The sequence below is a fragment of the Marinobacter qingdaonensis genome (genome assembly GCF_034555935.1).
Lineage (GTDB): Bacteria > Pseudomonadota > Gammaproteobacteria > Pseudomonadales > Oleiphilaceae > Marinobacter > Marinobacter qingdaonensis.
The window spans coordinates 456484-568613 of record NZ_JAYDCJ010000003.1 but is presented as its reverse complement, the minus strand read 5'-3'; the positions used below and the strand labels follow the sequence as shown (position 1 = coordinate 568613).

Sequence of the window (112130 nt, the reverse complement as noted above, 5' to 3'; positions counted from 1 at the left end):
CTGCTTGGTCAGGATGTTGGACACCCGCTTGTTGGCGCCGGCCAGGGCCTGGGCTTCCGGCAGCTGGCGGAAGGCCTCCACCGCCTTGACCCGACGGTCAAAGTCGAGCGGCCGGGTCGGCCGGCGGGCGTGCACCGCCAGATACACTTCGGCGCCGATGCCCAGTTCCTCGTAATGGGCCCGGAACCGCTCCAGCATGTAATCCACCACCGTGGCCGCGGTGTCCGACTCGGTCAGCACGGTGAAGTTCTCCGCCGCCCACTCGCAGCAGGTCTGCAGGTCCAGCGGCAGCTCGCGCTCGATGATGATGCGCAGCACCCCCAGGGAGGCCCGACGCAGGGCGAACGGATCCCGGGTACCGGACGGCGGCTGGTTGATGCCGAACAGACCGACCAGGGAATCGAGCCGGTCGGCGATGGCGATGGCGCAGCCGGTCAGGGTGGTGGGCAGGTCGTCGCCGGCGAAGCGCGGCATGTACTGCTCGTTCAGGGCCTTGGCCACGTCCGCGGCCTCGCCGTCGTGGCTGGCGTAGTACTGGCCCATGATGCCCTGCAGGTCGGTGAACTCGAGCACCATCTCGGTGACCAGGTCGGTCTTGGCCAGCATCGCGGCGCGCTCGGCCAGGGCCGGGTCGCTGCCGATGGCGTCGGCGATCTTGCTGGCCAGGGCGGCCACGCGCACCGACTTGTCGTAGAGGCTGCCCAGTTTTTCCTGGAACACGATCGGCTTGAGCCGGTCGATGCGGTCCTCAAGCCGGCTCTTGCGATCGGTCTCGTAGAAGAAGGCGGCGTCCGACAACCGCGGGCGGATCACCTTCTCGTTGCCGGAGATGACCTGGGCCGGGTCCTTGCTGTCGATGTTGGCGACGGTGATGAACAGCGGCAGCATCTCGCCATCGGCGGCCACCACGTGGAAGTACTTCTGGTGCTCCTTCATGGAGGAGATCAGGGCTTCCGCCGGCACCTCCAGGAAGCGGTCCTCGAACCGGCCCATCAGCGGCACCGGCCATTCGTTCAGGGCGGTGACCTCGTCCAGCAGGTCCTCATCGATGACCGCCTTGCCGCCGGCCTCGCGTTCCGCCAGTTCGGCCACACCGGCGCGGATCTGCTCACGGCGCTCGGCAAAATCGGCGAGCACGAAGCCTTCCTGCTTGAGCACCACCTCGTAGTCGTCCGGGGTCGGTACGATCAGGGTTTTCGGGCAATGGAAGCGGTGGCCGCGGGTCTTGTTGCCCGGGGTCAGGCCCATGATCGGGCTATCAATGACCTTGTTGCCGTACAGCAGCACCACCCAGTGCACCGGACGGACAAACTCGGTGCGATGCGCGCCCCAACGCATGCGCTTGGGAATCGGTAGCGCCGCCAGGGACTGCTCCACCAGCTCCGGCATCAGCTCCACGGTCGGCTTGCCCTGCTCGACGGTGCGATACACCACCCAGGCGCCCTTGTCGGTTTCCATGGTGTCGAGCTGATCCGGGGTCACGCCCAGGGAGGTGGCAAAGCCGGTCAGCGCCCGGGTCGGGTTGCCGGCGTCGTCGAAGGCGGCCTTGACCGCCGGACCGCGTTTTTCCACCGGCTTGTCCGGCTGGGCGTCGGCCAGGTCGCGGACCCGCACGGCCAGACGCCGGGGCGCGGCGAAGGTTTCGACCGTGCCAAAGGCGATGCCGGCGTCGGTCAGGCCCTGGCTGATGCCCCGGGTAAAGGCGTCAGACAGCGGCTTGAGTGCTTTCGGGGGCAGCTCTTCGGTGCCCAGTTCGACCAGAAAATCCTGTGTTGCCATGGTTATGCGTTCCCCTGTGCCTGCTGTGCCTTCTTCGCTTTCTTGCCTTTCTTGCCGTTGGCCTTGTCATCGGCGGCGTCCGCCGCGGCCAGGACCTCCGCGCGCAGCGCCTCGGGCGCGAGCGGGAAGCGGAGTTTGCGGCGGCTGTCGAAGTAGGCCTGGGCCACGGCCCGAGCCAGGGTGCGTACCCGCAGGATGAAGCGCTGGCGCTCGGTCACCGAGATGGCGTGGCGGGCGTCCAGCAGGTTGAAGGTGTGCGAGGCCTTGAGCACCTGCTCGTAGGCAGGCAGGGCCAGGCCGGCGTCGATCAGGCGGGCGCTTTCGCGCTCGTGGACGTCGAAGCTGTGGAACAGGAACTCGGTGTCGGCGTGCTCGAAGTTGTAGGTGGACATCTCCACCTCCTGCTGGTGGAACACGTCGCCGTAGGTGACCACGCCGTCCGGGCCTTCGGTCCAGACCAGGTCGTAGACGCTGTCGACTCCCTGCAGGTACATGGCGATGCGCTCGAGCCCGTAGGTCAGCTCACCGGTGACCGGGTAGCATTCCAGGCCGCCGACCTGCTGGAAGTAGGTGAACTGGGTCACCTCCATGCCGTTCAGCCAGATTTCCCAGCCCAGACCCCAGGCGCCCAGGGTCGGCGATTCCCAGTTGTCTTCCACAAACCGGATGTCGTGCACCAGCGGGTCCAGGCCCAGGGCCTTCAGGGACTCCAGGTAGAGTTCCTGGATGTTGTCCGGCGACGGCTTCAGCACCACCTGGAACTGGTAGTAGTGTTGCAGGCGGTTCGGGTTCTCCCCGTAACGGCCGTCGGTGGGCCGGCGACTCGGCTGGACGTAGGCGGCGTTCCAGGTTTCCGGGCCGATGGCGCGCAGGAACGTGGCCGGGTGGAAGGTACCGGCACCCACTTCCATATCCAGTGGCTGGAGCACCACGCAGCCGTGCTGCGCCCAGAAGTTCTGCAGGGCCAGGATCAAGCCCTGGAAGGTCTTGATGTCCGGAGTAGATTGTTTCGTTGCCTTGTCTGTCACGACGTCTGCCTACTGATCGGTCTGTGTGTGGCACCCCGGACTCCGCCGGGGCACTCGGAAAAAAGGCGCATTATACGCTTGCCAAAGCGGTATTTCTAAGTGCAGTTCACTGCCTTGATTTTGCTCTAGAAGAAGGTGAGCCCCACCTGGAACAGTTTCTCTACGTCCCGGACCCGGGTTTTGTCCACCAGGAACAGGATGACGTGGTCGTCCGGCTGGATGCGGACGTGGTCGTGGGCGATCAGCACCTCGTTGTGGCGCACGATGGCGCCGATGGTGGTGCCTTCCGGCAGCGGGATCTCGTCCAGCCGCTTGCCCACCACCTTGGACGACCGGTGATCGCCGTGGGCGATGGCCTCGATGGCCTCGGCCGCACCCCGTCGCAGTGAGTGAACGTTTACTACGTCACCGCGGCGGACGTGGGTGAGCAGGCTGCCGATGGTGGTCTGTTGGGGCGAGATGGCGACGTCGATGTCGCCGCCCTGGATCAGGTCCACGTAGTCGGGGTTGTTGATCAGGGTGAACACCTTGCGCGCGCCCAGGCGCTTGGCCAGCAGCGACGCCATGATGTTGGCTTCGTCGTCGTTGGTGACCGCGCAGAACACGTCGGTGTTCTCGATGTTCTCTTCCAGCAGGATGTCCTTGTTGGCGGCGTTACCCTCCAACACCACGGTCTTGCGCAGGTTTTCCGACAGCATCACGCAGCGCTCGTGGTCCCGCTCCAGCAGCTTGACCTGGTAGCGGTTCTCCAGGGTGTGGGCCAGGCGCTGGCCGATGTTGCCGCCGCCGCAGATGAAGATGCGCTTGTAGTTCTTCACCAGCGGCTGCAGCTCGCTCATCACCGAGCGGATGTGGTCGGTGCCGGCGATGAAGAACACCTCGTCGCCGTCCTCGATCACGGTGTCGCCCTGGGGCATGATCGCCCGGTCCTTGCGGAAGATGGCGGCCACCCGGGTGTCGATGCGGGGCATGTGCGAGCGCAGGTAGGACAGTTCGTGACCGACCAGGGGCCCGCCCTCGGTGGCGCGAATGGCCACCAGCCGGGCCAGGCCCTTGGAGAATTCCAGCACCTGCAGGGCGCCCGGGTACTCGATCAGGCGGGTGATGTGCCGGGTCACCAGGTGCTCCGGGCTGATCATCACGTCGATCGGGAAGCCGTTTTCGCCGAACAGTTCGTTCCGGGCCAGGTAGGCGCTGGCGCGCACCCGGCTGATCTTGGTCGGGGTCTTGAACAGGATGCTGGCGATCTGGCACGCCACCATATTGGTCTCGTCGCTGCTGGTGACCGCAATCAGCATGTCGGCGTCGGCGGCCCCGGCCTGGCGCAGGACCGTCGGGTAGGAAGCCTTGCCCTGCACGGTGCGGATGTCCAGGCGATCCTGCAGCTCCCGCAGCCGGGCGCCGTCGCTGTCGATGATGGTGATGTCGTTGGCTTCGTTGGCCAGGTTCTCGGCCAGTGTGCCACCCACCTGGCCGGCACCTAGGATCAGGATCTTCATGAGTCGGGTTTCTCCAGTACGGCGTAAAAGAAGCCGTCATGGCTGGTCGGATCCGGGAGCAGCTGTCGCCCCGCGCCCATGTCCCGGCCCCAGGCCACGTCCGGTGCCCTGAGGACGGCGGCGCCCTGCTGTTTGCAGAAGCGCTGGATGATTCGGTGGTTTTCCTGGGGGAACACCGAGCAGGTGGCGTACACCAGCCGGCCCCCGGGTTTGAGGATAGACCACAGGGTGTCAAGCAGACCCAGCTGGATCCCGGCCAGGGGCAGGATGTCGGACTCCCGGCGCAGCAGCTTGATGTCCGGATGCCGGCGGATCACGCCGGTGGCGCTGCAGGGCACGTCCAGCAGGATCCGGTCGAAGGCCTGGCCGTCCCACCACTGGTCCAGGTCACCGGCGTCGGCCTGGTGCAGGGTCGCGCTCAGGTCCAGGCGCTCCAGATTCTCCTCGACCCGGGGCAGACGGGCAGCGGCCTCGTCGATGGCCACCACCTCGGCCAGCTCCGGGCAGGCCTCGAGAATGGCGCAGGTCTTGCCGCCGGGCGCGGCGCAGGCGTCCAGCACCCGCTGGCCCGGTGCCAGGTCCAGCAGCGTGGTGCACAGCTGGGCGGCCTCGTCCTGGACACTGACGGCGCCGTCGGCAAACCAGGGCAGCTGGTCCACCGGCACCGGCTGCTCCAGCTGGATGCCGTGGGGCGCGAACCGGGTCGGCGAGGCGGCAATGCCGGCCTCGGCCAGCTGCGCCAGGTACTCGGTCCGGGTGAACCGGCGGGCGTTGACCCGGAGAGTCATGGGCGCCTGGGCGTTGTTGGCCTCGAGGATGGCGGACCAGTCGTCCGGCCAGTTGTGGCGCAGTTTTTCCACCATCCAGTCGGGGTGGCTGTAGCGGCTGGCATCGGTGTTGGGGGTAGGCGCGCCCTGCCGTTCGGCGGCGCGCAGGACTCCGTTCACCAGCCCGGTCAGATGCGGTTTGCCCAGGGCTCGGCAGGCTTCCACGGTTTCGTTCAGCACCGCGTAGCTGGCCTGCTGGCTGAAGCGCAGCTGGAACAGGGCCACCAGCATCAGGTGGTGGATGACCCGGTCCCCGGGCCGCAGGGGTCGCTTCAGCCGGCTGTGTAGTTCGTCGTCAAGCCGGTGAAACCAGCGGCAGCTGCCGTAACACAGGGCCTGCAGGGTCGGCCGGTCGGTGCCGGGCAGCCGGGCCAGGGCCGGTGGCAGGCACTGGGACAGGGACTGACCCTGTTCCACCGCCAGCAGCACTTCGGCGGCCACGGCCCGCAGCGGTTGCGCCATGTCAGTGCAGCTCCTGGCCGGGCAACAGCAGATCCTTGCCGCCGTTGATCAGGTCGTTCACGCTCTGGGCCCGGGAGCCGGGCAGCTGCAGGCGGGTGACCCGCAGGGTGCCGGTGCCGCAGGCGATGTCGATGCCGTCGCGCTCGCGCCGTAGCACCGTGCCCGGCGCCTTGTTGCTGTCTTCGGTGCGGGCACTGGCCGCATGGATTCGCACCCGCTGGGGCCCCAGGTCGGTGTAGGTGCCGGGCCAGGGGTTGAAGGCCCGGACCAGGCGCTCGATGGCGTCGGCGTCCGCGTGCCAGTCGATGTGGCCTTCGTCTTTGGTGAGCTTGTGGGCGTAGCAGGCCAGCTCGTCATTCTGGGCCTCCCCGGACAGCTCGCCTTTCTCCAGCAGGCGCAGGGCTTCGACGATGGCACGACCGCCCAACTCGGCCAGGCGGTCATGCAAACTGCCGCCGGTGTCCTCCGGCTCGATGGCGGTCAGGGATTTAAGCAGCATGGCCCCGGTGTCCAGGCCCTCGTCCATCTGCATGATGGTGATGCCGGTTTCCCGGTCACCGGCGGCAATGGCGCGGTGGATCGGGGCGGCGCCGCGCCAGCGCGGCAGCAGTGAGGCGTGGATGTTCAGGCAACCGTGCCGGGGCATGTCGAGCACGGCCTTGGGCAGGATCAGGCCGTAGGCGGCCACGATCATGACGTCGGCGTCGAGCGCGGCCAATTCCTGCTGGGCCGCCTCGGTTTTCAGGGTGTCTGGCTGGAACACCGGGATGCCGGCCTCCAGGGCCACCTGTTTGACCGGGCTGGGCATCAGCTTGCGGCCCCGGCCGGCGGGCCGGTCCGGTTGGGAATAGACGCCGACCACGGTGTGCTGGGTGGCCAGCAGGGCGGTCAGGGCAGTGGCGGCGAAATCGGGAGTACCGGCAAAAACGAGTCGCACGTTACGGGGGTCTCTGGTTCGTTGGATACGAAAAGACCGGGTCGCAACCCGGTCCTGTGCCTGTCGGTCTGGCCCGTGGGCTGCGCCCGAGCCAGATCAGGCGCTTTTCTTGTGCAGCTTTTCCAGCTTCTTGCGAATCCGGTTGCGCTTGAGCGCGCTCAGGTAGTCCACGAACAGCTTACCGTTGAGATGATCCATCTCGTGCTGGATGCAGACCGCGAGCAGGCCTCGGGCTTCCAGTTCGAAGGCGTCGCCGTTGCGATCCAGGGCGCGGATCAGGCAGTGCTCGATGCGGCTGACGTCCTCATAGAAGCCGGGCACCGACAGGCAGCCTTCCTGCATGTCTTCGAGTTCACCATCCAGGACCTCGACCTCGGGGTTGATGAACACCCGCGGCTCGCTCTTATCCTCGGACAGGTCCATGACGATGATCTGCTTGTGCACATTCACCTGGGTCGCCGCCAGGCCAATGCCGGGCGCATCGTACATGGTCTCGAACATGTCGTCGATCAGTGTACGGATGTCGTCGGTCACCTCGTCCACCGGCTTGGCAATGGTGCGCAGACGGGGATCCGGGTATTCGAGAATATCTAGTATCATGTCGCTCGTGTCTTGACCTGTGTGACTGTGTGCCGTGTTAACGCGTGTATCCGGTGTAACTTCGTGCAAGCAATTGCAACCGATCACCAAAATGCGACGGCGTACTGCGCAATATTGCGTCCATCTTCTAATATGATCGGGTCGGAACCGCAGGATTCAACGGCCATCGATCGCGTTAATTCATTGGCGTTATTATCCAACAATTCGCCGATTGAGTACAAACTGATCAGTTGATAGTTAAAAACTTTCAGCCGCCCCGTAGAATTTACTGGAAGAACAAAAGATAACATCACAAATTCCGGGACTTCTTCTATAGTATCAGGAATAACAACGTAATAAGCTGCAGGCATCTGGCTGCATCCCAACCGAAAGCAAAGATTCAAGGCACGCGATCAAGGACTTAGACAATGAGGAAACTGCTGTACGCTCTGGCGGCAATCACGCTGCTGTTCACCTCCTGGGCCCAGGCTGCACCGGAGCTGCGGTCCGACCACCCCGAGCGCTACACTGTCGTGAAGGGGGACACTCTGTGGGATATTTCCGCCCGATTCCTGAACAACCCCTGGTACTGGCCGGAAATCTGGCACGTGAATCCACAGGTGGCCAACCCTCATCTGATCTACCCGGGTGATCGCCTGGCCCTGGTCTACATCGGTGGCCAGCCACGGGTGACCAAGGTGGCCTCCAGTGACGTGGTCAAGCTGTCGCCCCAGGTTCGCTCCGAGCCCATCGACACCCCGATCCCGGCCATCCCGCTCGACGCCATCAGCAGCTTCCTCACCGATACCCGCATCGTCACCCCGGACGAACTCAACGGCGCGCCCTACGTGCTCGAGGGCGAAGACGGCCGGATCATCACCGGCGCCGGTGATCGCGTCTATGCCCGGGGCGACACCCCGGCGGACAAGGTCGGCATCTTCCGCCGCACCAAGGAGTTCGTCGACCCGGAAACCGGTGAGTTCCTGGGGCTGGAGGCGCGCAGCATCGGCGCCGGCAATGTCACCGCCGAGAACGGCGACGTGATCACCCTGCAGCTGACCAAGTCCAACCAGGAAATCCGCATCGGCGACCGGCTGCTGACCAACATCAATCGCCCGATCTCCACCAGCTTCGTGCCCAGCGCGCCGGACGAGGACATCACCGGCCAGATGATCGCCGTCGATGGCGGGGTCAGCCAGATTGGTCAGTTCGACGTGGTCACCATCAACCGGGGCGAGCGCGATGGCCTGTCTCCGGGCAACGTCATGGCCGTGCTCAAGAGCGGCAACATGGTGCGCGACCCGGTCACCGGGGAAACCATCGAGCTGCCGTCCGAGCGCGCCGGCCTGATGATGATCTTCCAGTCCTACGAGAAGATGAGCTACGGCCTGGTGCTGCAGGCCACGCGTCCGCTGTCGGTGGGCGACAAGGTGACCAACCCCTGAGGCCTGACGCCCCAGACAGCAACACGATCGCCAAGACAGCCGGGCCAGGAAGGCCCGGCTTTTTTATCCAAGGACGACCCAGTGACCGACCTGCCCTGTTCCGGCGCCCGGCCTCTTGCCGCCCAGCGCCCCCATGTCGCCAATGACCCTGCCGCCTGGCTGGCGCTCTCGTGCCTGCCCCAATTCGGACCGCGCCGGCGTCAGGCGTTTGCCCAGAACTTTAGCGACCTGACCGAGCTGCTGACGCTGAATCCGGCCACCCTGGCGGCCACGGGCCTGCCCGGGGAAACCCGCAGTGCCATTCAGGCCTGGCAGCGGCAGGATGCCGGGCATCCGCTGGTGGCCAGGGTCGAGCGCATCGGCCGCGACTGCGCCCGCCTGGGCATCGAGATCATCCACTGGTCGGATGCCCGCTACCCCGAACCCCTGCGGCATATCCACGATGCGCCCCTGGTGTTCTACGCCCTCGGTAACACCGAGCTGCTGGCCCGGGACCAGCTGGCCATCGTCGGCAGCCGGAACGCCAGCCGGGCCGGGCTGGATCACGCCCGGGCCTTTGCCGCCGCGCTCAGCGCCCAGGGCCTGGTGGTGACCAGTGGTCTGGCGCTCGGGGTGGATGGCGCCGCTCACGCCGGGGTGCTGGATGCCGGTGGCCTGACCCTGGCGGTGATCGGCTGCGGCCTGGACCGGATTTATCCACACCAGCATCGCCGCCTCGGCCAGCGGGTCGTCGAACAGGGCCTGATGATCTCCGAGTACCCGCCCGGAACGCCGGCCCGGGCCGGCCACTTTCCCCGCCGCAATCGCCTCATCAGCGGCCTGAGCCGTGGGGTACTGGTGGTGGAGGCAGGGCTCAAGAGTGGCTCGCTGATCACCGCGCGCCTGGCCCTGGAGCAGGGCCGCGAGGTGTTCGCCATCCCCGGGTCGGTGCACAGCCCGGTCGCCCGTGGCTGCCATCACCTGATCAAGCAGGGCGCGCGCCTGGTCGAGACCGTCGATGACATCCTCGAGGAACTCGGCAGCTGGTGGTGCCGGCCGCCGTCGCTGGCGGATGCCGCCTCGCCCTCGCCCGAGGCCGGGCCGGACCGACGCCTGGCCGGTTTGGGGGCCCGGGAAATCGCGGTGTTTGAGGCTTTAGGGTATGATCCGCAATCAACCGACGCCCTGAGTCTGGCGACTGGTCAGCCGGCCGACCAGCTCATGCAGGCCCTGCTGCTCCTGGAGTTGCAGGGACTGGTGAGCGCCGCGCCCGGAGGCTTCCAGCGCATCGCCTGACTCGGGGGTGAACCCACCCGCACACGCCGACGACACGACCATGACCGCGCCTACACCGCTCACTGACTGGCAGCTCCGCTCCGCCCGCCGCACCCTGCTCTCGGGTGGCGTCATCGCCTACCCCACCGAAGCCGTCTGGGGCCTGGGGTGCGACCCCTGGGACGAGGACGCGGTCGAGCGCATTCTTGATCTGAAGCAACGTCCGGTCGAGAAGGGCATGATACTTGTAGCCAGCTCGATCCAGCAGGTCCGGTTCCTGCTCGATCCCCTGCCGGCGGAACTGCAGCGGGAAGCCGAGCGCCATTGGCCGGGCCCGGTCACCTGCCTGCTGCCGGATGTGCACCAGCAGGTGCCGGAGTGGGTGCGTGGTCGCCACAGTGCGATTGCGGTCCGGGTCAGCGATCACCCGGTGGTGCGCGCCCTGTGCGAGACCGCCGGCAGGCCGCTGGTGTCCACCTCCTGCAACCCCGCGGGCCGGCCGCCGGCCCGGTATTCCTGGCAGGTCCGGCGCTATTTTGGCGACCGTCTGGACCGGATCGTGCCGGGCGCCCTGGGCGGGCGTCGCAAGCCCAGTCGAATCCTTGATATTGTCAGTGGTCAGCAGCTTCGCTAGGAGAATTCATGTCACAGCAACCCGACATCAACGCCGTCAAAACTTACCTGCTGGATCTGCAGGAGCGCATCTGCGCCCGCCTGGAAGCGGTGGAGGACGGCGCTGTCTTTGCCCGCGACGCCTGGGATCGGCCGGAAGGGGGCGGCGGCATCAGCCGGGTGCTGGCCGAGGGCTCGGTGATTGAAAAAGGCGGAGTGAATTTCTCCCACGTCATGGGCGACACCATGCCCGGTTCGGCGACCGCGCACCGGCCTCACCTGGCCGGTGCACCCTGGCAGGCCATGGGTGTGTCCCTGGTGATTCACCCCAACAACCCCTACGTGCCCACCTCCCACGCCAATGTGCGGTTCTTCATCGCCACCCCCCGGGACGCCGAGCCGGTGTACTGGTTTGGCGGCGGCTACGACCTGACCCCCTATTACGGCTTCGAGGACGACTGCGTGCATTGGCACCGCACCGCCCGGGACGCCTGCGCGCCTTTTGGCGAGGACCTGTACCAGCGCTACAAGCACTGGTGCGACGACTATTTCTACCTCAAGCACCGGGACGAACCCCGCGGCATCGGCGGCCTGTTCTTCGACGACCACAACACCGGCGACTTCGAGCGGGATTTCGGCCTGATGCAGGCGGTCGGCGACAGCTACATCGAAGCCTACGAGCCCATCGTCCGGCGCCGCATGGCGCATCCGTTCGGCGACCGGGAACGGGAGTTCCAGCTCTATCGCCGCGGCCGCTACGTCGAGTTCAACCTGGTGTACGACCGGGGCACCCTGTTCGGCCTGCAGTCGGGCGGGCGCACCGAGTCCATCCTGATGTCGCTGCCGCCGCTGGTGCGCTGGGACTACAGCCGGGTGCCCGAGGCCGGCAGCGAGGAGGCGCGGTTGACCGAGGAATTCCTGACCGGGCGCGACTGGCTCAAGGAGGCGGCCGATGACCAATGATCTGTACGCGGTGGTCGGTCACCCGATCAGCCACAGCAAGTCACCCCGGATCCACAGCCTGTTTGCCCAGCAGACCGGCGAGGCGCTGGAATACACCGCGATCCAGGCCCCCCTGGACGACTTCGCCGGCACCGTCACCGAGTTCTTCGACCGCGGCGGCAAGGGCCTGAATGTCACCGTGCCGTTCAAGGAACAGGCCTGGCAGCTGGCGGCGCAGCGCACCGCTCGGGCCGAGAAAGCCGGCGCGGCCAACACCCTGTACCGGGATGATCAGGGCCGGCTGACCGCCGACAACACCGATGGCTGCGGCCTGGTCCGGGATCTGACCGTCAACCACGGCGTCGGCCTGGCCGGCGCCCGGATCCTGGTGCTGGGTGCCGGCGGGGCCGTGCGTGGGGTGCTGGAGCCCCTGCTGGCGGAACGGCCGGCCTCGGTCACCATCGCCAACCGCACCCTGGCCAAGGCCGAGACCCTGGTCCAGCTGTTTGCCCCCGAGGCCGCCGGTGTGGCGCTGTCCGCCTGCGGCTTCACCGAGCCGGACCAGCCCTTCGACGTCATCATCAATGGCACCAGTGCCAGTCTGCAGGGGGATCTGCCTCCGCTGTCGCCAGCGGTGATCGGCATCGACACCGTGGTCTACGACATGATGTACGCGTTGCAGACCACCACCTTCAACCAGTGGGCGCTGGACCAGGGCGCCCGGCACGTGCACGATGGCCTGGGCATGCTGGTGGAACAGGCGGCCGAATCCTTCCGGGTCTGGCGCGGCGTGCGCCCCAGGTCGGAACCGGTTATCGAAGTGTTACGAAACGACTAAACCATTATCCGGGTTTTTGGGCTAGGCTCAGGGTCAATCTAGCTAAGGGTTCACCATGGACATTCTCACCCTCGTCGGACTGGTTGCCGGCGTTCTGATTGTCGGCTTGGCCATGCTGGCCAACGCCTCGCTGCTGACCTTTCTCAACCTGCCCGGCCTGGCCATCGTGCTGGGCGGCACCTTCGCCGTGACCCTGATCAAGTTCCGCCTGCCCTCGGTCATGGAAGCCTTCCGGCTGGCGTTCAGCGCCGCCTTCACCGACCGGATGGCGCGCCCGACCGAGCTGATCCGGGAGGTGGGGGCACTGGCCATGGTGGTGCGCAAGGAAGGCATCCTGGGACTGGAAAACCATCAGACCGACAACGAGTTCCTGCGCAAGGCCATCACCCTGTGCGTCGACGGCCACGCGCCGGAACTGGTGGAAGAGGCCCTGGCTCAGGAGGCCCGGCAGACCGGCGAACGCTACGAGGTCGCCGAGCGGGTGTTTCGCGGCATCGGCGAATCCGCCCCGGCCATCGGCATGCTCGGCACCCTGGTCGGCCTGGTGCAGATGCTCAACACCCTGGACGATCCGTCCTCCATCGGCCCGGCCATGGCCATTGCCCTGCTGACCACCCTGTACGGGGCGTTCCTGGCGCAACTGATTGCCCTGCCCCTGGCCGACAAGCTCCAGCTCAAGGCCGAGGATGAAACCCGCAACCAGATGCTGATCATCACCTCGATCAACAACATCATGCGCGGCGAGAACCCGCGGGTGATGACCGAACTGCTGTCCTCGTTCGTGCACCCGGCCCAGCGCACCGGCCTGACCCCGGAGCGGGAGGTCTGAGACCTTGGAAGTCGTCCAGCAGAAACACCGGAAACGTCTGAGGAACTCCACCCCGGCCTGGATCGTCACCTTCGCCGACCTGGCGACCCTGCTGCTGACGTTTTTTATCCTGCTGCTGTCGTTTGCCGAGATGGATGTGGACAAGTACCGGGCCATGGCTAATTCCATGGCGGTGGCCCTGGGTTCCAACAACGTGGTCGGCACCGACGTGGGTGGCTCGCCGCTGACCCTGATTGAAGCCGAGACCGTGTCCCTGCCCGAGCCCACCGAGACCCAGACCCGGGACCCGGAATTCATCGACGAGCGCGACGACTCGGTGGCGGACACCAAAATCCCGGCCGGGGTGATCGACCTGGCCAGCCGGCTGGTCAGCGAACTGGAGCAGGAGGTCGCCTCAGACGCCCTGAGCGTCAATTACGACCAGCAGCAGGTGGTGATCCGGTTCTCGGAAGAGGCCACCTTCCGGTCCGGGGAGGCGAACATCAAGCCGGAGATGATCCCGATCATCGAACGGGTGGTGACCGTGCTGGCGGAGTGTCAGGGCAATGTGTTCGTGTCCGGGTTTACCGACGACCGGCCGATTTCCAGCAGCCGGTTCCGGTCCAACTGGGACCTGTCGGCGGCGCGCGCGGTGTCGGTGGTGCACGAGCTGGTGCTCAATCGTCAGGTGCCGGCCGATCGGGTGGTGGCTGCCGGCCGGGCCGAGACCAATCCGCTGGCGCCCAACAACAGCCCGGAGAACCGGGCCCTGAACCGGCGGGTGGAGATCGCCATTCGCGACCCCGAGTGCGCCGAAGCGGTCGGCGCCGCCGCCGAGCCGGTGAAAATTCTGCCCTAGTGACAGCGTCTTATACTCCTGACGCAGATTCTCATAGACAATTCATCTAACCTAAGCGCGCCAAGGGCCTTATACTGTGCCGCCTGCAATGGGGGCACGCCCGATGGCCCTGCAAGCGACTGAACCATGAGAGAGTGATTATGAGCGGACCAGACAAGCCCAAAGTCATCGGTGAGGAGTGGAGCGACGAGCGCGTGAAGAGCTTCCTCGCCATCGAGCCCTACGACAGCGCCAAGAACGCCGACTTCAACGCCCTGCTGAAGGCCTACCAGGCCATGCGCGCAAGCGATTTCGAACGGTTCATCGGCTTTTTTGTCGAGGCGGGTCGGGATCTGAACGGGGTGAACGAGAACGGCGAGACCATCCTGGACCTGGTGTCCGAGCATCGTCGCAGTGTCGATTACGCCAAGGCCCTGGAACAGGCCGGCGGCAAGCGGCTGGCAGCGGCCGGGAACTGAGTTCCCGGCGCTACCGCCTGGCCAGGCCGATCGGTTGTTACTGCACATCCACCTGGATGGCTTTCGGCTCCTTCGGCTCGGCCTTCTGTAAGGTGAGGGTCAGCAGCCCGTCCTTGAAGCTGGCCTTCACACTGTTCTCATCGACGTTTTCCGGCAGCGTGAACCGACGCATGAAACTGCCGTAGAACCGCTCGACCCGGTGGTGTTTCTTATCACCGGATTCTTCCTCGTGTTTGCGTTCCCCTTCGATGGTCAGTACCCCGTCGTGCACGGTCACCTTCACATCGTCCCTGGACATACCCGGCAGCTCGGCGTCGATGGTGAATGCCTCGGCGGTTTCCTTGATATCCACCGCCGGGGCCCAGTCGCTGCGGCTGAATACGTCCTTACTGTCACGATCCCCGTTACGGGTCAGGCCAAACATGCGGTTGTAGCGGTTCATCAGGTCTTCGAATTCACTGACCGGATTCCAGCGGGTAATGTTGCTCATGGCGATACCTCCTCATCACGATAACGAACCTGTTTTCTGCGTCTCAGCTTCGCTCGCGGAACAGCTGTCACCGGTGGCGCCTTCCGGATCTTGATCCGTGAACATCTGCTATTAGCGAATGTAGGATCGCCGGATTCGTTTTCAAGCACCCGCTGCACAAATTTTGATCTGGGTCAGTCGCCCGCCTCGGCCAGGTAGCTGTCCTTCAGTTTCACGTAGTTGCCGGCGGTGTAGGTGAAAAAGCTGCGCTCCTTGTCGGTCAGCGCCCGGGCTTTTTTCGCCGGCGAGCCCACGTACAGATGGCCGGATTCCAGGGTCTTGCCCGGCGGCACCAGGCAGCCGGCAGCGACGATCACCTCGTCTTCCACCACGGCGCCGTCCATGATGATGCAGCCCATACCCACCAGTACCCGGCTGCCCACGGTGCAGCCGTGCAGCAGCGCCTTGTGGCCGACGGTGACATCGTCGCCGAGGGTGAGTGGATGCCCACCCGGGTTGAAGTCGCTGGCGTGGGTGATGTGCAGCACCGAGCCGTCCTGGATGCTGCAGCGGTGGCCGATGCGAATACGGTGCATGTCGCCGCGCACCACGGTCATCGGCCAGACCGAGCAATCGTCGCCGGTTTCGACGTCGCCGATGACCACCGCACTGGGATCGACCCAGCTGCGCGCGCCAAATTGTGGTGCTTTCCCCTTGTGAGAACGTACATTCGTCATTACATATACTCTTTAGACGTGACATTGCTTCGGAGATGGGAGTCTTCGGAGGGGTGCTTTCCGAAACCCGCTCAAGCACGTCCCTGTGACGCTTGAGCTCCGCCATCCATGGCTCCGCACAGTTTCGGAAAGCACCCCTCCGAACACTCCCCCGAACATTGGAGTTATCTGAAACTACCTTACCGACGAACAGCTGAGAAGGGGACTTATGAACAACCCGTTACTGACTCACGATTTGCTGCCGAAGTTCGACCATGTCCGTACCGAGCACATGGAAACGGCCATTGACCAGATTCTCAGTGAAAACCGGATGAAAATCGCGTCCCTGGCGCAGCAGGACGACCCGACCTGGGAGACCCTGGCGCAGCCAATGCAGGCGCTGGACGACCACCTGAGCAACGCCTGGTCGGTGATTTCGCACCTGAACGGGGTGATGAACACCGACGAGCTGCGCAAGGTGTACAAGAACTGCCTGGAGAAGCTGACCGAGTACAGCACCGAGGTCAGCCAGAACACCGCCCTGTGCGACGCCTACAAGAAGCTGGCGGCCCGGGACGATTTCAAGGACCTGAGCCAGGCCCAGCGCAAGTCGGTGGAAAACACCCTGCGGGACTTCCACCTGGGCGGGGTCGACCTGCCGGAGGAGCAGAAACAGCGCTACGCCGCCCTGTCCCGGGAGTTGGCGGAGCTGTCCAACAAGTTCAGCGACAACGTGCTGGATGCTACCCAGCACTGGTACAAGCACATCACCGACGCCAAGGAGCTGGCCGGCCTGCCCGAGTCCGCCCTGGAAGGTGCCCAGCAGGCCGCACGCCAGCGCGAGCTGGACGGTTACGTGATCACCCTGGATTTCCCCAGCTTCTACCCGGTGATGACCTACTGCGACAACCGGGACCTGCGCCGGGAAGTGTACGAGGCCTTCGTCACCCGCGCCTCGGATCAGGGTCCGGACGCCGGCACCTGGGACAACACCCCGGTGATGGCGGAAATCCTCAAGCGCCGGCACGCGCTGTCGAAGCTGCTCGGCTTCGACAACTACGCCGAGCGCTCCCTGGCCACCAAGATGGCGCGCAGCAGCGACGAGGTGCTGGAGTTCCTGAACCAGCTGGCGGCCAAATCCAAGCCGGTGGCGGAGAAGGAGTTCGCCGAGCTCAAAGCCTTTGCCCGGGACGAATACGGGGTCGAGGATTTGCAGGCCTGGGACGTCGGCTACTACAGCGAGAAACTGCGCCAGCAGCGCTACGACATCTCGCCGGAAACCCTGCGGCCCTGGTTCCCTGTGGATAAAGTGGTGCCCGGCCTGTTCAAGGTCGCGGAGAAACTGTTCGACGTCCAGATTGAGGCCAGGCCCGAGGTCGAAACCTGGCACGAGGACGCCACCGCCTACTGCATCAGCCGCAATGGCGAGCCGCTGGCCTGGTTCTATTTCGATCTGTTCGCCCGTCAGGGCAAGCGTGGCGGTGCCTGGATGGCCGACTGCCGGGTGCGCTGGCGCAACCTGCGGGGCCAACTGCAGTTGCCGGTGGCCTTCCTGACCTGTAACTTCACGCCGCCGGTGAACGGCAAGCCGTCGCTGCTGACCCACGACGAGGTCACCACCCTGTTCCACGAGTTCGGGCACGGGTTGCACCACATGCTGACCCAGGTGGACGTGCTGGACGTGTCCGGCATCAACGGCGTGGCCTGGGACGCGGTCGAGCTGCCCAGCCAGTTCCTGGAGAACTGGTGCTGGAACCGGGAGTCCCTGGCGCTGATCGCCTCGCACCACGAAACCGGCGAGCCGCTACCGGAAGACCTGCTGCAGAAGCTGCTGGCAGCGAAAAACTTCCAGTCGGGCATGGGCATGGTGCGCCAGCTCGAGTTCTCGCTGTTCGACTTCCGCCTGCACGCGGAATTCACCGACGACGCGCCCACCAACCCGCTGGACATGCACCGCAAGGTGCGGGAAGAGATCGCCGTGGTCGAAGCGCCGGAATTCAACCGCTTCCCCAACGCCTTCTCCCACATCTTCGCCGGTGGCTACGCGGCCGGTTACTACAGCTACAAGTGGGCCGAGGTGCTGGCAGCCGACGCCTTCTCCCTGTTCGAGGAAAACGGCATCTTCGATGCCGACACCGGCAAGGCGTTCCTGCACAACATCCTGGAAAAAGGCGGGTCCCAGGAGCCGATGGAACTGTTCAAGGCGTTCCGGGGCCGCGAGCCCGAGGTGGGCGCGCTGTTGAAACAATCCGGCATCACGGACGAGGCCGCCTGAGCCAATGCGCACCGGCAGTCGTAGGGACTGCCGGTCAGCCAATTGCGGAGTTTAGTTATGGCAAGTCCGAAACGGTTCATCGCCGGCGCCGTGTGTCCTCGCTGCGCCGAGATGGACAAGATCATGATGTACACCACCGATGACGACCAGCAGGTGCGTGAGTGCGTGGCCTGTGGCTTTACCGATGCCATGTCGGATGAGCAGCAGGCGGGTGCGCCCGAGCTGGAGACGCGGGTGAACAAGCGTCAGAATCAGGACGATCACACGGTGAAGCAGGTGGTGTTTTTTAAGGCTGGGCAGGAGGACTGAGTTTTTGGTCGCCTAGCCTGATGGGTCTGGGGGCTGTTTTTCCCTTGGAAATGGAACTCGCTGCGCTCAGACATCCATTTCTGGCGGGAAAAATCCCCCTACCCCCTCACGAAGAACCCCACAGATATATCTGGATAAACGTCTTTTTATCCAAGCCCTCCGATCAAGCGCTCCCCGTCAGAGTCTAACTCACCGATATCCCTGAGCAGTTCAAACAAGAGGGTGTGGGGGGTGTCTTTCTGCCGGGAAAAATCTGTCCGAGCGCAGCGAGTTATTTTTCCCAGAAGAAAGACACCCCCCGCGACCTCGCAGCCCGCCAAACCGGCAGGCTACGAATCAAACGCCATTAGCTGAACCTCAGAGAACCATGGCCGCCAACCACCCAAAGCCAAGCAGCGGCAGGTTGTAGTGCAGGAACGTCGGCACCACGGTATCCCAGATGTGGTTGTGCTGGCCGTCGGCGTTCAGACCGGCGGTGGGACCGAGGGTGGAATCGGAGGCCGGGGAGCCGGCATCCCCCAGGGCGCCGGCGGTGCCGACCAGGGCCACGATGGCCAGGGGGCTGAAGCCCAGTTGCAGGGCCAGGGGCACGTACAGGGCGGCGATGATCGGGATGGTGGAGAAGGACGAGCCGATGCCCATGGTGATCAGCAGGCCCACCACCAGCATCAGCAACGCCGCCAGGGCCTTGTTCTCGCCGATGGTGGCGACCGAGCTGTCCACCAGGCTGGCGATCTCGCCGGTCTCGCGCATGACCTCGGCGAAGCCGGAGGCGGCGATCATGATGAAGCCGATCATCGCCAGCATCTTCATGCCTTCGGTGAACAGGTCATCGGCTTCCTTCCAGCGCACCACGCCGGACAGGTTGAACAGCACGAAGCCGGCCAGGGCGCCCAGGATCATCGAGCCCAGCCACAGCTGCACCACGAAGGCGGTGACGATGGCCACCAGGGCCATGACCAGGGTGCGCGGGCTGTAGCTGGCGTCCACGCGCTCGGCCTTGGTGATGGTGTCCATGTCGTAGGCGCGGCCGCCGCGGTAGCTGAAAAACACCGCGATCAGCAGGCCGCAGAGCATGCCCAGGGCCGGCAGGGCCATGGCCTTCATCACGTTCAGATCCGAGGCGTCGACGCCGTTGGCGTTGATCTTGGCCACCAGGATCTCGTTCAGGTAGATGCCGCCGAAGCCCACCGGCAGGAACATGTACGGGGTGATCAGGCCGAAAGTCAGCACGCAGGCCACCAGCCGGCGGTCCATGTTCAGTTTTGCCATCACGTACAGCAGCGGCGGCACCACCAGCGGAATGAAGGCGATGTGGATCGGCAGGATGTTCTGGGACGAGATCGCCACGGCCAGCAGCAGGCCGATGATCAGGAAGCGGATGCCGGTGGCGGCGGAGCCGTCGTCCTGTCGGCCCACCAGGGCCAGGGCGCGATCGGCCAGGGCGTGGGCCAGGCCGGATTTGCCGATGGCCACGGCGAAGGCGCCGAGGGTGGCGTAGGACAGGGCCACGGTGGCGCCCCCGCCCAGGCCATTGTTGAAGGCTTCAACGGTGGCTTCGAGCGACAGGCCGGCAAGCAGGCCACCGGAAATGGCACCAATAATCAGGGCAACGACAACGTGGATGCGGCACAAACTCAGGACGAGCATGATGGCAACCGCGGCAACGACGGCATTCATGGCAGACTCCGGGTAGGAAAAACTGGTTAACCCGACGCCTTGTGAGCGTCGGGGGTCATGAAAAGCGCGCTAATGTGCAGGAATTGACCGCAACAGTCAAAGTTGGGCGGGTGATCTCAGGCGTCGCCGATGCGGGCAAACCGGGGCACCTGCTCGCCGGCGACCTCGACGGTCTCGCGGAACATGGCCAGGGGCCGCACCCACAGGCTGTGGTCGCCGTACAGGCAGCGGTAGACCACCAGCCATTCCTCGGTTTCACTGTGGCGGGCCAGGTCGATGACCTGGTAATCCTTGCCCTTGTAGTGGCGGTAGCGGCCGGGAACGATGGAGGGTTTCTTGTCAGGCATGGGATTTACTCTGGACTGGATGGCCGGTTTCTCAGCGTGGCGGCCGACGCCGCGGGCGAATCGGGACTACACTGAGGCCATAGTGACTAGGGGTTGTGAAACTCCCGTTCAGGGAACGCCCAGTGTAGTTCAAGTGCCTGGGCCCGGAAACCGGAACCACGCTATGACCCACCGCTTGACGTCTGCGGCCTTTATTCTGGTGTTACTGGTCCTGTGGCTGGGCTCGGGCCAGGCGAATGCCGTCAGCCTGACCAGCGATTGGCTCGAGGACCCCGGGGATCGGCTCGGCATTGGTGAGGTCATGGCCCTGGAGGCCGGTGACTGGCAGCCGTTTGCGGCCGAGCAGGTGCTGAACCTGGGCTTCAGTGACGGTGCCTTCTGGGTTCGGGTCCGGGTCGCGCCGGAGCCGGTGAACCGGGTGCTGGAGATCGCCTACCCGCTGCTGGATGTGGTGGACCTGTACTGGGTGCGTGACGGCCGCGTTATCGAAAGCCATCTGACCGGCGATGCCCGGCCCTTTGCCAACCGCCCGATTCACCACCGCAATTTTGTCTTCCTGGTGCCGTCGAACACCGAGCCGGTGACCGCCTACGTCCGGGTGAAAACCCAGGGCGCGGTGCAGATTCCGGTCAACGTCCGCACCTCGACCGGGTTTCTGGCCGGCGAGCAGCTGTCCTACGGCTGGCAGGCCATGTTCCTGGGCATCATCGTGGCCCTGGCGCTGTACAACCTGTTCCTGTTCTCGATCGTACGCCAGCCCACCTATCTCTGGTACGTGCTCACGGTGGTGGCCTCCGGCCTGGTGCATCTGCACCTGAAGGGCATCCTGTTCCAGTGGTGGTGGCCAGAGCTGCCGGGCCTGAACCGGTTCATCACCATGCCGTTCATCAGCCTGACCGTGGTGGCGGCCCTGGTGTTCAGCATCCAGTTCCTGGCAGTCCGGCGCTACAGCCCGGTCAGCTTCCGGCTGCTGCAGCTGCTGGCGATCGCGGCCGGGGTGAGCGCGGTCTATGGCCTGGTCGGTCCCTACCAGAGCAGCGTGGTGCTGGTGGCGTCGCTGGTGGCCCTGGCCACCCCGGCGGCCTGGCTGATCGGGATCTACCTCTGGTGCCGGGGCCAGAACCTGGCCGGCTTCTACGTGCTGGCCTGGACGCCCCTGCTGCTCGGGCACCTGATCCTGGCGGTGAGCAAGCTGGGGTACCTGCCGCGCACCTTCCTGACCGAGTTTGGTCCGCAAATCGGGGTGGCGCTGGAAGTCATCCTGCTGTCCTTCGCCCTGGCCTACCGCATCAATCTGGAACGCCGGCGGCGGCAGCAGGCCCAGGAGCACACCCTGGAGGTCCAGCGCCAGGCCAATCAGACCCTGGAGGCGCGCGTGCGGGAACGGACCGAGGAGCTGGAGCGGGCCAACCAGCGGCTCGAGGCCATCAGCCTGACCGACGGCCTGACCCAGGTCGCCAACCGGCGCCAGTTCGACACCCAGTTGCGCACCGAGTGGTGCCGGACCGGGCGCCAGGGTCTGCCCCTGAGTCTGCTGTTGCTGGATATCGACCATTTCAAATCGGTCAATGACCGGTACGGCCACCTGATTGGGGACGACTGCCTGATCACCGTCGCGGCTATCTGCGCCAACGAGGTGCAGCGTTCCGGCGACCTGTTGGCCCGCTATGGCGGGGAGGAATTTGCGGTGCTGCTGCCAGCGACGCCGGAGGACGGCGCCGAGCAGGTGGCGGAGCGGCTGCGCCGGGCGGTGGAGAATGCCACCGTCTACCCCGGCGCCCAGGAAATGGCGGTCAGTCTCAGCGTGAGCATCGGCGTGGCGACGCTGGTGCCCTCGCCCGACGAGCCTTCCGGCGAGCTGATCCGGCGCGCCGACGAGGCCCTGTACCAGGCCAAGGGCGCGGGCCGGAACCGGGTCACCGTGTACCGGGGGGTGCGCTCGGTGCCGGCCGCCGATCGGTAAGGCTCAGTTCTTCAGCTTGTACCGGCCCGGGCCGAGGAAGATCACCGCCACCGCGGTGAACAGGAAGAACGCCTGCAGCTCCAGTGCCCAGCCGCCATTGCTGCCCAGGGACAGCAACTGGTGCCCGTGCACCAGGGCAATGGCCACCAGCATGTTGAAGACAATCAGCAGGGCCCCGATCCGGGTCTGGTAGCCCAGCACCACCATCAGCGGCGCCAGCAGTTCGCCGATGAACACGCCGTAGGCCAGAAACGTCGGCAGGCCGTGGCTGGCCAGCTCGCCCTCAATAAAGCCGGTGCCGTGCAGCAGTTTGGCAATGCCGTGAAACAGCATCAGGCCGCCCAGGGTCAGGCGAAGAATCAGTTTTCCCAGATCGGCGTTTTCCAACACGGTGTCAGTCTCCTCATTGGTAGGGGTGAGTAAGGTTGGTTGGCAAGCATACCCGGTTGTCGTTGGCCATCACAGGTTGCGCACGTCCGGGTACAGCGGGATCAGGCGTTTCAGTAACCGGTTCTGGGCGCCGGTGGCAATGTCGTTCTGCTCCATCGCCAGGATCAGGTTCTCCGCCAGGGCGTTGAACTGGGTGTCGGTGATGGCCATGTCGGCGTGCAGTTCGCGCATCTCGCGGCCGCTGTAGGTGCAGGGGCCGCCACTGAGCTGGCACAGCTGATCGGTCAGGTTGCGGTGGAACCGGGCCACGTCCATGCCTTTGAACTGCTGGTTGATGCGGTCGTCGTCGACAATCAGGAACAGCAGGTCCTCGACGATGGCGGCAATGCCGCTGCGCTCACCCAGCTGCTGGAACAGGTCCCGGGACGGGGTCTCGGGTGTGGCCCCGGTCTGGCAGCCGGCCAGGCCCAGGACCGCGATCAGGATCAGGGCCAGCAGCGCCGGCGGACGCGTCAGTGTGATCATGTCAGAAACTCCCCTGCAGCTGAAGGTACAGCCCCTGCTGGTCCTCCAGGGTGGCGACATCGCCCAGGTTAACCAGGGCGGCGGTCAGCGCCAGACGCCGGTCCGGCACCCAGGCCACGAACACATCCCACCAGTCGTCCTCGGTGGCGAAGCTCAGGTTGTCCGGTTTCTGGCGGTATTCGGCGCCCACCAGCCAATGCCGGTCGAGGAACAGGCCGAGGCTGGCCTCGGCCATCAGTTCGTGCCCGTTGTTGCGGTCGCCGCCGAAGCCGAGCAAACCGCCCTGATTGGCCCGGGTGGCGCGGACCGTGGCGTTGACCAGCAGGTTCCGGTCCATGACGGCGGCGAAGAACAGTTTGCTGCCGCTCAGGTACACATCGGTGCCGCTGTCGTCCCGGGCGCCGATGGCGGCCGGCACGGTGAATTCGCGCTGGCGCTTGTACTGGAGCCCGGCCGACCACTGGCCCCAGGGGCTGTAGAGCACATCGCCGGCGAGCCGCAGCTTGGCGCCGACGATGTCCTGGGTCAGCTCGTCCTGTTCCAGACCAAAACCGTTTTTGAGGGTAAACACCAGTTCATCCAGATCCAGGGTCTGACGCGCCAGGGTCAGCTCCAGCCGGTTGTTCCAGGTGACGCCGGCGCCAGTCACCGCCAGGGTGTAATCGTCGGTTTCGGCCTGGCTCAGGGCCAGGGTGCCGCCCCATTCCTCATCGCTGGCGTAACTGCCCAGCAGCGCCCAGGGGCTGAGGCCGCCGCCGGCGCTGCCTTCGATGGTGGAAACCCCGCCGGTGGCCCAGATCCGGCTGCCGATATCGGCCAGCGCCGATTGGGTGAAAAGCAAGAGCGCGGCTGCCAGCAGCGGCGGGCAGTAGGTCATTGGTGGTACTCCATGGTGGGTCGGGTCAGCTCCGGACGCCGGGCGTCCAGGGCGCGGAGGGTGTCGGCCAGGTCTGCGGGCGCCACCGGCCGGCTCAGATGGAAGCCCTGGCCCAGGTCGCAGCCCCAGGCCTGCAGCAGACGCCAGGCCTCGAGATTCTCGATGCCCTCGGCCACCACCTTCAGGCCCAGGCCATGGGCCATGTCGATGGTGGATTTGACGATCAGCTGGTCCTGGGGCTCGGCGTCCAGCCGGAGCACGAAGGATTTGTCGATCTTCAGCTCCTGCACCGGTAGCTTGCGCATTTGAGACAGGGACGAATAGCCGGTGCCAAAGTCATCCACCGACAGGGTCACGCCCAGCTCCCTGAGTTTTCTCAGGGTCGCCAGGGCTTCCTCCGGATCTTGCATCAAGGCGCTTTCGGTGACCTCCAGGGTGATCCTCAGCCGATCGTGGTGCCAGTCATCGAAGTTGGTTTCGATGTGGTCGATCAGGTCCGGCCAGGTCAGGTCCATGGCGGACAGGTTGATGGCGACGCCGGCATCAAGGCCGGCCTCCGTCCACTGCCGGGCGTCCGCGGCGACCCGCTGCAGGATGTGGGCGGTTAGGCCATGGATCTGACCGGATTGCTCGGCCAGAAAAATGAACTCCTCCGGTGAAATGAACCCCAGCTCTGGGTGAATCCAGCGCACCAGAGCCTCGACCTGAGTCACCTGGCCGGTGCGGATGTCCAGTTTCGGCTGGTAGTTCATCGACAAGTCATGGTTGTGGATAGCGTTGTGCAGGTCGGCGATCAGCTGCAGCTCCCGCAGATGGCTCTCGTCCCGGCCGGGCTGGTAACGGGTGATAGATTCGGGATGGTTTTCGGCCTGCTCGAAGGTGAGGTTCAAGCGTCGGCGCAATTCGTTGGTGTCGCCGGCATCCGCGGGCAGTGCCATGGTTACCGCCAGCGCGCGGATGGAAAACGGCGTGTTGTTGATGTCCATGGGCGCTTCCGCCGCCGCCAGCAGTTGCCGGGCCAGGGCTTCCACCCGTTCCGGGCTCTGGGCCGGCACCAGGGCTAGAAACTCCCCGCCCCCAGTTCGGGCGATGACTCGGGCGTCAGGCAGAGTCGCACGCAGGCGCCGGGCCATCGCAGCCAGAACCTGGTCGCCGAAGACCAGGCCCAGGGTATCGTTGACGTCGGACAGATCGTTTAACCGCAACCCGAGCAACGTGCAGGCGCCCCCGTCCTCGAACAGTTCCCGCGCCGACTGCATCAGGGCGTTGCGGTTGCCCAAGCCGGTGACCTCGTCGTGGGTGGCCGCGTAGCGAATCTGGGCTTCCCGTTCCCGTAGGCGCGCGAGCATGTCGACAAAGGCATTGCGCAGGCGTTTGAGTTCCCCACCGGTGCGGATCTCCGGCGCCTCGGGCGCGCCGCCTTCCCCGATGGCCCGGGCGTAGGCCGCCAGTTGCAGCACCGGCCGCCCCAGGGTGCGGGCAATGACCAGGGCCAGCAGGATGGCGAACACCATGGTCGCGCTGACCAGCAGGGCAATTTCCTGGGCCCGGGCGTAATAGTTGGCCAGGCTCGCGGCCCGGCTCAGCATCAGCACCACATCGATGTCCCCGGTCTGGCTGCCGGGTTCGGTGAGCTGGATGCTCCGCCGGAAATAACGGCCGGCATCCATCAGCTCGCCATCCTGATTGGGCTCGCGGAGTTTGACCAGGTCTCGGTCCCGAACGCTGGTTGCGGTAACCACCTCGAATGACGTGTCGCCCGGAGCCCGGGCTCGGAACACGGCCTCGGTGCCACTGAGCCGGGCGATGACCGTGGCCAGGCTCTGATCAAGGGCGAAACCGGCAATCAGTCGGGCTCGCAAGCCGGGGCCCTCGACAGGGATCTGGAGGACTTCGTAACCTTGGCCCTGGAGATAAGCAAAGCTTCGGGCGCCCGGGCGGGCGTCGAACAAGGCTGTCGGGCCGCCGGCAATGGACGGGCTCAGGGTCGAGGCAAGAAGGTTGCCGGAGTTGTCGGTCAGCACCGCAAAGTCGGCCCCGGCACGCCGGCTGTGGTTGTCCAGGGCGCTGGCGAGGGTGGCTGGACCCCGGCTGGCCACGGCCGAGCGAAAGCCGAAATCCTGGACCACCACCGAGAGCCGGGACAGGTTCAGGTCGGTGCGGCGCTCCAAAATTTCCCGGGTCAGCCGTTCTCCGATGCTCAATTGCTCGGTCGCCCGGCTTTTCTCGTCCTCGAACAGGTACACCATGAATAGGGCGCCGATCACCAGGCTCACCAGGGCCACCAGGGTGACCATGGCCGCGATCAAGCGGCCTCGGAAACCCAGACGTTCGACGGCCCCCATCACAGCTCCTGGAATCGCCGTTGCAGCAGATCCATGCTGGTTTCCCTGGCCGGCGCGGGCCGGAGTTCAATGGCCACCGTCCCGGGGCCGGTGGCGTCGACCTGCCGGCTTACCGGCTGGGTGTTGTCGGGCAGCCGGGGGTGCCAGACCCGGAGCCGGATCGGGGCGCCGGCGTTCGTCGCGGTGTCGACCGGCAACTCGACCCGGCCGTCGGGGCCGGATTGGCCGATGGCGTTGGTCTGGGTCACCAGGATGAACGCCTGCATGTGGTCGTGGATGTTGCAGCCCAGTTCGACGATGCCCGGCTGGTCGAACCGCACCGGGCGCTCGGGCCTGCCGGCGTAGAGTTCAATGTTGAAGGTTTTCGCGGGCGAAAAGGAATAGACATGGTGCTGGGTGTTGTCGCGGTTGGGAAACTCCACCTCGGAGCCGAGGGGCAGGATCAGCACCTTGGGGTGAAAGGCCCGGTCCTGCTGGTAGATTTCCGCGGTTACCGGTGTGACCGGGTCGACCCGGTCCAGGGCCACCACGGCATCGGCCACCGGCGCCCCGCTGGCCTGGTCGGTGACGGTCAGGGTCAGGGCTGAGGCGTGCATGGTCAGGGCCCAGCACAGGACCGGAACAACAACTAGAAAACGGCGTTTCATCTGACGTCGGAACCTAAATTCGAATCCTTGAGGCAATACGGTTATTTCAGACCAGACCCCAGAGCAAACCGGATGTGGTTCCTTACCAGCAGGTTTTCCCAATAGCGCCGCATCCAGTCCCAGGCGGCGTTGTTGACTTGTTCAACGAACGGGTCGAGGTTCAGTTCGTAGTAATCGGGTGTGCCGGCGATCTGCACCACCGTCACGGTAATCGCATCGTCCAGCTCGTTGGCAAAGGGTTCGCCGATCAGCTGGTGCGCCAGCAGGTTAGCACGAGTGGCCTCCAGATCCACCAATTCACTGGCCCGAATCGACCGGTTGTTCTCGTGCATCTCCTCCATCAGCCGGTGGCAGAGGTAGGCCCGGATCAGCAGGCCATCAAGACCGTCGTACTTGACCAGCAGCACCGAGGGCTGGGTGAAGTAGCGGGTGGCGGCGTCCACGAACGGGGCGAACAGCTCGGCCTTGCCGGCCTCGCGGGCGCAGGCTTCCACGCACTCGATCAGGCGCGGGGCCATTTCGATGTATTCCACCGCAAACTGGAACAGGCAGGTGGCCGGCTGGTAACCCTCGATGGTCACGGTGGCGGGCAGACTGGCGGCCTTCTCCCGGAGCTGCCGGAGAAAGGTGCCGGAACGGGCCTCCTTGCGCCGTGCCTGATCAATGATCTCGAGAACTACCTGTGGTGTCATTGCAGGGGCTGCCGATGTCTGAACGAGATGAGGTCGCAAGGCGCCTCCCAGTGTCCGAAGCCAGTAACGGGGCAGGTTTCAGGGGCGGGGACTGCGCCTGGCCTGCCGTTTAGGACAAGTGTAGTCGACAATTCCGAGCTTGCCGGTGCGCCCTGTGGAAAATACGGGACGCCGGTCGATCCGGTTACGGCGTCTGGAACCAGCGGTCGTGACGGCTGTGGGACCAGCACAGCCAGCCCATGCTGACGGCCCGGGCCAGCATCAGGGCGATGAGCGAAAACCAGAGCCCGTGATTGCCCCAGCCGGTGGTCAGCCACCACACCGGCAAGAACACCCCCAGGGCCGAGAACAGCATGGTGTTCTGCATGTCCCGGGTGCGGGTGGCACCGATGAACACGCCGTCAAACAGGAAGCCCCAGACCGAGGCAAAGGGCAGCAGCCAGAGCCAGGGCAGGTACTGCCAGGCGGTGGTTTTTACCTCCGGAATGCTGGTGAGCAGGGCGATCAGGGCCTTGCCGCCGATCACGAACACCAGGGTCAGCAGCAGCGCGCCCCACAGCGACCAGCGCAGGGCGCTGGCGAACACCAGCCGGAACCGGTGCCGGCTGCCCTTGCCCACCGCTTCGCCGATCAGCGCCTCGGCGGCATTGGCAAAGCCGTCCAGGGCGTTGGAAATCAGCAGCAGGAAGGTGATCAGGACCGCGTTGGCGGCCAGGATGGTGTCGCCTTGACGCGCGCCCTGGGCGGTGAAAAACGCCAGCACCAGCAGCAGGGCCACGGTGCGCACCATGATGTAGCGATTGACCCGGAGGATGGCCAGGTAGTCGGCCAGCTGCCCGAGCAGCGCGCGGGTCAGGCGCTGACCCTCCGGCAGTCGGGACCAGACGATGGCAAAGCCGAGGCCGGCGGCGCCGTACTCGGCGATGACCGTGGCAATGGCCACGCCCCGGCTGTTCCAGCCCAGGCCGGTAACAAATAGCACGTCGAGCACGATGTTCAGGCCATTGGCGGCGATCAGCATGAGCATGGGGCCGCGGGCGTACTGGGTGCCAATCAGCCAGCCCACCAGGGTGTATTGGCACAGCACCGCCGGGGCGCTCCAGATCCGGATGGCGGCGTATTCCGCGGCCAGGGCACTGACGTCGGGGCTGGGGTTCATCAGGTTCAGGCCGAGGGCGATCAGCGGCTGGTGCAGCAGTATCAGCAGCAGGCCGATGGCGACGGCGAGCAGGACCGAGCGCAGCAGCAGGGCGACCTGGCCAAAGCGGTCGCGTTTGCCCCAGGCCTGGGCTGCCAGGCCGGTGGTGCCCATGCGCATGAAGCCGAAGGTCCAGTACAGGATGCTGAACAGGTTGGCGCCCACGGCCACCGCACCCAGGTACTCCGGGCTGTCCAGGTGGCCGAGCACGGCGGTGTCCACCAGGCCCAGCAGTGGCACGGTGAGGTTGGTGAGCATCAGGGGCCAGGCCAGGGCCCAGAGGCGCCGGTCGACGGCGGGCAGGGACAACGTCATATTCGCTTTGGTTCTTAAAGAAAATTTCTTAAGTGATTTTGGATTTAGCCGATTTTTTAGCCTTTTCCCGATCTGTGTCTATACTCGTTTCGAGGTATCCATAAGTAGGCTTCCACACTGGTTTTCCGAGTGTATGCGAGCGCCCGGCAATCAGTGGGATAACGCAAATCCGACAAGAATAACACTCTGTGGAGACACAGTATGCGCGTGCACGCTCAGCGGGCAGGTGCCCTGTTTGGCGGTCTGATGTTCCCGGCCTGGTCCATGGCGGACTGGACGTTGAACATGACCCCGGGGGTAACCGGCACCAGTAACGAGATTTTCAGCCTTCACATGATCATCCTCTGGATCTGCGTCGCCATCGGCGTCGTGGTGTTCGGGGTGATGTTCTGGTCCATTTTCGCCCACCGCAAATCCCAGGGCCGCGAGCCGGCCAATTTCCACGAGAACACCGTGGTGGAAATCCTCTGGACCATCATTCCCTTTGCCATCCTGGTAATCATGGCCATACCGGCCACCGCCACCCTGGTGGACATGTACGACACCACCGAGTCGGAGGTGGACATCAAGGTCACCGGCTACCAGTGGAAGTGGCAGTACGAGTACATCAACGAGGACTTCGGCTACTTCTCCAACATGTCGACGCCCCGGGACCAGATCAACAACCGCCAGGCCAAGGGTGAGAACTACCTGCTCGAGGTGGACAACCCGCTGATCATCCCGGTCGGCAAGAAGGTGCGTTTCCTGGTGACCGCCAACGACGTGATCCATTCCTGGTGGGTGCCCGATTTCGGCGTGAAAAAGGACGCCATCCCCGGCTTCATCAACGAGACCTGGACCCGGGTCGACGAGCCCGGCACTTACCGCGGCCAGTGCACCGAGCTGTGCGGCAAGGACCACGGCTTCATGCCGGTGGTGGTGAAGGCGGTGCCGGAAGAGGAATACAACACCTGGGTGGCCGAGCAGAAGGCCGCGGCCGAGAAGGAGCGTGAGCTGACCCAGAAGGACTGGACCATGGCCGAGCTCATGGAACGTGGCGAGAAGGCCTACCAGACCGCCTGTGCCGCCTGCCACCAGGCCGACGGCAGCGGTGCGCCCCCGGCGTTCCCGGCACTCAAGGGCAGTACCGTCGTGCTCGAGGACATGGACGCGCACATCGACATCGTGGTCAACGGCGTGTCCGGCACGGCCATGCAGGCCTTTGGCAACCAGCTGAGCGAGGTCGACCTGGCCGCGGTGATTACCTACGAGCGCAACGCCTGGGGTAACAACACCGGCGAGATGGTCACGCCCAAACAGATCTTTGATTACAAGAACGCGCAGTAATCAACGCCAGATAACCGATAGCACCAGCCAAACAACAAGGCGGTAACGGGGGTTTTCATGAGTGCGGTAGCAGGTACCCACGCCCAGGATCATCATCACGGCCCGGCCAAAGGCTTCAGCCGCTGGCTGTTGACCACCAACCACAAAGACATCGGGACCATGTACCTGGTGTTCAGTTTTGCCATGTTCCTGCTCGGCGGGGCCATGGCCATGGTCATCCGGGCCGAACTGTTCCAGCCGGGGCTGCAGATCGTGCAGCCGGAATTCTTCAACCAGATGACCACCATGCACGGGCTGATCATGGTGTTCGGTGCGGTCATGCCGGCCTTTGTCGGCCTCGCCAACTGGATGCTGCCGCTGATGGTCGGCGCGCCCGACATGGCGCTGCCCCGGATGAACAACTGGAGTTTCTGGCTGCTGCCCTGCGCCTTCCTGATCCTGGTGTCGACCCTGTTCATGGAGGGCGGTGCGCCCAACTTCGGCTGGACCTTCTACGCGCCCCTGTCGACGACCTACGGACCGCCGAGCACCACCTTCTTCATCTTCGCCGTCCACATCATGGGCATCTCCTCGATCATGGGCGCGATCAACGTCATCGCCACCATTCTCAACCTGCGCGCCCCGGGCATGACCCTGATGAAAATGCCCCTGTTCGTGTGGACCTGGCTGATCACCGCCTTCCTGCTGATCGCGGTCATGCCGGTGCTGGCGGGTGTGGTCACCATGATGCTGATGGACATCAACTTCGGCACCAGCTTCTTTGACGCCTCCGGCGGCGGCGACCCGGTGCTGTTCCAGCACGTGTTCTGGTTCTTCGGCCACCCCGAGGTCTACATCATGATCCTGCCGGCGTTCGGGGCGGTGTCCCACATCATCCCGGCGTTCTCCCGCAAGCCGCTGTTCGGCTACGCCTCCATGGTGTACGCGGTCGGCGCCATCGCCCTGCTGTCGTTCGTGGTCTGGGCCCACCATATGTTCACCGTCGGCATTCCTATCGCCGGCCAGCTGTTCTTCATGTACGCCACCATGCTGATCGCCGTGCCCACCGGGGTGAAGGTGTTCAACTGGGTCGCCACCATGTTCCGGGGCGCCCTGAGTTTCGAGGCGCCCATGCTGTTTGCGGTGGCCTTCGTGATCCTGTTCACCATCGGCGGCTTCTCCGGCCTGATGCTGGCCATTGCCCCGGCCGACTTCCAGTACCACGACACCTACTTCGTGGTGGCCCACTTCCACTACGTGCTGGTGCCGGGTGCCATCTTCGGCATCTTCGCCTCGGCCTACTTCTGGCTGCCCAAGTGGACCGGCCACATGTACGACGAGACCCTGGCCAAGACCCACTTCTGGCTGTCGTTCATCGGCATGAATCTGGCCTTCTTCCCGATGCACTTCCTGGGGCTGGCCGGCATGCCCCGGCGGATTCCGGACTATGCCCTGCAGTTTGCCGACTTCAACATGGTGTCCAGCATCGGCGCCTTCATGTTCGGGGCGACCCAGCTGCTGTTCCTGTTCATCGTGGTCAAGTGTGTCCGCGGTGGCCGTGAGGCCGCGGCCAAGCCCTGGGATGGTGCCGAAGGCCTGGAGTGGACGGTGCCGTCGCCGGCGCCTTACCACACCTTCGCGACCCCACCGGAAGTGAAATAACCGGAGCGCGCACTCATGGCGGATCGGCAGGCAGACAACGCAGGCAGGGCCCGGAGCAATACCCGGGTGGTGGGCTGGTGCCTGGCCAGTGTGGTCGGCATGTTCGCCTTCGGTTTTGCCCTGGTGCCCCTGTACGACGTGTTCTGTGAGATCACCGGCATCAATGGCAAGACCGGTGGCCGGTACCAGACCACCGAGGTGGCCGCGGTGGATGAGAGCCGGACGGTGACGGTGCAGTTCCTGGCCTCCAATGGCCCGGGCATGAGCTGGACCTTCCGCCCGGTGGTGCGCTCGGTGCAGGTGCATCCCGGGGAGCCGACCACGGTCAACTTCTACGCCGAGAACCCGACCACCGAGGCCATGGTGGGCCAGGCGGTGCCCAGCCTGTCGCCCTCGGAAGGCACCCTGTACTTCCACAAGACCGAGTGTTTCTGCTTCAACCAGCAGCCGCTCGAGGCCGGTGAGAGCACGGAAATGCCCCTGATTTTCATCGTCGACCGGGACCTGCCCGAGCACATTACCAAGCTCACGCTGTCCTACACGCTCTACGATCAAAGCAAGCAGCCAGCGGTGTCAGACAACGCCCGAAAAGCGACAACAACAATCGATAACGGATAAGCCATCGGAGACTGTCATGGCGGATAACCAGACCTACTACGTTCCGGAACAAAGCAAATGGCCCATCATCGCCACCGTTGGCCTGGGGTTGACCCTGTACGGGGTGGCTTCGGTCATGGTCAATGGCAAACAGGGTGAAAGCACCGCCGGGTCCTGGTTCATGTTCATGGTCGGGGCCGTGATCATGGCGTACATGCTGTTCGGCTGGTTCGGCAACGTCATCCGGGAGAGCCGGGCGGGGCTGTACAGCGACCAGATGGACCGATCGTTCCGCTGGGGCATGAGCTGGTTCATCTTCTCGGAGGTGATGTTCTTCGCCGCCTTCTTCGGGGCCCTGTTCTACGTTCGGGTGTTCGCCGTGCCCTGGCTCGGCGGTGAGGGCGACCGGGGCAGCTCGGCCATGCTCTGGGATGGGTTCCAGGCCACCTGGCCGCTGGTGCAAAACCCGAGTCCCGAAGCCTACCCGGGCCCGAAGGAAGTCATCAGCGCCTGGGGTCTGCCCCTGGTCAACACCATCCTGCTTGTGACGTCCTCGTTCACCGTCACCGTGGCGCACCACGCGCTCAAGGCCGGCAATCGTGCCAAGACCAAGCTCTGGCTCGGGCTCACCATCGTCCTGGCCCTGGTGTTCCTGTTCGTGCAGGGCTACGAGTACATTCACGCCTACCGGGATCTGGACCTGACCCTGGCCTCCGGCATCTACGGCAGCACCTTCTTCATGCTGACCGGCTTCCACGGTGCCCACGTGATGCTGGGTTCACTGATGCTGATCATCATGCTGGTGCGCATCAACAAGGGCCACTTCAGCGCCGACCATCATTTCGGCTTTGAAGCCGCGGCCTGGTACTGGCACTTCGTGGATGTGGTCTGGCTGGGACTGTTCATCTTTGTCTACATCATCTGACCGGGGCTATGAGGGAGTCGGATTCAGCGTCAGGCTCCCCTGCCACAGGGCAATCAGAATCAACGCCAGGAGTAGTATGCTCAGCAGCACCCGCACCGCCAGGGAATTGACCACCCGATTGGTCTTTCCGCCGTCCTTGATGAGAAAAAACAGGCCGCTGAACAGGCTGACCACCACGGCCAGCATCAACACTACGATGACTGCTTTGAGCATGGGACATCCCGGTTTGGAAGGCATTGTTGGTCGACGGACGGGCACGGCCCCGGCAACCCCAGAGGTCACTATAGCAGAGCATGTCTGAGACGCGGGGCCAAGCTCGGCATTGGCGGCTGGACTGGCGGTTGATGCTGTTCGCCGTGGTGTTCCTGCCCCTGTTGGTGGGCCTGGGGGTCTGGCAACTGGAGCGGGCCGGGCAAAAACAGCGCATGCTCGAGCAGTGGCAGCAGCAGGCACTGGCCCTGAGCTGGCCGGACCTGGTCAGCCGGGGCCTGGAAACCGGCCGGCCGGTGACCCTGCAGGGCCGCTTCGACCAAGCCAGTTGGTTGCTGGACAACCGCACCCGGGACGGTGTGCCCGGGTACGAAGTGCTGACGCCGTTTTACCCGCTGGAGGGACCGGCGCTGGTGGTGAACCGGGGGTGGGTGGCGGCGCCCCGGACCCGGGCGCAACTGCCCGCGGTACCGACGCCGTCGGGCATCGTTGAGCTCCGTGGCCGCCTGGCCGAGTATCCGGAACCACCGGTGCTGGCCGAGCCGGAGCCCGCGCAGCAGCAATGGCCGCGCCGGGTGCAGAGCCTGCCCAGGGCCGAGGCCATGCGGGTGGTGCCGGCCCTGCCGGAGGCGATTCTGCGCCTGGCCAGCAGCGATCAGCCGGGGGCGTTCCGGGCCGACTGGGCGCCGGACCTGATGGGACCGCAGACCCATTACGGTTATGCCTTTCAGTGGTTTGCGCTGGCGCTGGCACTGGCTATATTGACGGTAGTAGCGAGTTATCGAAAGACAGGAGCCAATAATGACAATGACAATGGCTAACCGGATATCCGACCCCGACAACGGCCCCTCCCCGGAGCAGATCCGGCGCGGTCGCCGGACCGCGATCCTGCTGTTCGTCATCGGTTTCGGGCCCATGGTGTTTGCCACCATCATGTTCTACACCGGCTGGCTCAACCCCAGCGGCCACACCAACAATGGCGAGCTGATCTCCCCGGTGGTGCCGGTGCAGCAGCTGCAGCTGGAAACCCGGGACGGGACTCCCCTGGCCGAGCGCTTTGGCCCGGAGCAGGCCGATTCCCAGTGGCTCCTGATGGTGGTGGCCGACGACTGCGCTGGCCCCTGTCAGGAGCTGCTGTACCTGGCCCGTCAGGTCAACATCGCCCTGGGCAAGAACGCCAACCGGGTAGCCCGGGCGGCGGCCTTGGGCAGCGTGCCAGCGGAGCTGTCCGAACGCTGGTCCACCGAGTACAACCTGATGGAGCGCCTGGTACCGGCGCCGGGCACCACCCCGGCGTGGCCCGCGGGCATTGACCCGGAGGCGGAGCCCCGGATCCTGCTGGTCGACCCGTTCGGCAACGTGATGATGCACTATGGCACCGACCACACCGGCAAAGACATGCTGAAGGATCTCAAGCATCTGCTGAAGATTTCCCAGATCGGATGACCAGTGGTTTGGAGGAACGGGTCTTGAACCAGCCGTTGTCAGTTGCCTCGCCCCAGGCCCGCCGCATGGCCAACTGGGCGCTGTTTGCCGCCGTACTGGCGGTCATCGTCATCATGCTGGGCGCCTGGACCCGGCTGGTCCACGCCGGCCTGGGTTGCCCGGACTGGCCGGGCTGCTACGGTTTCCTGTCGGTGCCCCAGAGTGAATCGGCCATCGCCATCGCCAACGCCCGCTTCCCGGACACCCCGGTGGATGTGGAGAAGGGCTGGCCGGAGATGATCCATCGTTACGCCGCCGGCACCCTCGGCCTGGTGGTGTTCGGCCTGGCCGGCTACGCGGTCCGTCACCGGAGCACCGGTGTGCCGGTGAAACTGCCCCTGTTTATTGCCGGCTTCATCGTCCTGCAGGGCGCCTTCGGCATGTGGACCGTCACCCTCAAACTCTGGCCCCAGGTGGTGGCCCTGCACCTGCTGGGCGGCTTCACCACCCTGACCTTGCTGACCTTATTGACCCTGCGCCTGCGGGCCCAGGGCCGCGGGCGCACCGCGGCCAGCGCCGGGCCGGCGTTGGCCAGACTCCGGCCCTGGCTTTACGGCGGCCTGCTGCTGGTGGTGTTGCAGATCGCCCTGGGCGCCTGGACCGCCGCCAACTATGCCGCCGTCGCCTGCACCGACCTGCCCACCTGCCAGGGCCAGTGGTGGCCCGCCGGCATGGATTTCCGCCACGGCTTTGACGTCACCCAGCAGGTCGGCCCGAATTACCTGGGCGGCCAGCTGACCGACGACGGCCGGGTCGCGATCCACGTCAGTCATCGCCTGGGCGCGGTGCTGGTACTGGCTTATTTCACCGTCCTGCTGGCCCTGATGTGGCGCCACCGGCGGGCGTCCGGCCTGAACCGCGCCATCGCCCTGGTGGCGCTGGTGCTGGCGGCCCAGGCCGGCCTTGGCCTGGCCAATGTGCTGCTGCACATACCGCTTGGCATTGCCGTCGCCCACAACGCCATGGGCGCGGGCCTGCTGTTGGCCGTGGTTCACCTGATCTGGCGTCACCATCAATTACCCCAGGCGCACCGCGCCCAAGCAACACCCACAACAACGATAAACCGGGAGGTAACGGCATGAGCGAGCGAGTGGAAACAGTGCCGGTGCAAACCGCTGCGAGCAGCTCCAACCCATCCATTTCCTGGCGCGACTACCTGGAGCTGACCAAGCCCCGGGTGGTGGCGCTGATGATTCTCACCTCCGTGATCGGCATGCTGCTGGCGGCCCCCGGGGTGCCGGGCTGGCAGGTGCTGCTGTACGGCAACCTGGGCATCGCCCTGCTGGCCGGTGCCGCGGCCGTGGTCAACCACGTGGTCGACCAGAAAATCGACACGGTCATGGCCCGGACTCGCAAGCGCCCGGTGGCCACCGGCAAGATCGCCCCGCTCGATGCCCTGGTGTTTGCCACCCTGTTGGCCAGCATCGGCATGGCGGTGCTGATGTGGCAGGTCAACGAACTGACTGCCTGGCTGACCCTCGCCTCCCTGGTGGGTTACGCCGGGGTCTACACCCTGTTCCTGAAGCGCGCCACGCCCCAGAACATCACCATCGGCGGCCTGGCCGGCGCCATGCCGCCCCTGCTGGGCTGGACCGCGGTGACCGGGCAGGTGGAGGGCCACGCCCTGCTGCTGGTGCTGATCATCTTCGCCTGGACCCCACCCCATTTCTGGGCCCTGGCCATTCACCGCAAGGAAGAGTACGCCAAGGCCGGCATTCCCATGCTCCCGGTTACCCACGGCAACAAGTACACCGAACTGCACATCCTGCTTTACACCTTCATGCTGCTGGCGGTCAGCCTGCTGCCGTTCGTCACCGGCATGTCCGGTGGCATCTACCTGATTGGCGCCCTGGTGCTTGGCCTGCGCTTCCTGCAGTACGCCATCCGCCTGCTCACCGGTGACGACCGCCGGGTGGCGCTGAACACCTTCAAATACTCCATCACCTATTTGATGGCACTGTTTGTGGTTTTGCTGGTCGATCATTTTGTATTCTTCTGACAACCGGTAAGCCTGAACGCGCAGGCGGGTGAACCCTTCCAAAACCGTGCGGAGCCATGGATGGCGGAGCCGAGCGTACGGGGAGGTATTCACAGCGTGTTTTGGAAGGGTTCACCCGGCTGTGCGACCCCCAACTCTGATGGAAGGTAAATGAACCGCTCGATTCGCGTCACTCTGTTCGTACTTTTGCTCCTGGTCATCCTGGTTTTCGGTCTGGTCATCGGCCGACAGGTGTTCCTGGTCGGCGGCCAGGAGCCGGAGCCCGCGCCGGAACTGGCGGACCTGAACACCTACGTTTACGACCAACCCCGGGAGCTGGTCGAGTTCACTCTCATCGACGAAAACGGCGACACCGTCACCCGGGAAAGCCTCCGTGGCCGCTGGACCTTCGCCTTCGTTGGCTACACCAACTGTCCGGACGTTTGCCCGGCGGCCATGGCCAACCTGCGCCAGACCGACCAGCTACTGTCCAAGGAATTGCCGCAACCGGCCTATTTGCTGGTCAGCGCCGACCCCGAACACGACACCCCGGACAAGTTGAAAGCCTACACCGGTTTCTTCGGTGACCACTTCCACGGTCTGACCGGTGATCTGGACACCCTGCGAGCCCTGGCCAAAAGCCTGAGTGCAGTCTTCGTCCACCGGGAGGTGAACGGCCAGCTGTTCGTTGACCACAGCGGCCACTTCGCCCTGCTTAACCCGGACGGCAAGCTGGCGGCGGTGATCCAGCCGCCGCACAAGCCGAAGGCGCTGGCCGAGGCGTTTGAGCGCATCTACGAGTGGGCTCGGGAGAATCGCGAGCGGTCCTGATTTTTGGCAGGGATTATTTCAGGACTGGTTGGGTACGGGATTGATCGGGGTGGTGGGGTATTTTTCCTTGGCATCAACCCTGGCCTCGTCATGCTACTCTGTTGCGAAAACTGGGGGTCACTAAGGGTGTGGGGGTGTTTTGAATTTCTGGCCGGACAAAGGTGCCCGAGCACCGCGAGTTCTTTTCCGGTCAGAAATTCAAAACACCCCCATGCCCCTCCCCCAAATTCAGCAGTCCTGAACCCAAGCAAGCAACTCAAGCTCAGATGCTCCCGATAGACCAAATCCTCCCAGAGTTGAAACAAACCCTGGAACACACCACCACCGCCTTGCTCCAAGCGCCTCCCGGCGCCGGCAAGACCACCCGGGTGCCGCTGGCGTTGCTGGAGGCTCCCTGGCGCGAGGACCGGAAGATCCTGATGTTGGAACCCCGTCGGCTGGCGGCGCGGTCGGCGGCGCGGTTCATGGCCGGACAGCTGGGGGAGTCCGCCGGGCAGACCGTGGGGTATCGGACCCGGCTTGACACCAAGGTGTCGGCGGCAACCCGCATCGAGGTGGTGACCGAGGGCATTCTGACCCGGCTGATCCAGGCCGATCCGCTGCTGGAGGACTACGCGGCGGTGTTGTTCGACGAGTTTCATGAGCGTTCGTTGCAGGCGGATCTCGGTTTGGCCCTGGTGCGGGAATCCCAGCAGGCGTTGCGGGAAGATCTGCGGGTGCTGGTGATGTCGGCGACCCTCGACACCGCGCCCATTGCCCGGGTGCTCGGGGACGTGCCGGTGATCAGCAGCGAGGGCCGGGCCTACCCGGTGCAGGTGTTGTACCGGCCGGCGCCGGCGCGCCAGGCCCGGTTGGAGGATCGGGTGGTGGCGGTGATTCACGAAGCCCTGGCGGAGCAAACCGGTTCGCTGCTGGTGTTCCTGCCCGGGGCCGGTGAGATCCGTCGGGTCGAGCAGCGGTTGCAAGGGCAGTTGCCGGCCAATGTCCGGCTGGCGCCGCTGTACGGCAATCTCGGGACGGAGCAGCAGGACCGAGCCATTGCCCCGGCCGGTGACGGCGAACGCAAGCTGGTGCTGGCCACTGCCATCGCCGAGACCAGTCTGACCATCGACGGGGTGCGGGTGGTGATCGACGGTGGCCAGCAGCGGCGGGCGGTGTTCGATCCCAACAGCGGCATGACGAGGCTGGTCACCGGTCGGGTCTCCAAGGCCTCGGCGGAGCAGCGCAAGGGTCGGGCTGGCCGGGTCGAACCGGGGGTTTGCTATCGGTTGTGGAGCGAGTCTGAGCAGTACGGTCTGGCGGAGTTTACCCCGCCGGAAATCCAGGAAGCGGATCTGGCGCCAGTGGTGTTGGAACTGGCCCAGTGGGGCGCGCGTACGGCGGATCAGGTGGCCTGGGTCGACCCGCCTCCGGCCGCACACTGGCAACAGGCGGTGGACCTGCTGCAGTGGTTGGATGTGCTCGGGCCGGACGGCGCCATCAACGACCATGGCAAGGCGGTCCAGGCCATTGGCGCGCACCCGCGGCTGGCGCACATGGTGATCCGCGGCCGCGATCTGGAGCTCGGAGGACTCGCCGCCGAGGTGGCCGCCCTGCTGGGCGATCGCGATCTGCTCGGGCCCGGTGCCGGCGCCGATCTGCACGAGCGGATTCGGGTACTGCGGGGCGAGCAGCGCCCGGACCGGGTTGATCCGGCGCGTCTGAAAGCTGCCCGCCAGTCGGCCCGGCTTCTGGCTGAGAGTGCGGGGTCAGGCACCGGTGGCCCGGACCGGGCGGCCAGCGACACCGATGTGGGCCGGGTCCTGGCCCTGGCTTACCCGGACCGGGTCGGCCGGCGGCGCCCGGGTCAGCAGCCCCGGTATCAGCTCAGCAACGGCAAGGGCGCCCGGCTTCGGGACGACGATGCCCTGGCCCGGCACGACTGGCTGGTGGCGGCGGAGCTCGACGGCCAGAGTCGGGAAGCCACCATCTACCTGGCGGCGCCGGTGCTGTTGCCGGAGCTGGAGCAGGATTTGGCCGGGCACATCCGCGTGGCCGACGAGGCCGATTGGGACGATCGGCGGGGGACGGTGGTGGCGCGCCAGGTGCGCCGACTGGGTGCGCTGGTGCTGCAGGACACCGAATTGCCGAAACCGGCGCCGGCGCTGATCCAGCAGGGATTGCTGGCGGCGGTGCGCGACCGTGGCCTGGCCAGCCTGCCCTGGACCGAGGCGGCCCGGCAATGGCAGGCCCGGGTACGCCTGCTGGCCCAGGTGGAGCCGGAGCGTTGGCCGGACGTCAGTGACGCGGCCCTGCTCGCAACCCTTGAGACCTGGCTGGCGCCGTTCCTGCCCGGCGCCCAGCGGTGGGCCGACCTGCAGCGCCTGGACCTGCTGCCGGCCCTGAACAGCTTGTTGGATTATGAGTTACAGCAGAGTCTGGAGGCCCAGGCGCCGGCCCGGCTGACCATCCCGACCGGCCAAGGCGTGGCCCTGGACTACACCGCCGATAACGGCCCGGTACTGGCGGCCAAGCTGCAGGCGTTGTTTGGCTGGACCGAGACGCCGAGGGTGGCCGGCGGCCGGGTGCCAGTGGTTATTCACCTGCTGTCGCCGGCGCAGCGTCCGTTGGCGGTGACCGCCGACCTGGCCAGCTTCTGGCGCAACGCCTACCCCGAGGTGCGCAAGGACATGCGCGGTCGTTACCCGAAACACCCCTGGCCGGAGGATCCGTTCACGGCGCCGGCGCAGCAGGGGACGAAGAAGGGTACGGGAACACGCCCTGCTCGCTGATCCGCCCGGTCACCAGGTGCTGCGGGATGATCTCGAAGTACTGATTGCGCACCGTGATCCACTGCCCCGAGGGCGCGCCCAGTTCGCCCACGGCAAACTCCTCTAGCGGCACCCGGTCGCTGCTGACCTCGCTGTCCCGAAAGCTGTCGGCCAGCACCCAGAAGGGCACGCTGCGCTCCCGGGCCGCCAGCGCCAGCAGCCGGGTGCCGCTCTTGTTGACGAAATGGCCATCGGTCTGCCAGCTGTCGCAGCCGGTCAGCACCAGGTCCGCAGTGGCAACAAACACCCCCATCTGGGCGTCGGTGATCAGGGTGACCGGCACCCCCAGCCGGTCCAGCAGCCGGGCCAGGCGGTGGCCCTCGTGACCGGGACTGCTCTGGGTGCAGATCACCGAAAACCCGGTGTGGGCGGTGACCAGACGCTGAAACAACCGCACCAGCACCGAACTGGCGCTGTGGGTCATGATCACTGCGCCCTCGGGGATCTGGCTGCGGGCGTGGTCGATGAGATCGTCGGTGGCTTCCATCAACTCCCGTTGCACCGCCTCGATTTCCGCCGCCGGATCCTCGGCCGCGTTTGCCAGTCGCTGCTGAACCCGGGCGAGGGTACCGGCAATCACCACCATGCTCGGCCGCGCGCCCTGCAGCTGGGTCAGCAGATTGGCCAGCGCCGGGCCCTTGGGGCGGCGGGAGCGGGTGTAGTCGGCCAGGTCGTGCAGGGTTTTCAGGGCCAGGTCGGTGGCGCCGGAGTGGTGGTCGGCAATCAGGTCGTCCAGCAGTCCCTGGGCGGATGGGTCGAGTCGGGCCATGGGCGGGTTCCGCAGTGGCTATGCCTTAAGCGTAGCAGGCCCGGGCCGGGGCCGTTAAAAACGCTTGCCAGCCGGTCCGGACTGGATAAAATGCGCACAGTTTTGTCACCGTGCGGCGGTAACCATGCACCTTGTCTCCTTCAACGTCTTTCGTACCCTGGGCCTGCCCAACACCACCGTCCTGAAACCGGATCAGTTCCTGCGTCATCGGAAACTGCTGCAGCAGGCGGACTGGGTGTTGTTCCCGGAATACTGGCAGCTCAACGCCCTGGTGCACGGCCTCAAGTGCCGGGTGTTTCCGAGCGAGGCCAGCTACCGCATCGGCCATGACAAGGTGGAGATGACCCGGGCGTTTCAGACCGTGGCCCCGGCCCATACCCCCTGGACCCTGATCGAGGCCAACGGCCCGCACGAACGGGAACAGGTCTGGCAGGCCATGCCGCACCCGTTTGTCGCCAAGCTGCCCAAGGCCAGCATGGGCGAAGGCGTGTGGCTGATCGAATCCCGGGCCGACTGGCAGCGCTATTGCGAAGTGACCGACGTGCTCTACGCCCAGGAGTACCTGCCCATCGACCGGGATGCCCGGGTGGTGGTGATTGGCGACCAGGTGCTGACCGCTTACTGGCGCACCCAGGCCGATCAGGGCTTCTACAACAACGTTGCCAAGGGTGGCCAGATCGACACCAGCCCGGTGCCGGCGGTGGTGACCGACCTGGCCCTGCAACTGGCCAGGGACCTGGGCGTCGACCACGCCGGCTTCGACATTGCCCTGGTCGATGGCCACCCCTACGTGCTGGAGTTCAACCGTCTGTTCGGCAACCAGGGCCTGGGCCAGGGCCGGGACCTGCCCGACGCCATCCTGGCCTACCTGCGCCGGTGCAGCGAGCCGTCCGATCCCACCGAGCCGGTCGGCCCCCGGGGTCCGTCGCGCCGGGAGCCGGCCTGGCCGACCGCGGTCTGAGCCGGATTCAGGGCCGCTGACCTTCCCCTGGGCTACAGGTTCTTATAGCGATTGATGTCAAAGATGCCCGCCTGCAGCGGCTGGTGTTCCCGCTGCCACTGGGTAATGTCGTGCATGGTATCCCAGAACCGGGGGTGGGTGCGGCGTACGCCCCACAGGCTCACCAGCCGGTCGAACTTGTCCTGTTGATCCAGCTTCAGACCTTTCAATCGATCGGTGAACAGCTTGAGCTGGTCCGCCGGCACGTCGAACATGAAGTTCGGGTAGCTGCCGATCACCCCCGGGTAGATGGTGAGCCGGTCGTCCTCGGGCTGGTAGCGCAGGTCCTCGTTGAACAGGAAGGCCACGTTCTCGTGGGCGCGATCGCGGATCAGGGTGTAGACCGTGCGCTCGCCGTCGTCATTCCAGACCCGCAGGAAGGTGACGTTGGGCAGATAGCGGATCGCCGGCAGGAATTCGGCCCGGGTCGCGGCCAGGCGTGACAGCTGCTGGTCGGCCTGCTGGATCCAGGGCGCCTGGTCCTTGCGGCCACACTCGGCACCGCCGCAGCGGTTGATCGGGTCGTCCCGTTCGGCGTTCAGTTCGCGGAAGTTCAGCAGCAGGCGCGCGCCCAGTTCCTCGTTGTAGGCGCCCGTGGCAAACGGCACCTGGGACGGTGCGGTGTTTTCCATCTCGGCGTAGCTGAAGTCCAGTTTCAGGTCCCCGGCGCCCTGGTACCAGCGCCGCAGCACCCGGTTGCGCTCACCCGGCGGGATCAGCCGCAGGTAGTTCTGCTCGCCGCCGTTGCGAATCAGGTCGAAATACAGCCGGGTCTGGGCCTGGTGCGCAACCGTGCCGAACACGTCGAAATTCACCACCAGCTCATAGTAGGTGCGTTCGAACAGCGGGTAGTCCATCCACCAGCTGGTCAACGGCACCTGGCCGATCAGGCCGCGCTGCACCGAGGCATTGTCGTGGTGGCGGAAGATGGTCAGCAGGGCGTTGGTGTTGCTGCCGTCGCCGTCCCAGATGTGCGCCAGTGAGGCGCCGTCCGGGTAGGTTTCCCGGTAGGCCTGGTTGCGCAGCTCGGTGTAGCGGTTGCGCTTGTCCCGGTAGGTGAACCAGTTTTCGCCCAGGTCCATCAAATCGTCGTCCTGGCCCGGCAGCGCCAGCAGCGGGGTCACCGCGTCCCGGTAGTCGGGATCGGTGATGAACAGATCGTCGTCCGGGTCGTGGAACACGGTCCAGAAATGATCCCGGATCACGTCAGTGGCGATCTGGCCCCGGCACACCGGGCCGCGGATGAAGGTGCGGGTGAAGTACTCGGCGTTGTCGAGCATGAACTGGTAACGGGCCCGGGCCGGGATGGCGGCAAAGGTGGCAAAGGGGTTGGCCCGGCTGGCCCGGCTGTAGTCCGGCAGTTCCTCCACCTGCCAGTCGCCGGTCTCGAACAGCTCGCGGGTACGGGCGAACTGATCCGGGCCGAAGGCCAGGGTGATGTGGCGCTTGTGTACGATGCTGCCGGCCACCGGCCGCAGGCGGTAATACAGGGCGCCATTGGGGGCGTCGTTGGGCCGGCGGGTGGCGATGATGTCGATGGGCTGCCCGGGCGGGGTGTTGGAGCGTACCAGCTGGAAGAACCGGGTATCGGCGCCGGCGTCGTCAAAATACAGGTGCGCCAGGTACAGGTGCTCGTAGAGCCAGCGGCTGACCAGCTGCTGGCGGTTGGCGTTGCCATTGAGCCAGGTTTCCCAGCGCTCGATGTGGCGCTGTTCCGGGGCGCTGGTCTCGAGCGTGACCGGGCTGATGGCACCGCCCTGGGCCAGCCAGCCGGTCAGGGTGGCGTACTCGTCGTCGGTCAGGCCGGCCACGGCCAGGGGCATGCCCTCGTACGGGTGGTCGTCGGCGTAGTCGGAAAAGTTCTCGTTACTGACGCATTGATTGCTACGGGACAGCCCGAGTTCGATGTCGTCGGGCAGTTTGCTGTTGGGTGCGAACTGGTGGCTCTTGCCCAGGCGGATCATGTTCTCGAACAGGCTGCGGGTCTGGTCGCCCCGGGCCAGCACCGAGTAGAAGCCCAGCTCGCGCCATTGCTGCTCGCTGCTGGCGTCGATGCCCAGCCGGGTCGGAGTCTGGTTCTTCAGTCGGGTGCCGTTGTACACGCCCTGGGGGTGGGCGCCGCGAATCAGGCCGTCGGAGTACTCCATCTTCAGCTGGCAGGGTGCGTCGAAACAGCTGTGGCAGGCCAGGCACTTGGTTTCCAGGATTGGCCGCACGTCGTCGTTGAAACTGACTGGAGCCTGGCTCGGGGTTGGCAGGGCCTGGGTCTGGGTTGGAGCTACGCCATCCGCACAGCCGCTCAGCAGCATCAGGCCGAGAAATACCATTGCAAGTGCTTTTGCCACGTTCAAACTCCCTTTGCCAATCAGTGTGTTAAGCCTCTGAACTCGGTGCCTTGATCGGTGATGGCAACCAGTGTGCCGAAACCGGTCGCTTATGGGTAGATATGCTCATATGCGGGCCCGAAAAAAAGCCCGATGATCGCGCCAATTCCGGGGGACTGCAGCCAGGCTGTGGTGCCCTTTTTTTATGCCTGTGTGCCCAGTGGAGGGAAACACTATCCATGACCGAGTCAGCCAACGCCAACATCGCCGATTACTACGACGCTGAGACGTTCAATCGCATCAAAACTTTCGCCGACGGCAAGGAAACGCCGTTTGTGGTGATTGACACCGCCACCATCGACCGTCAGTACGACGAGCTGGTGGAAGGTTTCCCCTACGCCAAGGTCTATTACGCGGTGAAAGCCAATCCGGCCCAGCCGATTCTGACCATGCTGCGGGACAAGGGTGCCAGTTTCGATATCGCGTCGGTGTACGAGTTGGAGAAGGTGCTGGCCCTGGGTGTGTCTGGTGATCGCATCAGCTACGGCAACACCATCAAGAAGGCCCGTGACATCCGTACCTTCTACGAGAAGGGTGTGCGCCTGTTCGCCACCGACTCGGAGGCGGACCTGCGCAACATCGCCAAGGCGGCCCCGGGCTCGAAGGTGTACGTGCGCATCCTGACCGAGGGCACCCTGACCGCGGACTGGCCGCTGTCGCGCAAGTTCGGTTGTCAGACCGATATGGCCATGGATCTGCTGATCCTGGCCCGGGACCTGGGCCTGGTGCCCTACGGCGTGTCTTTCCACGTCGGTTCCCAGCAGCGGGAAATCGGCGCCTGGGACGCGGCCCTGAACAAGGTGAAGGTGATTTTCGAGCGTCTGAAGGACGAGGACGGTATCGAGCTGAAGATGATCAACATGGGCGGTGGTTTTCCGGCCAACTACATCACCCGCACCAACGAGTTGAAGGTGTACGCGGAGGAGATTGCCCGCTTCCTGCACGAGGACTTTGGTGCCGAGCTGCCGGAGATCATCATCGAGCCGGGCCGGTCGCTGATTTCCAACGCCGGTGTGCTGGTCAGCGAGGTGGTGCTGATTTCCCGGAAATCCCGCACTGCCCTGCACCGCTGGGTGTTTACGGACGTGGGCAAGTTTTCGGGTCTGATTGAGACTCTGGACGAGGCGATCAAGTTTCCGATCTGGACCGACAAGGCCGGTGAGGGCGAGGACTGTGTGATTGCCGGGCCGACTTGCGACAGTGCCGACATCATGTACGAGCACCACAAGTACCCGCTGCCGCTGAATCTGGCGATCGGGGACCGGATGTACTGGTTGTCGACGGGGGCTTACACCACCACTTACAGTGCGGTGGAATTTAATGGCTTTCCTCCGCTGAAGGATTACTACATCTGACGCGGTAGTTGCCGGGATTGTGTGGGGCCTTCGCAGAACACCGAGGGGGCCGCGGGGCGGGGGTGTCTTTCCTCTGGGAAAAATAACTCGCTGCGCTCAGACATTTTTTTCCCGGCGGAAAGACACCCCCACCCCACGGCTTGCTGGCTTGGGTGGGGGATTACTTTTGGAAGGGTCAACTTTCGGGTTGGCCCTTTTTTCGTTCCAGGTTCAGGGTGAAGGCCAGGGGCAGGACCAGGATGGCGTAGGCGATCATGGTCAGCAGGGCGTGCCGGGCGTCGCCGGTCCAGTCGGCGAGCAGGCCGCCCACCATGGGCACGAGGAAGGCGACGGTGTAGCCGACCAGGAAGGTGCCGGCGGACAGGCGGCCGGTTTCGGCGGCGTTGACCACCAGGGGTGGAATGGCCACCAGCGAGATCAGCAGCATGCCGGCGACCAGGCTCATGGCGGTGGCGCTGACGATGGACCACCAGCCGGTGAAGACGATGGCGCCAATGGCCCCGAGGATGCTGAGGCTGGCCAGGGTGGCGATGACGCCGGTGCGGCCGATCCAGCGCCGGGCCATTTTCAGCATGACCAGGGACGCGGCCACCTGGGCCAGGTTGTACCAGAACAGGGCGTCGGCCAGGCGGTGGAACTGGCCCTGTTGCTGCAGCAGGTTGGCCATGTAGGCGTTGAGGCCAAAGAACAGGGAGCCGGACAGGCCCAGCAGCAAGCCCAGCCTCAGGGTGAGCGGGTTGTGCCAGTCCGGCAGCCAGGCGACTTTGCGCACCGGTCTGGCCCGGTCTCGTTTGGGCAGAAACAGGGCGGCGGCCACTAGGAGCGCCGGCAGAGACCAGGCCAGCAGGGTGGCGCGCCAACTGTCGTCGAGCAGCGGCATGAGGACCGGCAGGGTGATGCCGGCGCCGATGAATTCGCCCATCAGCATGCCGTTCATGTAGATCGCCGTGCCCAGGGCCAAGTGGTGGGGTTCGAGCCATCTGGGCAGCAGGGCCGGAAGGGCCGGCTGCATCATCGAGACGCCGATGCCCATGACCGCGCTGGCGATCATCAGGCTGAGGGTGTCGGGTACCAGGCCGCGGCCGGCGGAGCCAATGACCATGATGATCATGGCCAGGGCCAGGGTGTTGCGCGGGCCGATGCGGGCGATGGCCAGGGAGCCGGGCATGGAGCCGACGGCCAGCATCAGGATGGGCAGGGTGGTCAGGGCGCCGGTGAGGGCCTGGGATAAAGCCAGTTCGTCGCCAATGAAGGGCGCCAGGGGTGGCGCCACCAACACCGGAATCCGCAGGTAGACTCCGGCCAACCAAAGCAGCACCGCCACCGGCAGCAGCGAGGCTGGCGGTGGCGGTGCGGGGGTGGCCTGGGGTCCAGCCACCGGCAACTTAGTTGTCGCCGGTGTCGGGCAGGTAGGCGCCGTCCTCGTCGTGGACTTCCCGGCCGGTGACCGGCGGGTTGAAGGCACAGATCAGGCGCATGTCTTCGGTGCCGCCGTAGAGGGTGTGCTGATCGTGCTTGTCGAGTGCGTACAGGGTGCCGTCGGTGATCTCGTGGGTTTCACCGGTGGCCTTGTCCAGGATCTTGCCGTTGCCGGCCACGCAGTACACCGCTTCCAGGTGGTGCTTGTACCAGAGATTCAGCTCGGCACCGGCGGGAATGATGGTCTCGTGGAAGGAGAAGCCCATGCCGTCTTTTTTCAGCAGCATGCGGCGGCTGGTCCAGCCCGGCCCGGTGACTTCGCGTTCGGTACCGATGATGTCTTGCACTCGTACAATTTTCATTAGCATTCCTCATTTTGTGATGGAATAGCCGAACAGTATAAACATCCCTTTCAGGTCCGGTTCAACCGCCAGTCGTCGTACGCGGCCATTCCCTGTTCGATGGCGGCGATGAATTTCTGCCGCAGCCGGTCATCCAGCGGGCGCCGTTTCCGGCACCGGTCGAAGGCCTGCTGGATGGCCTGTCGGCTGCGCCGGTCGAGGCGCTCCAGCCAGTGGTGGTCCGCCGGCTCCAGGTCCAGCAGGTCCCGGCCGGCGTGGTTGCGCTGGCTGATGTGCCACCAGTGATCCACCGCCCTTCCCAATACAACATAGCCGAACTGACTGTCCTGTACAGGACCGAAGGTGGCGGTCTTGAGGCCGTTTTTCAGGGCACCGATGTTCAGGGCCGGCAGCATCAGCTGGTCGCCGTACAGGTAACTGCCGGCGGCGCCAATCAGGCCGCCGACCAGGGCACCGGCGCCCAGGGAGTGGCCCAGGGTCAGGGCGTCCAGGCCGGCACCGCCTACGGCACCGGCACCGAAGCCCGCGGTCGCCAGGTAGCCCCTGCTCACGGCCCAGGTTTGCCGGCTGTCTTCGGAGAACAGGTCGTGCTCGTTGTGCCATTCCAGCTCCGCTTCCTGGCGTCGGATGCGCTGGTGTTGGTACAGGTGCTCGATGTTGATCCGCAGCGCCTGTTCCCGCCGCCGCTGGTGCTGGTACCAGCGCTGGCGCAGCTGTTCGGCCAGGTCGGTGTCGCTGGTAGCGGCGACCTGGTCGAGGGTTAGGGTGCGTTTCTCCCGGTACGCCATCATGTCGGCCAGGGCATCGGCGATCAGGCTGGCGGATTGGCCCTGGCGTTTCTGGCGCTGGTTCGCCAGGTGCTCGGTGGCCTGGCTCAGGGGCTGCTCCCAGTCCGGTTCCAGCTGGCCAAAGGCACGCAAAAGGCTGAGATGTTGCTCGAACGGGGCGCGAACGGCGTCGAACTTGCGGACGACTTGGAAGAACTGGCCGAGCGCCGCCTGCCAGGTGTCGCTGTAGTCGTCGGGGCCGATGCTGTTGATCAGTGCCAGGCTGGGCCGGCCGGTCCAGCGCAGGATGGTCATCTCGGCTTCGTGTTCGGCGCTGTAGGGCACCGAACCGTCCACCACGTAAATGATGCCGGCGCCCTCAATCAGCGGGGTCAGCAGTTCGCATTCGTCGGTAAAGCGGCCATCGTCCCGGTGCTGGGTGACGAAGGCCCGCACGGTTTCGGGGTGATCGGAGGCGCTCAGGCTGTGGGCCTGGAGCCATTCCAGCACCCGCCGCGGCCGTTGGAACCCGGGGGTGTCGACCAGGGTGTACAGGGTCTGGCCGTCCACGCTCAGGGGGTAGGCCTGACGCTGGCGGGTGGTGCCTGGCTCCAGCGCGATGGCGATGGCGTCGTTCTGGGACAGGGTGGCCACGACACTGGACTTGCCCTTGTTGGGATGGCCGACCACGGCAAACATCGGGGCATCGGTCATGGCCCGACTCCGGAGGCGGCGTAGGGGTCGCGCCAGGCCAGCGGCAGCGCGCTGACGCGGACCCGGTCGCTGTTCAGGCGCTCGGCAAACCGCAGCCATTGGCGCAGTTGGTGGGGCTCCAGTTCGCTCTGGCCATCCAGGCTCAGGGGCACCAGGGCGATGGTGACGCTCTCCGGCCAGCGCTGGCAGGCTTCGGCCAGAAAATCCAGCAACTCACCGGTCGGCGGTTCCCAGCTCCGGGTGATCACCAGCACCGCCGGCTGCGGCGTTTGTGCCAGTTGCTCGGCCACTTCGGTCAGCACCGCGCGGTCGTCGGCCAGGCTGGCGCGGCCGCCGGCGCGAAAGATCCGTTGGCCCGTGCCGGTCAGGCCGCCAGGCAACTCCGGCTCGCCGGCGCCGGCCCAGCACAGCAGCAGGTCGGTGTCCGGCAGGGGCGCCACGGCGGCCTGGGTGGCGGTGTCCGGCAGGTCGTCGGCGTCGTTGTGTTCGCTGCCGGTGTCCAGGGTCGGGGTTTCCATCCGGTACAGCAGCGCGTGCCACCCCGGATGGCTGGCCAGCAGTCGCCCGGCCTGGTACCGCAGCAGCCATTGGGTCAGCAGGGTCAGCAGCAGCCGGGGCACCAGCACCCAGGTGGTCCAGAGCATGGTGACGAACGGCCACCACTGGCCCCAGAGTTCCGGCGCCAGGTCGCCGCGGCCGGTTCCGGTGCGGAAGAAGCGGGTTGCTTCCACCAGCGCCAGGTCCGGCACCGCGGCCGGCCAGAGCCAGGCCCAGGGCGTCGCCAGCGCCAGCAGCAACTGGTGATAGGTGCTGGCGCCGGTGGTCAGCGTGGTGCTCCAGCCGAAGGCCAGGTCCTGCACCACCACCAGAAGCAGCAGGGTGACCAGACCGGTGAGGGCGAAAGCGCTGGCGCCGAGGTGGGCGGCCCGGGCCATCAGCAGCGGGCGCAGTCGTCGGGTCACCCCGCGCTCGGCCCTGGGGGTGAGCCGGCGCACCAGCCAGCGCCAGGGCTGCCAGCCAATCAGGGCCTGGACGCTGGTGGCCAGGGCCAGCAGCAGGTGCAAGCCGACAAAGGCGATGATCAGGGACAGGTTGATGCGCTGGCCGCCCTCGAAAAACAGCAGGCTGAGCATGGTCAGCACGCCCAGCAGGGCGCCCAGGGCGGCAAAGCCGAGATTGATCCGGCGCCAGAGTTGCAGGGTTCGGCGGGCCTCGCCCGGGGCGGTGCCCGGTCCATTCAGGTACGCCATGTGCTCGAGCCACAGCGCGACACCGGGCGTGCGGCCCTGCTGTTCGCAGGTCAGGGCGAATTTCCGGTCGCGCCGGTGCAGAAACGCCGGCGGTTGGTCACGGTCCCGCTGGCTGCGGGCATCAAACTCCAGCAGCAGGCGCAGGGGGCTGTGGCTCATGCAGTATCCCGTTGGTGAATTTGAGGGTGCTCCATTGATGTTAGGATATAGGCATTGTCACGACGGATACCAATTAACGAGCCGCCATGCCCCACCACCTGATGAACCTGCGCCATGTCCCCGACGACGAGGCCGACGAGATCCGGGCCCTGTTCGAGGCCCACGAGGTCCGTTACTACGAGACCCCGCCAAGCCGTTGGGGCATCAGCATGGGCGGTTTCTGGGTGCACGACGAGGACGAGGCGGCCCGGGCCCGGCGCCTGCTCGACGACTACCAGCGGCAACGGGCCCAGACCCAGCGTCAGGCGTACGAGGCCAGTCTGGCCGCGGGCGAGACCGGTGGGGTCTGGTCCATGCTGCGCCGGCGGCCGGTGCGGACCCTGGCGGCGGTGCTGGCCATCGTGGTGATCGCCGGCCTGAGCCTGCTGCCCTTTGTCCGCCTGGGCTGAGCCCTCAGCTGTCAGTGAGCTCTCAGATGTTGGTCTTGCGGCCTTGCGCCGATTCCTGACCATCTTCCGGTGGACGCCGTTCCTGCCGGGCCAGAAACCGGATGGCGGCGTCGACCGCGTCGCCGGCGGTCAGAAAGCTGGTGACGTGCCCGCGCAGGTGCATCTTGAACAGCTCGTTGTCGATGCGATGGGCGTCCAGGGCGTCGCGGAATTTCTCGGCCTGGCTGAACGGCACCAGGGTGTCTATGGCGCCGTGAAACAGGAAGAAGGGCGGCGCCCCGGCGCCGATGTGGGTGATTGGTGAGGCTTGGCGATAGGTGTCTGGAATCGCCTGTAGCCGGCCGCCCAGGAACTGGCGCAGCAGCTTGCCGGAGCCGAACGCGGCCAGATCCGAGGGCAGGCCGCCGACCACCGCCGCCTTGAGCTGGGTGTCCGGGCCGCCGTGGGGAGCGTTGAGCGGGCTGTCGGAACTGGCCACCAGGGCCAGCAGGGCCACCAGGTGTGCCCCGGACAAGAACCCGAAACCACTGACCGAATCCGGATCCAGGCGGTAGTGCCCGGCGTGCCGATTGATCCAGGCCCGGGCCACCTGCAGGTCATGCAACTGGGCCGGGAAGGTGTAGTCGGGGGCAAAGCGGTAGTCGATGTTGAACACGGCGAAACCATGACCGGCCAGGGTTTCGGCGATCCAGGTCATGTCCGCCCGGGACCGGCGCTCCCAGCCGCCGCCATGCACCATTAGCACGACCGGGCGGGCGCCCGGGGTATCCGGCAGGTACAGGTCGCCATACAGGGTCTGGGGCCAGTCGTCGGGGGAAAAGGGCAGGCTGTGTTCCACCCGGAAGTCGGTGTCGGGGACGGCGATGTCGGTGCCCGGCTCGTCCTGGTGACTGGCGCAGCCGGCCAGCAGCGCCAGGCTGCCAAGCAGGCTGGCGACCCACTTCCGTCCCCGTGGTGATCCTGTTCGTGGCACTGGTTGGCTCCCGAGTCCCTGTGGCTGATAGCGGTAATACGATCCGGCAGTCCAAGCGGATGCCGGTGGGTCCCAGCCCCCGTCCAAGGCCGGGATGTCCGGTTTGGCAGACGGTGTCCGGAATCCAGGACGATCGTGGCCGGGGCGTGGTGGCCTGGCCTGGGCCGGTGCCGCGGCTCGAGCCGCTGTCCGGAATTCCGGATAAGATCGTCGAATCCACCGGCGGTTCATAAAATAAATGAATTAAAACAACCGGTTGCTCGGTTGGCACAAGATGCGCATGGCCGTTGCCTCAACAACAACAAACAGGGAACGACTATGAAACGCATCATGATGGGCATCGTGATCGGTGCTGCCGCCTGCACGCCAACCGCCTGGGCCGCCGGTTTTGGCCCGTTCAACACCCTACCCGGATTTATCCAGGGCGAGATCGACCACAGCCGTTACGACGGCGTCACCGACGACCTGCTCACCGCGGGCCTGGGCGCGTCCGGGCTGGCCGGACCGGCGCCGGCATTTGACGACGCCCTCGCGCCAATGCCGGCCGAACTGCGCCGGCTGGCCATCTACAACAATTACCGGGCCCTGGTGGATACGGTACCCGGTGGCGGCTACGGCGAGTTCTTCGGGCCCGCTGTCGGAGCCGGCGGCGAGGGCCTGATCGCCGGCGACGAATACCGGGCCTTCATGCGGGTGCCTGGGTCCCGGGTTCCGGTGACCGTGATGGTGCAGGTGCCGAACAGCTTCGATCCCCACACCGCCTGCATGGTCACCGCGCCGTCATCCGGCTCCCGCGGCCTCTACGGTGCCATCGGCACCGCCGGTGAGTGGGGGCTGAAGAAAGGCTGCGCCGTGGTCTACACCGACAAGGGCACCGGGACCGGCTCTCACAATCTGGAGACCGACGCGGCCCAGCGTCTGGACGGTACCCTGACCGATCAGCAGGAGCCGGTGCAGTTTCGGGCCGATCTGTCGGAGCCGGCGCGGGCCGATTTCAACGCCCAATGGCCGGACCGGCTGGCGTTCAAGCACGCCCATTCCAAGGCCAACCCGGAAGCCCAGTGGGGGCGCCATGTACTGAATTCGATCCGTTTCGGCTTCTACGTGCTGAACCAGCGCTTCGGCCACGAACTGCGCAATGGCAAGACCCTGAAAACCCTGTGGCCGGCCAACACCCTGGTGATCGCCTCGAGCGTGTCCAACGGTGGCGGTGCCTCGGTGCGGGCCGCCGAACTGGATCGCTGGGGCCTGATCGACGGGGTGGCGGTGTCCGAGCCCAATGTGAACCCGCGGGTCGGCCCGGCGTTTTCCATTCGCCAGGGTGATGGCCCGGTGATCACCGGGCACAGTCGCAGCCTGCTCGACTACAGCACCGCGCTGGCAATCTACCAGGGCTGCGCCAACCAGGCCCCGGCCATCCGCGACCTGGCCCCGCTCAATGCCGTGTTCAATCCGCCGGCGGTGGGCGAGGCCATTTGTCATTCCCTGGCCAACAAGGGACTGGTGTCGGGTGCGACGCTGGATGACCGGGCCACCGACGCCCTGCGCATCCTGAACCAGGACTTCGCGATCCAGCCCGAGCAAAACCTGCTGGCGCCGGTGCATTTTGGCCTGTCCGTGGCCCAGGGCATCGCCATGACCTACAGCAACGCCTACGCCCGGGCCGGGGTCGAGGACCGGCTGTGCCAGCTCAGCCTGGCCGCCACCGATGCCGCGGGCGCGGTCACCCCGATCAGTGGCGCCGCCGAGGCCGCGCTGTTCTCGGCCAGCAACGGCATTCCGCCAACCGCCGGGGTCAATCTGGTGTACGACGGGGCCGAGGGCCAGCCCACCAACCTGGCCGCCAGTGTCTCGCCCAGCTCCAGCCAGGCCGACTTCGGCCTGGACGCCCTGCTCTGCCTGCGAAGCCTGGCCGAGGGCCGGGATGCGGTGACCGGGGCGAGGCTCCGGGGTGAGTCCGCGGCCCAGGCCCGGGCCATTGCCCGGGGTATCGACCAGATCCGGGCCTCAGGCAATCTGCGGGGCAAGCCCACGGTCTTTGTCACCGGTCGGGCGGACGCCATCCTGCCGATCAACCACACCTCGCGCCCCTACGTCGCCCTGAACGCCCTGGTGGAAGGTGCGGACTCGAACCTGCGCTACTACGAGATCCTCAACGCCCATCACCTGGATGTGTTGAACGGCTTCCCGGGCCTGGCGGACCGGTACCTGCCCCTGCACCACTACTTCTTCCAGGCCCTGGACCTGGTGTGGGCGCGGTTGACCGAACAGCAGCCGCTGCCGCCGAGCCAGGTGGTCCGGACCCTGCCCCGGGGCAGCATCGCCGTGCCCCTGTCCGCCGACAACCTGACGCCCATCCAGGCGCAGCCCGCGGCGGCCGACCGCATTGAGTTCGTCGACCGCCAGCTCCGGATCCCGGACTGACCGGGGCCCCGCCGCCCCGATCCCGGTCCGGGCGGCTGCGTTTGCCCCCGCCCATGGGGGCCCATATACTTCCGAAACTGCATCCGGGCGACCGGATGCTGGAGTTTTGAGGCATGAACGATATCCAAGCCGATGGTGGTGCGCGGTACATGACACAGCTGTTTACCGAGAAGAACAAGAACGGGCTGACCCGGGACCTGATCGAGGCCCTGTTCCCGATGTTCGAAGAGGCCAGCGCCGGCGCCATCGCGGTGGATCGTGACAGTCGCATCACCTGGATCAACAGCAGCTATTCGCACCTGCTGGGTCTGGGTGACCCGGCCCAGGTGGTCGGCAAGCCGGTCCGCCAGGTGATTCCCCACACCCGGATGCCGGAGGTGGTGGAGTCCGGCAAACCCCTGTTGCTGGACATCATGGAACACAATCGTCAGCAGCTGGTGGTGACCCGGTTGCCCTACTACGATGAGCGCGGCGGCATTGTCGGCGCGGTGGCGTTCGTGCTCTACGACGACCTGCAGCCGCTGACCCCGCTGGTGGCCAAGTACCGCCGGCTGCACCAGGACCTGGCCGCGGCACGCAAGGCCCTGGCCAAGAAGGCCCGGGGTACCCGCTACAGCCTCGGGGATTTTGTCGGCGCCAGTCCCGCGGCCCTGGAGGTCAAGCGCCGGGCCCGACTGGCCGCCGGCCGCGACATGCCGGTGCTGCTGCTGGGCGAAACCGGCACCGGCAAGGAGGTCCTGGCCCAGGCCATCCACACGGTGTCGTCCCGGGCCGACAAGCCCTTTGTCGGGGTCAACGTGGCGGCCATTCCGGACAACCTGCTGGAGGCGGAGTTCTTCGGCGTCGCCCCGGGGGCCTACACCGGGGCCGACCGCCGGACCCGGGACGGCAAGTTCCAGCTCGCCAACGGCGGCACCCTGTTCCTGGACGAGGTCGGCGACATGCCCCTGCCGCTGCAGGCCAAGCTGCTGCGGGCCCTGCAGGAAGGGGAAATCGAGCCGCTGGGTTCGAACAAGGTGGAGCAGGTGGACGTCCGGGTCATCGCCGCCACCAGCCGCAACCTCGAGGAGATGATTGCCGACGGCAGCTTCCGCTCCGATCTGTACTACCGCCTGAACGTGCTGGAAATTCCGATCCCGCCCCTGCGCGACCGGCTGGCGGACCTGGGCGTGCTGTGCGAGGCCCTGCTGGAGGAAATCTGTGACGGCCTGGACCTGCGCGGGGAGATTACCGATGCCGGGGTGGCGGCCCTGGGCAGCTACGATTGGCCCGGCAACATCCGGGAGCTGCGCAACGTGCTGGAGCGGGCCCTGACCATGGGGGAGGACGGCGGCCTGCTGGACGCCGACGCGGTGTTCAAGGTCCTGCCCCGCAACGGCAAGCGCCCGGTCAGCTCGCTCACGCCCCAGCCGGTCCGGCCTCTGGCCCGGGTCCTGGCCGACGCCGAAGCCCAGGCCATCGAGGATGCGCTGGTGGCCAGCCGGGGCAACCGGACCCGGGCGGCCAAGCTGCTGGGCATCTCCCGGTCGGTGCTGTACGAGAAGTTGGCCAAACTGTCCTGATTTCCGGACACCTGTCCTGGTGTCCGTACAAACCCCTACGACTGATGTCTAAACCCGTCCGGATTTCCGGACATTCGGCCTCTTTTTGATCTGCCGTCAAATTCATAACTAGCTGAAAATTAATAGAAAAGCATCCTTGGCACAGTGTCTGCACGTGCGCGGTGGCAGGACGTCAGAACAACGCAGAAAACAAGACTGACGCCAATCGTTGGACCCAAATGACCCATGTCCGTCTGTTTCCTGCGATGTCTGACTATACTCAGACTAGGCCTGACCGGGATTGCGACCGGCAGGCCGGCTACAACAACAATGCTAGGAGACTCGCTAATGAAACTCTTGAAGGCCATCACCGGTATCGCCGGTGCGATTGCCCTGACGACGGGTTCTGCCGTCGCCGACGATCTGCGCTGGAAAATGCCCGTTGCGTTCGCCACCAACCTTCCCGGCCTGGGTTCCCCCGCCGCCTGGGTGGCCGACAACCTCACCACCGCATCCGACGGCAGCATTCAGGTCCGGGTTTATGAGCCGGGCAAGCTGGTTCCGCCGTTCGACATCCTGCAATCCGTTTCTGATGGCAAAGTATCCGCCGGTTACACCTGGATCGGTTACGACCAGGGCAAGGTGCCCGCGGTACCCCTGTTTGCCGCCGTGCCTTTCGGCATGAAGCCCTGGGCCTACATCGGCTGGTATTACTACGGCGGCGGTCATGATCTGCTGCAGGAAACCTACGCCAACAAGGGCTTCAAGGTGCACGCGCAGCTGTGCGGCATCATCGGGCCGGAAACCGCGGGCTGGTACTCCAACAAGATCGAGTCCCTGGACGATTACAAAGGCATGAAGATCCGTTTTGCCGGTCTGGGTGGCAAGGTGCTGGAGAAGCTGGGCGCGTCCGTCACCATGATGCCGGGTGGCGAGCTGTACCAGGCCCTGGAAAAAGGCACCATCGATGCCACCGAATTCTCCATGCCGGCCATCGACCAGATCCTGGGCTTCGACCAGGTGGTCAAGTACAACCTGTTCCCAGGCTGGCACCAGCAGTTCACCGCTCAGTACATGCTGATCAACAAGGACGAGTGGAACAAGGCCACCAAGGCCCAGAAAGCCCTGGTTGAAGCGTCCTGTACCGCCGCCACCACCCGTGGTCTGGCCGAAGGTGAGTACAAGAACGGTGCCGTTCTGGCCGGTTTCCAGGACAAGGGCGTGAACGCCGACCAGATCCCGCGCGAAGTTCTGCTCGAGCTCAAAGAGGTGACCCAGCAGGTGCTGGAAGAGGAAGCCTCCAAGGACGCCGACTTCAAGAAGGTGTACGAGAGCCAGCAGGAGTTCATGAAGTCCTACAAGGTCTGGGATGAGCGCGCCTACCTCCCGGCAGATCTCTAAGGTCGTCTGGGCCTAGCCGAAGCACCGGGCTTGCGCCCGGTGCCTTTCGACCAGTGGATGGCCCTTCGGGGCCATCCTTGTTTCGCAGTATTTGCCTTCCAAGCGAGGTACCCACCCATGACGGTGTCTGATCCGCACTCACCAGAGCAGCCGCGTGCGTCGGTGAGCAAAGCAGACGAATTGATTCATCATCACACCGAGTTACCGACCACCCGCCTTAGCCAGTGGCTGGACTCGATCCTTGCCGCCATCGGCAAGAGCGCCTCCTGGCTCTGGGTGGTAGTGACCGGTGTGATTATCTGGGCCGTGGTCGGCCGCTACGTGTTCGGCCAGGGCTCGGTGTTTCTGGAAGAGGTCCAGTGGCATCTGGCCGGTACCGGCTGGCTGCTAGGCCTGGCCTACACCCTGGTGGTCGACGACCACGTCCGGGTCGATGTCCTGCACGAGCGCATGTCCCTGAAGGCCCAGGGTTGGGTCGAGTTGCTGGGGCTGTTGATTCTGCTCTTGCCGTTCCTTGGGCTCGCGGTGTACGAAATGGTGCCTTACGCCATCCGCTCCTGGGAATTGGGTGAAACCAGCCAGGCGCCCGCGGGGCTGTCCCATCGCTGGGTGCTCAAGGCGGTGCTGGCGCTTTCCTTTGCCCTGCTGCTGTTGGCGGCCGTTTCCCGCCTGTTCAAGGTCACTGCCCTGTTGTTCGGTTTTCCCCGACCGATCCGGACCGATGCCAAGAATGACAAGAAAGAGGATGCGTCCTGATGGAGCTCGAAACGCTATTTGTAATCGGCATGTTCGTGACCTTCGGAGCCCTGCTGATGACCGGGTTCCCGGTGGCCTGGGTGCTCGGTGGTACGGCCGTGATCTGGACCGTGGTTGGGGTCCTGGCGGTGGAGAACTTTGGCGCCAACCTTTGGTTCGACTACCCGTCCTCTATGGGCCTGGTGCCCGAGCGGATATGGGGTATCGTTGCAAGCGAGACCCTGGTGGCGCTGCCCATGTTCATCTTCATGGGTATCATGCTCGACCAGTCCGGCGTCGCGGAACGCCTGATGAACAGCATGGTCAAGCTGTTCGGCCCGGTGCGCGGCGGCTTTGCCGTCACCGTGATCGTGATCGGCGTGCTGCTGGCCGCCACCACCGGCATCATCGGTGCCTCGGTGGTGCTGCTGGGCATGCTGTCGTTGCCGGTGATGATGGAGAACAAATACGACAAGGGCTTCGCCGTGGGGACCGCCTGCGCCACCGGCACCCTGGGCATCCTGATTCCGCCGTCGATCATGCTGGTGCTGATGGCCGATCGCCTGGCGGTGCCGGAAGCATCGGTGGGCGACCTGTTCATGGGCGCGTTCCTGCCGGGCCTCTTGCTTGGTGCCATGTACGTGGCCTACGCCATGCTGCGTCCTTTGTTCCAGCCGAACATCGCGCCGGTGCCGGAAGGCACCGAGAAGATCAGCTGGGGCGTGGTCTGGGAAGTGGCCAAGGCGGTGCTGCCCACCGCCGCCCTGATCCTCGGTGTGCTGGGCTCCATCTTCGCCGGCATCGCCACCCCCACCGAAGCCTCCGGGGTTGGTGCCCTGGGCGCGCTGTTGCTGGCGCTGATGGCCGGGCGCCTGAACCTGAAGGTGCTGAACGCGTCGATGCAGCAAACCACCCGCACCGCGGCGTTCATCTTCGCCATCTTCCTCGGTGCCACCGCCTTCTCCGTGGTGTTGCGGGGCCTGGGTGGCGATGCCGTCATCGAGGAAGCGCTGCTGGGATTGCCGTTCGGCCCCTACGGCGTGGTGCTGACCATCCTGCTCGGGGTGTTCCTGCTCGGCTTCTTCCTGGACTGGGTGGAGATCACCCTGATCATCCTGCCGCTGGTGGCGCCGGTGGTGCAGCAGCTGGGTTTTGACCTGGTCTGGTTCACCATCCTGTTTGCCATGTGTCTGCAAACTTCGTTCCTGACGCCGCCGGTCGGTTTCGCGCTGTTCTACATCAAGGGCGTAGCGCCGCCGGAGATCAAGGTCACCGACATCTATCGCGGTGTGGTGCCGTTCATCATCATTCAGCTGGTAGCGCTGGCGATTGTGTTCCTGGTACCGGAAATCGCGACCTGGCTGCCAAGCATTGCTTACGATTAAGGAGAGCTTTCCATGCGTTTGAAGAACCGGATTGCCCTGATCACCGGGGCCGGGCGTGGCATCGGCCGGGCCATCGCCGAACACTACGGGCGTGAGGGCGCCCGGGTGGCCGTGGCCGACCTGACCCTGGAGGCCGCCCAGGAAGCGGTGGACGCCATCGAGCAGGCCGGCGGCACCGCCATGGCCCTGGCCATGGACGTGACTGACGAACAGGCCGTGGACGCCGGTGTGGCCGCGATTGTGGATAAGTGGGGCGGCCTGGACATCGCCCTGGCCAACGCCGGTATCCAGCACATCGATGCGGTGCACAAGCTGGGCTACGCCGACTGGCGCAAGGTCATGAACGTGCACCTGGACGGCGCCTTCCTGGTGACCCGCGCCGCGCTCAACCAGATGTACGCCAACGGTGGCGGCACCATGTTGTACATGGGCTCGGTGCACTCCCTGGAAGCCTCGCCCCTGAAGGCGCCCTACGTGGCCGCCAAGCACGGCATGCTGGGACTGTGCCGGGCGGTGGCCAAGGAAGGGGCCGAGCACGGGGTGCGCAGCAACATCATCTGCCCCGGCTTCGTACGGACCCCGCTGGTGGACAAGCAGATTCCCGAGCAGGCCAAGGAACTGGGCATCTCCGAGGAAGAAGTGATCAGCAAGGTCATGCTGAAAAACACCGTGGATGGTGAGTTCACCACCCTGGAAGACGTGGCCGAGCTGGCCGTACACCTGGCCGCCTTCCCCTCGGCGGCCCTGACCGGACAATCGATCGTGGTCAGCCATGGCTGGCACATGCAGTGAGATTCAGGAGAGACAGATGAGTACCACCGAACAATCCCCCGTAGTCTGGTCTCCGTCGGAAGCCGTCCTGACCAAGTCACGCATGGGCCGGTTCAAGGCCTGGCTGGAAGAGCAGGGCCACGGGCCCTTTGCCGACTACTACGCCCTGCACCAGTGGTCGATCGACGAGCTGGAGACCTTCTGGGCCAAGGTTTGGGACTACTGCGGCCTGGTCTGTGACACCCCGGCCGAGCGGATCCTGGGCAGCCGGGCCATGCCGGGTGCCGAGTGGTTCCCGGGCATGAAACTGAACTTCGCCGCCAACCTGCTGCGTCTGGCCGACGGCGACCACGCCAACCGCGAGGCCGTGGTGGCCTACTGCGAAACCCGACCGGTACTGCGCCGCAGCTACGCCGAACTGAAGGCCGATGTCGGCGCGCTGGAAGCCTTCCTGCGCAGCAGGAACATCCAGAGTGGCGACCGGGTTGCCGGTGTCGTCACCAATGGCTATGAGGCCATGGTCGGCATGCTCGCCGCCACCAGCCTGGGCGCGATCTGGAGTTCCGCTTCTCCCGATTTCGGGGTTGGCGCCATCCTCGACCGCTTTGGCCAGATCGAGCCGGCGGCACTGATTGCCGTCAACGGCTACGGCTACGGTGGCAAGGTGTTCGCCCGTCAGCAGGAGTTTGCCGAGCTGATCGCCGGCCTGCCGTCGCTCAAGGCGGTGGTGAGTGTGCAACAACTGCCTGACCAGGCACCCATCGACGGCGACCTGGTAACCCCCTGGGACCAGGCTCTGGCCGCCGGTGCCGGTCAGGCCCCGAGCTTTACCCCGCAGGACCCGGACCATCCGGTCTACATCCTGTATTCCTCCGGCACCACCGGCAAGCCCAAGTGCATCGTGCACGGCACCGCCGGCCTGCTGGTCAATCACGCCAAGGAACTGATGCTGCAGGGCGACGTCGGCCCGGACGACCGGTTCCTGTACTTCACCACCTGCGGCTGGATGATGTGGAACTGGCAGGCCTCGGCCCTGATGACCGGCGCTGCCGTGATCACCGTCGACGGCTCCCCGGGCTACCCCAGCCTGAACGCCCTGTGGCAGACCGTGGCCGAGGAAAAGGTCAGCCACTTCGGCACCAGCGCCCGGTTCCTGGCCGGTTGCCGCAAGGCCGAACTGCGGCCGGCCAAGGACCTGGACCTTGGCGCCCTGCGGGTGCTGTTCTCCACCGGCTCACCGCTGCTGCCGGAAGACTACGACTGGGTCTACAGCGATGGTGCCCCGAACGTCCTGCTCGGCTCCATTGCCGGCGGCACCGACATCTGCGGCTGCTTCGTCGGTGCGACCCCGCTGCTGGCGGTACGCCGGGGCGAGATCCAGTGCCGGTTCCTGGGCGTGGATGCCGTGGCCTACGGTGACGACGGCCAGCCGGTCACCGGTGGCCGGGGTGAGTTGGTGTGCCGCCAGCCGCTGCCGTCCATGCCGGTCAGCTTCTGGGACGACGCCGACGGCGCCCGCTACCGCGCCGCCTACTTCGAAACCTTCCCGGGCGTCTGGGCCCACGGCGATTTCATCGAATTCACCGAGCACGGTGGCGCCATCATCTACGGCCGCTCCGATGCCACCCTGAACCCGGGCGGCGTGCGCATCGGCACCGCGGAGATCTACCGGCAGGTGGAAACCATCGCCGAGGTGAAAGACAGCCTGGTGGTGGGTCGGCAGATCGACGGCGACGTGGAAGTGGTGCTGCTGGTGGTGCCGGCGGAGGGCCAGGCCATCACCGACGACCTGCTGAAACTGCTGCGCACCCGCATCCGCGAAGGCGCCAGCCCCCGGCACGTGCCCAAGCACATCGTCGACGTGGCCGACATCCCCTACACCCGCAGCGGCAAAAAAGTGGAACTGGCGGTCGCCCGCCTGATCAACGGCTCCACCAAGGCCGACAACCGCGACGCCCTGGCCAACCCGGAAGCCCTGGATCACATCCGCGACCGGTTGGCGCAAGCGAAGCTGCTGCCCGGCGGCTAGGACAGGCCGGGTGATCAAGTGGTGGGGTCTGACTGGCGTTGAAAGCGCGAGTGGACGCCACTGCCCAGGTCAGCCGCGCAAGGGCGAAGCCCCCATTCAGAACTGTGCCTCGCCAGGGATGGCGAGGCCCAAGCGCCACAGGGGTTCGGCCAAGCGGTTATGAAGCAGAGCTTCATGCGCCGGCCGAACGCCCGCAATCTGTGATTGCGGGCAGGACCCGCGTGCGGGGGCTTGAGCGGGTTCTGAATGGGGGCTTCGCCCTTGTGCTACCTGGAGCCCTCAAATGTACGAAAGTTTCGTAAATTCGAGGTTTTTCATCGTCCTGTAACGGGAATTAGCGAACTTTTAGTCCGTTCTTATACTAAGATCGTAACCCGGATTTACGAAAAAATGGTATCTTAGTAGGTCTATCAAAAGTTCCTAATCAGTCATTGCTCCGGCCGGGCGTTCACAAGACGCCTGACCACGCCATGACCGTCCTGAACCCACCCATTAGCCTGAGGACGAAAATGACATCATCCAAAGCCAAGATTGTCTATACCCTGACCGACGAGGCTCCTGCCCTCGCCACCCGGTCACTTCTTCCGATCCTGGAAACCTACGCCAAGCCGGCTGGCATTGAATTCGAAACCAGCGACATTTCCCTCGCGGCGCGTATCCTGGCGAATTTCCCGGACTACCTGGAAGAAGATCAGCGGGTTCCGGATGCTCTGGCCGAGCTGGGCGAGTACACCAAAGACCCGGACGCCAACATCATCAAGCTGCCCAACATTTCTGCCTCCATCCCGCAGCTGCGCGCAGCCATCAAGGAACTGAACCAGCAGGGCTTCAAGGTACCGGAGTACAAAGAGCACCCGGCCACCGACGAAGAGAAAGAGATCAGTGCCCGCTACGGCAAGGTTCTGGGCAGTGCCGTCAACCCGGTGCTGCGTGAAGGCAACTCTGACCGTCGCGCCCCGACCGCGGTCAAGGCCTTCGCCCGTAAATACCCCCATTCCATGGGTGAGTGGAGCCCGGCTTCCCGCACCCACGTGGCGCACATGCGCGGCGGTGACTTCTACTCCAGCGAGCAGTCCGTCACTCTCGACAAGGCCACCACCGCCAACATCGTGTTCGAGAACAAGCAGGGCCAGCAGACCGTGCTCAAGTCCGACCTGCCGCTGCAGGACGGCGAAGTGCTGGACGGCATGTTCATGAGCAAGAAAGCGCTGGTGAAGTTCTTCGAGGATGCCATCGAAGACTGCGAGAAGACCGGCGTCATGTTTTCCCTGCACGTGAAAGCCACCATGATGAAAATCTCCCACCCGATCGTGTTCGGTCACGCGGTGAAGGTTTTCTACAAGGACCTGTTCGAGAAGTACGGTGACCTGTTCGACGAGATCGGCGTCAACCCGAACAACGGCCTGTCCAGCGTGGTCGAGAAGATCAAGCAGCTGCCGGAGTCCAAGCAGGAGCAGATCCAGGAAGACCTGCACGCCTGCTACGAGCACCGTCCGGAAATCGCCATGGTCGATTCCGTCAAGGGCATCACCAACCTGCACGTACCGAGCGACGTTATCGTTGACGCCTCCATGCCGGCGATGATCCGTAACTCCGGCAAGATGTGGGCCCGGGACAACAAGCTCAAGGACACCAAGGCGGTCATGCCGGAGTCCACCTACGCCACCATCTACCAGGAAGTCATCAACTTCTGTAAGACCCACGGCGCTTTCGATCCGACCACCATGGGCACCGTGCCCAACGTCGGCCTGATGGCCCAGAAGGCGGAAGAGTACGGCTCCCACGACAAGACCTTCGAAATCAAGGAAGCCGGTATCGTGCGGGTGATTGCCGAAGACGGCACCGTGCTGACCGAACACAACGTCGAGCAGGGCGACATCTGGCGTGCCTGCCAGACCAAAGACCTGCCGATCCGCGACTGGGTCAAGCTGGCCGTGAGCCGTGCCCGAGCCACCGGCATGCCGGCGGTGTTCTGGCTCGACGACGAGCGTGCCCACGACGCCCAGCTGATCAAGAAGGTCGAGACCTACCTGAAGGAGCACGACACCGACGGTCTGGAAATCCACATCATGTCGCCGGTGCGCGCCATCCGCTGGACCATGGAGCGCCTGATCCGCGGTCTGGACACCATCTCCGTGACCGGCAACGTGCTGCGGGACTACCTGACCGACCTGTTCCCGATCCTGGAGCTGGGCACCAGCGCCAAGATGCTGTCCATCGTGCCGCTGCTGAACGGCGGTGGTCTGTACGAGACCGGTGCCGGCGGTTCCGCGCCCAAGCACGTACAGCAGCTGATTCAGGAAAACCACCTGCGCTGGGATTCCCTGGGCGAGTTCCTGGCCACGGCGGTATCCCTGGACGAGCTCGGTGAAAAGCAGAGCAACGAGCGGGCGCGCCTGCTGGGTCAGACCCTGGACAAGGCCACCGAGCGTCTGCTGGAGAACAACCAGTCGCCGTCCCGGGTCACCGGTGAGCTCGACAACCGCGGCTCCCACTTCCACCTGGCCCGTTACTGGGCGGAAGAGCTGTCCAAGCAGGACAGCGACAAGGAGCTGAAGGAGTTCTTCGCCAAGCTGTCCAAGCAGCTGGAAGAACACAAGGACAAGATCCTGGAAGAGATGACCGTGGTCCAGGGTCACCCGGCCGACATCGGTGGTTACTACCACCCGCCGATGGAGAAGGTGTGCAGCGTGATGCAGCCGAGCGAGACTCTGAACAAGATCCTCGCCGACGCCCGCGCTTCGGTCAGCTAAGACCCGGGCCGACAGGGGCGGACCAGACGCCGCCCCGAGGCCTCAGAAACCCGGATCGCCGACCACGGCGGTTCGGGTTTTTTTGTGTCCGGGCCATGGCTCAGGGCTGACGCAACTCGGCAAACTCCCCATCGACCAGACCGGCCAGGTCCGCCGGTGCCAGCTCGATCTCCAGGCCCCGGCGGCCGGCGCTGACAAAGATGGTGTCGAAGCCCAGGGCCGAGTCGTCGATGAAGCTGCGCAGCCGGCGCTTCTGCCCCAGCGGGCTGACGCCGCCGAGCACGTAGCCGGTGCTGCGCTGGACCGCCGCTTTCTCGGCCATGGTGGCCTTCTTGCCCCGGGCCGCCTTGGCGATCCGCTTCAGGTTCAGCTGCGTGGTCACCGGCACCAGGCCCACCACCAGTTCCTTGCCATCGATCGCCACCACCAGGGTCTTGAACACCCGGGCTGGGTCCACCGCCAGTTTGTCCGCCGCCTCGGTGCCATAACTTTGGCTGTTCGGGTCGTGGTCGTATTCGTGGATCCGGTGTTCGGTACCGGCGGTCCGGGCGGCGTCGATTCCGGGTGTCATGGCCTCTCCTGAGCTGTCATTAATGCCTCGAATCTATCACAGTATGCCGGTCCCAGCGGTGTTTCGATGGCAACCACTCCGGTCCATGGCCATAATGACGCCAGAAGCACTGACCATCGCAGAACCCAGAAGAAGGTTGTACCCGGATGAACCGTCTAGCCCGCCGTGCCCTCCATACCTGCAAGGTCCCCGAGGATTTGTCGACTGTCACCGCCTACGACAACGCCAACGAACACCCGGAGACCGTCGGGGTCAGCGCCGACACCATCGATGCCATCTGGCACAGTGTCGAGGCGCTGTACCGGACCGGTGTGCACCCGGGCATGCAGCTGTCGCTGCGCCATCGCGGCGAGCAGATCCTGCACCGGGCCATCGGCCACGCCACCGGCAACGGTCCCGACGACAGCGCCGACGCCCTGAAGACCCCCATGACCACTGACACCCCGGTGTGTTACTTCTCGGCGTCCAAGGCGGTGACCGCGCTGCTGATCCACATGCTGGCGGAGCAGGGCCTGGTCAACCTGACCGACCCGGTGTGCTACTACTGCCCCGAGTTTGCCCAAAGCGGCAAGCGGACCATCACCGTGCACCAGGTTCTGTCCCACCGGGGCGGTATTCCCGCCATTCCCCGGGATACCCCGATCGACGTGCTCTGGGACAAGGACGAGATCTGGCGCCTGCTGTGCGAGGCCAAGCCGGTGGAGGTGGACGGCGCCAAGGTGGCCTATCACGCGGTCACCGGTGGCTTCGTGCTGCAGCGAGTGCTGGAGAAGGTCACCGGTCAGAGCATCGAGCAGTACCTGGATACGCACCTGCGCCAACCCATGGGCATGACTTGGTTTACCTACGGCATTGCGCCCGAACACCTGCACCAACTGGCCCGCAACTACGCCACCGGACCGACACCGCGGTTCCCGGTCTCCTGGGTGGTCCGGCGGGCCCTGGGCAGCGATATCCACACCGTCGAGCAGGTCACCAACGACCCGCGGTTCCAGGAGGCGGTGATTCCCGCCGGCAACCTGTGCGGGACCGCTGAAGAGATGGGCCGGTTCTTCCAGATGATGCTCAACGGCGGGGTCTGGAACGGCAAGCGCATCTGCAGCGAACTGACCGTGCGCCGGGCCATCCAGCAGTTTGGCTCGCTGCAGATCGACCGCACCATGATGATCCCGATGCGCTTCAGCGCCGGCCTGATGCTGGGCGGCAACCCGGTCGGGCTCTGGGGCCCGCAGAGCCGGGACGCCTTCGGCCACATCGGCCTGATCAACAAGCTGTGCTGGGCCGATCCGGCCCGGGATATCTCGGTCAGCCTGGTCAACACCGGCTTCCCGATCGTCGGGCACCATTTGCCGGCCCTGGCGAAGTTCGTCTACACCGTGTGCAACCGGTTCCCGCTGATCCCCGAGCACCAGCGACCGCTGGCGCTGGCCTGAGGGCCCGGACTACAGGGTTCGCAACTGCTCCTCGAGGATGCCCAGCACCGACGACAGTATGTCCCGGAAGTCGGTCAGGGTCTGGGTGCGCTGGATCACGTCCTCGCGGTTTTCATCCAGCCGTTCCAGCTTGGGCACCACCCGCCGGATGCCTTCGGTGATGACCTCGTAGGGGTAGTGGTGGTCCTGGATGCTGAGCTTGTTGATCTCCGACACCTCCTGGCTGAGGATGCTGATGATGTCGTACAGCAGGTCCTTGTGCTGGATGCTGCTGGCCTCCCAGTAGGCGTCGTCCAGCAGTTCCAGCAGGGACAGGTATTCGCGCAGGGTGTCGGCAACGGAGGTCTGGCTCATGGCTACTCTCGGGGCTGGTCGAAGCGGTCAGAAAATTCGGTTGTTGCAGGGAACTATAGCAGGGCCTGAACGGGGGTGAGAGTCCGGAGCCCTGCCTGCGGCGGGACAAAAATGAAACGTTATTCATTTTTGTTGCGTTTTCGCAGGTCTAGGCGCAGACTCCGTACAGGGACACGGATCTATCACGACTCATTGGACGAGAAGCCGAATGGATAAGCCCACCCAAAGCCATCAGGAGCCACCCGAGCGCTCGGTCAAGCTGGATCAGCATGACAGCGTCCGGGACCACGTGCACCAGCAGCTGAGTTCCGAAGTCGAGCGCCTGGAACGGCGCATCGAAACCCTGCGCCTGACCAACGCCCCCCACGCCGCGATCATGATCTCCGCGTACGAGCGGATGATCGACCGCAAGAAAGGCTTTCTCCAGGCCTGGAACCTGAACCACAACCGCGCTTACTGACGCTCCGGCACCGCCACCGTTGACCAGCTGGCCTTGGCCTCGGCCGGGTCCTGGTACGCGCAATAGTCCGGATTGTTAGCGGTGTTGTCCGGGTCTTCCTCGGTGCCGGCCGGCACCGTCGCCGGCTCACCGTCGGAGCTGAAAATCCGCACCCTTTGCATCGGGTAGTCCAGTTCCACCCGCAGACAATCGGGGCTGGCGTCCGGCGCCATCGAGTTGTCGTGCCGGCTCAAGTCGACCACCTGCCGATCCGGACTCTTGATGAACAGGGTGTCGATCTTTTCGTCCACGAAATCCTGGCGCAGTTCCACGCTGCCATAGCTGCGGCTCAGGTAGTCGGCGGTGGCGTACTCCGGCGCGTTGTAACCCACCTGCTTGAAGCTGGTGGCATCGAACCGGGTGCCGGCCAGCAGGCTGACCAGTTCCGGCTGGTGCTCTTCCTGGTCCGGCTCGACGCTGCGGCTGACGTACTGGATGGACCGGTACACCTGACCGCCGTCGCGGTCCGAGCGTCCGGGTACGTAGCGCCAGTCCAGGGTCGGGTACAGCCAGAGCCGGTCGTTCAGCGCGGCCGCGTCCAGCACCGCGGCCTGGTCGGTAAAGCGGATGTCGGCGTCCTTTTCCCGGGTGCTGTAGGTCCCTGCCTCACCGTTGGTGGCCCGTTCCACCATGTACCGCCGGCCCTCGACACAGTTCGCCACCTGGCCGGAGGCGATCACCTGGTTCATCAGATCCAGCGGATTGCGCACCCGAATGTAGCTCCGGCCATCCTCCGCCGGCGTGGCCCGGATGAACACCCGGATGTGTGCGCGCAGCTCCGCCGCCGAGTCCCGGCTCTCGCTGCTTTCGCCCTCTGCCGGCTCGATGCCGCGGTAGACGTCATCGAAGCGGGTCTGGGCAATGGTGCCCGGCGCCCGTTCGGAGTCTTCCAGGTCGAAGGTGGAGAAGGTCAGGTCGACGTCGGTGGCCGGGTTGAAGGCGCTGGACCCGGAGTTCTCGGGGCCGCAGCCGGCCAGGCCCAGGCTGATCAGGGTGGCCGAGGCGAACGTGCCAAAGAAATGTCTCATTTAATCCCGCTCTGAGATGCGCAAAGGACGGTAAACGGCTAAAGTGGAAAGCCGCGGGGTCGTGTGCCCCGGTTCGTAGGCTGACAATAACGAATAGAACAGGCTTCTACGCGCGCGGAGATCACATTTTGCGGCAATGGATTCACCCGGTATCGTCGGCGGTGGCTTGTGCCTTTCAGGCCCTGCTCATGGTCCTGTCACTGGGCGCACCGGCGGCAGAGGGCGCCGACGTACCCTGCCGCGACGGCACCCTGATCCTCGGCGCCAGCACCACCAGCGTGCGCGATCTGGGCAACTGCATCTGGTACCTGGAGGACCCGGACCAGGCGCTGAGCTTCGCCGAGATCAAGCATCGGGAGCTGGCGGCCTTCAGCCGCCACCAGGACGGCGTGCTGAATTTTGGTTACACCGAGTCCGCCTACTGGACCCGGTTCCAGGTCCGGGTGGTGGACAGCGCCAGTGCCCCCGAATGGATTCTTGAGCTGGCCCTGCCCCTGGTGGACGACGTCCGGCTCTACCTGGTGCGGGATGGCACCCTGGTCCAGCAAAACCAGGCCGGCTACCGCGACCACTGGGCTGAGCGGGACCTGGCGGTGCCCAATCCGGCCTTCCGGCTGGCGTTGACCCCGGGCACCACCCACACCGTGTTCCTGCGCATCACCAACACCAACACCTTCCGCCTGCCCATCAGTCTCTGGCGCCCGGACAGCTACATCGAAAAAGTCTCGGTGGACGAGGTGGTCCGTGGCCTACTGCTCGGGGCCGTGCTCGCCATCCTGGCCTACAACCTGTTCGTGGCCGTCTCGGTGCGCGACCGCAGCAGCGTCTACTACGTGTTCTACCTGGTGTCCGCGGCGATCTTCATCGTCACCGAGCAGGTCCACGGCATCCAGCTGATCGACAGCCGGCCGGCGCTGTTCGACAAGGACTACCTGCACTTCCAGATCATCCTGACCTGGTTCTTCGGCCTGCTCATGGCCCGCTCGCTGCTGGAGACCCGGGAGCACTCGGCGGATCTGGACCGGGTGCTGCAGCTGTGCCTGATGTCGGTGGTGGCCACAGGCCTGCTGTCGCTGTTCCTGCCCTACCACGTCGCCATGGAGTGGATCGTCATCGCCTCGTTGGTGCTGAGCCTGGTGCTCATCGTGGTCAGTTACCTGTCCTGGCGCTACTACAACCCGGCGGCCCGGTCCTACTTCTTTGCCTGGACCCTGGCACTGGTCGGGTTCGGCGTCTATGCCCTGACGGTCATGGGCTACCTGCCGCTCAACACGCTCACCAATTACTCGCCCCAGATCGGCCTGACCGCCCAGATCATCCTGTTCTCCTTTGCCCTGGCCGACCGCATCAAGCAGATCCAGGGCGAGGCCCTGGGCTGGAGCCAGCGCGCGCTGTCCAACCTGCAGCGCTATCAGTCGCTGTTCGATAACGCCGTCGAGGGGGTGTTCCAGATGGCCCCGGACCGCCGGTTCATCACCGCCAACCCGGCCATGGCGGAGTTGATGGGTTACGGCAGCAGCCAGGAGTTGCTGGCCAGCAACCCGGACGTCCTGGACACCTGCATCGCCGACCAAACCCTGCGCCAGTGGGTGGTGGCACAGCTCGAAGCCGAGGGCACGGTCAAGGGCGTCGAGGCCCGCTACCTGACCCGGGACGGTGAGGAGCGGTGGGCCAACATCTCGCTGCACACGGTGTATGACGCCGACGGCGTGCCGGTGCATCTGGAGGGCACCTGCATCGATGCCACCGAGAGCCACCAGCGCCAGCGCATCGAACGGGAGCGGGAGCAGGAGCGGCTGGAGAAGGAGCTGGCCCGCAATTCCGCCGAGGCCAAGAGCCAGTTCCTGGCCAACATGAGCCACGAGATCCGGACCCCGCTGGCGGCCATCATCGGCTACGGCGAGTCCCTGCTGGACCCGGACCTGAGTCCGCAGGACAAGCAGAGCAGCGCCGAAACCGTGGTGCGCAGCGGCCGGCACCTGCTGGAGCTGGTCAACGACATCCTGGACCACTCCAAGATCGACGCCAACAAGCTGGATGTCGACGTGGTGTCGGTGAACCTGCCGGAATTGCTGGATGAGATCCGTGCCTTTTTTGCCCCGCGGGCCCGGGAGAAGGGGCTGGATTTCAGCATCGTCTGCGAGTACCCACTGCCCGAACAGGTCTTGACGGACCCCACACGTTTCCGACAGATTATTATCAATCTGTGTGGAAATGCCCTGAAATTCACGGAAAAAGGATCGATTTCCCTGGTTGTCCGCTGTGACCGGGAGGCCGAGATGCTGATCGCTCGGGTCGTCGACACCGGCATTGGTATGAAACCGGAGCAGCTGGAGCGGCTGTTCGATCCCTTTGCCCAGGGCAGTGCCGCGATCTCCCGCCAATACGGCGGCACCGGTCTGGGCCTGAGCATTTCCCGGCGGCTGGCGGAAATGCTCGGCGGCAGCATTCGGGTCAACAGCAGCTACGGCGAGGGCAGCGAGTTCGAACTGTCGATCCGGACCGGCGCTCTGGACCAGGTGCATTTCCTGCGCGACGCCTCGGAACTCAGCCAGCGCCGGCGCAGCATTCCGATGGTGGTGGCGCCGCGCCTGCACGGCCGCATCCTCTGCGCCGAGGACAACGAAACCAACCGGCGCCTGGTGTCCCTGCTGGTCGGGCGCACCGGTGCCGAACTGGTGCACGTCGGCAACGGCGCCGAGGCCCTGGATCTGGCCCTGCGTGAGGATTTCGACCTGATTCTGATGGACATCCAGATGCCGGTGATGAACGGTCGGGATGCCACCGCGGCCCTGCGCGAGGCCGGCGTCAACACCCCGGTCATTGCCCTGACCGCCAATGTCATGGCCGAGGACATCGCCGATTACCGGCTGGCCGGGTGCAATGAACACCTGGCCAAGCCCATCGACAAGCGACGGTTCTACGAAGTGCTCGGCCGGTATCTGCAGGTTCGCACCGAGACCGAGGAGGCCCCGGCGCGGAATTTCAGCGGCCGGGTGCTGGTGGCCGAAGACAACGATGACAACCGTCGGCTGGTGGAGCGTATGCTGACCCGGGCAGGGGTCGAGGTGCTGGCGGTCGCCAGTGGCGAGGACGCGGTCCGCCGGGCCCTGTCCGAGTCAATCCAGCTGGTGCTGATGGACAGCCACATGCCGGGCATGGACGGCGTCGCCGCTACCCGGCTGCTGCGCCAGACCGGGTTCCGGCGGCCGATCCTGGCCTTTACCGCCGGCGACCAGAAGGAGACTGATGCCCTGCTGGCGGCCGGCTGCGACGGCGTGCTGGACAAGCCGATCGACCACAGTCACCTGCAGGCGGCGCTGGACCGGTTCCTCAAGCCCCAGGCCGGTCGACAGGCCCGGTATGACGAGGACGACGAGATCGAGCACCTGGTACCCCAGTTCCTGGGAGGACTGGTGGGCCGCCGGAGCCGTATGGAAGCCGCCTGGGCGGACGCGGACGCCAGCACGCTGAGGTCGGAAGCGCACCAGATCAAGGGCACCGCCGGTGCCATGGGCTACCCGCTGATGACCCGCCAGGCGGGTGAGTTGGAAGCCCTGCTGAAAGCCGAGGTGCCGGACTGGCCCCGAGTGGGCGAGGAGCTCGACAGCCTTTACGGCATGATCGACCGGGCCTGCGCCGCAGCCGCGATACCGACCCGGATGGGAACCCAATAATAACGACAGGAACAGGTAATGACCGACACACAACCACGCAAAGAGCAGTACAACCTGAGCATGATGTACGGCACCTACGCCGACATCCTGTTCGTGCTTTTCCCGTTCCTGGTGATCGGCATGCAGCGGCTGTGGGAAGGCCGGCTGTACGAGACCCTGATGCGCCCGGATCTGAGCATTGCCGCCGCCATCCTGGCCGGGCTCGCCATCGGCAAGTTCGTGCTTGGGCTGGTCACCAATCGGGAGCTGGGTCGTTTCAAGGAGCGCATCGTGTTCTTCATTGCCCTGACCCTGTTTGTGGTGCTCGGCCCGGCAATCATCCTGATGCTGAGTATACTGGGCAGTGTCGACGTACCCGGCTTCGTGGCCTTTGTGCAGCCGGTGCTGCTGATCATCGCCATTTCCCTTTATTCCACCGCGGTCAGTATCAGCAACATCCTGACCCGTCACGGCACCGACGAGTCGGGCTCAGGCCCGGTTGCCGATGCGCCGGAACCGGCGCGGCCAAGCCCGGCGCCGCTGGATCTGCCCCGGCGCACCGGGAACGGCGCCCCGTGACGCTCGGATGAGGACGAGGCTAGACGAACAATGACAGGAGAAAGACGATGACTGACCTCAGGGTTCTGGTGGTCGAAGACGAACCGGTGATGAGGGCGCGGCTGGTCGACATGCTCTACAAGGCCGGAGCCACCCAGGTGTCCGATTGCGTGGACGCGGCGGCGGCGCGTGCGGCCTTTGCCGCCCAGGAGTTTCAGATCGTGCTGCTCGATTTGGGCCTGCCGGATGGCGATGGCCACGAGCTGATGCGGGAATTCAAGGGCCTGCGGCCGGAGCAGCATGTGGTGCTGGTGACCGCCGACGACACCATCGACAGCATCCAGCGGGCCATCAGTGCCGGGGCCAATGGCTACGTGGTCAAACCCTACTCCCAGGAAAAGATCCACGATGTGGTGAACAACTACGCCATGGTGCACGGGGGCGACCTGGCCATGATGCAGGGTCTGGACCGGCGTCACTGACCGGCCCGGACCCTGGCGACGGATTCAGGCGACCTGGCGGGCAATCCAGGAGTTGTAGCGGGTCGCCAGCGCCCGCACGTAGCGCGCCTCGGCGCCGTCCAGGCCGGTCAGCACGCCCTTGAAGATCCAGCCCCGTTCATAGAGACCAAGCACCCGCTGTTCGTCGTCCAGATTGACCCGCTGATTCAGTTTCTTGCAGATCGCATCCAAAAGCGGCAGCTTGGCCGGGCGCTTGAGCGGGCCCTGGCGGGAGTGCGTGGGTTGGTTCGCTGCACGTGGTGTCGGATGTCTTCTCATGATGTTCTCCTTGTCGTTTTGCGGCTGCAAAAACAAAAACCCCGGTGCCTGGGCGACCGGGGTTCTGTCGGAGAAACTGACCCGGTCGCCACATCGGCTCCCGGGACTGACCGAAAGCCGTTAGCTGATTTTCACCATGACCCGCGCGGACAGCGCCATGCGGCGATCCGTCGAGGTGTGGGTGTGGGCGAGAGTGTGCATAAGGGTATTCGGCTCTGTCGGTGTTCGGTTCAGTGTCAGTGTATCGGGTCATGGCCGCTTTGCAAGCGTCCGGCGGCTTCGGCAAACCCGTACAGACGGCAATGCTGCCGACGGGGATAATTCCAAGCGTCACGTGTTTTTACGTTGTGCAATCCACGGTTTCTGCCGCGCCAGAAACCGCATGGATCTCTCCTTTCTACGCAGCCCACTGGGCTGCGTTTTTTTTGCGGTAGTGGAAACCTCGTAGCCACATCCTCGTACAGATTTTGAACGACGCTCTGGCGATAATTTGCACACTAAACTAACGTTTGTGTTAAATGCTAAGAGGTTGAAACCTAAGTAAATGTCCGACCAAGACGGATCCATCCGCAACAAATTCCGCTCTCATTTCCTGATTGAACTCGCCTTGATTGCCGCCCTGGCCCTGTACCTGGTACTGGCCAAGGAACAGCCGGTCGGCGAAGACCTGGCCTTCACCGTGGTGGGCGCCGGCCTGATGGCGCTGGTGACTTACTGGACGCTCAATACCTTGCGGGACGGGCTCGAAGTGATGGTGGCGCGGGCCAGCCGGCTGCGCCACTGAGGCGGCCTTGGCACTCAGGCCGACCGGGGGTGGTCGGCCTGGTATCAGACCTGATGACTGTGGTCCGGCGCCGGGACCGGCTCGGCGCCCTCGGGCCGAATCCTTTCCCAGGTCCGGTGCAGGATCAGGGCGTCGTTCGCCGCCCGATGCACCGGCAAGCCCAGTTCTGAAATGACTTCCTGACGCAGGGCAGACCACTGCCGCACCTGTTGGGCGTTGAGCAGCATGGAGATGGACTCCAGCTGAAATTCCGGCCGCACCCGGGCAGCCCGGAACAGCCGGTGCAGCCAGAAGCTGTCGAAGGTCCAGGCGTCACAGAACACCTGCTCCGGGAGCAGTTCGTTCAGATGGTGGGCCACTTCCCGCACCGAGGTGCCTTCCGCTTCCAGCGTGGTTCGGGAAATGCCGTGAACGCGTTCGGCGCTGTCGGACCAGTCCTGCCAAAGGACATGGGGGGCGATCAGCCAGCTGTGCAGACTGCCGTCCGGCATGCAGAGGCCAACCTCAATCGGGTAGCTTGCAATCAGGTCGAGGCTGGAGGCCTCAAAATCGATGAACGCCGGGCGGATATCAGTGATCATTGGCTTAGTGTAGTCGATGCTTTGTTTTTAGCTGAGTTTAACCGCCCCGCTCGTGAGACGCGAACCCAACCTGTGCGTGCACTGTTACAATATGTCCACTCATTGTAAAAGCCCGATGACAGCCGCCTGTCACGGGGCCGGCAGTAAACCAGCACAACACGCTCGATACCATATGGGGATTCCGAATGACTGACACCGTGGTCGTAATCTATTCCGGAGGCATGGACTCCTACACCTTGCTGCACCTGGCCCGGGCCAGGGGCTTCAAGGTGCATGCCCTGTCCTTCAACTACGGCCAGCGCCACGTCCGGGAACTGGAGTGCGCGGCCTCGGTGGCCGACAGTCTTGGCATTCCGCACAAGGTCATCGATATCCGGGCCATGAACGAGGTGATGTCAGGCTCGGCCCTCACGTCCGGTATCGAGGTGCCCGAGGGTCATTACGAAGAAGACAGCATGAAGGCGACGGTGGTTCCGAACCGCAACATGATCCTGCTGTCGCTGGCCACCGGCTATGCCGTCACCGTCGGCGCCGGCGCGGTCTGGTACGGCGCCCACGGCGGCGACCACGCCATCTACCCGGACTGCCGGCCGGAATTCGTCGAGAAGATGGACGCCGTCTGTCGGGTCGCCAATTACGAGCCGGTCGCCATCGAGGCCCCATTCATGGCGCTGGACAAGGGCGAGATCCTGGCCGAGGGCCTGAAGCTGGGCCTGGATTACCGCCAGACCTGGACCTGCTACAACGGTCGGGCCCGGGCCTGCGGTCGTTGCGGTTCCTGTGTTGAGCGCCTGGAGGCCTTCGCCGCTCAGGGCGTGACCGACCCCCTGGACTACGAGGAGCGGGCTTGATGTACCGGGTCAAGGAAGCCTTCTACACCCTCCAGGGCGAGGGCGCCCAGGCCGGGCGCGCCGCTGTGTTCTGCCGGTTCAGCAAGTGCAATCTGTGGACCGGACGGGAGAAGGATCGGGCCGGCGCGGTGTGCAATTTCTGCGACACGGATTTTGTTGGCACCGATGGCCAGAACGGTGGCAAGTTCGAGACCGCCGAGGCCCTGGCCGAGCACCTTCGCGGTCTCTGGCCGCAGGCCCCGGGCCGGCCCTACGTGGTGTGCACCGGGGGCGAGCCGCTGTTGCAGCTGGATGAGGCCCTGATCGAGGCGTTGCATCGGGCCGGATTTGAGGTCGGGGTGGAAACCAACGGCACCCTGCCGGCCCCGGCCGGTATCGACTGGCTCTGTGTCAGCCCCAAGGCCGATGCCCCGGTGGTGCTGGCCGAGTGCGATGAACTCAAGCTGGTGTACCCGCAACCCCTTGCGCTGCCGGAGCGCTTCCAGGACTTCCGGGCCCGCCACTATTTCCTCTCGCCCATGGCCTCGCCCACCGCGCCCGATGCCGGTGTCGATGCCATCAAACAGAGCAACACCCGCAAGGCCACCGACTACTGCCTGGCGCACCCCCAGTGGCGCCTGACCCTGCAGATGCACAAGATCATCGGCATCGACTGAACCCCGGGCCTAGGTTGTCGCGCTCAGGGCCGGCTCCGGCCGTGCCACCGGGGGTGTCAGAGCCTGATTGCGGTACCGGCTCGGGCTGGTACCGGTCCAGCGCTTGAAGGCGCGGGTGAAGTTGGCGGCGTCGGCGTAGCCGAGGGCATCGGCAATCTGGCTCAGGTTCATGCGGGTGGTGGTCAGCAGTTCGCCGGCCCGTTCCAGCCGGACCTGGTCCACCAGATTCTGGAAGCTGGCGTTCTCCTCCTGCAGGCGACGTTTCAGGGTACGCTCGGACACGAACAGGGTGCCGGCCACCCGCGCCAGTTTCGGTGGGAAGGGGTGGCTGGTCTCAATCACCCGGCGCACCCGGCAGGCGAAACCGGCGTCCTCGGTGAGCTGGCGCAGGGCTTCCTCGCATTGATTGCGGGATGCGGCGGCCAGTTGATCGTTGCTGAAGCGGATCGGCAGGTTCAGCTGCGACGTCGGGATGACCAGGGCGTCTTCGCTCGCCCCGTACTCCACCGGCACCGGCAGCTGGGATCGGAAGCGCTGGAAGTAGGCAGGTTCGGGGCCGCGTCGCAGGACCCGGGTGCCCTCCACCACCTGACCGGTCAATTGTCCCCCCATGAACACGCAGCCGAACATGACCGCGTCCATGATGAAGCCCTGCAGGGGCCCCAGATCCATGCCGCAGCTGACCGTGTACCAGGCGTTGCCACCGTTCTGGCGTTTGCTTACCTGCAGGTGCGGTGCCCGCAGGGTCAGGTAACGGGTCATCAGCTCGAGGGCGTCTTCCAGGGTGCGACTGCTCATGACCGCGGTGCCCAGGGCGCCGTGCAGGGGCATTTTCAGTTCCCGGGCGAGCATGATGCCCAGCCCCGGCTCGCCGCTTTCGATGATGGCCCGGGTCACGAATTCACTGGCCTGGGTCTGGCTGACCCGCAGGTCGGTGGAGTTCAGGCGGTGGGGGTCCAGACCGACCCGCAGCAGGAGGTCGCGTTCGTCGACGCCAATGGTGTGCAGGAGTTCGGCCAGCAGGTGCAGGTAGATGGCCGGCATGCCCAAATCCTGTGCGGTGGAGACGGAGGCGCGCATGGATGTTCCTCGTTTCAGGCTGTTGTTGTTATGACGGGATTATGGATCCAGCCTGATTATGGCCGGTTCGGCCCGCTGCCCCCATGACTCCAGTGACGGACGGCCGGGCCAAACGGGCCAACTGGCCCAAGCGGCCAGCCCCCGACTGGCGGTCAGCGACAGTGGCGTTGCACGAACCGCTGCAGCACTTGTGCCGAGCGCCCGGGGTTTTCGATCATCGGCAGATGGCCGACGCCCCGAAACACATGCACCTCGGCCTCGGGGGTGGCGGTGCCGAACCAGTCGACGCAACGGGTCGGAGTGATCACGTCGCGATCGCCCCATTGCACCTGCAAGGGTGGTGACCCGGTCCCCAGGTAGCGGGCCGGAGCCAGGCCGTCGGCCACCATGTCCCGGAAGATGTGCCGTAACGACTCGGTGCGCTGGAGCAGATCCGGGCCCAGTAGGCCGGCCATGGCCAACCCGGACAGGGTGGGCTTGCCGGTCCCGACACTGTTGAACATGCGGTACACCCCGGACCAGTCCCGGGGAATGAGCACGCCGTCCCGGTCCGAGGTGAATGGCAGATCCGGGTCGACGCCCGGCCGCTCGGGGATGCCGGCGCTGTTCAGCAGGGTCAGCGATCGCGGCGCGGGCTCCAACTTGTGGGCCAGGATGGCGGCGATGGCGCCACCCATGGAGCTGCCGGCCAGGTGCAGGTTGTCGGTGGGGAATTGCGCCAGCCAGGTCCGCAGGCGCAGCGCCTGGGCCTCGTAGCCATAGTTGGCCTCGGGCCGGTAGTCGCTCTCACCCAGGCCGGGCAGATCCGGCACCAGCAGGTGCCAGTCCCGTGGCAGCAGCGGCAACCAGAACGCCCAGTTTTCCTTCATGGCGGCGAAGCCGTGCAGTAGGACCAGTGTCGGCCGGTCCGGTCCGGGCCGGCCGCGTTCCAGGTAGACCAGGCGGTGGCCATCCAGGTTGGTTTCGCGGCGCCGGGCCCGCAGCAACAGGCGCTGGCTGCTGCGGGCGGCGGGCCAGAAATTGGGGGCTGGAATTCTCATGGGCGGATGACCGGTCGGGTGGACGAATGCTCCTCAGTCTACCGCCATGGCCCCGGGGCGCCTTGGCCTCGAAGCCGCCCGGCGCCGGCTTTGGGGCAAAGGTTGGGGCAAATTTGAGCCACGGCCGGCGCCCGGATCAGAGCCGGAGGTCGGTGATCACCGGATCGTGATCGGACGAGCGCCAGGGCAGCGCCGCGTCCCCGGCCAAGCGGCCCTGATAGCCCAGCGCCCGGGGTTCGTCGGCGTTGAGCTTCCAGGGTCGGGCGGCCAGCACCCGCGGCTGCAGCGACGCCGACGCCAGGGCGTAATCCAGGGTGCCGGTGGCGCCGTTGTAGCGGTAGGTGGTGCCGGGACAGTGGTGGGCGCTACAGGGCTGGAACTGGTGGGTCATGCTGGCGTAGCCGGCGGCGCGGAACAGCTCGATCGGGGTTTCCCGGGCGTAGGCGTTCAGGTCGCCGGTGACCAGGGTGCCGGCCAGGTTCGCCGGCTCCGGCACTCGGGCCAGCCAGTCCACCAGCGCCTGCGCCGAGTGCCGGCGCTGGTTGGCGTAGCAGCCCTCGCCGTTGCCCGGTGCCCGTTCGGCGCCGGTGGCGCCGCGGCAGGACTTGGACTTGAGATGGACCGACAGGACCCGCACGCCGGCGTCGCCGGACCTGGCCCGGAACACCTGGCTCAGGGGTGGCCGGCCGCGATGCCGGAACGGGCCCGTGGTCAGTCGCTGCGGTGGCCCCTCGGCCCGGACCCGGTCGGCGCGGTAGAGCATGGCGGTGCGAATCTGGTCGTCGCCGTCCTGGCCGGGCGTTGCCACCACCCGCCATTCCGGCCCCAGGGCCCGGGCCAGTTGGGCGATGGCGCTGTCCGGGCCGTAACCGTCGTTTTCGACCTCGGCCAGACTCAGGATGTCCGGGTCCGGCGCCTGGAGCGCCGCCAGCAGGCGCTGGTGCTGGCGCTGGAACTGGCTCAGGGAGTCGGCGCCCCGTGGGGTCGGAAAGCCCTGACCGCGGCCATCGCCGTTGAAGTAGTTGCCCAGGTTGAAGGCCATGACCCGAACGTGCGGCGTGTCCGGTCGTTGTGGCGGCGGCGGGCGGGGATTGCCGGACTCGAAGGTTGGACTGGCTTCCGGCTGCATGCGCCAGGCGTCGAACCGGAAATCCAGCACCCCGGTCAGGTCCCGCACCCGGTCGCCGGCACGCAGGCTGGTGTCGGCGGTGAGGCCGGCCGGCGGCCAGGGCACAGGCCGGGGGTCGCGTTCGCGCCGGCCATCGTCCAGCAGCAGGCGCTGCTCGCGTTGGCGCCGGGCCAGGTCGAGGGCGGCCGGGCCAGGGGCATGCAGCTCGGTGGCAGTGATTTGATCGGCGCCGGCCAGGGTCAGTTCGCCGTACTGGGCCAGCCGGAAGTTGTCGATCACGGTCAGCGGGCCTTGGGCGCGAACCCGCATGTTCTCCAGGGCCTCCGGCGGTGTCTGCCAGGGCAGGGTTATCGGGAGCGGCTCGGGCAGCGCCTCGCGGCCGCACACGGCCAGGGCCTGAATCCCCACCAGTTCGGTCAGGCCATGGTATTCCTTGACCGTGCCGGTCAGGCGCAGGCGCTCCCCGGCTGTGCCCTGGGGTCGGCGGGTATAGACGAAGACGGCCTCGGAGGTGCGGGGGTCGGCGTCGACCTGGTGGTCCGCCTGCTGCAGGTAGAAACCCTGGAAGCCGCCGGGGTGCCGCAGGTCGAGGGTAAGCACGCCCTCCACGGTGACGGTGCGACCGGCCAGCGGCGAGCGGTCGCCGGTGCCCTGAATCTCAGCAATCGGGGTGGCGGGCTGACCACAGGCGTCGGCCCTGGACAGGGGGGTGTACAGCAGGGCCAGCAGGCTGCTGGCAAGGATGAGTCGGGCGGTTGTGGTCACGCCCGCAGTCTAGCAGAGACCGGCAACCGCTTTCAGGGCCCGTTCGCGCTTGCTGCCAAAACCCAGTTGATCCGGATTCGCCAGCTCCAGCTGCTGCACCAGCGGGTCCGGGTGCTGGTTGTCCAGGGTGATGCCCAGACGTGACAGCATGTACGGAGCCAGGGCGGCACGGGTCTTGATCTCGAGTCGGCCCTGCTCCATGCCGTAGTCCCGGGCGATGATCTGCTGCTGGGCCTCGGTCAGGCGCTGGTCCGGGGTAACGACCATCGTGACTTCCCGGTTCCAGTCCTGGTCCTGCTGGCGGCCGTGCTTGGCCCGCTGACGCAGGGCCTCGGGCGGACGATGGAAGCGGCTCAGGGCGAAGTCCCGGAACTCGCGGTTGGATTCACACCAGGCCCGCAGGTGCCAGCTGGTACCGGTGCAGACCAGGGTGTGCGGTTCGAGAATGCTTTCCACCGCTTCCGGACGGCTCAGGGACACGTAACTGGCACGCAGCTGGCGGCCGTGGCGGGTGGCCAGCACCACCGCGCGCATGGTGTCCGGCGAGATGATCCGGTTTGGCCCCTGCACCACCGTGCTTTCCGGCAGGCTGATGTTGAGCGATTCGAAGGTGCTGCTCAGGCTCTGTTGCCGCGCCAGCAGGTCGAGGTACTCACCGATCTGGCCGCGGGTGACCACCGGTTGGAACTTGGCGGCCGGCACATAGCCTTTCAGGTGCCGGTCGTAGACCAGATTGCCCGGGGCCAGTTCGCGCAGGTAGGTATTGATGTCCTTGGATGCCTGCTGGCGACCGATACCGAAACTGTGGCAGATGTGGTTGGTGGTCAGGCGACCCTCCCACAAGGCGATGGTCTCGATCAGTCGGTAGCGAAGTAGCAAATCCCAGCGGATGGGCCAGTCCGTTTTTTTCATAACCAGGCGCTCACGGGTCCAGTGAATAGCTGCAACTCATGTTACCTGCTCAGGTGCCCGGGGTCTGTTACGGCCGATTAATGTAAAACCCTGTCAAACCAAGCTGTAACCGCCCCTCAGCCGGGAGTTCGTTCGTGTTCAGGTAGTTTTTGCGGTAAGTGCCTAGTGGTGGCCCGGGCCCCGCGCTGCTCTAATACGGCGCCGGAAAAATCCGGAATTCGGTGCTACCTTTTCCCTCGCCCGTGCGCTCAATACTTTCAGTCCGGAGTCCGCAGTAATGACCCGAATGGTTGCCTCCCTGTCCGCCTTGATCATGAGCATCGTGCTGCTGGTCAGTGGCAATGCCTTCCTGATGACCCTGCTGGGCATCCGTTTGAGTATCGAGGCGGTGTCGCCGGACATCATTGGCTGGATTCTGGTGTGTTACTCCATCGGTTTTGTGCTGGGCACCCTGTATGTGCACAAGATCATTGGCCGGGTCGGTCACATCCGGGCCTTCGCGGTGTTCGCCGCGACCTCCGCGGTGGCGGCCCTGCTCTATCCCATGGCGGTGTCGGAGCTGTTCTGGGCTGTGCTCCGGGTGGTGTCCGGGTTCAGCATCGCCGGGGTCCTGGTGGTGATCGAAAGCTGGTTTTCCAGCCGCGCCACCAACGCCAACCGGGGCGCCCTGTTCGCGGTGTACCAGATCGTGTTCTACCTGTCGGCCGCCGGCGGTCAGCTGATTGTCAACGTCGGCGACCCGGCCAATTTCATGCCTTTCTCGCTGGCTGCCATCCTGCTGACCCTGGCGTTGTTGCCGCTGTCCCTGACCCGGATGGAGGCGCCGGTGATCGAGCAGGTGCACCGGATTTCCTTCTTCACCCTGGCGCGGGAATCCTTTTCCGGCGTGGCCGGGGCCCTGATCTGCGGGGTCATGATCGGCGGTTTCTACGCCCTGGGGCCGGTCTACGCGACTCTGGTGGGGCTGGATGTCGCCAAGACCTCGACCTTCATGGCCAGTGCCATCGTCGCCGCCATGCTGCTGGCCTGGCCTCTGGGCCGGTTGTGTGACCACTTTGACCGGCGCCGGGTGATGTTCTGCATCGCCCTGCTGGCGGCCGGTGCTGCCGGCGTGGTGGGCATGGTCGGGGCTGCCAACCCGGGCATGCTGACGCTGTTTGTCGGCCTGTTCACCGGTCTGTCGGCGTCGCTGTACCCGGTTGCCGTCGCCATCACCAATGACCGCATGGAAAGCAACCGAATCGTGGCCGCCAGTGCCACCCTGCTGCTCAGCTACGGGGTGGGCAGTGTCATCGGCCCGATCGTGATGGCCGAGCTGATCAACCTGCTGGGACCGTCGGGCCTGTTCTTCGGCAACGTCGGCTTCCTGCTGCTGCTGGCGGTGATCACCAGCTACCGCATCAGCCACACCGAGGATGTACCGGTCCAGGACCAGGAACACTATGTTCCGGCCATGCCGGAAACCTCGCCGGTGCTGGCCGAGCTGGATCCGCGCAACGAGGCCTTTCACGAGTCGCCCGAGGTCGAGCAGATGCACGAGCAGGAACAGCGCCAGGCCAGCTGAGCCGCTCTCGGTATTCCCCGACACTGTTTTCCATTCCGCATCTGTATTTATGGCAATGGTTAGCATACTATTGGTACTTTCTGCCATGTACGCCTGAAGCCGGGATGGCGCGGGGTCGAGGCCCGCGGTCGGCGGCTTCATGAATGGAGTTTGAAGCATGAAAGATCAGTTCCCGTTTGCGGTCGCCCGGGTAACCCGTCGCTGGCGAAAAATGCTCGACGAGCGCCTGAAGGACCTGGGTGTGACCCAGGCCCGCTGGAGCACCATGGTATACCTGGACAAGGGCGGCGAGGGCCTGACCCAGCGGGAGCTGGCGAACCTGATGGCGATTGAGAACCCGACCCTGGTCCGGCTGCTGGACAGCCTGGAGCAGCAGGGCCTGATCGAGCGCCGGCCCTGCCCCAACGATCGCCGGGCCCGCCGCCTGTTCCTGACCAAGGCCGGCCGGGCGTTCATGGACGACCTGACCGAGCGGGCGGAGAAGCTGCGCGATCAGATGCTGGCAGGGCTCAGCGACGACGACATCGAATGCACGGTCCGGGTATTCAACAAGATCCTGGAAAACGCCGAGCAGCTGAAGTAAGCCTTGGCCGATAACACGGTTGAGGGCCTGAAAGCCCGGTACGGCGAGCGCTGGCGCTGGCTGGCGGTGGCCACGGTCATGCTGGGCACCATGGCCACGGTGCTCAGCGCCACCGTGGTCAACGTGGCGCTGCACGACATCATGCTGGAATTCGGCATTCGCCAGGGCCGGGTGCACTGGCTGGCGACCGGTTTCATCGCCGCCATGACCACCACCATGCTGGCCTCGGCCTGGCTGCTCGACCATTTCGGCGTGCGCAAGACCCTCGCGGTCGCCATGTTCCTGTTCACCGTTATCTCCATTGCCGGCGGCTTTGCCGTCTCTCCCGAACAACTGATCGCCGCCCGGGTCGGCCAGGGTGCCATGGCCGGGCTGATGCAGCCCATGGGCATGTACCTGGTGTTCCGGGTCTTCCCGCGCGAACGGCGCGGCCAGGCCATGGGCATCTACGGCATGGGGGTGATCCTGGCGCCGGCCCTGGGCCCGGTCCTCGGCGGCTTCCTGGTGGATCAGCTGAGCTGGCGCTACGTCATGTTTGCGCCCGCGCCGGTGACCATGATCGGCGTGGCCATGGCCTGGCGATTCCTGCCGCTGCCGCCATCGCGCCCGCAACCCTACCGTTTCGACCTGCCGGGCCTGGTGCTGCTGGGCATGACCATCAGTCTCGCCCTGGACACCCTGAACCGGCTGCAGAATCTGGCCGGGCAGGAGAGTCGAGTGCTGATTGGCGCCGCCCTGGCGCTGCTGGCGCTGGTCCTGTTCGTGGTGCGGGAGCGCCGGACCCCGCACCCGCTGATGAACATCGCCCTGCTGCGCAACCCGGTGTTCCTGTACGCCAACCTGGGCGCCCTGGCGCTCGGGCTGGCGCTGTTTGGGTCGACCTACCTGGTGCCGCTGTTCGTGCAGACCGCGCTGCAGTTCACCGCCACCGAAGCCGGCCTGCTGATGCTGCCCGCCGGCATTGTCCTGGGCCTGGTGTTTCCCGTGGCCGGGCGGCTGGCGGACCGGCAGAGCGCGCGCAAGCTGGTGATCATCGGTATCGCCCTGTTTGCCAGCTCGGCGGTGCTGTTCGCGCTGTCCGACCTGACCCTGGCCTTCGGCTGGCTGGCGCTCTGGACCGTGCTCGGGCGGATCGGCATTGGTTTCATGTTGCCGGCGCTCTCGACCGGGGCGTTGAACCCGCTGGCCCCGGAACAGCTGGGCGCCGGCTCCAGCACCATCAATTTCACCCGCCAGCTCGGCGGTGCCTTCGGGGTCAACATGGTGGCCCTGACCATCGAGTTTGGCGAACACAGCGGCGGCCTGCCCACCATCGCCGCGTTCCACTCGGCCTGGTGGCTGGTGGCGGTGTTCGTGGCGCTGGCGGCGATTCCGGTCTGGCGCATGCGGGCCTGAGGCGGAGTTGCCAGTGGCCGGCCGATTGCCTACACTAGGCGCTCCTTCAGGGGAGTAGCCTCCGTGACCGGGTTTGTGGCCCGGCCGGACGGTAGTCAACACACTTGGGGCTCAATCTCCATGGCTATCGTGCTCCACCGCGTGATCGGTGGACCTGGCAAGACCTGAGGCAGATCACCTCCCATGGGCGGAAGGTGAGCTGTCTCATGTCTGGTAATCCGCCCTGGAGCTGTTCATGGAAGCCTTTCTCGCCTCAACCGCCGCTGTCGCCATTGCCGAAATCGGCGACAAGACCCAATTGTTGTCCCTGTTCCTGGTGCTGCGCTACGGCCAGCGTCTCGCGATTGTGCTGGGGATTCTGGTCTCGACGGTACTCAACCACGCACTCTCGGCCTGGCTTGGCGCCTGGGTTGCCAGTTTCCTGCCCGAGGCCTGGTTGCCCTGGATCCTGGCTGCCAGCTTCGTTGCCATTGCGGCCTGGCTGCTGGTGCCGGACAAGGACGACAGCGAGGACTCGAGGTTCCTGGGCCTGGGCGCGTTTGCCGCCACCACCATCATGTTCTTCCTGGCGGAGATTGGCGACAAGACCCAGATTGCCACCGTGGTGTTGGCGGCCCGGTTCACCGAGACCGTATGGGTAATCCTCGGTACCACTGTGGGGATGTTGATTGCCAATATACCGGTTATCATGGCAGGGCGCTGGCTGATGGAGCGGTTGCCCCTGGCCACGGCGAGAATCAGCGCCAGCTTGCTGTTCGTGGCGCTGGCCCTGGTGACGGTTGCCGCCACCGTCGTGAACTCCTGAGGCGGGCCGCTGTCTTGGTACGCGGGTGGTACAGAACTCCTGGAAACGAAGTCTATGTGGTTAAAGTTTGCTCATATTACGCTGTTGATGCTGGCGATGGCCCTGGCCCCGCTGCACGCGGCAGAAGATCAATCCGCCGACCCGGCCGACGCCGAGGCGCCCGATCGCTCCCCCCGGGTTCCCACCTTTGCCCTGGACGGGGATCTGGCCGGCCGGCTGGACGTGTTCACCACCAGCTACGAGGACACCTTTGCCGCCATCGGTAACCGTATTGCCCTAGGCTACCTGGAGCTGGTGAAAGCCAACCCCGGGGTGGACCCCTGGCTGCCCGGCGAAGGCACCACCATAACCCTGCCACGACGTTACGTGCTGCCGGATGCCCGGCGTGAGGGCATCGTCATCAACCTGGCCGAATATCGGTTGTATTACTACACCGACGGCGGTGTGCAGGTGTACCCGGTCGGCGTCGGCACCGAGGAAAATCCCTCGCCGCTGACCGACGCCAAGGTCACCATGCCCCTGGAGTCGCCGGCCTGGTACCCGCCGGCCAGCATTCGCGCCGAGTATGAGCGCGACGGCGAATACCTGCCCCGGATGATTCCGCCCGGCCCCACCAACCCGCTGGGCACCCACGCCCTGCTGCTCAGTGAGAAGGGCTACCTGATCCACGGCACCAACAAGAAGTTCGGGGTTGGCATGGCGGTCAGCCATGGCTGTTTCCGCATGTACAACGAGGACATTTCCCGGTTTGTGTACCAGGTTGCCAAGGGCACCCCGGTCCAGGTCATCCGGGACCCGGTCAAGATCGGTCTGTCCGGTGGCGAGGTCTGGCTGGAGGTGCACCGTCCGGACGAGGAGTATCCCAGTGAGGATCGCGACCGGCTCTGGCGTCAGGTCTTTGCCGAGGTGGAAGCCTTCCGCAAGCAGCACCCCGGAGTCGAGGTTCAACGTCGGGCCATCGAGATCGCGGTCGACCAGGCCGATGGCATTCCCACCATGATCGGTGAACAGGTCACCCAGATGGCGGCGGACGACTCCGCCGACACCGTGCCCGGCGAAGCGACCAGCGAGCAGGAGCAACAACAGCTGTACTTCTGACCCCCGGTCCCCGACCGCTCCGCCAACAATAATCACAACCAAGGAGACTCCATGAGTCGCACCATCCTGATCACCGGGGCCAGTTCCGGCCTCGGCGAGGGCATGGCCCGGGAATTTGCCGCCCGCGGCGACCAGCTTGCCCTCTGTGCCCGCCGTACCGACCGCCTGGACGCCCTGAAAGCGCAATTACTGCAGGACTACCCCGGCCTCACCGTCGAAGTCCGGGCCCTGGACGTAAACGACCACGACCAGGTGTTCGAGGTGTTCGGCGAACTCCAGCAGCACTTTGGCCGGCTTGACCGGGTCATCGTCAATGCCGGCGTCGGCCAGGGCCAGGCCCTGGGCACCGGCGGCTTCCAGGCCAATCGCGACACCGCACAGACCAACTTTGTCGCGGCCCTGGCCCAGATGGAGGCCGCCATGACGGTGTTCCGGGCCCAGAACCAGGGGCACCTGGTCACGGTGTCCTCGGTGTCGGCGGTCCGGGGCATGCCCGCCGCCATGACCAGCTACGCCGCCAGCAAAGCCGGGGTCGCGGCACTTTCCGAAGGCCTGCGTGTCGAACTGGCAAAGGCGAAATCTCCGATTCGGGTGACTACACTGTATCCAGGGTACATACACACGGCCATCAACGAGAACGTCAAACACCGGCCGTTCCTGGTCGACACCAGGACCGGCTGCCGGGCGATGGTCAAGGCCATTGAGTCCGGTCGCAACGAGTGTTTTGTGCCCCGCTGGCCCTGGACCCCCATCGGGTTCCTGCTGCGACGGTTACCCCTGCCGGTGCTGGCCCGCATGTTCTGACCCGTTTCGGAAACCGGGGAGGCGTTATGCAAGTCGACCAACCCATGGCACCACAGCGCGCCCGCCGGCTTCGGGCCTGGGCGCTGATCTTTCTCGCCGGCGCCCTGCTGGCACTGACCGCGCTGCTCCACCAGGCCTGGGCCCAGCAACGGGACGCTGACCTGGCGCTGGTGCTGACCATCGAGGGCGCGATCGGCCCCGCCACCATGGATTACGTGACCCGGGGCATCGAGCGCGCCGAGACCGAAGCCGCGTCGGTGGTGATCCTGGAGATGGACACCCCCGGTGGCCTGATGGATTCGATGCGGGAAATCAACAAGAAGATTCTCGCCTCCCAGGTCCCGGTGGTTACCTACGTCTCGCCCCAGGGCGCCCGGGCTGCCAGCGCCGGAACCTACATCCTCTACGCCAGCCACGTCGCCGCCATGGCGCCGGCCACCAACCTGGGTTCGGCCACGCCGGTGCAGATGGGCGGGGTGCCGGGCTCGCCGGAGCCGGAATCCGACCCGGACGCCACCGACCCCGACAACCCGGCGCCCGGGGACGAGGCCCCGGCTGACGGCAAGCGCCGGGGCGGCACCGCCATGGAGCGCAAGGTCCTGGAGGACGCGGTCAGCTACATCCGGGGCCTGGCCGAACGCCACAACCGCAACGCCGATTGGGCCGAGGAAGCGGTGCGGGAGGCGGTCAACCTCAGTGCCAACGCCGCCCTCGAACAGCAGGTGATCGAGGTGGTGGCCACCAGCATTGGCGACCTGTTGAGCCAGATCGACGGCCGCACGGTGCAGATGGCGGCCGGCGAGCAGACCCTGGCCACCGGGTCACTGGAAGTGGTGCGCGCCCGCCCGGACTGGCGCACCCGCCTGCTGTCGGTGATCACCAACCCCAATGTCGCCTACTTCCTGATGATCATCGGCTTCTACGGCATCATCTTCGAGCTGGCCAACCCGGGTGCGGTGGTGCCCGGGGTAATTGGTGCCATCAGCCTGATCCTGGCGCTGTTTGCCTTCCAGGTGCTGTCGGTCAACTACGCCGGACTGGCGCTGATCCTGCTGGGGCTGGCGTTCATCGTCGGCGAGGCCTTCGTGCCCAGTTTCGGCATTCTCGGGGTCGGTGGCATCGTCGCCTTCGTGACCGGCTCGGTCATCCTGATGGACGGCAGCCATCGCGACATTTCCCTGCCCACCATTGGCGGCACCGCGGTGGTCGCCGCCGGCTTCATCCTCTGGACCATCACCAAATTCATGCGCCTGCGCCGCAAGGGCCCGGTCACCGGCACCGAGCAGGTGAGCCACGAACCGGCCCTGGCCCTGGACGACTTTGTGCCGGAGCAGGCGCACTACCGCGGTCACGTTCGTCTCAATGGCGAGCGCTGGAATGCCGTGTGCGCGCAACCGGTGCCGTCCGGGGCGGCGTTGCGGGTCACAGCGATGGAAGGCTTAACGGTAACGGTCGAGGTGGTCGGCGAGCCCGACTGACCCGACCCAGACACGGACACGGCAAACCAAGGAGGCCGTATGATTGGTGAATTGATTCCCTACCTGGCACCGACGGTGGTGCTGCTGCTGATCCTGGGCTCGGCGATCAAGATCCTGCCCGAGTACCAGCGCGGCGTGGTGTTTTTCCTGGGGCGGTTCCAGGGCGTCAAGGGCCCGGGCCTGATCATCGTCATCCCGGGCATCCAGCAACTGGTGCGGGTGGATCTGCGGGTCATCGTACTGGATGTGCCCAGCCAGGACGTGATCTCCAAGGACAACGTCACGGTCCGGGTCAACGCCGTGCTCTATTTCCGGGTGGTGGATCCGGAACGGGCCATCATCCGGGTCGAGGATTTCTATTCCGCCACCAGTCAGCTGGCCCAGACCACCCTGCGGTCGGTGCTGGGCAAACACGACCTCGACGAGATGCTGTCGGAGCGGGACAAGCTGAATTCGGACATCCAGGAGATCATCGACGCCCAGACCGAGGAGTGGGGCATCAAGGTCGCCAACGTGGAAATCAAGCACGTGGATCTGAACGAGTCGATGATCCGGGCCATTGCCCGTCAGGCGGAGGCGGAACGGGAGCGACGGGCCAAGGTCATTCACGCCGAGGGCGAGTTGCAGGCGTCCCGCAAACTGGTGGAGGCGGCCGAGGTCATGGCGGCGAATTCCGGCTCCATGCAGCTGCGCTATCTGCAGACGCTGGCGGACATGAGCAACACCACCTCGTCGACCATCGTGTTTCCGCTGCCGATGGACCTGATGTCCACCTTCCTGCAGGGCGGTGCCAAGGGCGGCAAGCCAGCGGCGCCGGACCAACCGAAACCGGAGGCATAAAAAAAAGGCCGGTTTCCCGGCCTTTCTCAGCATTAGCCTAGGCTAAGCTTCACTTCATGCTGGAACGCTCAAGCATGCGCTTGGCACGCTCGTTCGCTTCGTCAGCGGCCTTCTGGGCTGCTTTGGCAGCGGCCAGGGCTTCTTCGGCGGTCTGCTGGGCAGTGCGGGCAGAGCTGGCAGCGCTGTTAGCGGTGTTCAGTGCATTCTCTGCAGTCTGCTCTGCGGAATTCGCAGTTGCATTTGCTTCGTCGATGGCGGCTTGGTTGGAGGCACAGCCAGCGGTCATAACGGTAGCAAGTGCAAACCCGGCGATCGTCAGTTTACGCATTGTAAATCCCCTTATTGGTCGAGTTATTTCCTGAATATCCGGAAGTCAGTTCAGTACATGGACGACTTCCTGTCAAACCGGCCCGATAGGCGTTGACTACCGGAGTCGTGAAACAGTGTAAAACACTCTGAGACAAAATGTTAACTGGGGATACGTATATTTTCTCGTCGGATGACAACAACTTAATGCAGCCGTCACCCGGCGTTCAGGGAAGGATGCGGATCGGGGTTCCGTTGCTGACCAGCTGCCAGATCTCGTCCATCTCCTCGTTGGTGACGGCAATGCAGCCGTCGGTCCAGTCCAGGCCCTGGTAGGCGAACGCCATGTCGCCGGCCTCATTGGGCAGGCCGTGAATCATGATGCTGCCGCCGGGGTTCAGGCCCCAGGCGTGGGCCAGTTCGCGGTCTTTGGCGCTGGGGTAGGAGATGTGGATCGACTTGTAGAAATCGCTGCTGGCGTTGCGCCAGTCCAGGGTGTAATCGCCCTCCGGGGTACGTTCGTCGCCCTCGTACAGTTTGTGGCCCTGGGGGTTGTCGCCGAGCGAGATCCGGTAACTCTTGACCACCTGGTCGTCGGCCATCAGGTACAGCCGCCGTTCGCTTTTGCGCACCAGCACCCGGCTGATGTCCACCGCCTCCGGATCGAACGCCGGGGCGCCCGGCATGCGGGTGTCGGCGCGCGCCAGCAAATCGCCAGCAGACGCGGAGGCGGGTGCGAACACTGTGCTCAGAAACAGGCAGACAGCAATCAGGAACCGAAACAGCATGATCCAAACTTACCAATGGTTAATATTCACAGGGACCTGTTTATACCATAGCTGCTTCGCCGGATGTTGAGCGCTTTTGTTAACTTTTTGGGGTTTCTGTTTGCCGCGTCACACGTTATGTGAGCTGTCCATCTTCAGGCCGACCTTGGTGACCCGGTCGGCGTCGGTGGCCCTGGCCACCAGGGTGACCGGACCCAGGATGACGGTATCGCCCACCACCGGATGGCCCTTGGTGCGCCGGGCAAAGCACTCGGCCAGGGACAGCTCCGGCGGCAGATCGTCAAACTCGATGCCGTACACCTGTTCGACATCGCCCAGCAGGGCGTCGCCATTGAGCACGAAATCGCCAAAGAAGGCCCGCTCGGCCAGGTACTTCGGCGCGTGGCGACCGCTCAGGGCCTTGCCCAGCTCGGGCAGCACGTTGGGGGTGGCAAACATGGCGACCATGTCGCCACTGACCACTTCCAGATCGCCCTTCGGCTGCAGGCACACCCGGTTGCGGAAGACCCCGGCGACCGCGGTGTTCTCCGGGAACCGCAGTTGGCTCAGGCGGCGCGGGGTCTCCCAGGTCTCGCCCCGGAGCGGAAACAGCATGAGTTCGTGGTCGCCCGCGCCCGGGGCGTCCAGGGGCAGGCGCCGGAAGGGTTCGTCGCCGGCCGGCACCTCCAGCCGGAGTTTCCGGGCCAGCGGGGCCATGGTGGTGCCCTGCACCACCAGCGACACCAGCACGATGAAGAAGGCGGCGTGGAACACCAGCTGGCTCTGGGGCAGGTCGGCGATGATCGGGAACAGGGCCAGCACGATCGGCACCGCGCCCCGCAGCCCGACCCAGCTGATGAACCCGAGTTCGCGCCGATTGAAGGCAAAGGGCCAGAGCGTCAGCAGCACGGTCAGCGGCCGGATGATGAAAATCAGCGCCAGCGCCAGGATCAGACCGCTACCCACCAGCGGCACCAGATCCGAGGGATTGACCAGCAGTCCCAGGATCAGGAACAGGCAGAGTTGTGCCAGCCAGGCCAGGCCGTCGTGCACCTGCAGGATCATGGGCATCATCCGGACCTGGCGATTGCCGATCACCACCCCGGTCAGGTAGATGGCCAGGAACCCGCTGCCGCCCAGGGCGTTGGTGGCGGAGAACACGGCGATGCCGGCGGCGGCCACCAGCAGGGGATACAGCGAGGGCGTGAGCCGGATGCGGTTGGCCAGCTCCACTACCAGGTAGCCACCCACCAGGCCGGCCACGCCGCCAATGCCAAACTGCTTGATCAGCATGACCAGCGCCGACCAGGTGGCACTGTCGCCGTCGTTGGCGATCAGGGTGACCAGCATCAGGGTCAGGAAGATCGCCATGGGGTCGTTGCTGCCGGACTCTATCTCCAGGGTCGCGCTGACCCGTTCATTCAGGTGCAGGCCCCGGCCCTGGAGCAGGGAGAACACCGCGGCGGCGTCGGTGGAGGAAATGATGGCACCGACCAGGAAGGCCATCAGCCAGTCCAGCCCGAACACCCAGCGCGCCACCACCGCGGCGCCGGCGGCGGTCAGGAACACCCCCAGGGTGGCCAGCATCAGGGCCGGGCGCAGGCCAACCCGGAAGGTCTCGGCCCGGGTGCGCATGCCACCGTCCAGGAGAATCACCCCCAGGGCCAGATTGGCGATCAGGAAGGCCAGCTCGAAGTTGTCGAACTCGATGCCCCCCGGGCCGTCTTCGCCCATCATCATGCCGACGCCCAGGAAAATCAGCAGCACCGGCATGCCCACGCGGCTGGACAGCGGGCTGAGCACGATGCTGATGACCAGCATCAGGGCGCCGATCAGAGTGAGGGTGGGATCCATTGTTGCTCCAGACAGAATGCTTGCCCATTGGCGCGTCAGCTGCTTATATTGCTCTCGCGGCCGACGTAAAGGCGGGTGTAGTTCAATGGTAGAACGGCAGCTTCCCAAGCTGCATACGAGGGTTCGATTCCCTTCACCCGCTCCACTCCTTGCGATCCAGACGCCGCTGTTCGCCTGTCCCCAAAGTCTACTGAAGCGGTCCCCACTGTGCTACCGCCGCGGGTGGGCGATGCGCCTGTGCCTGCCCGGCCAAAATCGTGAAATTTGGTAAAAGCGGTGAAATTTTCGCCAATGCTGACTATTTTTTAGCAATGGGATAGGTCCCGGTGGTCGTACCATGCCGCGACCGGCGTCTAAGGGAATAATAACGACTCGACAATGGACAACAACAACCTGGAAACCGTGCCTCCGGGCTCGATGGCTCCCCGGGGCCCGGATCGCGAGGGCAGTGGCAATGACGGCCTGGCCCTGATCCGTTCCCTGAACAAGGGGTTGATCGCCAGCCTGGCCGGCATTCTGGTGTGCATGGCGTCGGTCCTCGTGGTGGTGTTCCTGACCGCATCGAACCTGGATGACTACGCCGGTGAGAAATCCCGGGAGAAGGTGGCGCGGGTCCTGAACCTGGAACTCAGGCAGCTGGCCAACCTGAGTGTGGAGTACGGCTGGTGGAACGAAGCCGTCGACATGCTGGTGTACCAGCGCGATCGGGACTGGGCGGACGCCAACATCGGTTCCTATCTGGAGGAGCGCTACGGCCTGGACGCGGTTCTTGGCCTGAATGTCCAGGGTGAGCTGGTCTATGGTCGTTATCAGGGCGATTCGCTGGCCTCGCCCTTGCCCGCCGGGTTGATCGCTGACGGCCTGGCCGGCCTGATTGAGCGGGCGATCGATACCGATTACGCCGATCCCCAACCGGTGTCGGGCATGCTGATCATGGCCGATGTGCCGGCCTTTGTGGCCGCCACCACCTTTGCCGTGTACGAACCCACCGACAGGGCCATCGACCAATCCCACGGCGCCCTGGTGCTGATCAAGTTCATCGATGAGGATCTGCTGGCGTCCTGGGCCAAGGACTTCCAGATCAGGGATCTGGCGTTCGTGCCGGGCAATCCGTCGGCCGAGGGCGTCGGATCGACGTCCCAGGCACTGCCGCTGCTTGCGCCCCAGGGTGAGGGCTTGGGCTTCCTGGTGTGGACGCCGGAGCAGCCCGGCCGTCGGTTTCTGGCCATGGTGTTGCCCTGGACCGGTGGTGCGGCCTTGATCATGGCCCTGGCGGGCCTGATTTTCTACACCAAATTACGGCGCTACAGTGCACTTGCCCACCGCCAGTTTCTGGAACTGGTGGCCAATCGACGGGTGCTGCTGCGGCAGGCCCAGTTCGACTTCCTGACCGGCCTGGTCAACCGTCCCCTGTTCCTGGAGCTGGTCGCCCATGAGACCAATCGCTGCTTCCGCCATAACGAGAAGGCGGCCGTCGTGTACATCGACCTGGATGGCTTCAAGGCGGTCAACGACTCGCTGGGGCACGATGTTGGCGATGAGCTGCTGTGTCTGGTGGCCCAAGAGCTCAAAGGCAGCGTTCGGCGCGAGGATTACGTGGCCCGGTTTGGCGGTGACGAATTCTGCCTGCTGCTGACCAACATCACCGACGCCGAGGATGTTGAGCGGGTTCTGGACGACATTCATCGTCGGTTTGCCGAGCCGCTTCAGCTGGGCAACCGGCACATCGCCATTGGTGCCAGCGCGGGCGTGGTCATCATCCCCGACGACACCGCCGATCGCTCCAGCGTCTTTCGCTACGCCGACATGGCCATGTACGCAGCCAAGACCCAGGGGCACAACGGCCATCGCTTCTACAGCGAGGAAATGGAAGCGCAGGCGCGCCAGCGGGCGATCCTGAAAACCCTGCTGCTCTCGGCCCAGACCCGGGGCGAATTGTATCTGCTGTACCAGCCCATTTGTGATCTGGCGACCGGCACCGTGGCGGGGGTTGAAGCGCTGTTGCGCTGGCGCAGTCCCGAGCTTGGCGAGGTGTTGCCGTCGGAATTCATTACGGTCGCCGAAGAGAGTGGTGCCATCGACGTCATCGGGATGTGGGTGGCGGAGCAGGTGCTCAAGGATTTGTGCCAGCTGGAGCAGCGGGCCGGTCGGGCACTGACCATGTCGATCAATGTGTCGGCCAGGCAGTTGCGGGACCCGGGCTTGCCGGATCGGCTGGACGCCCTGCTGCGCCAGTACGGTCAGGAGCCGTCGCAACTGAAACTGGAGATTACCGAGAGTCTGTTGATCGTGGAATCCGACAATGAGCACAGTGTGCTGAAGGATCTGGCCGCACGCGGCTACCAACTGGTGCTGGATGATTTCGGCACCGGTTACTCCGCCCTGGGCTACCTGCAGAAATACCCGCTACATACCATCAAGATCGACAAGTCCTTCATCAGCGGTGACAGTTCCCTGGTCAGCAACACCTCGCTGGTCAAAAGCATTGTGTTCATGGCCAACACCATGGGCATGAAAACCGTCGCGGAAGGGATCGAAAGCCCGGACCAGGAGACCTTTGTTGCTGCACTGGGCTGCAGCTACGGCCAGGGCTTCCTGTACAGTCCGCCCGCACCCCTGGACCAGATCCTGAACTGGATCACCCAGCCCGAGGCCAGTGACAGCCTGCCCTGAGGTTTTAGCCCCAGGGCGCTGGCGGCGCTAGTGCAGCTTCAGGCGCGGCTGCATGGCCCGACTGATCTTATCCATCAGCCAGATCACCCCGGTGCGCAGGGGCCCGTGCAGGGCCATCTGGTGCATTCGATACAGGGACAGGTAAAACAGCCGCGCCACCTTGCCCTCGACGTACATGCTGCGTCCGGACAGGTTGCCCATCAGGTTGCCGACGGTGGTGTAGCGACTGAAATTGATCAGCGAACCGTGATCGTTGTAGACGAAATCCACCGGCGCCTCGCCCGCCAGCCGGTTGCACAGGGTCTTGAACAGGGCATCGGCCTGCTGGTGAGCGGCCTGGGCCCGCGGTGGGACCGGCCGGTCCGAGTCCGGCTGCGGACACTCGGCGCAATCGCCGAGGGCGAATATGGCCTCGTCCCGGGTGGTCTGCAGGCTTTGGCGCACCACCAGCTGATTGCCGCGGTTGGCTTCCAGACCATCGAGTTCGGCCAGGAAGGCCGGGGCCTTAATGCCGGCGGCCCAGATGGTCATCTCCGACGGCAGCTCGGTGCCATCCTTCATGACCAGGCTGCTGGCCCGGACCTCGCTTACCGGTTGCCCGGTCCGCACGTCGATGTGCTGGCGCTCCAGTTCCCGGCTGGCGGCGGCCGAGAGTCGGGCCGGCAGGGCCGGCAGGATGCGGTCGGCGGCCTCGATCACGGTGATCGACACGTCCGAGGGTTGCAGGTGGTTCATGCCGTAGACCGGCAGCTCCCGGGAGGCCAGGCGCAGCTCCGCCGCCAGTTCCACCCCGGTGGCGCCGGCGCCGATGATGCTGATATTGAGGCCATGATCCTGGCCCTGCAACGCCCGGTGGTTTTTGCGCAGGAAGGCGTTGAGCATCAGGTTGTGGAAGCGCCGGGCCTGTTTCAGGCTGTCCAGGAACAGGCAGTGGTCCTGGGCCCCGGGCGTGCCGAAGTCGTTGGCGGTGCTGCCCACCGCAATCACCAGGGTGTCGTACTGGATCCGCCGTTCCGGCACCACCTCGGAGCCGTCGTCGTCGTGGAAGGGGGCAATCACCAGTTGCCGGGTGTCCCGGTCGAGTCCGCTCATGCGCCCCAGTTGGAACTCGTAGTGGTGTTTACGGGCGTGGGCGCGGTAGTTGATCTCGTTGGCACTGGCGTCCAGGGAACCGGAGGCGACCTCGTGCAGCAGCGGTTTCCAGACGTGGGTCAGGTCGGAGTCGACCAGGGTGATGCGGGCCTTGCGCTTCTTGCCCAGTTTGTTGCCGAGGCGGGTGACCAGTTCGAGGCCGCCGGCACCGCCGCCGACCACCACGATGTGATGCAGGTTTTCCATAACAAACAGCCTTTAAGAATGAAGAGAGCCAAGCGCTCTTCGGGCAAAACGCTTGGCTGTCGTCACTGGGCCGGACGGAAAGGTAGGGTGCTAATGCTGCCGGAAGTAGTCTAACCCGGCGCTACCCCCCGGCACAATTGTACGGAAGTGTCAGAGGGCGCGGCGAGCGGCGGGCTCAGTGGCGGGCCCGGTAGGCGTCCAGAATGCCGGCGACATCGTCGCCCAGATCCGCCAGTTCGGCGGGCGGCAGATTGCGTTCGGCCATGGAGCGAATGGCGACCATCTGGGCCTGCAGCAGCCGGGCCAGCCGCTGGCAGTCAGTGGTCTCGAGCAGTTCGCCGCGGGCCTTGGCCCGTTCCAGGGCGTCGTGGATGGCGTGCTGGATCGAGGCCAGGATCCGGTTGGCCTGGTCCGCCAGGGCCGGATGGGTGTTGCTCGACTCCAGCAGGGTCTTGACGATCATGCACGCCCGGGACGGCTGGACCGGTGCCTGGTCAGGATGGCAGGCAATGCGTCGCAGGTAGGTCTGCAGGCCGTCGATCAGGGAATCGGTCTGGGCCAGGTAGTGGTTCAGTTCCTGGCGTCCCTGTTCCGCGTAGGCGGCCAGGGCCTCGGAGAACAGGTCATCCTTGCTGCCGAAGGTGGCGTAGATACTGCCGGGACGCATGTCCAGGGCCTGTTCGATCTGCTTCATGGAACTGCCGTGGTAGCCCCGCTCCCAGAACAGGGCGACGGCTTTTTTCAGCGCGGTTTCTCGGTCGTAGCGGGCTTGTCGGGCCATAACGTCAATCCGTTCAATCAGCAGGTTCAAATTGAATGTGCGCTCAATTATAACTTGAACGGTCGCTCAGAAACAGGTACGGTTTGAGTTGTAATTGAGCGATCACTCAAATATGGAGGCCGATATGACTGACTTTACCCTGCACGACATCGAATCCGCACCGGAGCAATCCAAGCCGCTGCTGGAGAACTCCCAGAAAGCCTTCGGTATGATTCCGGGTCTACACGCCGTGATGGCCGAGGCGCCAGGCGTCCTGGACGGCTACCAGAAGCTGCACCAGCTGGTGCTGGACACCAGTTTCGACAACGACGAAACCACCGTGGTCTGGCAGTCCATCAACGTCGAGCACGCCTGTCATTACTGCGTACCGGCCCACACCGGGATCGCCAAGAACATGAAAGTGTCCGACGACATCATCAACGCCCTGCGTGATGAAACCCCGCTGCCGAGCGACAAGCTCGAAGCGCTGCGCACGTTCACCCTGGCGGTGACCCGCAAGCGTGGCAACGTCAGCAGTGAGGACCTGGACGCGTTCTACCAGGCCGGGTACAGCTATCGCCAGGTGCTGGAAGTGATCCTGGTACTGTCCCAGAAGGTGATGAGTAATTACATCAACCACATCGCCGAGACCCCGGTGGATGAGCCGTTCCAGAAGTTTGCCTGGAAGAAGGCCGAGTAAGCCGTCTCCATGACTGCGACGGATGCGGGGTTGCCCGCATCCGTCGCACATCCCCTCTGATCATCGGCCGGTCGGCCAAAGCGTTCCGTCTTTTCCCTCGCGCAACCCCTCGCGCAACCACAGGCGTTGCCCCGATACCGCCATGCTCCGATCTGCTATGGTAGGGACCTAACCCCGGTCCCATGCCCCAAGAGCGAGAGCGCCATGAAACTAGCGGTTTATTGCGGTTCCCGAACCGGAGCCGATCCCCGGTATGCCCGAGCGGCCCAGGCCTTGGGCGCGGCACTCGGCACCCAGGGCATCGACCTGGTGTTCGGCGGTGGCCATGTCGGGCTGATGGGAGTGGTCGCCGATTCGGTGCTGGCCCAGGGCGGCCGGGTCTACGGAGTGATCCCCGAGCATCTCCGGGACCGTGAGCTGGCGCATCCGAGCCTGACCGAGCTGTTCGTGGTGCGGGACATGCACGAGCGCAAGGCCAAGATGGCGGAGCTGGCGGACGGCTTTGTCGCGCTGCCCGGCGGCATCGGCACCCTGGAAGAGCTGTTCGAAGCCTGGACCTGGGGCCAACTGGGGTTTCACCACAAGCCCTGCGGGCTGATCAACGTCGACGGCTTCTACGACCCGCTGCTGGCCATGGCACGAACCATGGAGGCGGCCGGCTTCCTGCAGCAGGAGTATGTCGACATGCTGGTGGTCTCCGAGTCAGCCGAGGACCTGATCGACCGCTTCCGCCACTACCAACCCCCGCATGAGAAGTGGACCTGAGCGATCACTGGGTGTCGTCTTTGGCTTTTTTCAGTTGTTCCAGCTTTTCGTGCAGCAGCGCTTCCAGTTTGATCAGCTTTTCCCGGTTCTTTTCGTTCGGCCGGTTGGTGTACAGGCTGACGTAGGTCTGGGTGACCTCGTTCAATATCGGGTGAAGTTTCTTGTAGTCCTCATCGGTCATACCCTGTCCCTCCACAGGCAATGAGCTTCACTGATAACTATGGAACATCCTGCCGGTTGATCAAGCCGGGTGGTCAGAGTCGCACCACCCGGGCCATCAGCTTGCGCCAGTCGATGGGCAGCCGACGCTCCAGTGCCTTCAGGCGTGGGTCCCGGGAGTACAGGGGCTCGAAGGGTTGTTTGCTGGCGTACACCACCGTGTTGTTGGTCTTGCTCTGGAACGTCAACAGGATCGCAAACCGTCGTCGCAGCTGGCGGAAATAGGGACCGTCCGGATCGGGCGGGCGGTGGTAGTTCAGGGTCAGCCAGCCGCCGGCTGACAGCACCCGCGCGCACTGGTCCACGAACTGGCGCTGGGCCTGGGCCGGGCTCATGCGCTCGGCGTTGTACAGGTCCGCCAGGATCAGGTCGGTGCTGGCGTCCGGCTGGCGCTCGAGCGCGGCCCGGGCATCGGCAATGGTCACTTGCAGGCGCGGACTGTCGGGCAGGTCGAAGAAGGTCCGGGACACCGCCAAGACCTCCGGGCGCAGCTCCACCGCGTGTACCCGGCACTCGGCAAACAGGTGGTGAAAGGCCATCGCCATCACGCCCCCGCCCAGCCCCAGGATGGTGACGTGCCCGGGCTGGGCAAAGGCTGCCGGCAGCATCATGGCTCGGTTGTACTCGTGCACCGGCAGGTGCGGGCGCCGGCGGTCGATCTTGCTCTGCTCAAAGGGCGAGTCGAAGGTCAGCACCCGGTGCCGGCGGTAGTCGATGACCAGGATCTCGCCCAGGGCATCGCGGGTGCGATGCACGATCTCGCCTTTGTTCAGCATGACCCGTTCAGTCGGGCAAATGCGCCAGCGCCGCGTCGGCACCCGCGGAGCGCGCCAAATCCCTGGCCGATTCGTGATTGTCATTGGTCAGGTCGGTGTCGGCACCGGCCGCAAGCAGACGCGCAACCACGTCGCCGTGATTGCCCCGTGCGGCCACCATCAGCGCCGTTTGGCCCCGGTGGTCGGTGAGGTCGACGTGGGCTCCGGATTCGATAAGCAGCTGTACCGTGTCCGTGTGGCCACCCTCGGCCGCCAGCATCAGCAGGCTCTGGCCATCGCTGGTGCGGACGTCTACGGGTACCCCGGCCCCGAGCAGGGGCGCCAGGAAGCCCGCTGCCCCCTTGCGCGCCAACTCGAAAATCCCCTGGGCAAAGGCGATGGCGTCTTCGTCATTCTGGTTTTCCGGGGCCTGTGGCTGGCCGGATTTCGGATCAGTCATCATAATTCCTCTAGGTGCCAGACGCTGGACAGACCTACGACAGCACTGTTACAACCGGGTTTAGCGTAGTATCACAGAACGGGCCAGGGTCCGTCACGGTGACCGAGACACCGGCCAATCAGCAACAGGAGACATCCCCGTGAAACTTGAGGTGCAAGGCATCGAAGAAGGTCAGCCAATCCCGGAAAAATTCGCGTTTGGCGTTTACAGCGAGGCAGATCATATGAGTTTCGGGCCCAACCGCAACCCCGAGACGGTCTGGACGGGCGCGCCCGATGGTACCCGCAGCTTCGTGGTGATGATGTTCGATCCGGACGTGCCCAGCGTCGCCGATGATGTCAATCAGGAGGGCAAGACCGTGTCCAAGGACCTGCCCCGGGTGGATTTCTTCCACTGGCTGCTGGTGGACGTGCCCGCCGGCACCAGCCGGATTCCCGAAGGCGAGGACAGCGACGGCGTGATTCCCAAGGGCAAGGCGCCGGGTCCGGGGCCCATCGGTATCCGTGGGGTCAACAACTACACCCAGTTCCTGGCCGGCAACCCGGACATGGCCGGCACCTACGCCGGTTACGATGGCCCCTGTCCGCCCTGGAACGACGAGATCATCCACCACTACCATTTCGAAGTGCACGCGCTGGATATCGAAAGCCTGGGCCTGTCCGGTGACTTCGACGGCAACGACGTCCGCCAGGCCATGGCCGGCCACGTCCTGGCCAGCGCCCGGGTCACCGGAACCTACACCCTGAACCCGGCCCTGCGCTAGGCGGTCATGGAATTGTCGTGAGGCTGTCACCCCGCGGTCATGCGCCCGTGTGAGCATTGACTCATCCGGGCGGCTGACGGCGGGGGACACCATGCGACACTACCGGAGCGTTTTCATTTCTGATGTGCACCTGGGCACCGCGGATTGCCAGGCGGCCTATCTGCTGGATTTCCTGAACCAGGTGCGCTGCGACACACTGTACCTGGTCGGCGACATCGTCGATCTCATCGCCATGCAAAAGCGGGTGCACCTGCCCCCGGAGCATCACGCCATCGTCCACCGGTTCATCGAGATCGCCGCCGAGGGTACCCGGGTGGTCTATGTCCCGGGCAACCACGACGAGTTCTTCCGCAAATTCTGCGGCCAGACCATCGCCGGCATCGAACTGAGGCACAAGGTGGTGCATACCACCGCGGACGGGCGCCGGTTCATGGTGTGCCACGGTGACCAGTTCGACCAGGTGGTGCGGTGCAGTCCGCTGATGCTGCTGGTAGGTGACCGGGCCCACGGCCTGCTGTTGCGGCTCAACCGCTGGTTCAACGGCTTGCGGCGTCTGCAGGGCAAACCTTACTGGTCACTGGCGGCCTGGGTGAAAAGCCGTATTGGCCGGGCCCGCACCTTCATTCGCCGGTTTGAACTCGCGGCCCTGACGGTGGCCGAGAAGGGCCACTACGACGGATTTATTTGTGGCCACATCCATTCCGCCGGCTTCCTGCGCAGCGAAACCGGCCTCTACTGCAACGACGGCGACTGGGTCGAGCATTGCACCGCCCTGGTGGAACAGGGCGACGGCCGCCTCGAGCTGCTGCACTGGTCGGAGGCGCCGTCCATCCTGGCGGTGGAGCCGGACGCCCCGCATCCGGACGTGTGCGGCGAGGCCCGGCCGGCGCTCGATCCGGTACCGGCCGGCTTCGTGGAACAGGTCAATCGCCTGGCGAGTTAGTGCCGGGCGCCGGCTGCCGGAAACCTTTTCCCTCGTTGTCCAGTCACACACCCTGAGACCCTGAATCACGGACCGGAAATACTGCTTTCCAGGCCCGGGCTTGGCCGTTCGGCAATCCATCCGGACGGATGGGCGTATGTTTTCGGGTATTCCGGCCGCAATGCACGTACACGAGGTATCACCATGAAGCCCATCCTGTTTGTCATTTTGGTACTGGCGGGGGCGGTGGCCCACGCCGCCCAGCCGCCCTCGGCCCTGGTTGACGCCGATTGGCTGAACGAGCACCTGAACCAGGATCAGCTGGTGGTGCTGGACGTACGGTCTGGTATCGACAACGGTGGGGATCGCAGCAGTTTCCAGCAGGCCCACATTCCCGGCAGTCGCTACAGCAGCTACACCGGCGACGGCTGGCGCGAGAACCGCGACGGCGTCCAGGGCGTGCTGCCGCCGGTGGCCAGCCTGGAGCGGCTGGTCGGCAGCCTGGGCATCGGCAACGACGACACCGTGGTGATCGTGCCCGCGGGCACGGGCGCGACCGATTTTGGCAGCGCCGCCCGGGTGTACTGGACCTTCCGGGTGCTGGGCCATGACCGGGTGGCGGTTCTCAACGGCGGCTTTGCCGGTTGGCGCGCCGCCGGTTTCCAGGTCGCCAGCGGCGAGGGCGCCGACTACGAGCTGGCGAAGTTCAGCGGCCGCCTGCAGCCGGAGCTGATCGCCACCCTGGCGGAAGTCGAGCAGGCGCGGGAGTCCCAGGCCCAGCTGGTGGACGCGCGCCCGGCCGACTATTTCCGCGGCGAGACCCAGTCCCCGGCCGCCAAGGCACCGGGCACCATTCCCGGCGCCAGGAACCTGCCCCATCACCAGTTTGTCGGTCAGCGTGACGAGGTCTTTTACCTGGACGCTGAGCGCGTCACCGGCCAGGTCAACGCGGCCAAGCTGGATCCGGCGGCGCGCACCATCTCCTTCTGCAACACCGGCCACTGGGCCGCCACCGACTGGTTCGTGCTGAGCGAACTGGCGGGGTTCCAGGAAGTGGCCCTGTACGACGGTTCCATGTCCGAGTGGTCCCAGGACAGCAGCAGGCCAATCCAGGTGGCCCGCAAGGGCCTGGGCAAGCTGCTTGATCTGTTCGACTGAGCGCCCGGCCCATGACTGACACCGCCCTCGCCCAGCCGGCGGCGCCAAGCCCCGGCTGGCAGATCGACCGATTTGTTGTTGCCACCGCCCTGACCGGGTTCGCCCTGCTGGCCGGCCTGATCTGGCTGGAAACCGAACCCTTCATGGTGGTGCTGTTCGTGATCGGCACCGTCTTGGGCATTGCCCTGTATCACGGCGCCTTCGGATTCACCGCCGGCTGGCGCAATCTGGTGGTGCACCGCCGGGGCGCGGGGATGCGCGCCCAGCTGCTGTTGTTTGGCCTCAGTTCGCTGATCATGGTGCCGTTGCTGCACAGCGGCCAGGCCGGCCTGGTGGGCGCGGTTGCGCCGGTGGGCACCTCGCTGGTGGTGGGCTCGTTCCTGTTCGGCATCGGCATGCAGCTTGGTGGCGGCTGCGGCTCCGGAACCCTGTTCACTGTCGGCGCCGGCAACATCCGCATGGTCATCACCCTGGTGTTTTTCATCGTCGGCACCGTCGCCGGCTCCATTCACCTGCCCTGGTGGCTGGACCAGCCCGGGTTTGACCCGGTGCCCCTGGTGGCCACCCTCGGTGTCAGTGGTGCCATTCTGGCCCAGTGGATCGGTCTGGGCCTGATTGCGCTCTGGGTCAACCGCGTCGAGCGCAAGAGCCACGGCTCGGTGGAGCGGGGCGAACTGCTCTGGCAGGCCCAGGGGCATGGGGTGTTCCGCACCCTGGTGTCGGGTCGCTGGCCGTTCACCTGGGCCATCCTGATCCTGGCGGTGGGCAACGCCCTGACCCTGGCCATCGGCGGCGCGCCCTGGAGCATCACCTTCGCGTTCAACGTCTGGGGTGCCAAGGCCCTGGAGGCGATCGGCGTGAACATGGGGCAGTTCGAGTTCTGGCAGTGGCAGTACCCGGCCATGGCGTTGAAGGACTCGGTGCTCACCAACATTCCCTCGGTGATGAACTTCGGGCTGCTGCTGGGCGCCATGCTGGCGGCGGGCCTGGCCAACCGGTTCAACGAGGCCAGCCGCAACCGGCCCGAGTCAAGGCAGTTCCTGGCAGCGGTGGTCGGCGGCCTGCTGCTGGGCTACGGCGCCCGCCTCGGCTTTGGCTGCAACATTGGCGCCCTGTTCTCGGGCATTGCCTCGGCCAGCCTGCACGCCTGGGTCTGGTTTGCCTGTGCCTTTGCCGGCTCGCTCATCGGCATCCGGTTGCGGCCCTGGTTCCGCCTGCCAAACTGACATGGAGAGGGAGTCGAAGATGGCGCGCGCCTACAGCCGTACCCGTATCCTGATCACGTTTGTCGTGCTGCTGGTGCTGATCCTGGCGGATCACCTGGGCAGCCCGACCTTCCAGTTCAACGCCGGCCAGGGCAATGTCCAGACCGCCCTGAGCCAGCGCGATGACACCGCGTGCGCGCCTTGTGGCGCGCCCTGTCCCTCCACCCGCGACTGAGGCACGGGGCGCGCAGGGCCAGACAACTGACCGGGCCGGATTCCGGCGGGAGGGGAACAATGAACAAGGTGTGTGTGGTGATCGGTGTCGGTCCCGGCAATGGTGAGGCGCTGGTGCGCCGGTTCTGCGCCGAGGGCTACCAGGTGGCCATGCTGGCCCGCAGTGAGGACTATCTGACCGGGCTCGCGGACGAGCTGGCCAATGCCCACGCGTTTGTCCACGACGCCAGTGACCTGGCGGCCGCAGCCGGCGTCTTTGCCCGCATCGAGCAGCAGCTGGGCGCGGCCTCGGTGCTGCTGTACAACGCCGGCGGCGGTGCTTTCAAAAACGCGGAAGACGCCACCCTGGAGGAGTTCGAGGCCAACTGGCGCATCAATGTCGGCGGGCTGGTGGCCGCCACCCAGGCGGTGCTGCCGCAGCTGCGCCAGCATCCGACCGCCAGCATCGTGGTCACCAGCGCCTCGGCGGCCCTGCGCGGCCGGGCCAACACTGCGCCCTTCGCTTCCGCCAAGGCGGCCCAGCGCAGCCTGGCCCAGTCCCTGGCCCGGCAGTTGGGGCCGGAGAAAATCCACGTCGCCCTGGTCGTTCTCGATGGCGTGGTTGACCTGCCCCGGACTCGCAAGGCCATGCCGGACAAGCCCGATGACTTCTTCCTCAAACCGGCGGACGTGGCCGACTCCGTGTGGATGCTGACCCGGCAGGCGCCGTCGGCCTGGACCTTCGAGCTGGATCTGCGGCCCTTCGCCGAGACCTGGTAGGCTCGGCGCTCAGGCCTGGTGGCTGGCCAGGATCTTCTGCAGGAAGTCCCGGGTGCGCGGGTCCCTGGGGTGGTAGAAAATCTCGCTGGGCGGGCCCTGCTCGACGATCCGGCCTTCGTCGATGAAGATCACCCGGTCCGCCACGTCGCGGGCGAAGGACATCTCATGGGTCACCAGCAGCATGGTCTGGCGTTCCGCGGCCAGCTGTTTCATCAGTGCCAGCACTTCATCGACCCATTCCGGGTCCAGCGACGACGTCGGTTCGTCGAACAGGATGACCTCGGCCCCGGCGGCCATGGCCCGGCCGATTCCGATGCGTTGCTGTTGGCCCCCGGACAGGGAGGCCGGGTAGGCATCGGCCTTGTCCTCCAGGCCGATGCGTCGGAGGATGTCCCGGGCGCGCTCGTAGGCCCGGGCCTTGGGCCAGCCGTCCACCACCAGCAGGCGCTCGGCGATGTTCTGCAGCGCGGTCTTGTTGGCGAACAGCGCGTAGTTCTGGAACACGAACGCGGTCTGCCGGCGCAGCTGCAGGATGTCGGCCTTGCGGGCGCGGTTCACGTCCACGTGCAGATCGCCGACGGTGATTTCGCCGGCGGTCGGCTGCTCCAGGAAATTCAGGCAGCGCAGCAGGGTCGATTTGCCGGTGCCCGAGGGCCCGATCACCACCACGATCTCGCCTTTCTGGATGGTCAGGTCGATGCCGTCGAGTACCACGGCGTCGCCAAACTGTTTGCGTAATCCCTTGAGTTCGATCATCGGCTGTAGGCCCTGTTCAGACGGGTTTCCAGGTTGCCCTGCAGCCAGGACAGCATCTCCACCACGATCCAGTACATGATCGCCGCGACAATGAACGCCTCGAAGTACAGGAAGCTGCCCGAGGCCTCTTTCTGGGTTGCGCCCATGAGCTCGGTGACCCCGAGGGTAAAGGCCAGGGAGGTGGCCTTGATCATGTCGATGAAGTAGTTCATCAGGGTCGGCAGCGCGACCCGGGTGGCCTGGGGCAGGATGATCCGGCGCATCAGCTGGCCGTTGGTCATGCCGATCGACAGGGCCGCTTCGGTCTGGCTGCGATCAACCCCGACGATGGCGGCCCGGATCGACTCGGCCATGTACGCCGAGAAGTGCATGGTCAGGCCCATGATGGTGGCGGTGATGCCATCGATCACCGTCAGGGCGCTGAACAGCTGGGGCAGGCCGTAGTAGAACAGGAACAGCTGGACCAGCAGCGGGGTGCCCCGGAAGAACGAGATGAACACGATGGTGAACTGGTTCAGCACAGGAATCCGCAGCACCCGGATGACCGCGAACAGGCAGGCCAGGATCAGAGCCAGCACCATGCCCAGCGACGCCAACTGCAGCGTCAGGGGCAGGTACCCGAGCAGGACGGGGACCAGCCCCAGCATGTAGTCGACGTCGAGTGGACCCATAGTCTGGTTCCTGTTGGTGGCAAGAGCGCCCGTTAGGGCGCGGTGATGTCGGTGCCGAACCACTCCTCGGAGATGGCGCGCAGGGTGCCCTTGTCGCGCAAGGTGGCGAGGGCGGCGTTGACCTCATCGCGCAGGGCGCGACCGCGCTCGGTGTCCGGGAACGGGTAGGCGTTGGTGATCTGGGAGAAGGTCGGTCCGGCCAGCTCCAGGGGCAGGGGCTTCTCCTTGATGATCTGGCTGGCACTGACCCGGTCCATGACAAAGGCATCGACCCGGCCCAGGGCGGTGTCGCGCTCGATGTTGCTGTCGTAGGTCTTGATGTTGATCTCATCGGCGTAGGACAAATCCCGCAACAGGGCCTCGAAATTGGAGCCCAGGTTGACCGCCACGGTCTTGCCCTTCAGGTCCTCGACGCCGTTGATCTCGTCGTTGCCGGCCTTGGTCACCACCTGGGCGCCATCGTAGACGTAAGGGTCGCTGAACAGGTAGACCTGCTGGCGTTCCTCGGTGATGGTGATCTGGTTGGCCACGGTGTCGATGCGACCGGCGCCGAGCATGCCGAACAGGCCGGAGAAGGCCGCGGTCTGATACTCGACCTCGCGCCCCATTTCTTCGGCGACGGCGTTCATCACGTCGACTTCAAAGCCCTTGAGGGTGTCCTGCTCCACGAAGGTGAACGGGAAATACTGGCCGGACATGCCGACCCGGATGGTGTTGTCCTGGGCCTGCAGCGGGCCGGCGATCAGCGACAGCAGTACCAGAGCGGAAGCAAGTAGCAGTTTCATGGTCTTGTCCTTTTCAGAATGAGTCCAGAATTTACAACAGTTTAGCAAGCTGGACCGGGTTATCGGATACGGGCTTTCCTTAGTGCCGGATTGCCCGGGTGCCCTGACCCGGGGCGATCCTCCCAGGCCAGCTGCCGGTAGTCAAAGCCCGGCGCCAGCGTGGGTTTGATGATCTGGAAGTAGGGCGAAGCATCGAAATCCCGGGGCGTAAACAGCGAGTGGTTCCGAAGCCGGTAGGCCTCCCGGGTGCAGTCGTCGCAGTCCGGATCGTTCGCGGGCACGATCCGGACCAGAGGCAGGATCGGGTAGCGCAGCTGCTGAAAGCTCTCGGCGATGAACGTGGAGCAGATAGCCCGGGTCGGGTCGCCGCTGCCAAACGTCAGCAACCGGTGCCGGTAGCGGGTCGGCACCGGCGGGGTCGGCAGCAGGTAGCGGGCCAGGTCGAACACGTTCTTGAGATCGTAGGTGTTGCCCAACCGGCTCAGGGCATACCGGGTCAGGCGCTGCAGGTCGTCGTCATCCAGGCCCACTGGCCGACAGATCCGGGTGTGGCTGTGCCGGTAATGGGACAAGGGCAGGCTGCGAATGCCGCGCTCCAGGTCGGCCTCGATCAACACGTGGGGCTCGCCCTGGTCGCTCTGGCCCAGGCCGGCGTTGTCGCCCAGGTACAGGGCGCTGTGGGACCAGGTGGACTGGGTCAGGTACTTGATGGCGATGCTGATCCGGGTGTCGCCTTCCACCAGCAGCACGTCGCCGGGCCGAAGCGCGCCCTTCAGCTGCACGTAGGTTGCGGTCGGGATCGAGTTGCGCGTCACCTGCTTCGACAGGTAGGCGGCAAGCCAGGCCGACAGCCAGCTTTGGATCCTGCCCATGCTGCTCTCCCTCAAGGCCGTTGAGAGGCTCTCCCTACCTATACTGTAGCGAACTCACGGGCCTGGGCCAGCCTGCGATTGCGGTCCCGACGCCCGGCTGTAACAAAGCGCGGTAACGGGTGTCAGTACGCAGTAGGCCGGCCGATCGGGAACCGACCCCGGAATCGACCCTGACACCGAAACAGAAACAGAAATAAAGGGGGAGCGATCATGACGGCTCCGGCGACAACCGCAGGCCACTGGCTGCTCGGTGGCGCACTGACCCTGACCCTGCTGCTGGCGGCCGGCAGCGGGCTGGCCCAGCAGAAGAACGGCTTCGACCTGAGCGGCGCGATCATCCCGCCGGCGCAGATCCTGCAAGGCGGCCCGCCGCGGGATGGTATTCCCGCCATCCGGGAGCCCCGGTTCGAGGTGCCCGGACCGAGCCAGCCCTGGCAGGCCAATGACCTGATGCTGACTTTCGATGCCGACGGCGACAGCCGGGCGTTCCCGATCGGGATCCTGAACTGGCACGAGGTCGTCAACGTCCGCCTGCCGACCCAGGCGGTGCTGATCACCTTTTGTCCGTTGTGCGGCACCGGCATCGGTTTCGATCCGGTGATCGATGGCGAGACCCTGACGTTCGGCGTCTCGGGGTTGCTCTACAACAGCGACCTGCTGATGTACGACCATCAGACCGAGTCGCTCTGGTCGCAGATCGAGGGCCGGGCGGTGTCCGGACCGCTGGCCGGCCGGGAACTGACCCCGGTGCCGGTGCGGCACGAACTCTGGCAGGCCTGGCGCGAGCGGGTCGGCGCGTCGGGCCGGGTGCTGTCCACCGACACCGGTTACGGCCGGGATTACCGGCAATCGCCCTACGGCAATTACGACCGCTCGGAGCGGCTGTATTTTCCGGTGACCCGCATCAGCCGGAAATACCACCCCAAGACCTGGGTGCTGGGCTGGAGCCACCGGGGTGAGGCCAAGGTCTGGCCGTTCCCGGAGCTGGCCGAGCACGGCGGCGTGGTGCAGGACTCCGTGGGCGGCCAGGCGGTCACGGTGCATTACGATCCGGCCACGCCCTCGGCCGAACTGCGGGACTCTGACGGCGCGCTCTTGCCTGCCACCCGGGCCTTCTGGTTCGCCTGGTACACCTTCCACCCGGACACCGCCATCTTCGAGGCCAAATAAATGACCTGGCTGGTGTAATGGTTGCAGAAATCATGTGTCTCACTGATAACCGCCCGCGAGGGCGGTGGCGGGGCCTGAGCCCCGGTAACAATCCCGATAACAACACAGTGATCAGGGAGAGATGTCATGACCAAACTCCATCCACTCCGACACGCGATTCGCCTCAGCCAGGAGCATCGCCGGACCACCTGGTGGTCGGCGCTGCTGATGACCGCCGCGCTGGCGGCGTCCGGTGGCGTCGCGGCGACCTGCGGCCCGTGTTCGCCGTGCAAAGGCAAGTGCAGCCCCAGCCAGCAGTGCAAGGCCCGATGTAACCCCTGCGCGGCCAAGAATCCGTGCGCCAGCAAGAACCCGTGCGCGGTCAAGAATCCGTGCGCGACCAAAGGCTGCAACCCGTGCGCCATCAAAGGCTGTAACCCCTGTGCCACCAAGGGGTGCAATCCCTGCGCCGGTGCCAACCCCTGCGCCGCCAAACCCAATCCCTGCGCGGCCAAGCGGGTAACCCGGCCGGCCGGATACCAGCCGTATGAGGGTAATCCCTGCGCCCTGGTGGCCATGGGCAAGACCCTGTTCAACGACTCCTCGCTCAGCAGCAACGGTCTGGCCTGTGCGACCTGTCACATGAACAACGCCGGCTACAACGCCACCTTCGTCAACGCCTACCCGCACTCGGTGGCCATGGCCCGGGAGGTGTTCGGCATGGGCACGGTGCATCTCGACGAGATGGTGCAGATCTGCATGGTCCGGCCCATGGCCAGTGACCCGCTGGCCTGGGACAGTGAGCAACTGGCCGCGCTGACCGCGTACATGGAAACCGTTCAGGCCGAGGTCGCAGCCAACCCCTGCGCGCTCAAGGGCGCGAAGTGCGGGGCCTGTAATCCCTGTGCCGGCAAAAACCCGTGTGCCACCAAGAACCCGTGTGCGAGCAAGAACCCGTGCGCGGTGAAAAATCCCTGCGCATCAGTGTCGCCAGACCGCACCGGAGACCGGGCCGCGTGAACCGGGGTCGCCCACCCTTCGCTGGCGCCAGCACCGGGCTGGCGCCAGCGTCACAGGAGAACGCCATGATGATGGAACTGCAGGTACCGACACCGGACACGCTGACCGACGCCCAGTTGGGCACCAGCCTGGCCGCGGTGGCCGAGATTCGGGAATGCTACCGGGTCCTGGCCCGGGGTGGCCTCAACATCGTCGGGGAGGTCCTGCGTGGTCAGGGGCCTTTCTACGAGTTGGACCATTACCCCAAGGACGATGTCTTTGACGCCGACAACGCCTCCCAGTATTACTACCACGCCCATCGGGACGACCACGACGAGCACGGCCATTTCCACCTGTTCCTCCGGGACCGCTCGCTGTCGCCGCAGGCCAGGCCGGTGCTGGGGCCGACCGGGTCGGACCGGGTCGCCCATGTGGTGGCCATCGCGATGGACGCCTGGGGCTTTCCCACCGACCTGTTCGCGGTCAATCGCTGGGTCAC

General features: G+C 65.3%; 107 protein-coding genes and 1 tRNA gene (2 of these 108 only partly in view). 61 read left to right on the top strand and 47 right to left on the bottom strand.

Translation table 11 applies throughout. The features are described from left to right. The 7 genes from glyS to U5822_RS05825 form a co-directional block, all read right to left on the bottom strand. Window positions 1-1779: the 5' portion of a glycine--tRNA ligase subunit beta gene (gene glyS / locus U5822_RS05855; RefSeq protein WP_322854695.1), read on the bottom strand. It extends 303 nt beyond the left edge of the window; only the first 1779 of its 2082 coding nucleotides appear in the window; the start codon lies at window positions 1777-1779; its stop codon lies beyond the left edge, outside the window. Between the two features lie 2 nt (window positions 1780-1781). Beyond that, window positions 1782-2807 (bottom strand): glycine--tRNA ligase subunit alpha, encoded by a 1026-nt coding sequence (glyQ, locus tag U5822_RS05850; RefSeq protein WP_322854694.1) that lies wholly within the window; start codon window positions 2805-2807, stop codon window positions 1782-1784. A gap of 125 nt (window positions 2808-2932) precedes the next feature. Continuing rightward, the gene (gene trkA / locus U5822_RS05845; protein WP_322854693.1) at window positions 2933-4306 is read right to left on the bottom strand and encodes a Trk system potassium transporter TrkA; all 1374 of its coding nucleotides are present in this window, start codon (window positions 4304-4306) and stop codon (window positions 2933-2935) included. Next, window positions 4303-5595, bottom strand: coding sequence for a 16S rRNA (cytosine(967)-C(5))-methyltransferase RsmB (rsmB, locus tag U5822_RS05840; RefSeq protein WP_322854692.1), 1293 nt, complete (start codon window positions 5593-5595; stop codon window positions 4303-4305). The genes trkA and rsmB overlap by 4 nt, the downstream gene beginning before the upstream one ends. 1 nt (window position 5596) lies before the next feature. Then, window positions 5597-6532 carry a methionyl-tRNA formyltransferase gene (gene fmt, locus U5822_RS05835; RefSeq protein WP_322854691.1) on the bottom strand — a complete coding sequence of 312 codons (936 nt, stop codon included), beginning with the start codon at window positions 6530-6532 and terminating at the stop codon, window positions 5597-5599. 96 nt (window positions 6533-6628) lie between these two features. Further along, a complete protein-coding gene (gene def / locus U5822_RS05830; RefSeq protein WP_322854690.1) occupies window positions 6629-7132 on the bottom strand; it encodes a peptide deformylase in 504 nt (167 codons plus the stop codon). A gap of 83 nt (window positions 7133-7215) precedes the next feature. Next, window positions 7216-7482: a hypothetical protein gene (locus U5822_RS05825; RefSeq protein ID WP_322854689.1), complete on the bottom strand. Its 267-nt coding sequence runs from the start codon at window positions 7480-7482 to the stop codon at window positions 7216-7218. A 57-nt stretch (window positions 7483-7539) separates the two neighbouring features. On the opposite strand from U5822_RS05825, the gene U5822_RS05820 reads away from it, so the two are divergent. From U5822_RS05820 to U5822_RS05785, 8 genes are all read left to right on the top strand, one after another. Next, window positions 7540-8556 (top strand): LysM peptidoglycan-binding domain-containing protein, encoded by a 1017-nt coding sequence (locus U5822_RS05820; RefSeq protein WP_322854688.1) that lies wholly within the window; start codon window positions 7540-7542, stop codon window positions 8554-8556. A 90-nt stretch (window positions 8557-8646) separates the two neighbouring features. Then, window positions 8647-9831, top strand: coding sequence for a DNA-processing protein DprA (gene dprA / locus U5822_RS05815; protein ID WP_425259391.1), 1185 nt, complete (start codon window positions 8647-8649; stop codon window positions 9829-9831). Window positions 9832-9871: 40 nt separating this feature from the next. Beyond that, on the top strand, window positions 9872-10444 hold the full coding sequence (tsaC, locus tag U5822_RS05810; RefSeq protein ID WP_322854686.1) for an L-threonylcarbamoyladenylate synthase type 1 TsaC: 573 nt from the start codon (window positions 9872-9874) through the stop codon (window positions 10442-10444). A gap of 8 nt (window positions 10445-10452) precedes the next feature. Further along, entirely contained in the window at window positions 10453-11385 is a 933-nt protein-coding gene (hemF, locus tag U5822_RS05805) for an oxygen-dependent coproporphyrinogen oxidase (RefSeq protein ID WP_322854685.1), read from the top strand. Continuing rightward, window positions 11375-12202: a shikimate dehydrogenase gene (aroE, locus tag U5822_RS05800; RefSeq protein ID WP_322854684.1), complete on the top strand. Its 828-nt coding sequence runs from the start codon at window positions 11375-11377 to the stop codon at window positions 12200-12202. Before hemF ends, aroE begins: the two co-directional genes overlap by 11 nt. Before the next feature lie 55 nt (window positions 12203-12257). Next, on the top strand, window positions 12258-13031 hold the full coding sequence (locus U5822_RS05795; RefSeq protein WP_322854683.1) for a motility protein A: 774 nt from the start codon (window positions 12258-12260) through the stop codon (window positions 13029-13031). A gap of 4 nt (window positions 13032-13035) precedes the next feature. Continuing rightward, the gene (locus tag U5822_RS05790; protein ID WP_322854682.1) at window positions 13036-13869 is read left to right on the top strand and encodes a flagellar motor protein MotB; all 834 of its coding nucleotides are present in this window, start codon (window positions 13036-13038) and stop codon (window positions 13867-13869) included. Between the two features lie 140 nt (window positions 13870-14009). Further along, window positions 14010-14327 (top strand): PA4642 family protein, encoded by a 318-nt coding sequence (locus tag U5822_RS05785; protein ID WP_322854681.1) that lies wholly within the window; start codon window positions 14010-14012, stop codon window positions 14325-14327. A gap of 37 nt (window positions 14328-14364) precedes the next feature. Here the strand turns inward: U5822_RS05785 and U5822_RS05780 are convergent, their stop codons facing one another. Continuing rightward, a complete protein-coding gene (locus tag U5822_RS05780) occupies window positions 14365-14817 on the bottom strand; it encodes an Hsp20/alpha crystallin family protein (RefSeq protein ID WP_322854680.1) in 453 nt (150 codons plus the stop codon). Between the two features lie 173 nt (window positions 14818-14990). Then, window positions 14991-15533, bottom strand: a complete 543-nt coding sequence (locus U5822_RS05775; protein ID WP_322854679.1) for a gamma carbonic anhydrase family protein — start codon at window positions 15531-15533, stop codon at window positions 14991-14993. A 208-nt stretch (window positions 15534-15741) separates the two neighbouring features. Between U5822_RS05775 and prlC the strand changes: the two genes are divergently transcribed. Continuing rightward, the gene (gene prlC / locus U5822_RS05770) at window positions 15742-17787 is read left to right on the top strand and encodes an oligopeptidase A (RefSeq protein ID WP_322854678.1); all 2046 of its coding nucleotides are present in this window, start codon (window positions 15742-15744) and stop codon (window positions 17785-17787) included. Between the two features lie 57 nt (window positions 17788-17844). Next, complete coding sequence (locus tag U5822_RS05765) at window positions 17845-18096, top strand: YheV family putative zinc ribbon protein (protein WP_322854677.1); 252 nt, start codon at window positions 17845-17847, stop codon at window positions 18094-18096. A gap of 357 nt (window positions 18097-18453) precedes the next feature. Here the strand turns inward: U5822_RS05765 and U5822_RS05760 are convergent, their stop codons facing one another. Next, window positions 18454-19776: a Na+/H+ antiporter family protein gene (locus tag U5822_RS05760; protein WP_322854676.1), complete on the bottom strand. Its 1323-nt coding sequence runs from the start codon at window positions 19774-19776 to the stop codon at window positions 18454-18456. Between the two features lie 116 nt (window positions 19777-19892). Beyond that, entirely contained in the window at window positions 19893-20123 is a 231-nt protein-coding gene (locus U5822_RS05755) for a DUF1653 domain-containing protein (protein WP_322854675.1), read from the bottom strand. 163 nt (window positions 20124-20286) lie between these two features. Between U5822_RS05755 and U5822_RS05750 the strand changes: the two genes are divergently transcribed. Next, window positions 20287-22086, top strand: coding sequence for a sensor domain-containing diguanylate cyclase (locus U5822_RS05750; protein WP_322854674.1), 1800 nt, complete (start codon window positions 20287-20289; stop codon window positions 22084-22086). Window positions 22087-22089: 3 nt separating this feature from the next. On the opposite strand, the gene U5822_RS05745 is transcribed toward U5822_RS05750, so the two are convergent. The 7 genes from U5822_RS05745 to U5822_RS05715 form a co-directional block, all read right to left on the bottom strand. Further along, window positions 22090-22476 carry a DoxX family protein gene (locus U5822_RS05745; protein WP_322854673.1) on the bottom strand — a complete coding sequence of 129 codons (387 nt, stop codon included), beginning with the start codon at window positions 22474-22476 and terminating at the stop codon, window positions 22090-22092. 69 nt (window positions 22477-22545) lie between these two features. Beyond that, window positions 22546-23001, bottom strand: coding sequence for a group I truncated hemoglobin (locus U5822_RS05740; protein WP_322854672.1), 456 nt, complete (start codon window positions 22999-23001; stop codon window positions 22546-22548). Between the two features lies 1 nt (window position 23002). Then, entirely contained in the window at window positions 23003-23878 is an 876-nt protein-coding gene (locus U5822_RS05735) for a DUF3034 family protein (RefSeq protein WP_322854671.1), read from the bottom strand. Next, window positions 23875-26223: a putative bifunctional diguanylate cyclase/phosphodiesterase gene (locus U5822_RS05730; protein ID WP_322854670.1), complete on the bottom strand. Its 2349-nt coding sequence runs from the start codon at window positions 26221-26223 to the stop codon at window positions 23875-23877. The genes U5822_RS05735 and U5822_RS05730 overlap by 4 nt, the downstream gene beginning before the upstream one ends. Further along, complete coding sequence (locus U5822_RS05725; RefSeq protein WP_322854669.1) at window positions 26223-26870, bottom strand: methylamine utilization protein; 648 nt, start codon at window positions 26868-26870, stop codon at window positions 26223-26225. Before U5822_RS05725 ends, U5822_RS05730 begins: the two co-directional genes overlap by 1 nt. 41 nt (window positions 26871-26911) lie before the next feature. Beyond that, on the bottom strand, window positions 26912-27562 hold the full coding sequence (locus U5822_RS05720) for a hypothetical protein (RefSeq protein WP_322854668.1): 651 nt from the start codon (window positions 27560-27562) through the stop codon (window positions 26912-26914). A gap of 184 nt (window positions 27563-27746) precedes the next feature. Continuing rightward, window positions 27747-29075 carry an MATE family efflux transporter gene (locus U5822_RS05715; protein WP_322854667.1) on the bottom strand — a complete coding sequence of 443 codons (1329 nt, stop codon included), beginning with the start codon at window positions 29073-29075 and terminating at the stop codon, window positions 27747-27749. A 201-nt stretch (window positions 29076-29276) separates the two neighbouring features. On the opposite strand from U5822_RS05715, the gene coxB reads away from it, so the two are divergent. The 4 genes from coxB to U5822_RS05695 are packed head-to-tail and all read left to right on the top strand — an operon-like array spanning window position 29277 to window position 33564. Continuing rightward, window positions 29277-30401, top strand: a complete 1125-nt coding sequence (gene coxB, locus U5822_RS05710; protein ID WP_322854666.1) for a cytochrome c oxidase subunit II — start codon at window positions 29277-29279, stop codon at window positions 30399-30401. Window positions 30402-30458: 57 nt separating this feature from the next. Continuing rightward, entirely contained in the window at window positions 30459-32042 is a 1584-nt protein-coding gene (ctaD, locus tag U5822_RS05705; RefSeq protein ID WP_322854665.1) for a cytochrome c oxidase subunit I, read from the top strand. 15 nt (window positions 32043-32057) lie between these two features. After that, the gene (locus U5822_RS05700) at window positions 32058-32660 is read left to right on the top strand and encodes a cytochrome c oxidase assembly protein (protein ID WP_322854664.1); all 603 of its coding nucleotides are present in this window, start codon (window positions 32058-32060) and stop codon (window positions 32658-32660) included. Window positions 32661-32676: 16 nt separating this feature from the next. Beyond that, window positions 32677-33564, top strand: a complete 888-nt coding sequence (locus tag U5822_RS05695; protein ID WP_322854663.1) for a cytochrome c oxidase subunit 3 — start codon at window positions 32677-32679, stop codon at window positions 33562-33564. Window positions 33565-33570: 6 nt separating this feature from the next. On the opposite strand, the gene U5822_RS05690 is transcribed toward U5822_RS05695, so the two are convergent. After that, on the bottom strand, window positions 33571-33777 hold the full coding sequence (locus tag U5822_RS05690; protein WP_322854662.1) for a twin transmembrane helix small protein: 207 nt from the start codon (window positions 33775-33777) through the stop codon (window positions 33571-33573). A gap of 80 nt (window positions 33778-33857) precedes the next feature. Between U5822_RS05690 and U5822_RS05685 the strand changes: the two genes are divergently transcribed. From U5822_RS05685 to hrpB, 6 genes are all read left to right on the top strand, one after another. Beyond that, the gene (locus U5822_RS05685) at window positions 33858-34595 is read left to right on the top strand and encodes an SURF1 family protein (protein WP_322854661.1); all 738 of its coding nucleotides are present in this window, start codon (window positions 33858-33860) and stop codon (window positions 34593-34595) included. Beyond that, window positions 34576-35220 carry a hypothetical protein gene (locus U5822_RS05680; protein WP_322854660.1) on the top strand — a complete coding sequence of 215 codons (645 nt, stop codon included), beginning with the start codon at window positions 34576-34578 and terminating at the stop codon, window positions 35218-35220. The genes U5822_RS05685 and U5822_RS05680 overlap by 20 nt, the downstream gene beginning before the upstream one ends. Before the next feature lie 65 nt (window positions 35221-35285). Further along, entirely contained in the window at window positions 35286-36341 is a 1056-nt protein-coding gene (locus tag U5822_RS05675; protein WP_322856887.1) for a COX15/CtaA family protein, read from the top strand. Further along, on the top strand, window positions 36338-37258 hold the full coding sequence (gene cyoE, locus U5822_RS05670) for a heme o synthase (protein ID WP_322854659.1): 921 nt from the start codon (window positions 36338-36340) through the stop codon (window positions 37256-37258). The genes U5822_RS05675 and cyoE overlap by 4 nt, the downstream gene beginning before the upstream one ends. 150 nt (window positions 37259-37408) lie before the next feature. Next, window positions 37409-38068 (top strand): SCO family protein, encoded by a 660-nt coding sequence (locus U5822_RS05665; RefSeq protein ID WP_322854658.1) that lies wholly within the window; start codon window positions 37409-37411, stop codon window positions 38066-38068. A 266-nt stretch (window positions 38069-38334) separates the two neighbouring features. Then, complete coding sequence (gene hrpB / locus U5822_RS05660) at window positions 38335-40839, top strand: ATP-dependent helicase HrpB (RefSeq protein ID WP_322854657.1); 2505 nt, start codon at window positions 38335-38337, stop codon at window positions 40837-40839. Here the strand turns inward: hrpB and U5822_RS05655 are convergent. Continuing rightward, entirely contained in the window at window positions 40781-41647 is an 867-nt protein-coding gene (locus tag U5822_RS05655) for an eIF2B alpha/beta/delta subunit family protein (RefSeq protein ID WP_322854656.1), read from the bottom strand. The two genes, hrpB and U5822_RS05655, sit on opposite strands and share 59 nt — an antisense overlap. A 124-nt stretch (window positions 41648-41771) precedes the next feature. On the opposite strand from U5822_RS05655, the gene U5822_RS05650 reads away from it, so the two are divergent. Beyond that, entirely contained in the window at window positions 41772-42608 is an 837-nt protein-coding gene (locus tag U5822_RS05650) for an ATP-grasp domain-containing protein (protein WP_322854655.1), read from the top strand. Between the two features lie 32 nt (window positions 42609-42640). Here the strand turns inward: U5822_RS05650 and U5822_RS05645 are convergent, their stop codons facing one another. Further along, window positions 42641-44974, bottom strand: a complete 2334-nt coding sequence (locus U5822_RS05645) for a fatty acid cis/trans isomerase (protein ID WP_425259389.1) — start codon at window positions 44972-44974, stop codon at window positions 42641-42643. Window positions 44975-45210: 236 nt separating this feature from the next. On the opposite strand from U5822_RS05645, the gene U5822_RS05640 reads away from it, so the two are divergent. After that, the gene (locus U5822_RS05640; RefSeq protein WP_322854653.1) at window positions 45211-46386 is read left to right on the top strand and encodes a type III PLP-dependent enzyme; all 1176 of its coding nucleotides are present in this window, start codon (window positions 45211-45213) and stop codon (window positions 46384-46386) included. A 175-nt stretch (window positions 46387-46561) separates the two neighbouring features. Here the strand turns inward: U5822_RS05640 and U5822_RS05635 are convergent, their stop codons facing one another. Genes U5822_RS05635 through U5822_RS05620 form a run of 4 tightly spaced genes read right to left on the bottom strand, consistent with a single transcriptional unit; the run spans window position 46562 to window position 51057 of the window. Continuing rightward, the gene (locus U5822_RS05635) at window positions 46562-47770 is read right to left on the bottom strand and encodes an MFS transporter (protein WP_322854652.1); all 1209 of its coding nucleotides are present in this window, start codon (window positions 47768-47770) and stop codon (window positions 46562-46564) included. A 1-nt stretch (window position 47771) separates the two neighbouring features. Then, entirely contained in the window at window positions 47772-48167 is a 396-nt protein-coding gene (locus U5822_RS05630) for an ectoine synthase (protein WP_322854651.1), read from the bottom strand. Window positions 48168-48217: 50 nt separating this feature from the next. Then, the gene (locus U5822_RS05625) at window positions 48218-49648 is read right to left on the bottom strand and encodes a GTPase/DUF3482 domain-containing protein (RefSeq protein WP_322854650.1); all 1431 of its coding nucleotides are present in this window, start codon (window positions 49646-49648) and stop codon (window positions 48218-48220) included. Next, window positions 49645-51057 (bottom strand): DUF2868 domain-containing protein, encoded by a 1413-nt coding sequence (locus U5822_RS05620; RefSeq protein WP_322854649.1) that lies wholly within the window; start codon window positions 51055-51057, stop codon window positions 49645-49647. Before U5822_RS05620 ends, U5822_RS05625 begins: the two co-directional genes overlap by 4 nt. 86 nt (window positions 51058-51143) lie before the next feature. On the opposite strand from U5822_RS05620, the gene U5822_RS05615 reads away from it, so the two are divergent. After that, window positions 51144-51506, top strand: a complete 363-nt coding sequence (locus U5822_RS05615) for a DUF6164 family protein (RefSeq protein WP_322854648.1) — start codon at window positions 51144-51146, stop codon at window positions 51504-51506. A 22-nt stretch (window positions 51507-51528) separates the two neighbouring features. Here the strand turns inward: U5822_RS05615 and U5822_RS05610 are convergent, their stop codons facing one another. Then, complete coding sequence (locus U5822_RS05610) at window positions 51529-52479, bottom strand: alpha/beta hydrolase (protein ID WP_322854647.1); 951 nt, start codon at window positions 52477-52479, stop codon at window positions 51529-51531. 318 nt (window positions 52480-52797) lie between these two features. Between U5822_RS05610 and U5822_RS05605 the strand changes: the two genes are divergently transcribed. The 8 genes from U5822_RS05605 to U5822_RS05570 all read left to right on the top strand — a co-directional run bounded on the left by U5822_RS05605 (window position 52798) and on the right by U5822_RS05570 (window position 65518). Continuing rightward, entirely contained in the window at window positions 52798-54903 is a 2106-nt protein-coding gene (locus tag U5822_RS05605; RefSeq protein ID WP_322854646.1) for a 3-hydroxybutyrate oligomer hydrolase family protein, read from the top strand. 113 nt (window positions 54904-55016) lie between these two features. Next, complete coding sequence (locus U5822_RS05600) at window positions 55017-56465, top strand: sigma-54 interaction domain-containing protein (RefSeq protein WP_322854645.1); 1449 nt, start codon at window positions 55017-55019, stop codon at window positions 56463-56465. Window positions 56466-56792: 327 nt separating this feature from the next. Next, a complete protein-coding gene (locus U5822_RS05595) occupies window positions 56793-57845 on the top strand; it encodes a TRAP transporter substrate-binding protein (RefSeq protein WP_322854644.1) in 1053 nt (350 codons plus the stop codon). A 117-nt stretch (window positions 57846-57962) separates the two neighbouring features. Then, window positions 57963-58601 (top strand): TRAP transporter small permease subunit, encoded by a 639-nt coding sequence (locus U5822_RS05590; protein WP_322854643.1) that lies wholly within the window; start codon window positions 57963-57965, stop codon window positions 58599-58601. After that, window positions 58601-59965 carry a TRAP transporter large permease gene (locus U5822_RS05585; RefSeq protein ID WP_322854642.1) on the top strand — a complete coding sequence of 455 codons (1365 nt, stop codon included), beginning with the start codon at window positions 58601-58603 and terminating at the stop codon, window positions 59963-59965. Before U5822_RS05590 ends, U5822_RS05585 begins: the two co-directional genes overlap by 1 nt. A 12-nt stretch (window positions 59966-59977) precedes the next feature. Next, window positions 59978-60757, top strand: coding sequence for a 3-hydroxybutyrate dehydrogenase (locus U5822_RS05580; protein ID WP_322854641.1), 780 nt, complete (start codon window positions 59978-59980; stop codon window positions 60755-60757). A 16-nt stretch (window positions 60758-60773) separates the two neighbouring features. Further along, entirely contained in the window at window positions 60774-62765 is a 1992-nt protein-coding gene (locus tag U5822_RS05575; protein ID WP_322854640.1) for an acetoacetate--CoA ligase, read from the top strand. 509 nt (window positions 62766-63274) lie between these two features. Continuing rightward, on the top strand, window positions 63275-65518 hold the full coding sequence (locus tag U5822_RS05570; RefSeq protein ID WP_322854639.1) for an NADP-dependent isocitrate dehydrogenase: 2244 nt from the start codon (window positions 63275-63277) through the stop codon (window positions 65516-65518). A 100-nt stretch (window positions 65519-65618) separates the two neighbouring features. Here the strand turns inward: U5822_RS05570 and ybaK are convergent, their stop codons facing one another. Next, a complete protein-coding gene (ybaK, locus tag U5822_RS05565; protein ID WP_322854638.1) occupies window positions 65619-66089 on the bottom strand; it encodes a Cys-tRNA(Pro) deacylase in 471 nt (156 codons plus the stop codon). 146 nt (window positions 66090-66235) lie between these two features. Here ybaK and U5822_RS05560 point away from each other — a divergent pair, with 146 nt between their 5' ends. After that, a complete protein-coding gene (locus U5822_RS05560; RefSeq protein ID WP_322854637.1) occupies window positions 66236-67522 on the top strand; it encodes a serine hydrolase domain-containing protein in 1287 nt (428 codons plus the stop codon). Window positions 67523-67531: 9 nt separating this feature from the next. Here U5822_RS05560 and U5822_RS05555 read toward each other — a convergent pair whose 3' ends face one another. Then, window positions 67532-67876 carry a hypothetical protein gene (locus tag U5822_RS05555; RefSeq protein WP_322854636.1) on the bottom strand — a complete coding sequence of 115 codons (345 nt, stop codon included), beginning with the start codon at window positions 67874-67876 and terminating at the stop codon, window positions 67532-67534. Between the two features lie 208 nt (window positions 67877-68084). Between U5822_RS05555 and U5822_RS05550 the strand changes: the two genes are divergently transcribed. Continuing rightward, window positions 68085-68336: a hypothetical protein gene (locus tag U5822_RS05550; protein WP_322854635.1), complete on the top strand. Its 252-nt coding sequence runs from the start codon at window positions 68085-68087 to the stop codon at window positions 68334-68336. Here U5822_RS05550 and U5822_RS05545 read toward each other — a convergent pair. Beyond that, complete coding sequence (locus U5822_RS05545; RefSeq protein WP_322854634.1) at window positions 68330-69403, bottom strand: hypothetical protein; 1074 nt, start codon at window positions 69401-69403, stop codon at window positions 68330-68332. The two genes, U5822_RS05550 and U5822_RS05545, sit on opposite strands and share 7 nt — an antisense overlap. Before the next feature lie 188 nt (window positions 69404-69591). Between U5822_RS05545 and U5822_RS05540 the strand changes: the two genes are divergently transcribed. From U5822_RS05540 to U5822_RS05530, 3 genes are read left to right on the top strand one after another with little or no spacing between them, the layout of a single operon-like run. Beyond that, entirely contained in the window at window positions 69592-73080 is a 3489-nt protein-coding gene (locus U5822_RS05540) for a response regulator (protein WP_322856886.1), read from the top strand. Between the two features lie 18 nt (window positions 73081-73098). Then, entirely contained in the window at window positions 73099-73638 is a 540-nt protein-coding gene (locus U5822_RS05535) for a hypothetical protein (RefSeq protein WP_322854633.1), read from the top strand. A gap of 47 nt (window positions 73639-73685) precedes the next feature. Further along, complete coding sequence (locus U5822_RS05530) at window positions 73686-74099, top strand: response regulator (protein WP_322854632.1); 414 nt, start codon at window positions 73686-73688, stop codon at window positions 74097-74099. Window positions 74100-74123: 24 nt separating this feature from the next. Here U5822_RS05530 and U5822_RS05525 read toward each other — a convergent pair whose 3' ends face one another. Beyond that, entirely contained in the window at window positions 74124-74396 is a 273-nt protein-coding gene (locus tag U5822_RS05525) for a hypothetical protein (RefSeq protein WP_322854631.1), read from the bottom strand. A 544-nt stretch (window positions 74397-74940) separates the two neighbouring features. Here U5822_RS05525 and U5822_RS05520 point away from each other — a divergent pair. Continuing rightward, entirely contained in the window at window positions 74941-75180 is a 240-nt protein-coding gene (locus U5822_RS05520) for a hypothetical protein (RefSeq protein ID WP_322854630.1), read from the top strand. A 44-nt stretch (window positions 75181-75224) separates the two neighbouring features. Here U5822_RS05520 and U5822_RS05515 read toward each other — a convergent pair whose 3' ends face one another. Then, window positions 75225-75761: a 3'-5' exonuclease gene (locus U5822_RS05515; protein ID WP_322854629.1), complete on the bottom strand. Its 537-nt coding sequence runs from the start codon at window positions 75759-75761 to the stop codon at window positions 75225-75227. Window positions 75762-75946: 185 nt separating this feature from the next. Here U5822_RS05515 and queC point away from each other — a divergent pair, with 185 nt between their 5' ends. Next, the gene (queC, locus tag U5822_RS05510; RefSeq protein WP_322854628.1) at window positions 75947-76612 is read left to right on the top strand and encodes a 7-cyano-7-deazaguanine synthase QueC; all 666 of its coding nucleotides are present in this window, start codon (window positions 75947-75949) and stop codon (window positions 76610-76612) included. Continuing rightward, complete coding sequence (gene queE, locus U5822_RS05505; RefSeq protein WP_322854627.1) at window positions 76612-77268, top strand: 7-carboxy-7-deazaguanine synthase; 657 nt, start codon at window positions 76612-76614, stop codon at window positions 77266-77268. The genes queC and queE overlap by 1 nt, the downstream gene beginning before the upstream one ends. Window positions 77269-77277: 9 nt before the next feature. On the opposite strand, the gene U5822_RS05500 is transcribed toward queE, so the two are convergent. The 4 genes from U5822_RS05500 to U5822_RS05485 all read right to left on the bottom strand — a co-directional run bounded on the left by U5822_RS05500 (window position 77278) and on the right by U5822_RS05485 (window position 82194). Continuing rightward, window positions 77278-78348 carry an AraC family transcriptional regulator gene (locus U5822_RS05500; protein ID WP_322854626.1) on the bottom strand — a complete coding sequence of 357 codons (1071 nt, stop codon included), beginning with the start codon at window positions 78346-78348 and terminating at the stop codon, window positions 77278-77280. A gap of 152 nt (window positions 78349-78500) precedes the next feature. Further along, the gene (locus tag U5822_RS05495) at window positions 78501-79388 is read right to left on the bottom strand and encodes an alpha/beta fold hydrolase (protein ID WP_322854625.1); all 888 of its coding nucleotides are present in this window, start codon (window positions 79386-79388) and stop codon (window positions 78501-78503) included. Window positions 79389-79524: 136 nt separating this feature from the next. Beyond that, the gene (locus tag U5822_RS05490; RefSeq protein WP_322854624.1) at window positions 79525-81282 is read right to left on the bottom strand and encodes an ExeM/NucH family extracellular endonuclease; all 1758 of its coding nucleotides are present in this window, start codon (window positions 81280-81282) and stop codon (window positions 79525-79527) included. A 9-nt stretch (window positions 81283-81291) separates the two neighbouring features. Further along, the gene (locus U5822_RS05485; protein WP_322854623.1) at window positions 81292-82194 is read right to left on the bottom strand and encodes a helix-turn-helix transcriptional regulator; all 903 of its coding nucleotides are present in this window, start codon (window positions 82192-82194) and stop codon (window positions 81292-81294) included. 277 nt (window positions 82195-82471) lie between these two features. Here U5822_RS05485 and U5822_RS05480 point away from each other — a divergent pair, with 277 nt between their 5' ends. The 8 genes from U5822_RS05480 to U5822_RS05445 all read left to right on the top strand — a co-directional run bounded on the left by U5822_RS05480 (window position 82472) and on the right by U5822_RS05445 (window position 90761). Beyond that, window positions 82472-83758 (top strand): MFS transporter, encoded by a 1287-nt coding sequence (locus tag U5822_RS05480; protein ID WP_322854622.1) that lies wholly within the window; start codon window positions 82472-82474, stop codon window positions 83756-83758. A 157-nt stretch (window positions 83759-83915) separates the two neighbouring features. Next, the gene (locus U5822_RS05475; protein ID WP_322854621.1) at window positions 83916-84341 is read left to right on the top strand and encodes a MarR family transcriptional regulator; all 426 of its coding nucleotides are present in this window, start codon (window positions 83916-83918) and stop codon (window positions 84339-84341) included. Window positions 84342-84344: 3 nt separating this feature from the next. Then, window positions 84345-85736 (top strand): DHA2 family efflux MFS transporter permease subunit, encoded by a 1392-nt coding sequence (locus tag U5822_RS05470; RefSeq protein ID WP_322854620.1) that lies wholly within the window; start codon window positions 84345-84347, stop codon window positions 85734-85736. A 235-nt stretch (window positions 85737-85971) separates the two neighbouring features. Then, complete coding sequence (locus U5822_RS05465) at window positions 85972-86541, top strand: TMEM165/GDT1 family protein (RefSeq protein ID WP_322854619.1); 570 nt, start codon at window positions 85972-85974, stop codon at window positions 86539-86541. A gap of 54 nt (window positions 86542-86595) precedes the next feature. Next, a complete protein-coding gene (locus U5822_RS05460; protein ID WP_322854618.1) occupies window positions 86596-87639 on the top strand; it encodes a L,D-transpeptidase family protein in 1044 nt (347 codons plus the stop codon). 51 nt (window positions 87640-87690) lie between these two features. Next, complete coding sequence (locus U5822_RS05455) at window positions 87691-88443, top strand: SDR family oxidoreductase (RefSeq protein WP_322854617.1); 753 nt, start codon at window positions 87691-87693, stop codon at window positions 88441-88443. Between the two features lie 26 nt (window positions 88444-88469). Next, window positions 88470-89921, top strand: a complete 1452-nt coding sequence (locus U5822_RS05450; protein ID WP_322854616.1) for an NfeD family protein — start codon at window positions 88470-88472, stop codon at window positions 89919-89921. A 39-nt stretch (window positions 89922-89960) separates the two neighbouring features. Continuing rightward, window positions 89961-90761: a slipin family protein gene (locus U5822_RS05445; protein WP_322854615.1), complete on the top strand. Its 801-nt coding sequence runs from the start codon at window positions 89961-89963 to the stop codon at window positions 90759-90761. A gap of 49 nt (window positions 90762-90810) precedes the next feature. On the opposite strand, the gene U5822_RS05440 is transcribed toward U5822_RS05445, so the two are convergent. From U5822_RS05440 to U5822_RS05430, 3 genes are all read right to left on the bottom strand, one after another. After that, complete coding sequence (locus U5822_RS05440) at window positions 90811-91089, bottom strand: Lpp/OprI family alanine-zipper lipoprotein (RefSeq protein WP_322854614.1); 279 nt, start codon at window positions 91087-91089, stop codon at window positions 90811-90813. A gap of 205 nt (window positions 91090-91294) precedes the next feature. Beyond that, window positions 91295-91855 (bottom strand): L,D-transpeptidase family protein, encoded by a 561-nt coding sequence (locus U5822_RS05435; RefSeq protein WP_322854613.1) that lies wholly within the window; start codon window positions 91853-91855, stop codon window positions 91295-91297. Between the two features lie 108 nt (window positions 91856-91963). Next, the gene (locus U5822_RS05430; protein ID WP_322854612.1) at window positions 91964-93688 is read right to left on the bottom strand and encodes a potassium/proton antiporter; all 1725 of its coding nucleotides are present in this window, start codon (window positions 93686-93688) and stop codon (window positions 91964-91966) included. 71 nt (window positions 93689-93759) lie between these two features. Between U5822_RS05430 and U5822_RS05425 the strand changes: the two genes are divergently transcribed. Together U5822_RS05425 and U5822_RS05420 are read left to right on the top strand one after the other, a co-directional pair. Continuing rightward, a tRNA-Gly gene (locus U5822_RS05425) sits at window positions 93760-93833 on the top strand. Between the two features lie 233 nt (window positions 93834-94066). Next, window positions 94067-96361, top strand: a complete 2295-nt coding sequence (locus tag U5822_RS05420) for a putative bifunctional diguanylate cyclase/phosphodiesterase (RefSeq protein WP_322854611.1) — start codon at window positions 94067-94069, stop codon at window positions 96359-96361. A 27-nt stretch (window positions 96362-96388) separates the two neighbouring features. Here the strand turns inward: U5822_RS05420 and U5822_RS05415 are convergent, their stop codons facing one another. Continuing rightward, window positions 96389-97699 (bottom strand): NAD(P)/FAD-dependent oxidoreductase, encoded by a 1311-nt coding sequence (locus U5822_RS05415; RefSeq protein WP_322854610.1) that lies wholly within the window; start codon window positions 97697-97699, stop codon window positions 96389-96391. Between the two features lie 175 nt (window positions 97700-97874). After that, window positions 97875-98480 carry a TetR/AcrR family transcriptional regulator gene (locus tag U5822_RS05410; RefSeq protein WP_322854609.1) on the bottom strand — a complete coding sequence of 202 codons (606 nt, stop codon included), beginning with the start codon at window positions 98478-98480 and terminating at the stop codon, window positions 97875-97877. Between the two features lie 124 nt (window positions 98481-98604). On the opposite strand from U5822_RS05410, the gene U5822_RS05405 reads away from it, so the two are divergent. Further along, the gene (locus U5822_RS05405) at window positions 98605-99159 is read left to right on the top strand and encodes a carboxymuconolactone decarboxylase family protein (protein ID WP_322854608.1); all 555 of its coding nucleotides are present in this window, start codon (window positions 98605-98607) and stop codon (window positions 99157-99159) included. A 204-nt stretch (window positions 99160-99363) separates the two neighbouring features. After that, on the top strand, window positions 99364-99924 hold the full coding sequence (locus tag U5822_RS05400; protein ID WP_322854607.1) for an LOG family protein: 561 nt from the start codon (window positions 99364-99366) through the stop codon (window positions 99922-99924). A gap of 4 nt (window positions 99925-99928) precedes the next feature. On the opposite strand, the gene U5822_RS05395 is transcribed toward U5822_RS05400, so the two are convergent. The 3 genes from U5822_RS05395 to U5822_RS05385 form a co-directional block, all read right to left on the bottom strand. Continuing rightward, entirely contained in the window at window positions 99929-100105 is a 177-nt protein-coding gene (locus U5822_RS05395) for a hypothetical protein (protein WP_322854606.1), read from the bottom strand. 73 nt (window positions 100106-100178) lie between these two features. Next, window positions 100179-100919 carry a spermidine synthase gene (locus U5822_RS05390; RefSeq protein WP_322854605.1) on the bottom strand — a complete coding sequence of 247 codons (741 nt, stop codon included), beginning with the start codon at window positions 100917-100919 and terminating at the stop codon, window positions 100179-100181. Between the two features lie 7 nt (window positions 100920-100926). Further along, complete coding sequence (locus U5822_RS05385; RefSeq protein ID WP_322854604.1) at window positions 100927-101358, bottom strand: ankyrin repeat domain-containing protein; 432 nt, start codon at window positions 101356-101358, stop codon at window positions 100927-100929. A gap of 139 nt (window positions 101359-101497) precedes the next feature. Here U5822_RS05385 and U5822_RS05380 point away from each other — a divergent pair, with 139 nt between their 5' ends. The 6 genes from U5822_RS05380 (at window position 101498) to U5822_RS05355 (ending at window position 106399) form a co-directional block, all read left to right on the top strand. Next, window positions 101498-102121, top strand: coding sequence for a YbhB/YbcL family Raf kinase inhibitor-like protein (locus U5822_RS05380; RefSeq protein WP_322854603.1), 624 nt, complete (start codon window positions 101498-101500; stop codon window positions 102119-102121). A 91-nt stretch (window positions 102122-102212) separates the two neighbouring features. After that, complete coding sequence (locus U5822_RS05375; RefSeq protein WP_322854602.1) at window positions 102213-103064, top strand: UDP-2,3-diacylglucosamine diphosphatase; 852 nt, start codon at window positions 102213-102215, stop codon at window positions 103062-103064. A 183-nt stretch (window positions 103065-103247) separates the two neighbouring features. Then, window positions 103248-104201, top strand: coding sequence for a sulfurtransferase (locus U5822_RS05370; protein WP_322854601.1), 954 nt, complete (start codon window positions 103248-103250; stop codon window positions 104199-104201). Between the two features lie 11 nt (window positions 104202-104212). Continuing rightward, window positions 104213-105427, top strand: coding sequence for a YeeE/YedE family protein (locus U5822_RS05365; RefSeq protein ID WP_322854600.1), 1215 nt, complete (start codon window positions 104213-104215; stop codon window positions 105425-105427). Window positions 105428-105446: 19 nt separating this feature from the next. Further along, window positions 105447-105641: a hypothetical protein gene (locus U5822_RS05360; protein ID WP_322854599.1), complete on the top strand. Its 195-nt coding sequence runs from the start codon at window positions 105447-105449 to the stop codon at window positions 105639-105641. Window positions 105642-105700: 59 nt separating this feature from the next. Further along, window positions 105701-106399, top strand: a complete 699-nt coding sequence (locus U5822_RS05355; protein ID WP_322854598.1) for an SDR family NAD(P)-dependent oxidoreductase — start codon at window positions 105701-105703, stop codon at window positions 106397-106399. A gap of 9 nt (window positions 106400-106408) precedes the next feature. Here the strand turns inward: U5822_RS05355 and U5822_RS05350 are convergent, their stop codons facing one another. The 4 genes from U5822_RS05350 to U5822_RS05335 are packed head-to-tail and all read right to left on the bottom strand — an operon-like array spanning window position 106409 to window position 109483. Next, the gene (locus U5822_RS05350) at window positions 106409-107155 is read right to left on the bottom strand and encodes an amino acid ABC transporter ATP-binding protein (protein WP_322854597.1); all 747 of its coding nucleotides are present in this window, start codon (window positions 107153-107155) and stop codon (window positions 106409-106411) included. Next, window positions 107152-107826 (bottom strand): amino acid ABC transporter permease, encoded by a 675-nt coding sequence (locus U5822_RS05345; RefSeq protein WP_322854596.1) that lies wholly within the window; start codon window positions 107824-107826, stop codon window positions 107152-107154. Before U5822_RS05345 ends, U5822_RS05350 begins: the two co-directional genes overlap by 4 nt. A gap of 32 nt (window positions 107827-107858) precedes the next feature. After that, a complete protein-coding gene (locus U5822_RS05340; RefSeq protein ID WP_322854595.1) occupies window positions 107859-108611 on the bottom strand; it encodes an amino acid ABC transporter substrate-binding protein in 753 nt (250 codons plus the stop codon). A 59-nt stretch (window positions 108612-108670) separates the two neighbouring features. Then, complete coding sequence (locus U5822_RS05335; protein WP_322854594.1) at window positions 108671-109483, bottom strand: YiiX/YebB-like N1pC/P60 family cysteine hydrolase; 813 nt, start codon at window positions 109481-109483, stop codon at window positions 108671-108673. A gap of 210 nt (window positions 109484-109693) precedes the next feature. On the opposite strand from U5822_RS05335, the gene U5822_RS05330 reads away from it, so the two are divergent. From U5822_RS05330 to U5822_RS05320, 3 genes are all read left to right on the top strand, one after another. After that, window positions 109694-110653 (top strand): DUF3179 domain-containing protein, encoded by a 960-nt coding sequence (locus U5822_RS05330; protein WP_322854593.1) that lies wholly within the window; start codon window positions 109694-109696, stop codon window positions 110651-110653. 126 nt (window positions 110654-110779) lie between these two features. Next, window positions 110780-111652 carry a c-type cytochrome gene (locus U5822_RS05325; protein WP_322854592.1) on the top strand — a complete coding sequence of 291 codons (873 nt, stop codon included), beginning with the start codon at window positions 110780-110782 and terminating at the stop codon, window positions 111650-111652. A 65-nt stretch (window positions 111653-111717) separates the two neighbouring features. Then, window positions 111718-112130: the 5' portion of a DUF6969 family protein gene (locus tag U5822_RS05320; RefSeq protein WP_322854591.1), read on the top strand. The gene runs 328 nt beyond the window's last position; 413 of the gene's 741 nt are visible here — the first part of the coding sequence; its start codon is at window positions 111718-111720; its stop codon lies beyond the right edge, outside the window.

Excerpts from the sequence above, each read along its gene's own strand:
- U5822_RS05365 (WP_322854600.1), top strand. The coding sequence starts at position 104,213 with ATGACTGACACCGCCCTCGCCCAGCCGGCGGCGCCAAGCCCCGGCTGG.
- U5822_RS05530 (WP_322854632.1), top strand. The coding sequence starts at position 73,686 with ATGACTGACCTCAGGGTTCTGGTGGTCGAAGACGAACCGGTGATGAGG.
- U5822_RS05430 (WP_322854612.1), bottom strand. The coding sequence starts at position 93,688 with ATGGATCCCACCCTCACTCTGATCGGCGCCCTGATGCTGGTCATCAGC.
- U5822_RS05645 (WP_425259389.1), bottom strand. The coding sequence starts at position 44,974 with ATGGTATTTCTCGGCCTGATGCTGCTGAGCGGCTGTGCGGATGGCGTA.
- def (WP_322854690.1), bottom strand. The coding sequence starts at position 7,132 with ATGATACTAGATATTCTCGAATACCCGGATCCCCGTCTGCGCACCATT.
- U5822_RS05330 (WP_322854593.1), top strand. The coding sequence starts at position 109,694 with ATGACGGCTCCGGCGACAACCGCAGGCCACTGGCTGCTCGGTGGCGCA.
- U5822_RS05415 (WP_322854610.1), bottom strand. The coding sequence starts at position 97,699 with ATGGAAAACCTGCATCACATCGTGGTGGTCGGCGGCGGTGCCGGCGGC.
- U5822_RS05675 (WP_322856887.1), top strand. The coding sequence starts at position 35,286 with ATGGCCAACTGGGCGCTGTTTGCCGCCGTACTGGCGGTCATCGTCATC.
- U5822_RS05820 (WP_322854688.1), top strand. The coding sequence starts at position 7,540 with ATGAGGAAACTGCTGTACGCTCTGGCGGCAATCACGCTGCTGTTCACC.
- U5822_RS05350 (WP_322854597.1), bottom strand. The coding sequence starts at position 107,155 with ATGATCGAACTCAAGGGATTACGCAAACAGTTTGGCGACGCCGTGGTA.
- coxB (WP_322854666.1), top strand. The coding sequence starts at position 29,277 with ATGCGCGTGCACGCTCAGCGGGCAGGTGCCCTGTTTGGCGGTCTGATG.
- U5822_RS05640 (WP_322854653.1), top strand. The coding sequence starts at position 45,211 with ATGACCGAGTCAGCCAACGCCAACATCGCCGATTACTACGACGCTGAG.
- U5822_RS05535 (WP_322854633.1), top strand. The coding sequence starts at position 73,099 with ATGACCGACACACAACCACGCAAAGAGCAGTACAACCTGAGCATGATG.
- U5822_RS05555 (WP_322854636.1), bottom strand. The coding sequence starts at position 67,876 with ATGAGCCAGACCTCCGTTGCCGACACCCTGCGCGAATACCTGTCCCTG.
- U5822_RS05325 (WP_322854592.1), top strand. The coding sequence starts at position 110,780 with ATGACCAAACTCCATCCACTCCGACACGCGATTCGCCTCAGCCAGGAG.
- U5822_RS05750 (WP_322854674.1), top strand. The coding sequence starts at position 20,287 with ATGACCCACCGCTTGACGTCTGCGGCCTTTATTCTGGTGTTACTGGTC.
- U5822_RS05585 (WP_322854642.1), top strand. The coding sequence starts at position 58,601 with ATGGAGCTCGAAACGCTATTTGTAATCGGCATGTTCGTGACCTTCGGA.
- U5822_RS05765 (WP_322854677.1), top strand. The coding sequence starts at position 17,845 with ATGGCAAGTCCGAAACGGTTCATCGCCGGCGCCGTGTGTCCTCGCTGC.
- queC (WP_322854628.1), top strand. The coding sequence starts at position 75,947 with ATGACTGACACCGTGGTCGTAATCTATTCCGGAGGCATGGACTCCTAC.
- U5822_RS05460 (WP_322854618.1), top strand. The coding sequence starts at position 86,596 with ATGTGGTTAAAGTTTGCTCATATTACGCTGTTGATGCTGGCGATGGCC.
- U5822_RS05785 (WP_322854681.1), top strand. The coding sequence starts at position 14,010 with ATGAGCGGACCAGACAAGCCCAAAGTCATCGGTGAGGAGTGGAGCGAC.
- U5822_RS05680 (WP_322854660.1), top strand. The coding sequence starts at position 34,576 with ATGACAATGACAATGGCTAACCGGATATCCGACCCCGACAACGGCCCC.
- U5822_RS05695 (WP_322854663.1), top strand. The coding sequence starts at position 32,677 with ATGGCGGATAACCAGACCTACTACGTTCCGGAACAAAGCAAATGGCCC.
- U5822_RS05540 (WP_322856886.1), top strand. The coding sequence starts at position 69,592 with ATGGTCCTGTCACTGGGCGCACCGGCGGCAGAGGGCGCCGACGTACCC.
- U5822_RS05345 (WP_322854596.1), bottom strand. The coding sequence starts at position 107,826 with ATGGGTCCACTCGACGTCGACTACATGCTGGGGCTGGTCCCCGTCCTG.
- U5822_RS05480 (WP_322854622.1), top strand. The coding sequence starts at position 82,472 with ATGACCCGAATGGTTGCCTCCCTGTCCGCCTTGATCATGAGCATCGTG.
- U5822_RS05445 (WP_322854615.1), top strand. The coding sequence starts at position 89,961 with ATGATTGGTGAATTGATTCCCTACCTGGCACCGACGGTGGTGCTGCTG.
- U5822_RS05360 (WP_322854599.1), top strand. The coding sequence starts at position 105,447 with ATGGCGCGCGCCTACAGCCGTACCCGTATCCTGATCACGTTTGTCGTG.
- U5822_RS05420 (WP_322854611.1), top strand. The coding sequence starts at position 94,067 with ATGGACAACAACAACCTGGAAACCGTGCCTCCGGGCTCGATGGCTCCC.
- U5822_RS05590 (WP_322854643.1), top strand. The coding sequence starts at position 57,963 with ATGACGGTGTCTGATCCGCACTCACCAGAGCAGCCGCGTGCGTCGGTG.
- U5822_RS05735 (WP_322854671.1), bottom strand. The coding sequence starts at position 23,878 with ATGACCTACTGCCCGCCGCTGCTGGCAGCCGCGCTCTTGCTTTTCACC.
- U5822_RS05405 (WP_322854608.1), top strand. The coding sequence starts at position 98,605 with ATGACTGACTTTACCCTGCACGACATCGAATCCGCACCGGAGCAATCC.
- U5822_RS05665 (WP_322854658.1), top strand. The coding sequence starts at position 37,409 with ATGAACCGCTCGATTCGCGTCACTCTGTTCGTACTTTTGCTCCTGGTC.
- U5822_RS05740 (WP_322854672.1), bottom strand. The coding sequence starts at position 23,001 with ATGATCACACTGACGCGTCCGCCGGCGCTGCTGGCCCTGATCCTGATC.
- U5822_RS05340 (WP_322854595.1), bottom strand. The coding sequence starts at position 108,611 with ATGAAACTGCTACTTGCTTCCGCTCTGGTACTGCTGTCGCTGATCGCC.
- U5822_RS05690 (WP_322854662.1), bottom strand. The coding sequence starts at position 33,777 with ATGCTCAAAGCAGTCATCGTAGTGTTGATGCTGGCCGTGGTGGTCAGC.
- U5822_RS05525 (WP_322854631.1), bottom strand. The coding sequence starts at position 74,396 with ATGAGAAGACATCCGACACCACGTGCAGCGAACCAACCCACGCACTCC.
- U5822_RS05450 (WP_322854616.1), top strand. The coding sequence starts at position 88,470 with ATGCAAGTCGACCAACCCATGGCACCACAGCGCGCCCGCCGGCTTCGG.
- ctaD (WP_322854665.1), top strand. The coding sequence starts at position 30,459 with ATGAGTGCGGTAGCAGGTACCCACGCCCAGGATCATCATCACGGCCCG.
- U5822_RS05720 (WP_322854668.1), bottom strand. The coding sequence starts at position 27,562 with ATGACACCACAGGTAGTTCTCGAGATCATTGATCAGGCACGGCGCAAG.
- trkA (WP_322854693.1), bottom strand. The coding sequence starts at position 4,306 with ATGAAGATCCTGATCCTAGGTGCCGGCCAGGTGGGTGGCACACTGGCC.
- U5822_RS05500 (WP_322854626.1), bottom strand. The coding sequence starts at position 78,348 with ATGCGCGCCTCCGTCTCCACCGCACAGGATTTGGGCATGCCGGCCATC.
- U5822_RS05605 (WP_322854646.1), top strand. The coding sequence starts at position 52,798 with ATGAAACGCATCATGATGGGCATCGTGATCGGTGCTGCCGCCTGCACG.
- U5822_RS05355 (WP_322854598.1), top strand. The coding sequence starts at position 105,701 with ATGAACAAGGTGTGTGTGGTGATCGGTGTCGGTCCCGGCAATGGTGAG.
- U5822_RS05410 (WP_322854609.1), bottom strand. The coding sequence starts at position 98,480 with ATGGCCCGACAAGCCCGCTACGACCGAGAAACCGCGCTGAAAAAAGCC.
- U5822_RS05375 (WP_322854602.1), top strand. The coding sequence starts at position 102,213 with ATGCGACACTACCGGAGCGTTTTCATTTCTGATGTGCACCTGGGCACC.
- U5822_RS05615 (WP_322854648.1), top strand. The coding sequence starts at position 51,144 with ATGCCCCACCACCTGATGAACCTGCGCCATGTCCCCGACGACGAGGCC.
- U5822_RS05575 (WP_322854640.1), top strand. The coding sequence starts at position 60,774 with ATGAGTACCACCGAACAATCCCCCGTAGTCTGGTCTCCGTCGGAAGCC.
- hemF (WP_322854685.1), top strand. The coding sequence starts at position 10,453 with ATGTCACAGCAACCCGACATCAACGCCGTCAAAACTTACCTGCTGGAT.
- U5822_RS05760 (WP_322854676.1), bottom strand. The coding sequence starts at position 19,776 with ATGAATGCCGTCGTTGCCGCGGTTGCCATCATGCTCGTCCTGAGTTTG.
- tsaC (WP_322854686.1), top strand. The coding sequence starts at position 9,872 with ATGACCGCGCCTACACCGCTCACTGACTGGCAGCTCCGCTCCGCCCGC.
- U5822_RS05600 (WP_322854645.1), top strand. The coding sequence starts at position 55,017 with ATGAACGATATCCAAGCCGATGGTGGTGCGCGGTACATGACACAGCTG.
- U5822_RS05520 (WP_322854630.1), top strand. The coding sequence starts at position 74,941 with ATGTCCGACCAAGACGGATCCATCCGCAACAAATTCCGCTCTCATTTC.
- U5822_RS05795 (WP_322854683.1), top strand. The coding sequence starts at position 12,258 with ATGGACATTCTCACCCTCGTCGGACTGGTTGCCGGCGTTCTGATTGTC.
- U5822_RS05685 (WP_322854661.1), top strand. The coding sequence starts at position 33,858 with ATGTCTGAGACGCGGGGCCAAGCTCGGCATTGGCGGCTGGACTGGCGG.
- cyoE (WP_322854659.1), top strand. The coding sequence starts at position 36,338 with ATGAGCGAGCGAGTGGAAACAGTGCCGGTGCAAACCGCTGCGAGCAGC.
- U5822_RS05485 (WP_322854623.1), bottom strand. The coding sequence starts at position 82,194 with ATGAAAAAAACGGACTGGCCCATCCGCTGGGATTTGCTACTTCGCTAC.
- queE (WP_322854627.1), top strand. The coding sequence starts at position 76,612 with ATGTACCGGGTCAAGGAAGCCTTCTACACCCTCCAGGGCGAGGGCGCC.
- U5822_RS05335 (WP_322854594.1), bottom strand. The coding sequence starts at position 109,483 with ATGGGCAGGATCCAAAGCTGGCTGTCGGCCTGGCTTGCCGCCTACCTG.
- U5822_RS05730 (WP_322854670.1), bottom strand. The coding sequence starts at position 26,223 with ATGGGGGCCGTCGAACGTCTGGGTTTCCGAGGCCGCTTGATCGCGGCC.
- prlC (WP_322854678.1), top strand. The coding sequence starts at position 15,742 with ATGAACAACCCGTTACTGACTCACGATTTGCTGCCGAAGTTCGACCAT.
- hrpB (WP_322854657.1), top strand. The coding sequence starts at position 38,335 with ATGCTCCCGATAGACCAAATCCTCCCAGAGTTGAAACAAACCCTGGAA.
- U5822_RS05630 (WP_322854651.1), bottom strand. The coding sequence starts at position 48,167 with ATGAAAATTGTACGAGTGCAAGACATCATCGGTACCGAACGCGAAGTC.
- U5822_RS05725 (WP_322854669.1), bottom strand. The coding sequence starts at position 26,870 with ATGAAACGCCGTTTTCTAGTTGTTGTTCCGGTCCTGTGCTGGGCCCTG.
- aroE (WP_322854684.1), top strand. The coding sequence starts at position 11,375 with ATGACCAATGATCTGTACGCGGTGGTCGGTCACCCGATCAGCCACAGC.
- U5822_RS05715 (WP_322854667.1), bottom strand. The coding sequence starts at position 29,075 with ATGACGTTGTCCCTGCCCGCCGTCGACCGGCGCCTCTGGGCCCTGGCC.
- U5822_RS05755 (WP_322854675.1), bottom strand. The coding sequence starts at position 20,123 with ATGCCTGACAAGAAACCCTCCATCGTTCCCGGCCGCTACCGCCACTAC.
- U5822_RS05595 (WP_322854644.1), top strand. The coding sequence starts at position 56,793 with ATGAAACTCTTGAAGGCCATCACCGGTATCGCCGGTGCGATTGCCCTG.
- U5822_RS05465 (WP_322854619.1), top strand. The coding sequence starts at position 85,972 with ATGGAAGCCTTTCTCGCCTCAACCGCCGCTGTCGCCATTGCCGAAATC.
- U5822_RS05825 (WP_322854689.1), bottom strand. The coding sequence starts at position 7,482 with ATGCCTGCAGCTTATTACGTTGTTATTCCTGATACTATAGAAGAAGTC.
- U5822_RS05570 (WP_322854639.1), top strand. The coding sequence starts at position 63,275 with ATGACATCATCCAAAGCCAAGATTGTCTATACCCTGACCGACGAGGCT.
- U5822_RS05775 (WP_322854679.1), bottom strand. The coding sequence starts at position 15,533 with ATGACGAATGTACGTTCTCACAAGGGGAAAGCACCACAATTTGGCGCG.
- U5822_RS05370 (WP_322854601.1), top strand. The coding sequence starts at position 103,248 with ATGAAGCCCATCCTGTTTGTCATTTTGGTACTGGCGGGGGCGGTGGCC.
- U5822_RS05390 (WP_322854605.1), bottom strand. The coding sequence starts at position 100,919 with ATGCTGAACAAAGGCGAGATCGTGCATCGCACCCGCGATGCCCTGGGC.
- U5822_RS05385 (WP_322854604.1), bottom strand. The coding sequence starts at position 101,358 with ATGACTGATCCGAAATCCGGCCAGCCACAGGCCCCGGAAAACCAGAAT.
- U5822_RS05400 (WP_322854607.1), top strand. The coding sequence starts at position 99,364 with ATGAAACTAGCGGTTTATTGCGGTTCCCGAACCGGAGCCGATCCCCGG.
- U5822_RS05700 (WP_322854664.1), top strand. The coding sequence starts at position 32,058 with ATGGCGGATCGGCAGGCAGACAACGCAGGCAGGGCCCGGAGCAATACC.
- U5822_RS05395 (WP_322854606.1), bottom strand. The coding sequence starts at position 100,105 with ATGACCGATGAGGACTACAAGAAACTTCACCCGATATTGAACGAGGTC.
- U5822_RS05625 (WP_322854650.1), bottom strand. The coding sequence starts at position 49,648 with ATGACCGATGCCCCGATGTTTGCCGTGGTCGGCCATCCCAACAAGGGC.
- U5822_RS05780 (WP_322854680.1), bottom strand. The coding sequence starts at position 14,817 with ATGAGCAACATTACCCGCTGGAATCCGGTCAGTGAATTCGAAGACCTG.
- U5822_RS05435 (WP_322854613.1), bottom strand. The coding sequence starts at position 91,855 with ATGCTGTTTCGGTTCCTGATTGCTGTCTGCCTGTTTCTGAGCACAGTG.
- ybaK (WP_322854638.1), bottom strand. The coding sequence starts at position 66,089 with ATGACACCCGGAATCGACGCCGCCCGGACCGCCGGTACCGAACACCGG.
- U5822_RS05560 (WP_322854637.1), top strand. The coding sequence starts at position 66,236 with ATGAACCGTCTAGCCCGCCGTGCCCTCCATACCTGCAAGGTCCCCGAG.
- rsmB (WP_322854692.1), bottom strand. The coding sequence starts at position 5,595 with ATGGCGCAACCGCTGCGGGCCGTGGCCGCCGAAGTGCTGCTGGCGGTG.
- U5822_RS05455 (WP_322854617.1), top strand. The coding sequence starts at position 87,691 with ATGAGTCGCACCATCCTGATCACCGGGGCCAGTTCCGGCCTCGGCGAG.
- U5822_RS05550 (WP_322854635.1), top strand. The coding sequence starts at position 68,085 with ATGGATAAGCCCACCCAAAGCCATCAGGAGCCACCCGAGCGCTCGGTC.
- U5822_RS05545 (WP_322854634.1), bottom strand. The coding sequence starts at position 69,403 with ATGAGACATTTCTTTGGCACGTTCGCCTCGGCCACCCTGATCAGCCTG.
- U5822_RS05620 (WP_322854649.1), bottom strand. The coding sequence starts at position 51,057 with ATGAGCCACAGCCCCCTGCGCCTGCTGCTGGAGTTTGATGCCCGCAGC.
- U5822_RS05495 (WP_322854625.1), bottom strand. The coding sequence starts at position 79,388 with ATGAGAATTCCAGCCCCCAATTTCTGGCCCGCCGCCCGCAGCAGCCAG.
- U5822_RS05650 (WP_322854655.1), top strand. The coding sequence starts at position 41,772 with ATGCACCTTGTCTCCTTCAACGTCTTTCGTACCCTGGGCCTGCCCAAC.
- U5822_RS05580 (WP_322854641.1), top strand. The coding sequence starts at position 59,978 with ATGCGTTTGAAGAACCGGATTGCCCTGATCACCGGGGCCGGGCGTGGC.
- U5822_RS05440 (WP_322854614.1), bottom strand. The coding sequence starts at position 91,089 with ATGCGTAAACTGACGATCGCCGGGTTTGCACTTGCTACCGTTATGACC.
- U5822_RS05515 (WP_322854629.1), bottom strand. The coding sequence starts at position 75,761 with ATGATCACTGATATCCGCCCGGCGTTCATCGATTTTGAGGCCTCCAGC.
- U5822_RS05475 (WP_322854621.1), top strand. The coding sequence starts at position 83,916 with ATGAAAGATCAGTTCCCGTTTGCGGTCGCCCGGGTAACCCGTCGCTGG.
- U5822_RS05655 (WP_322854656.1), bottom strand. The coding sequence starts at position 41,647 with ATGGCCCGACTCGACCCATCCGCCCAGGGACTGCTGGACGACCTGATT.